At 48.3% G+C, this 99,444-nt stretch carries 83 protein-coding genes, 2 tRNA genes, 1 rRNA gene and 2 other annotated features; of the genes, 76 read left to right on the top strand and 10 right to left on the bottom strand.

The features are described 5' to 3' along the window. From AAIH57_RS27525 to AAIH57_RS27535, 3 genes are all read right to left on the bottom strand, one after another. Positions 1–512 (bottom strand): hypothetical protein (locus AAIH57_RS27525; protein WP_430023746.1); only part of this gene is annotated, 512 nt, incomplete at its 3' end. 415 nt (positions 513–927) lie between these two features. Then, a complete protein-coding gene (locus tag AAIH57_RS27530; RefSeq protein WP_175394445.1) occupies positions 928–1,281 on the bottom strand; it encodes a hypothetical protein in 354 nt (117 codons plus the stop codon). A gap of 123 nt (positions 1,282–1,404) precedes the next feature. Next, positions 1,405–2,133, bottom strand: a complete 729-nt coding sequence (locus tag AAIH57_RS27535) for a glycosyltransferase family 2 protein (RefSeq protein WP_430023747.1) — start codon at positions 2,131–2,133, stop codon at positions 1,405–1,407. A gap of 219 nt (positions 2,134–2,352) precedes the next feature. On the opposite strand from AAIH57_RS27535, the gene AAIH57_RS27540 reads away from it, so the two are divergent. After that, positions 2,353–2,724 carry a hypothetical protein gene (locus AAIH57_RS27540; protein ID WP_175394443.1) on the top strand — a complete coding sequence of 124 codons (372 nt, stop codon included), beginning with the start codon at positions 2,353–2,355 and terminating at the stop codon, positions 2,722–2,724. Positions 2,725–3,315: 591 nt separating this feature from the next. Here the strand turns inward: AAIH57_RS27540 and AAIH57_RS27545 are convergent. Continuing rightward, on the bottom strand, positions 3,316–4,671 hold the full coding sequence (locus AAIH57_RS27545) for a dipeptidase (protein ID WP_175394442.1): 1,356 nt from the start codon (positions 4,669–4,671) through the stop codon (positions 3,316–3,318). A gap of 228 nt (positions 4,672–4,899) precedes the next feature. On the opposite strand from AAIH57_RS27545, the gene AAIH57_RS27550 reads away from it, so the two are divergent. From AAIH57_RS27550 to AAIH57_RS27590, 9 genes are all read left to right on the top strand, one after another. Next, the gene (locus AAIH57_RS27550; protein WP_430023748.1) at positions 4,900–7,305 is read left to right on the top strand and encodes an AraC family transcriptional regulator; all 2,406 of its coding nucleotides are present in this window, start codon (positions 4,900–4,902) and stop codon (positions 7,303–7,305) included. Positions 7,306–7,635: 330 nt separating this feature from the next. Beyond that, positions 7,636–8,565, top strand: a complete 930-nt coding sequence (locus tag AAIH57_RS27555) for an ABC transporter permease (protein WP_430023786.1) — start codon at positions 7,636–7,638, stop codon at positions 8,563–8,565. A 47-nt stretch (positions 8,566–8,612) separates the two neighbouring features. Beyond that, positions 8,613–9,500 (top strand): carbohydrate ABC transporter permease, encoded by an 888-nt coding sequence (locus tag AAIH57_RS27560; RefSeq protein WP_095293262.1) that lies wholly within the window; start codon positions 8,613–8,615, stop codon positions 9,498–9,500. A gap of 18 nt (positions 9,501–9,518) precedes the next feature. Further along, positions 9,519–11,027 carry an extracellular solute-binding protein gene (locus AAIH57_RS27565; RefSeq protein ID WP_430023749.1) on the top strand — a complete coding sequence of 503 codons (1,509 nt, stop codon included), beginning with the start codon at positions 9,519–9,521 and terminating at the stop codon, positions 11,025–11,027. A 210-nt stretch (positions 11,028–11,237) separates the two neighbouring features. After that, positions 11,238–14,579 carry a glycosyl hydrolase gene (locus AAIH57_RS27570; protein ID WP_430023750.1) on the top strand — a complete coding sequence of 1,114 codons (3,342 nt, stop codon included), beginning with the start codon at positions 11,238–11,240 and terminating at the stop codon, positions 14,577–14,579. 17 nt (positions 14,580–14,596) lie between these two features. Next, a complete protein-coding gene (locus tag AAIH57_RS27575; RefSeq protein WP_430023751.1) occupies positions 14,597–16,219 on the top strand; it encodes a glycoside hydrolase family 43 protein in 1,623 nt (540 codons plus the stop codon). 28 nt (positions 16,220–16,247) lie between these two features. After that, entirely contained in the window at positions 16,248–17,534 is a 1,287-nt protein-coding gene (locus AAIH57_RS27580; RefSeq protein WP_430023752.1) for a Gfo/Idh/MocA family protein, read from the top strand. An 86-nt stretch (positions 17,535–17,620) separates the two neighbouring features. Next, the gene (locus AAIH57_RS27585) at positions 17,621–18,442 is read left to right on the top strand and encodes a polysaccharide deacetylase family protein (RefSeq protein WP_430023753.1); all 822 of its coding nucleotides are present in this window, start codon (positions 17,621–17,623) and stop codon (positions 18,440–18,442) included. Between the two features lie 56 nt (positions 18,443–18,498). After that, the gene (locus AAIH57_RS27590) at positions 18,499–20,679 is read left to right on the top strand and encodes a glycoside hydrolase family 88/105 protein (protein ID WP_430023754.1); all 2,181 of its coding nucleotides are present in this window, start codon (positions 18,499–18,501) and stop codon (positions 20,677–20,679) included. 173 nt (positions 20,680–20,852) lie between these two features. On the opposite strand, the gene AAIH57_RS27595 is transcribed toward AAIH57_RS27590, so the two are convergent. Next, positions 20,853–21,728 (bottom strand): DUF72 domain-containing protein, encoded by an 876-nt coding sequence (locus tag AAIH57_RS27595; RefSeq protein WP_430023755.1) that lies wholly within the window; start codon positions 21,726–21,728, stop codon positions 20,853–20,855. A gap of 325 nt (positions 21,729–22,053) precedes the next feature. On the opposite strand from AAIH57_RS27595, the gene AAIH57_RS27600 reads away from it, so the two are divergent. From AAIH57_RS27600 to AAIH57_RS27620, 5 genes are all read left to right on the top strand, one after another. Further along, positions 22,054–22,797, top strand: a complete 744-nt coding sequence (locus AAIH57_RS27600; RefSeq protein ID WP_430023756.1) for a class I SAM-dependent methyltransferase — start codon at positions 22,054–22,056, stop codon at positions 22,795–22,797. A 22-nt stretch (positions 22,798–22,819) separates the two neighbouring features. Beyond that, positions 22,820–23,809, top strand: coding sequence for an MBL fold metallo-hydrolase (locus tag AAIH57_RS27605; protein WP_430023757.1), 990 nt, complete (start codon positions 22,820–22,822; stop codon positions 23,807–23,809). Between the two features lie 199 nt (positions 23,810–24,008). Next, the gene (locus AAIH57_RS27610; protein WP_430023758.1) at positions 24,009–24,344 is read left to right on the top strand and encodes a hypothetical protein; all 336 of its coding nucleotides are present in this window, start codon (positions 24,009–24,011) and stop codon (positions 24,342–24,344) included. Continuing rightward, complete coding sequence (locus AAIH57_RS27615) at positions 24,341–25,381, top strand: FAD:protein FMN transferase (protein ID WP_430023759.1); 1,041 nt, start codon at positions 24,341–24,343, stop codon at positions 25,379–25,381. Before AAIH57_RS27610 ends, AAIH57_RS27615 begins: the two co-directional genes overlap by 4 nt. A gap of 50 nt (positions 25,382–25,431) precedes the next feature. After that, the gene (locus AAIH57_RS27620; protein ID WP_430023760.1) at positions 25,432–26,085 is read left to right on the top strand and encodes a ferric reductase-like transmembrane domain-containing protein; all 654 of its coding nucleotides are present in this window, start codon (positions 25,432–25,434) and stop codon (positions 26,083–26,085) included. A 107-nt stretch (positions 26,086–26,192) separates the two neighbouring features. Here the strand turns inward: AAIH57_RS27620 and AAIH57_RS27625 are convergent, their stop codons facing one another. Then, positions 26,193–26,759 (bottom strand): phosphatidylglycerophosphatase A family protein, encoded by a 567-nt coding sequence (locus AAIH57_RS27625; RefSeq protein ID WP_175394425.1) that lies wholly within the window; start codon positions 26,757–26,759, stop codon positions 26,193–26,195. A gap of 236 nt (positions 26,760–26,995) precedes the next feature. Between AAIH57_RS27625 and AAIH57_RS27630 the strand changes: the two genes are divergently transcribed. The 8 genes from AAIH57_RS27630 (at position 26,996) to AAIH57_RS27665 (ending at position 35,197) form a co-directional block, all read left to right on the top strand. Beyond that, positions 26,996–28,051 (top strand): GerMN domain-containing protein, encoded by a 1,056-nt coding sequence (locus AAIH57_RS27630; RefSeq protein WP_175394424.1) that lies wholly within the window; start codon positions 26,996–26,998, stop codon positions 28,049–28,051. Between the two features lie 171 nt (positions 28,052–28,222). Further along, positions 28,223–28,981, top strand: a complete 759-nt coding sequence (gene rph, locus AAIH57_RS27635) for a ribonuclease PH (RefSeq protein ID WP_095293274.1) — start codon at positions 28,223–28,225, stop codon at positions 28,979–28,981. Position 28,982: 1 nt separating this feature from the next. Next, positions 28,983–29,606: an XTP/dITP diphosphatase gene (locus AAIH57_RS27640; RefSeq protein ID WP_175394423.1), complete on the top strand. Its 624-nt coding sequence runs from the start codon at positions 28,983–28,985 to the stop codon at positions 29,604–29,606. A 359-nt stretch (positions 29,607–29,965) separates the two neighbouring features. Next, complete coding sequence (locus AAIH57_RS27645) at positions 29,966–30,808, top strand: STM4015 family protein (protein ID WP_430023761.1); 843 nt, start codon at positions 29,966–29,968, stop codon at positions 30,806–30,808. 3 nt (positions 30,809–30,811) lie between these two features. Further along, positions 30,812–32,101, top strand: a complete 1,290-nt coding sequence (locus AAIH57_RS27650; protein WP_430023762.1) for an STM4014 family protein — start codon at positions 30,812–30,814, stop codon at positions 32,099–32,101. After that, positions 32,094–32,879 carry an STM4013/SEN3800 family hydrolase gene (locus tag AAIH57_RS27655; protein WP_430023763.1) on the top strand — a complete coding sequence of 262 codons (786 nt, stop codon included), beginning with the start codon at positions 32,094–32,096 and terminating at the stop codon, positions 32,877–32,879. Before AAIH57_RS27650 ends, AAIH57_RS27655 begins: the two co-directional genes overlap by 8 nt. Before the next feature lie 57 nt (positions 32,880–32,936). Then, on the top strand, positions 32,937–34,331 hold the full coding sequence (locus tag AAIH57_RS27660) for an STM4012 family radical SAM protein (RefSeq protein ID WP_175394420.1): 1,395 nt from the start codon (positions 32,937–32,939) through the stop codon (positions 34,329–34,331). Further along, complete coding sequence (locus AAIH57_RS27665) at positions 34,328–35,197, top strand: STM4011 family radical SAM protein (protein ID WP_175394419.1); 870 nt, start codon at positions 34,328–34,330, stop codon at positions 35,195–35,197. Before AAIH57_RS27660 ends, AAIH57_RS27665 begins: the two co-directional genes overlap by 4 nt. Positions 35,198–35,363: 166 nt before the next feature. On the opposite strand, the gene asnB is transcribed toward AAIH57_RS27665, so the two are convergent. Beyond that, a complete protein-coding gene (gene asnB / locus AAIH57_RS27670; protein ID WP_175394418.1) occupies positions 35,364–37,208 on the bottom strand; it encodes an asparagine synthase (glutamine-hydrolyzing) in 1,845 nt (614 codons plus the stop codon). Between the two features lie 192 nt (positions 37,209–37,400). Here asnB and AAIH57_RS27675 point away from each other — a divergent pair, with 192 nt between their 5' ends. The 3 genes from AAIH57_RS27675 to AAIH57_RS27685 all read left to right on the top strand — a co-directional run bounded on the left by AAIH57_RS27675 (position 37,401) and on the right by AAIH57_RS27685 (position 38,276). Further along, positions 37,401–37,700: a hypothetical protein gene (locus AAIH57_RS27675; RefSeq protein WP_175394417.1), complete on the top strand. Its 300-nt coding sequence runs from the start codon at positions 37,401–37,403 to the stop codon at positions 37,698–37,700. A gap of 20 nt (positions 37,701–37,720) precedes the next feature. Then, positions 37,721–38,074, top strand: a complete 354-nt coding sequence (locus AAIH57_RS27680; RefSeq protein ID WP_175394416.1) for a hypothetical protein — start codon at positions 37,721–37,723, stop codon at positions 38,072–38,074. A gap of 73 nt (positions 38,075–38,147) precedes the next feature. Further along, positions 38,148–38,276, top strand: coding sequence for a hypothetical protein (locus tag AAIH57_RS27685; RefSeq protein WP_281366003.1), 129 nt, complete (start codon positions 38,148–38,150; stop codon positions 38,274–38,276). 72 nt (positions 38,277–38,348) lie between these two features. Here AAIH57_RS27685 and AAIH57_RS27690 read toward each other — a convergent pair whose 3' ends face one another. Next, positions 38,349–38,642 (bottom strand): DUF4870 domain-containing protein, encoded by a 294-nt coding sequence (locus AAIH57_RS27690; protein WP_175394415.1) that lies wholly within the window; start codon positions 38,640–38,642, stop codon positions 38,349–38,351. A 271-nt stretch (positions 38,643–38,913) separates the two neighbouring features. Here AAIH57_RS27690 and AAIH57_RS27695 point away from each other — a divergent pair. From AAIH57_RS27695 to AAIH57_RS27705, 3 genes are all read left to right on the top strand, one after another. Continuing rightward, positions 38,914–38,987: transfer RNA gene (locus AAIH57_RS27695), tRNA-Arg, on the top strand. A gap of 589 nt (positions 38,988–39,576) precedes the next feature. After that, positions 39,577–40,350, top strand: coding sequence for a class I SAM-dependent methyltransferase (locus AAIH57_RS27700; protein ID WP_430023764.1), 774 nt, complete (start codon positions 39,577–39,579; stop codon positions 40,348–40,350). 380 nt (positions 40,351–40,730) lie between these two features. After that, positions 40,731–45,263 carry a S8 family serine peptidase gene (locus AAIH57_RS27705; protein ID WP_430023765.1) on the top strand — a complete coding sequence of 1,511 codons (4,533 nt, stop codon included), beginning with the start codon at positions 40,731–40,733 and terminating at the stop codon, positions 45,261–45,263. Between the two features lie 95 nt (positions 45,264–45,358). Here AAIH57_RS27705 and AAIH57_RS27710 read toward each other — a convergent pair whose 3' ends face one another. Both AAIH57_RS27710 and AAIH57_RS27715 read right to left on the bottom strand, forming a co-directional pair. After that, positions 45,359–46,594 carry a CynX/NimT family MFS transporter gene (locus AAIH57_RS27710; RefSeq protein ID WP_430023766.1) on the bottom strand — a complete coding sequence of 412 codons (1,236 nt, stop codon included), beginning with the start codon at positions 46,592–46,594 and terminating at the stop codon, positions 45,359–45,361. A gap of 291 nt (positions 46,595–46,885) precedes the next feature. Continuing rightward, a tRNA-Arg gene (locus AAIH57_RS27715) sits at positions 46,886–46,959 on the bottom strand. Between the two features lie 326 nt (positions 46,960–47,285). On the opposite strand from AAIH57_RS27715, the gene AAIH57_RS27720 reads away from it, so the two are divergent. The 47 genes from AAIH57_RS27720 to AAIH57_RS27950 form a co-directional block, all read left to right on the top strand. Beyond that, positions 47,286–48,128, top strand: coding sequence for a hypothetical protein (locus AAIH57_RS27720; protein WP_246310759.1), 843 nt, complete (start codon positions 47,286–47,288; stop codon positions 48,126–48,128). A 135-nt stretch (positions 48,129–48,263) separates the two neighbouring features. Then, positions 48,264–49,604 (top strand): trigger factor, encoded by a 1,341-nt coding sequence (gene tig, locus AAIH57_RS27725; protein WP_175394410.1) that lies wholly within the window; start codon positions 48,264–48,266, stop codon positions 49,602–49,604. 375 nt (positions 49,605–49,979) lie between these two features. Then, complete coding sequence (gene clpP, locus AAIH57_RS27730; protein WP_091001992.1) at positions 49,980–50,570, top strand: ATP-dependent Clp endopeptidase proteolytic subunit ClpP; 591 nt, start codon at positions 49,980–49,982, stop codon at positions 50,568–50,570. Between the two features lie 12 nt (positions 50,571–50,582). Next, positions 50,583–51,836, top strand: a complete 1,254-nt coding sequence (gene clpX / locus AAIH57_RS27735) for an ATP-dependent protease ATP-binding subunit ClpX (RefSeq protein ID WP_063566713.1) — start codon at positions 50,583–50,585, stop codon at positions 51,834–51,836. Between the two features lie 120 nt (positions 51,837–51,956). Continuing rightward, the gene (gene ispG, locus AAIH57_RS27740) at positions 51,957–53,054 is read left to right on the top strand and encodes a flavodoxin-dependent (E)-4-hydroxy-3-methylbut-2-enyl-diphosphate synthase (protein WP_175394409.1); all 1,098 of its coding nucleotides are present in this window, start codon (positions 51,957–51,959) and stop codon (positions 53,052–53,054) included. Positions 53,055–53,227: 173 nt separating this feature from the next. Further along, the gene (gene lonB / locus AAIH57_RS27745; protein ID WP_175394408.1) at positions 53,228–54,985 is read left to right on the top strand and encodes an ATP-dependent protease LonB; all 1,758 of its coding nucleotides are present in this window, start codon (positions 53,228–53,230) and stop codon (positions 54,983–54,985) included. An 87-nt stretch (positions 54,986–55,072) separates the two neighbouring features. Further along, positions 55,073–57,412 (top strand): endopeptidase La, encoded by a 2,340-nt coding sequence (gene lon, locus AAIH57_RS27750; protein WP_175394407.1) that lies wholly within the window; start codon positions 55,073–55,075, stop codon positions 57,410–57,412. 160 nt (positions 57,413–57,572) lie between these two features. Continuing rightward, positions 57,573–58,232 carry a ribosome biogenesis GTP-binding protein YihA/YsxC gene (yihA, locus tag AAIH57_RS27755; RefSeq protein WP_175394406.1) on the top strand — a complete coding sequence of 220 codons (660 nt, stop codon included), beginning with the start codon at positions 57,573–57,575 and terminating at the stop codon, positions 58,230–58,232. Positions 58,233–58,501: 269 nt separating this feature from the next. Next, on the top strand, positions 58,502–59,089 hold the full coding sequence (locus AAIH57_RS27760; protein WP_175394405.1) for a non-ribosomal peptide synthetase module: 588 nt from the start codon (positions 58,502–58,504) through the stop codon (positions 59,087–59,089). 338 nt (positions 59,090–59,427) lie between these two features. Continuing rightward, entirely contained in the window at positions 59,428–59,826 is a 399-nt protein-coding gene (gene speD / locus AAIH57_RS27765) for an adenosylmethionine decarboxylase (RefSeq protein WP_175394404.1), read from the top strand. A 327-nt stretch (positions 59,827–60,153) separates the two neighbouring features. After that, positions 60,154–61,542 carry a glutamyl-tRNA reductase gene (gene hemA / locus AAIH57_RS27770; RefSeq protein ID WP_430023767.1) on the top strand — a complete coding sequence of 463 codons (1,389 nt, stop codon included), beginning with the start codon at positions 60,154–60,156 and terminating at the stop codon, positions 61,540–61,542. A gap of 15 nt (positions 61,543–61,557) precedes the next feature. Then, a complete protein-coding gene (ccsA, locus tag AAIH57_RS27775; protein ID WP_430023768.1) occupies positions 61,558–62,385 on the top strand; it encodes a cytochrome c biogenesis protein CcsA in 828 nt (275 codons plus the stop codon). Between the two features lie 5 nt (positions 62,386–62,390). Beyond that, positions 62,391–63,041 carry a precorrin-2 dehydrogenase/sirohydrochlorin ferrochelatase family protein gene (locus AAIH57_RS27780; RefSeq protein WP_430023769.1) on the top strand — a complete coding sequence of 217 codons (651 nt, stop codon included), beginning with the start codon at positions 62,391–62,393 and terminating at the stop codon, positions 63,039–63,041. Between the two features lie 2 nt (positions 63,042–63,043). Continuing rightward, positions 63,044–64,000, top strand: a complete 957-nt coding sequence (hemC, locus tag AAIH57_RS27785; RefSeq protein ID WP_430023770.1) for a hydroxymethylbilane synthase — start codon at positions 63,044–63,046, stop codon at positions 63,998–64,000. A 4-nt stretch (positions 64,001–64,004) separates the two neighbouring features. Beyond that, positions 64,005–65,567, top strand: coding sequence for a uroporphyrinogen-III C-methyltransferase (gene cobA / locus AAIH57_RS27790; protein ID WP_430023771.1), 1,563 nt, complete (start codon positions 64,005–64,007; stop codon positions 65,565–65,567). Between the two features lie 131 nt (positions 65,568–65,698). Beyond that, positions 65,699–66,703 carry a porphobilinogen synthase gene (gene hemB, locus AAIH57_RS27795; protein WP_175394399.1) on the top strand — a complete coding sequence of 335 codons (1,005 nt, stop codon included), beginning with the start codon at positions 65,699–65,701 and terminating at the stop codon, positions 66,701–66,703. Positions 66,704–66,846: 143 nt separating this feature from the next. Further along, the gene (gene hemL / locus AAIH57_RS27800; RefSeq protein ID WP_430023772.1) at positions 66,847–68,151 is read left to right on the top strand and encodes a glutamate-1-semialdehyde 2,1-aminomutase; all 1,305 of its coding nucleotides are present in this window, start codon (positions 66,847–66,849) and stop codon (positions 68,149–68,151) included. Then, on the top strand, positions 68,148–69,056 hold the full coding sequence (locus tag AAIH57_RS27805; protein WP_430023773.1) for an RluA family pseudouridine synthase: 909 nt from the start codon (positions 68,148–68,150) through the stop codon (positions 69,054–69,056). The genes hemL and AAIH57_RS27805 overlap by 4 nt, the downstream gene beginning before the upstream one ends. Before the next feature lie 135 nt (positions 69,057–69,191). After that, positions 69,192–70,730: a LysM peptidoglycan-binding domain-containing protein gene (locus tag AAIH57_RS27810; protein WP_430023774.1), complete on the top strand. Its 1,539-nt coding sequence runs from the start codon at positions 69,192–69,194 to the stop codon at positions 70,728–70,730. A 161-nt stretch (positions 70,731–70,891) separates the two neighbouring features. Then, positions 70,892–71,177, top strand: a binding site (T-box leader). A gap of 58 nt (positions 71,178–71,235) precedes the next feature. Beyond that, complete coding sequence (locus tag AAIH57_RS27815; RefSeq protein ID WP_430023775.1) at positions 71,236–73,902, top strand: valine--tRNA ligase; 2,667 nt, start codon at positions 71,236–71,238, stop codon at positions 73,900–73,902. A 77-nt stretch (positions 73,903–73,979) separates the two neighbouring features. Then, positions 73,980–75,356 carry a bifunctional folylpolyglutamate synthase/dihydrofolate synthase gene (locus AAIH57_RS27820; RefSeq protein ID WP_175394395.1) on the top strand — a complete coding sequence of 459 codons (1,377 nt, stop codon included), beginning with the start codon at positions 73,980–73,982 and terminating at the stop codon, positions 75,354–75,356. A 56-nt stretch (positions 75,357–75,412) separates the two neighbouring features. Continuing rightward, positions 75,413–76,732 (top strand): UDP-N-acetylmuramate--L-alanine ligase, encoded by a 1,320-nt coding sequence (murC, locus tag AAIH57_RS27825; protein WP_246310758.1) that lies wholly within the window; start codon positions 75,413–75,415, stop codon positions 76,730–76,732. A gap of 118 nt (positions 76,733–76,850) precedes the next feature. Then, positions 76,851–78,044: an SPOR domain-containing protein gene (locus AAIH57_RS27830; protein WP_430023776.1), complete on the top strand. Its 1,194-nt coding sequence runs from the start codon at positions 76,851–76,853 to the stop codon at positions 78,042–78,044. 144 nt (positions 78,045–78,188) lie between these two features. Then, positions 78,189–78,431, top strand: coding sequence for a DUF4321 domain-containing protein (locus AAIH57_RS27835; RefSeq protein WP_175394392.1), 243 nt, complete (start codon positions 78,189–78,191; stop codon positions 78,429–78,431). Between the two features lie 93 nt (positions 78,432–78,524). Then, entirely contained in the window at positions 78,525–79,136 is a 612-nt protein-coding gene (locus AAIH57_RS27840; RefSeq protein ID WP_430023777.1) for a Maf family protein, read from the top strand. A 34-nt stretch (positions 79,137–79,170) separates the two neighbouring features. Next, a complete protein-coding gene (gene radC, locus AAIH57_RS27845) occupies positions 79,171–79,860 on the top strand; it encodes a RadC family protein (protein ID WP_175394390.1) in 690 nt (229 codons plus the stop codon). 185 nt (positions 79,861–80,045) lie between these two features. Beyond that, positions 80,046–81,080, top strand: a complete 1,035-nt coding sequence (locus tag AAIH57_RS27850) for a rod shape-determining protein (RefSeq protein WP_095293312.1) — start codon at positions 80,046–80,048, stop codon at positions 81,078–81,080. 183 nt (positions 81,081–81,263) lie between these two features. Then, entirely contained in the window at positions 81,264–82,139 is an 876-nt protein-coding gene (mreC, locus tag AAIH57_RS27855; RefSeq protein WP_430023778.1) for a rod shape-determining protein MreC, read from the top strand. Further along, positions 82,139–82,672 (top strand): rod shape-determining protein MreD, encoded by a 534-nt coding sequence (gene mreD, locus AAIH57_RS27860; RefSeq protein WP_175394388.1) that lies wholly within the window; start codon positions 82,139–82,141, stop codon positions 82,670–82,672. Before mreC ends, mreD begins: the two co-directional genes overlap by 1 nt. A 74-nt stretch (positions 82,673–82,746) precedes the next feature. Continuing rightward, a complete protein-coding gene (gene minC, locus AAIH57_RS27865; RefSeq protein WP_175394387.1) occupies positions 82,747–83,409 on the top strand; it encodes a septum site-determining protein MinC in 663 nt (220 codons plus the stop codon). A gap of 3 nt (positions 83,410–83,412) precedes the next feature. Next, positions 83,413–84,207: a septum site-determining protein MinD gene (gene minD / locus AAIH57_RS27870; protein ID WP_175394386.1), complete on the top strand. Its 795-nt coding sequence runs from the start codon at positions 83,413–83,415 to the stop codon at positions 84,205–84,207. A 233-nt stretch (positions 84,208–84,440) separates the two neighbouring features. After that, on the top strand, positions 84,441–85,319 hold the full coding sequence (locus tag AAIH57_RS27875) for a peptidoglycan DD-metalloendopeptidase family protein (protein ID WP_430023779.1): 879 nt from the start codon (positions 84,441–84,443) through the stop codon (positions 85,317–85,319). Continuing rightward, positions 85,312–86,172 (top strand): M50 family metallopeptidase, encoded by an 861-nt coding sequence (locus AAIH57_RS27880; RefSeq protein ID WP_430023780.1) that lies wholly within the window; start codon positions 85,312–85,314, stop codon positions 86,170–86,172. The genes AAIH57_RS27875 and AAIH57_RS27880 overlap by 8 nt, the downstream gene beginning before the upstream one ends. 113 nt (positions 86,173–86,285) lie before the next feature. Then, on the top strand, positions 86,286–87,536 hold the full coding sequence (locus tag AAIH57_RS27885; protein WP_430023781.1) for an Rne/Rng family ribonuclease: 1,251 nt from the start codon (positions 86,286–86,288) through the stop codon (positions 87,534–87,536). 56 nt (positions 87,537–87,592) lie between these two features. Then, positions 87,593–87,677 (top strand) — a sequence feature (ribosomal protein L21 leader region). 14 nt (positions 87,678–87,691) lie between these two features. Further along, positions 87,692–88,003: a 50S ribosomal protein L21 gene (gene rplU / locus AAIH57_RS27890; protein WP_095293319.1), complete on the top strand. Its 312-nt coding sequence runs from the start codon at positions 87,692–87,694 to the stop codon at positions 88,001–88,003. Between the two features lie 13 nt (positions 88,004–88,016). Beyond that, on the top strand, positions 88,017–88,346 hold the full coding sequence (locus tag AAIH57_RS27895) for a ribosomal-processing cysteine protease Prp (protein WP_175394382.1): 330 nt from the start codon (positions 88,017–88,019) through the stop codon (positions 88,344–88,346). Positions 88,347–88,369: 23 nt separating this feature from the next. Continuing rightward, complete coding sequence (gene rpmA / locus AAIH57_RS27900) at positions 88,370–88,681, top strand: 50S ribosomal protein L27 (protein WP_095293321.1); 312 nt, start codon at positions 88,370–88,372, stop codon at positions 88,679–88,681. 161 nt (positions 88,682–88,842) lie between these two features. Continuing rightward, entirely contained in the window at positions 88,843–89,580 is a 738-nt protein-coding gene (locus tag AAIH57_RS27905) for a Spo0B domain-containing protein (protein WP_430023782.1), read from the top strand. Positions 89,581–89,595: 15 nt separating this feature from the next. Then, a complete protein-coding gene (obgE, locus tag AAIH57_RS27910) occupies positions 89,596–90,906 on the top strand; it encodes a GTPase ObgE (protein WP_175394380.1) in 1,311 nt (436 codons plus the stop codon). A gap of 231 nt (positions 90,907–91,137) precedes the next feature. Beyond that, a complete protein-coding gene (locus AAIH57_RS27915; protein WP_024633956.1) occupies positions 91,138–91,575 on the top strand; it encodes an ACT domain-containing protein in 438 nt (145 codons plus the stop codon). Positions 91,576–91,685: 110 nt separating this feature from the next. After that, positions 91,686–92,972 (top strand): homoserine dehydrogenase, encoded by a 1,287-nt coding sequence (locus AAIH57_RS27920; RefSeq protein WP_175394379.1) that lies wholly within the window; start codon positions 91,686–91,688, stop codon positions 92,970–92,972. 108 nt (positions 92,973–93,080) lie between these two features. Further along, a complete protein-coding gene (gene thrC, locus AAIH57_RS27925) occupies positions 93,081–94,151 on the top strand; it encodes a threonine synthase (protein ID WP_175394378.1) in 1,071 nt (356 codons plus the stop codon). After that, complete coding sequence (gene thrB / locus AAIH57_RS27930) at positions 94,148–95,116, top strand: homoserine kinase (RefSeq protein WP_430023783.1); 969 nt, start codon at positions 94,148–94,150, stop codon at positions 95,114–95,116. Before thrC ends, thrB begins: the two co-directional genes overlap by 4 nt. After that, positions 95,113–95,994: a prephenate dehydratase gene (gene pheA, locus AAIH57_RS27935; protein ID WP_430023784.1), complete on the top strand. Its 882-nt coding sequence runs from the start codon at positions 95,113–95,115 to the stop codon at positions 95,992–95,994. Before thrB ends, pheA begins: the two co-directional genes overlap by 4 nt. A 145-nt stretch (positions 95,995–96,139) precedes the next feature. Further along, positions 96,140–97,024, top strand: coding sequence for a branched-chain-amino-acid transaminase (gene ilvE, locus AAIH57_RS27940; protein ID WP_175394375.1), 885 nt, complete (start codon positions 96,140–96,142; stop codon positions 97,022–97,024). A gap of 193 nt (positions 97,025–97,217) precedes the next feature. Next, positions 97,218–98,837, top strand: coding sequence for a LysM peptidoglycan-binding domain-containing protein (locus AAIH57_RS27945; RefSeq protein WP_430023785.1), 1,620 nt, complete (start codon positions 97,218–97,220; stop codon positions 98,835–98,837). A 547-nt stretch (positions 98,838–99,384) separates the two neighbouring features. Beyond that, a 16S ribosomal RNA gene (locus tag AAIH57_RS27950) occupies positions 99,385–99,444 on the top strand; the annotation flags it as partial.

The following is a 99,444-nucleotide window of genomic DNA, read 5'->3' on the forward strand; positions in this document are numbered from 1 at the left end:
GTCACCTTGAGGTCCTTGGTCGCCCTGAGGCCCTTGATCGCCTTGAGGTCCTTGGTCGCCCTGAGGCCCTTGGTCGCCCTGAGGTCCTTGGTCGCCCTGAGGCCCTTGATCGCCTTGAGGTCCTTGGTCACCTTGAGGTCCTTGGTCGCCCTGAGGCCCTTGATCGCCTTGAGGTCCTTGGTCGCCCTGAGGCCCTTGGTCGCCTTGAGGTCCTTGGGTACCTTGAGGTCCTTGGTCGCCCTGAGGTCCTTGGTCGCCCTGAGGCCCTTGGTCACCTTGAGGTCCTTGATCCCCTTGAACGCCCTGAGGTCCCTGAGTACCCTGAGGCCCTTGAGTACCCTGAGGTCCCTGAGTACCTTGAGGCCCTTGAGTACCCTGAGGTCCTTGGGTACCCTGAGGTCCCTGAGTACCTTGAGGTCCTTGAGTACCCTGAGTACCCTGAGGTCCAACACTGGAACCCAGGAGCTCGTCGGACACGAGACGGTGGGCTGGCACCAATTGTCCGCTTGCATTTTTGCCCCAAACGGAGATCTGGATGTCATTCTCTGCCGGACCGGTTACCGTAAACACATACTCGAATGCATCGAGATTGGCGAAGTAAGAGAGGTTCACATCTGTATTGGGAGCGAGTGATCTGTTTTCCAGTACATACAGTATTCTGGTGCCTGACAGAAAGTAGCCTTGGATCAATACATTGGCGGAGCTTACCTGGTTAGGGTTATCGATAAGAACGGTGACAGTCTGCGTGGGTCTCACTCCGTTAACTGGAGCATTGGCAATGGGACCGGTTGAAAGAACAGCCATACCTAAACACCTCCTTAAAAAAGTTTGTGAACATCGTTCTGAAAAGAACAAGTTCTCTATAAGATATGATTCAATGATATGTTGCGTTTGTAAGTTTGCCTCAGTTCATTTGCTGATTTTTCCTTAATTATCCAACTGTTCATCCGCGACAATGCGCTGTGCATTGACAAGATTACCCGTACCGTCCTGACCCCACATCGAAATTTCAACAAGACCTTCGGCAGGCCCGCTTGTCGTAAATACAAATTCGTATTCATTCGTATTTGCAGCATAATTTTTGGTTATAAACACTTCGGGTGCCAGCGAAATTTCCTCAAGCACATACAGCATTCGTACACCGAGCAAAGAATAGCCCTGAATCAGAACTGTTGCGGAGTTAGCTGCATCTCTGTTGGTTAAAATGATAGTAATTTGCTGAACCGGCCTTGTGCCTGCAACAAGATTATTTTCAATGGGTCCTGACGATAGAATAGCCATTGAGCATCACCTCCTTTCTATTTGATTTAACAGGGTTAACTTGGAAGATTAAGAGAGTAATACTGGAATCTTTTGTATCCTATTCCGTACCTTAAGGCGATGACAGTTTTTCTACCCATTGAGTTACAGTACAATTACGGATTGGTTCTTCAGAACTTCGAATTGACGGCGTTTTTCCGCTTCATCCCATAGGTAATGAAAACCCCAGCGATTAGCAGTGTCATCTTCACGAAGTCCCTGCTTCAGAGTGGAGTAGCGCGAACTCAGGTATTCTATGCCCAGATACTTGTAGTGCAGAAGCAGTACTTCACTCGAGTGAGGCCGGACGAGTTCTCCGAAAGGCGCAGCTTGATGTCGCCCGGGTCCGAAGTTCATCTCTTGGATAGCACTTGGATTAAGGATTTGGGGTTTGTCAAACAGAGTACTCCTTACTCCCGTTCGTACAGATCGGCATAACGTTTCACCGTCTTCAGGAAAGGAATCAGATACCATTTGATATCCTTGGGGAACAACTAGAGTAATGCCTTGCGAGGTACATTGCTGGAGGTATTGTCGGAGGTTTGGATGATAGAGATGTTCATCGATGTCGCAGACAATAATCCAGTCAGCCTTATCTCTGCTTGCTTTCCAGAAGTGGTTGAATAGATGCTGCGCGGACCGTATGAGCGAGTTGTCCTGGATATCAAAGTGTTCAAGAGTCACCTTGGGGTGGGATTTCAACATTGCGAGGGATTGATCGGTTGAACCGTTGTCGAAGACGAAATATTGATCTGCGATGTCATCATAGTGGCGAAAAAAGAACGGTAGCATCTTTTCTTCATTCCAGCATATGCAGTAGATGTGTACAATCATCGGTATTCTCCCTTCCATTCGAAAAAGATAGGATGTGCTGGAACACTATATGTCGATTAGAAGTGCATCGTTCAACATAAGGGAGTGGTTTCGAACAGAACAATGGAAGCCTATATTTTTGTCCGAATCATAGCCATTACGCAAAATGCCAGTGACTATGTTAAAATAGATCTCAAAAAAGACGAGATCTGCGGATCACGCATGACGGAGGCGTGAAACATGGAACGTAACGCTATGCTCGAATTCGACCCGTTCATCACAGAGCTGGCGGAGAAGCTGCACGTACACGGGTATTACGCTTTTTATGGCGAGCACTACAATGAGACCGATATGGAGCAGTACCGCAGACATCTGTTCACCTCATTCAGCAATATCGTATGGGTGGAGCTGGATGCACGCAAAAAGTATATGATTGTGGATCACCGTGGTCGCAACACGGTTATGAAATTAATCGACGGTATGCTAAACACCCGTAGAACGCTTCGGGCCAATCTGGCGATGGCAGGTACGGACACCTCCGAAGTCCAGCAGGAAATTACGCACATGATGCAGCTTGTGCATATGCTGAATTTCACGACGTTTAGAACATAAGTGACATACAACAAGAGAGACTTCCCCGAAGGGAAGCCTCTTTGTTTTTTCACCTAACGAATCCATACCACCTTATGGCGAGAACTTATGCAGAATGCAAAAGTTAACGAACTTCAGTCACATTATCTTAGTGTTTACTTATTCGAAATACTTCCACAGCTAGGAATAACGCGCCTCTGATTCATTAAACCACCGATCCCATGGTAATCAGCTTAATAACGCTCGATCTGTTCGTCAAACGGTCAAGTGTCAGATTTAACATTAACCTCTATCTTAGATCTATTATTTCTTACGACAAAAAGAGTGTCCCGTCATAAATCAAACGGGACACTCTTTTTATTTCACTTACCCACTATCCACTTGTATAGATAGCCTCAATCTTAAAATCAGTTCGGGAAATGCTGAAAAGTAGTGAAGGAAACGAAATCGATTCTGGAGAAGCGGAGCGGTCGCCTTTATCACCGGGATTTCTCCCTTTGGAAAAGGGAATCAAAGAAATCCGGGGATAACAGCGATCGAAAGAACGATTCGGAACCGAAACGGCCACTTCAGCACACTGCCCAGCACTTATTTTTCACATGAGCTTCCAACTTACAAGCTCTTCATAAACTGAACAATCGTCAACAACCCTTTATCAAAGTTCTCCAGGTTGAAGTGCTCATTCGGTGCGTGCAGGTTCTCATCCGGCAAACCAAAGCCCATCATGACGGCTGGTACGCCAAGCACACGGGACAGTTTCTCCACAATCGGAATGGAACCGCCGTCTTTGGTAAACAGGGCACGAACACCATACACTTGCTCATATGCATCAGCCGCTTTTTGCAGGATCGGATCGGTAGGATCGGTATTAAACGCAAAAGCTTTCTCGATTTGTTTCACATGCAGTGTTGCACCTGGCTGAACATGGGCACGCAGGTGTGCTTCAATGCGGTCCAGCACCTGTTGTGGGTCTTGGTCGGCAACAAGGCGGCATGTGATTTTGGCATGAGCCTCTTTTGGAATGACCGTTTTGGTACCTTCGCCCTGGAAGCCGCCCCATACACCGTTAAGTTCCAGCGTTGGACGTGCGCCAACACGTTCCACGAACGAGTAGCCTTCTTCGCCGTACAACTGCTCCAGTCCGAGATCCTGTCGAAGCTGCTCTTCATTGAAGCCCTGCTTCACGAACTCTTCTCTCATTTCAGCAGACAGCGGCAGAACGCCATCATAGAAACCATCCACGCTCACGCGGCCTTGCTCATCATGCAGCGAAGCAAGCAGGGAAACGAGTGCATGCAGTGCGTTTGGTACACCACCACCAAAAGAACCGGAGTGCAGGTCCGTATTGGCTGTGTTCAGATCCACTTCGAGCGAGCAAAGGCCGCGCAGACCTGTGGAGATGGCCGGTTTTCCCTTTTCGAGCAGGGAAGTGTCAGAGATCAATACCATATCTGCACGCAGCTTGTCCGTATTGTCGTTCAGATAGATCGGCAGGTTCGGACTGGAGATTTCTTCTTCGCCTTCGATACAGAACTTCACGTTAATCGGAAGTTCCTTGTTTTCGGCGAGCAGTGCTTCAACCGCCTTGATATGTAAAAAGATCTGTCCTTTGTCATCCGTCGCACCGCGTGCAAACAGTTTTCCGTCACGAACCGTAGGTTCGAATGGAGGCGTATCCCACAGGTTAAGCGGATCGACAGGCTGTACGTCATAGTGCCCATAGATCAGGGCCGTTGGTTTTCCTGGGGCATGCAGGTGATCTGCATAGACGATCGGATGTCCAGCCGTTTGAATAACCTCTACATTTTCCATGCCGGCACGAGTCAGTGCATCCGCCGCCCACTGAGCTGCACGGTTGATGTCCTCTTTATGAGCCGAAATGGCCGAGATACTTGGAATGGACAACCATTCGTTCAGTTCTGCCAGATGTTTTTCTCTATGTTCCTGAAAATAAGTCTGTTCTTTCATTAAAAAGGCCTCCTTCATGTTTTGCTTTATCCTATTGTAATCCATTTTGCCATCTTAATAAAACATTGGTTAAAAAAATGATCGGCTGCGTACCGTTTCATTCCACCGGAAATTGAGCGTATAATACAGGAAACGGATTTCATCCATATTTTCTCATGAAAACCAATCAGCAGGGGAGTTGAGGGAGTCCCATGACAGTCAGATCACATGCAAGCAGGCAGGTGAGCGATGATGGAAACGGCTAAAAGAGAAAAACCTACGGGCCGGCTTATGCGTTTGCCCGGGTTCACGCATGGACGCCAAAAGGGGCGTTTTTACCGGAACAGTCTGATCATTATTTTGCTCATTGCCAGCATTCCCGGACTGATTACAGGTATCGTGATGTATCAACTGGTCGTTGGCAGAATGGAAAATGAATTCAATCGCATGCATCAGAACCAGATCGAGAACCGGGCACGCAATGTGGACGACCAACTGGCCTATCTGGAGATGACCTTGTCGCATTGGGCTTTTGAACCGAGGTTTGGCAATGCACTGCGAACGCTGGACTTTGTATATTATTTTAATGAAACACAGGAGATCGTAACCACACTTTATGTGTTGGAAGGGTCACATCCCCTGATCAAGTCTGCGCAGCTGTATTTGCAGGAACCGAAACCGATCCTGTTTAACCGGGAATATAATGAGTTAAAAGATGATGCCAAAATACAAGCATATGACCGTTATCTATCGATGGGTAATCACGTGTATTGGACAGACTGGGTATCCAGCATAAGCAGTGAACCTACAGGTTCCACAGAGAACAGCCTGCTGCATACCGATGCAAGCAATGCGCTGGTTCTTGTACATAAGATCCCTGGCGAAAACAATAATCCTTTCGGTGCACTGATCATTACCTTGGACAATGAGAAAGTCGCCAGCTTGTTGAAAACGCTTACTCCATATGATGAAGGATTAACTTTTCTAATGGATCAGGAAAAAAATACACTGGTCACCGGTAATCCGGGCGGGAGTCAGCAGAATGCTGCTTTTGAACAGCAGCTCAAGAAAGAGGTTGCACTTCATGAGGACAGCACATCCTTTTTGTTCAAATATGAGGATCAGACCTACTCCGTATCGTACGGTTCATTGAGCCGGATTGATTCGGAGTGGACCTATGTCTCTGCTGCACCATTAACATCTGTCACATCACCAGTGAAACTGGTATCCAAAATCATCGTCATTGCAAGCGCAGGCAGCCTTTTGCTTGGACTCATGTTATCCTGGCTTGCTTCACGCCGCATCTACTCTCCGGTTGCCAGAATGCTGCATCTTCTGACACCAGGCAAACATGAAGCGCAGACCCATCCGAAGCTGGACGAATTCCAGCTGCTGGAGCAGCAGTGGAATGAGCTCACTTCCCAGAGTATCACTGCACACCGCCAATTGCAGGAGCAGCTCCCGCATTTGCGTGACAGCTTTGTACTGCAGCTGGTTCAAGGTCATTTATATGCCTACAACGAGCAAGATCTCCAGAAGCGAATGAAAAATCTGGGATTCGAAGTGGAGGGGCAGCAGTTTCTTCTGCTGCAGATGTACTTTACGGGCTACGCCCGGCTGCAGGGCCGATTTGGAAGCCAGGATACCGGTCTGGTGACATTTGCAGCGGTAAACATTATCGAGGAAGTCGCTGAAAGTTACTTCGGGCAGATTAGTGTCATGAACTTTCATGACCTCTCTTCAGCCATGCTCGTTATTGCACCGAAGGATGAACAGCTGAAGCCACAGGCATTGCTCTGGGGAGAGGAGCTGGTAGAGGTTATTGGGCGAACACTCAAAATGAATGTCACGATCATGATCAGTCGGCCGGCTGATTCCTTGCATGAATTGCCTGGCATCTTTGTAGAAATGGAACAGGCGGTTGCTTATCGCAGCATAGAGGAGGGAAGTCAGATTCTCGATCTGGAAGATGAGCAATGTTTCCGCAGAGCGGAAGAAGCTGCTTATCCACTGGGACTGGAACGCGAGTTGATTCAGGCGATCAGGCTGGGCAAGCCAGAGGAAGCTGAACGGGTGATGGACCTATTTATGAGCGAGGTTACCCGGACGGGCAGTACCGAGTTCCAGGTGCAGCAGATGGTGCTTCAATTGCTGGGAAGTGTGCAGCATATGATGCTGCAGACGGGAGTAACGCCCTACAAGCTGTTTGGGGGCTGCAATATGTACGAGCGGTTGTCTGCGATCCGGGAACCTGCACAGATGAAGCAATGGATGATGGCTGAGGTGCTGCAACCTTACGTGCAGGAGATCGAAATGCGATCCCAGGAACCGCTCAAGCAGATCGTGGAACGCACAATGCTGTATATGGATGAACACTATAGAAGCGAAATTTCCCTGGAGGGCTGCGCAGATGCGGAACAGATGACACCCTATGCACTCAGCAAAGCTTTTAAACAGGTATCTGGCATGAACTTTATTGATTATTTGACCAAAGTAAGGATGGAGGCAGCCAAGCAGCTGCTGCGTGAGACAACGATGAAAATCAATGACATCGCAGCTGCCGTTGGCTATCAGCACAGCTATTTTAATCGCATCTTCAAAAAACAGGAGGGTGTAACGCCAAGCCAGTATCGGGATCAGTGGTTTGGAAAATAACGTGTTCACACCCTTTCTATTTCACCGGGATCCGCTCCATTGGATTCCGGTTTTCTGTGTGAATGACGAGAAACAAAGAAGGATAAAGCTGCAAAAATGTGCAATACCGTCTTCTGTACATATGTGCAAATCCAAGCGGAAATGGCGTCATAGCGGGATTTCTAGCCTCATACTGCACATCAGCAAAAAATGAAGGTTGCCGGAAACAGGGTGGCTGTATAGTCTGAATATCAAGTTAATTGATAACGCTTACATAAATGGGGGAGGGGAGAGATTATGAACGGGAAGACCAAATGGAATGGGAATACCGCTGCGGCAGCTCAGGCAGAAATGGCTGCCATGCCGATGAAGCGGGAGTCCAACTGGAAGAGGCAGATTAAACGAAACAAATGGCTGTATGTGCTTGTGCTTCCCGGTTTTCTGTACTTTGTTATCTTTAAATATTTGCCCATGTGGGGAATCGTCATCGCCTTTCAGGATTATCAGCCTTTTCTCGGCATTCGGAACAGTGAATGGGTGGGCATGGAGAACTTTACAACCTTCTTCTCCAATCCGGATTTCTTTCGATTGCTTCGTAATACGCTGGTCCTGGCTGTGTATGATCTGATTTTCTTTTTCCCGGCTCCGATTATTATCGCCTTATTATTGAATGAAATCAGGGTCGCATTCTTCAAAAGAACGATTCAGACGCTGGTCTATGTGCCCCACTTTGTATCGATGGTTATTATCGCCAGTATCACTTACGTGTTCCTGACCCCTCAGGGCGGGGTACTGTACGACCTGATCGCCTGGATTACAGGCAAGCCCATTGATGTATTATCCAGTCCGGGTTCGTTCCGGCCGCTCATTATCATTCAGATGATGTGGAAAGAGATGGGCTGGGGAACGATCATTTTCCTGGCGGCCCTCGCAGGCGTGGACACGGAGCAGTATGAAGCTTCCATTGTGGATGGTGCGGGACGATTGCGCCGAATGTGGCACATTACGCTGCCGGCGATTCGCACAACCATTGTTATCCTGCTCATTCTCAGACTGGGGAACTTTTTGGATACGGGCTTTGAACAGATCTATCTGATGACCAACTCGCTCAACCGGGATGTGGCAGATGTATTCGATACGTATGTCTATACGGTGGGGATTACGCAAGGAGCATTCAGCTACAGCACCGCGGTAGGATTATTCAAATCGGTCGTAGGTATCATTCTGGTGCTCGGCAGCAATAAACTTGCCAAAAAATTTGGTCACCCCGGGATTTATTAAAAGCGACTTTCCAGAAATTTTACATCCATTCATAAGGAGGAGCGCCCATGAACAGCCGTCTATACAACAGCCCTGCCGGCAAAGTATTTGATATTTTCAACTACGTTATGCTGGGTATTCTGGGCATACTGACTGTCCTTCCTTTCCTGTACATTATAGGGAATTCCTTCGCGACCGAAGCCGAGATTACGGAACGCAGTTTCTTTCTCATTCCGAAAGTGTTCTCCTTCAGCGCGTATGAGTATATTTTTTCCTCGTCTACGATCTTTCGCAGCATCGGCGTTTCCGTTTTTGTGACGGTAGCGGGGACGCTGGTCAATCTGTTCTTCACGCTGACGATGGCTTATCCGCTATCCAGAAGCGATTTCTGGGGCCGCAACGTCATGATGAACATGGTGATCTTCTCCATGCTGTTCGGTGGCGGAATGATCCCGACATATCTCGTCATTCGCGGACTTGGACTGCTCGATTCGTACTGGGCCCTTATGCTTCCTGGCGCAATCAGCGCTTTTAATTTAATAGTTGTCAAAAACTTTTTTCAGCAAATGCCGCCCGGGCTGGAGGAAGCGGCCCGCATCGACGGCTGTTCGGATCTGGGGGTACTATGGCGAATTGTCCTGCCATTATCCAAACCGGTGATTGCCACGTTTGCGTTATTTTATGCCGTAGGGCACTGGAATAACTTTTTCTCGGCCCTCCTGTATATTTCCGACAGTGACAAATGGCCACTGCAGGTGATGCTGAGGCAGATCGTTCTGCTCTCGCAGGCAAGTGTTGGGGATATGGCCAATATGGACCCCAATTTTGTACAGCCACCGGAACAGTCCATTAAAATGGCAGTGATCGTTGTAGGTACCATTCCGATTTTGCTGGTGTATCCGTTTTTGCAAAAGCATTTTGCCAAAGGTGTCATGCTAGGTTCAATCAAAGGCTAAAGCCAAGGGGGAGAACGTATGGGACAAAAAGCGGGAATCCAAAAAGCTGCACTAGTACTTTCTGCAACTTTGTTACTGAGCACGATTCTGGGGGCTTGCTCCACGGACAAAACCGATTCGGGAGAAGCGGCTGCAGGTGGAACTGATCAGATTACAATTATGCTTCCGAATTTTGAAGCCGAGAATCCGCCTGAAAACAGCCCGGTGATTCAGAAGCTTGAGGAGTTGACCAAAGTGGATGTGAATCTGCAATGGGTGCCGAGCAGCTCGTATGAGGATAAATTCAATATCACCCTGGCTTCAGGCAAACTGCCGGACGTGATGGTCGTGCTTGGCAAGTCGCCAAGCTTCATTAACGCTTCACGTACAGGGGCCTTCTGGGAACTGGGACCTTATCTGAAAGACTATCCAAATTTAAGCCAGATGAATGAAATTATTACGAACAATGCTTCCATTGATGGCAAAACGTACGGTATCTATCGAGGAAGGCCGCTGGGACGTAACGGGGTCACGATCCGGAAGGATTGGCTGGAAAATCTGGGTCTGGAAGCACCCAAAAATTTGGAAGAATTTTATAATGTGCTGAAAGCGTTCACTACAGATGATCCGGACGGCAACGGCAAGGACGATACGTACGGCTTGGTTGCGAGCAAATTTAACGGACCTTGGGACAATATGCAAATCTGGTTTGGTGCACCCAACAAATGGGGGGATGATGGCAGCGGCAATTTGATTCCGGCTCACGAAACTCCCGAGTATATGGAAGCACTGAAATTTTTCCGACAGATCTACAGCGAAGGATTGGTGAATAAGGACTTTGCCGTGATGGATGCGACCAAATTGCCTGATCCGTTTGTCAACGGGCAAGCGGGTGTCATGATCGATGTAGCGGATAACGCACAGCGGATGGACCAGAAAATATTGGAGAAAGACCCGTCGGCAACCGGGCGAGTTGATGTACTTCAAGCGATGGAAGGACCAAAGGGACTGCGTGACATGCCAACCTCAGGCTACTCCGGTATGATTGCCGTCTCCAAAAGCGGTGTGAAAACGGAAGATGACCTGAAAAAGGTACTCAGCTTCCTGGATCAATTGAACGAACCGGAACTGCAAGCACTGCTGTCCAACGGTCTCGAAGGTAAGCAATATGAGAAAAAAGGGGACTATGTCGTTCCGACCACCGACAAGCTTGCTCTGCGCGATCTGCAGGGATTAAATCAAATGCTGATGTTCCTTCCTGAAGACCGCGCCTTCCGCATTCAGCCGACACCGGTTCGGGAGAAGGTAGCCGAAATTCAGAAGGCCAACGAGGAAATCGTTGTTCCCAATCCGGGTGAGCCGCTGATTTCCGACGTTTATGCACAGAAAGGACCGCAGCTGGACAACATCATTAACGATGCCCGTATCAAATTCATCGTGGGTCAGATTGATGAGAAAGGATTTCAGGATGCGGTAGCACTGTGGAAGAGCAGCGGTGGTGATGACTATGTCAAAGAAGTAAATGAACTGTACGCTGCACTGAAGTAAAACCAATTCCAGAGCCTGGCAGCCGTGCTTACAGTACAACAGTTGCTGCCGGGTATTTCCATGTATATCAATTTTATAAAACAATTTGTAATTCAAGGCTCCCTAACACCCCTTTTTGAGGTATAATCATAGCCAAACAAACCCAATTAAACACAAATGAACCATTTTGGTAGTCAATGAGGACTCTATTTTATAGGGGAGGAAAGCGACATGTGGAACGGGGAGGCATTTGTTAATCCCGCGGCGCAGTACCGGATCCATCCCTTCTGGTTTTGGAATGGGGATATGGAAGAAGGTCAGATCAAACGGCAAGTAAATGAGATGGCAGCACAGGGCGTAGGTGGTTTTTTCATCTGTCCGCGTCAGGGGCTGCAGATTCCCTATCTGTCTGACGCATGGTTTGACAAGGTCCGGATTGCGGTGGAAGCAGCCGAGGCCTGTGGCATGCAAGTATGGCTTTATGACGAATACCCATATCCTAGCGGAATGGCAGGAGGGGAGGTCACGCTTGATTTCCCTGAAGCCAAGCAGCGCCAGCTTGTACATCAGCAGATTCATGTTCAAGACGGAGAAGTTGTGGAACATGAGCTGCCTTGGGGACGAATTTTGTTGGCCAAAGCCATTCCGAGAGACGCAGAGGGTAACCGATTATGGAATGAGTCTATCGATTTGCGCCATAAAATCGGCAATATCCAGACGGATCAGGTATATCAGGAGACAGGTCTGACCTCGTATAACCGCAAGCGCTTTTTTACATATCGGACAGCTTTTCGCCTGGTATGGGATGCCCCTGCAGGGGAATGGGATATTATCCTGTTCCAGGAAGAGGAAATGAGTGATTTCAAATATTACGGCAATTTTGTTGACCCATGCCACAGGGAAGCGATGAGCCGTTTTATTGAACTGACACATGACCGATATGCAGCAGCTGTTGGAACCCATTTTGACAGCGTTATCAAAGGGATGTTTTCTGATGAAATTGCGCCGCTCGGACGTATTCCCTGGTCTCCGCAGCTGCCGGCATATTTCCAAGAACGCTGCGGATATAGTCTCATTGATTCGCTGCCGGCCCTTTTATATGGCGATGTGCCGGACTCGGCCCGAATTCGGTATGACTACTACCAATCGCTGCATCTGCTTCTGAGGGAGTCGTATCATAAACAGGTTCATGACTGGTGCGAGGGAGCAGGAATTCAGTATGCCGCAGAGGTCCCTGGTGTACGGATGACTACCCAGTTGTTCAGCCATATGCCTGGCGGAGACTCTGCACACGAGAAGATCGGGCGCCCCCTGTCCTGGATTCTGGAACGGTACGGCAAACGAATGCGTGACAATCCCAAAATGGTCAGCTCACTAGCCAGACAGCTGGGACGCAGCCGTAACCTGATTGAGTGTTTTCATAGTGTCGGTTGGTCGATGACGCTGCAGGATGCCAAATGGATGATTGACCGCATGGCAGCCATGGGCACAAACTTTTATAATTTTCACGCTTTTTTCTATACGATTGGCGGGTTAACGAAGCATGATGCCCCACCGTCCCAGTTTCTCCAGAATCCGTATTGGAAGCATTTCCGCCAGCTTGGCGATTATACGGGGCGAATAAGTTATCTGATGAGCACAGGGACAGCCGATATCCGGATTGCTGTACTTGACCCGACGACCACATTCTGGAGCCTGATGGGCAATCCGCTGCATGGGTTTGAATACAGCGGTGAGGATGCAGCGGAGCGGGCAAGACTGGAGAGGCTTACGAACGACTGGATGAGAATCGGTGTGCACCTGCTCGAAAACAGACGTGACTACGACCATCTTGATCCTGAGCTGCTGGCTGAGTCCGTACTCGCCGATGGAACGATTCAAATTGGCGTTGCCAGGTACGAGGTGCTCATCCTCCCGCCGATGCTGAACCTGGAGGCTGCTGCCTGGAAGCAGGTTAAACGGTTTGTTGAACAAGGAGGAACGGTCATTTCAGTTGGCATGCCTCCGCACATCTCCATTCAGGAGGGAAGTCCGGAAGGAGATGAAGCAGCACAGTTCTTCGGTGCGGGTGAGAAACCAGAGGAAGAGTACTGGGGCCATGCCGGCGAGACTAGACAAGCCAGCAGTCAGCTGATGTGGCAGCAAGGAGAGGGAGAGGCCTACTTTCTTCCGGTGGGTAGCGGTCGCGGGGATGATTCATCACTTGAACTGATTTCACTGCTGCTGGATCAGGTGCTGCCGGAGCCGATTTGCTGGATCATGGAAGAAGAGAGTGCATCCTTGCTGATGCAAACCCGTCAATTGTCGGATGGAGAATATATGGTCTTCCTATCCAACCAGGAGGACCGGCAACTGGAGGGTCAATTAAAAGTCATTGCCAAGCGGTTATGGACGGGTTCGGATCTCTCAACGGGACAACGCCTGCTGGCAGAGCGGCTTAACCTGGAGACAGGAGAGCGAGTAGTCTTGCCGCTAACCAGCAGCGGTGGAGAATGGTGCATCTCCCTCCGGTTTGCCGGGTATGAATCCCATGCTGTGCGGCTGACTTTACAGGCGGTAGAGACCGCTGGAGACCTTTCGGGTACCGTGGGCAAGGCCGGAGTAGCTGAACGATCGACATCAGCGGCTGCGGAGAAACCATCAGGTCCCATGATAATACCTACGGAAGGGCCATGGCGGCTGGAAACCGTTCAGCCTAACACACTTCGGATAGGACAGTTCCATCTCACGGCAATGAATGACAATGGAGTCATTTTGGAAAGCAAGCATGCAGTAGCCAAACCCTTTATCGATCAGGCAGCTGAATTGTCGAAGCAGCATCACCTGCCTATTCAGTTCAACCAGGTATTTGGTACGCCGAAAAAAGCGGTTATTGCCTATCCTATCCAATGCCGGTATACGACTGTTTTTGAGCTGAGAACAGCATTGCCCGTTTGCATGATATTTATGGACCGGGCAGCGATTGCCGGGACCTGGACCATGGAGATCAACGGCGAGCCTATTGGGCCAGATCGATTCAAGTCCATGGAGATTACGGATTACACCAACATTGGGTGTGATATAACGGAGTTTCTTCGCACGGGCTTGAATGAACTAACGATAACGGTGCAGGTCACGAAGGATGAGGAAGGGATCATTGATCCGCTGTATTTGCAGGGACGGTTTGGCGTGGAGTTTCATCATGAAGGCATGGTCTCGTTAGTACATGAACCAGGTACAGCTGTACGGATCGCACCAGAGCCTCAGCCGCTGTATCCGCATTTTGCAGGAGAAACGAGCTATAAACGCAGCTTTTGTCTGGATCAGCCTGATGCTGATACCGATGACTTTGAGCTCGAATTCAGTGAATGGCGGGTTCAGGATGTGACGGAGGTATTGGTCAACGGGCATAGCCTTGGCGTGCGATGCTGGTCTCCGTATCGCTGGAGCGGAGAAACTTCCTGGCTTCGTCCAGGGGACAATGAAATTGAAGTGCGGATCACCAATACGTTAATTGGTCTGCTGGAAGGTACCTATTTTGATTCAGATAGCCACAGTTTGCATGAGACTGGTCTTGGACCCGCTAAAGAATGAATTTGAAGGAGGAGCATATGAGTACAACCCAATCAGGACAGGAAAGAAAGACTCCCATCTGGGTCGCGGATCAGGGAGATGGAACGTATCGCAACCCCATTCTGCATGCGGATTATTCAGATCCTGACGTCATTCGTGTCGGTGATGATTTTTATATGACGGCTTCGAGCTTCTCTCATATACCGGGGCTGCCAATCCTGCATTCCAAAGATTTGGTGAACTGGAAACTTGTACGATATGCGATTGAACGTCTGGATCTCCCTGGATATGATGTGCCGCTTCATGGCAAGGGTGTATGGGCACCCAGTATCCGATACCATGACGGGAAGTACTGGATATTCTTCAGCACACCGGATGAAGGCATCTTCATGACAACGGCTGATCACCCAGAGGATGAATGGTCCCCTCTCCATCTGGTTCATGAGGTAAAGGGTTGGATCGATCCCTGTCCGTTCTGGGATGATGACGGTCAAGCCTATTTGGTTCATGCCTTTGCCCACAGCCGTTCCGGCATAAAAAGCAAAATAAAGGTATGCCGCATGGCTCCCGATGGAAGCAGGCTGCTCGATGAAGGCCAGATTGTTTTTGACGGTACAGCGCATCACCCCACGATTGAGGGTCCGAAGTTTTATAAGCGGGAGGGGTACTATTACATCTTTGCCCCAGCGGGGGGCGTAAAGCCAGGATGGCAGACTGTGTTGCGTTCGAAGCAGGTGTTTGGACCTTATGAGGACCGGATTGTGATGCATCAGGGTGCTTCTACCGTTAATGGGCCTCACCAGGGAGGATACGTGGAACTGGAATCTGGAGAGTCATGGTTTATTCATTTTCAGGATCGGGACGCTTATGGCCGAATTGTTCATTTGCAGCCGATGAGCTGGAACGAAGACGGATGGCCTGTCATTGGCATTGACCGTGAAGGAACTGGGACCGGTGAGCCTGTTAACGTGTACACGAAACCGGATGTAGGTGCGATCTACCCTGTTATGGTGCCAGATGTCTCAGATGATTTCCAAAGGGAGCGCCTGGGGATTCAATGGCAATGGCAGGCGAACTCTCGTCCCGAATGGGCTGAAGTCGCTCCGGACAAGGGGCTTGTATTACATATGCATCCTTACCCGGAAGGCATACAATCCCTGTTCGGTGTTCCGCAGCTGCTTATGCAGAAATTTCCCGCTTCTGCCTTTGAAGCAACAACCAAGCTGACGTTCTTGCCGAAGGAGGAGGGTGATCAAGCGGGGCTTCTCGTGTTTGGTGATCAATATGCGTGTTTATGTCTGACTCAGACTGAATCTGGAGCTGCCAGGTTGTCCCTGAGCCGCGGAGCCAAGCAGCCAGACAACCATGTGCATGCGGATGAATGGGAAGAAACCGGGTTGGAATGGAGTGACCATGGTTCACAGGAAACCGGTTGGACCATTCATCTCCGTCTTACGCTGGAGGAACCTGCACGCTGCCAGTTTAGCTGGAGTGAAGACGGGACAGACTTCCAGCCGATTGGGTCACCATTTACTGCGACAACTGCACTTTGGGTGGGAGCGAAGATGGGCGTTTTTGCTGTGAACACACGATCTACGAATAGTGAAGGTCAGGGTGTTTTTCGATATTTCGATGTGAAGGAAATCAATCATCTTCTATAAATACCATTTTTCAAAGGAGAGACGGGATATGAGCAAAAAAACGTATGCAATTGTAGGGACAGGCGGACGGGCAGGATTTTTTTATACAGCACTGGCAAAGGAATACAAGGATCGTTCCGAACTGCTGGCCCTCTGTGACACCAATCAAACCCGTATGGATTATGCCAACAAGATATTAACGCAGAATTGCGGCTATCATGAACTTCCAACGTACACGGCTGATCGTTTCGAAGAAATGATTGCAGAACACAAACCGGATACTGTCATTGTCACCTCCGTCGACCGCACGCATCATCATTATATTATCAAGGCAATGGAGCTTGGCTGTAATGTCATCACAGAGAAACCCATGACGGTAGACGAGGAGAAATGCCAGGAGATTTTGGACACGGTTAAACGTACTGGGCGAGATGTGCGCGTGACCTTCAACTATCGGTATGCTCCGCATCACACGAAAGCACGTGAATTGATCATGAACGGCGTGATCGGCGATATTCACTCCGTACATTTTGAATGGCTGCTCAATACGCGCCACGGTGCGGACTATTTCCGCAGATGGCATCGGGACAAACGTAACAGTGGCGGTCTGCTCGTGCACAAATCGACCCACCACTTCGATCTGGTCAACTTCTGGATTGGTTCACAGCCGGAAAGTGTATTTGCTTACGGTGACTTACTGTTCTATGGCAGAGAGAATGCAGAGCGCCGCGGGGAGAAACACAACTATGCACGCGCTACGGGAAACCCGCAGGCGGAGAACGATCATTTTGCACTGCATCTGGATCAGAACGAGCAATTGAAGGCCATGTATCTGGATGCAGAGCACGAGGATGGTTACCAGCGGGATCAGAACGTGTTTGGTGACGGAATCAGCATCGAAGATACACTCGGTGTATTGGTACGTTACAAAAATAAGGCTGTCCTCACCTATTCGCTCAACGCGTACATGCCGTGGGAAGGGTACCGCATCGCCTTTAACGGCAGCAAGGGCCGGATTGAGATGAATATTGTGGAGCAATCCTACGTGAACGCAGGAGGAGACCGGGCCAAAGAAGGGGCACTCAAAGGCCGCAGCATTACCGTGTACCCCATGTTCGACGCACCTTACGAGGTCCGGGTGGAAGAAGGAGAAGGCGGTCATGGCGGAGGTGATCCGGTGCTGCTGAATGACATCTTCGGTGATCCGGTGCCTGACCAGTTCAACCGTGCTGCGAACCATGTGGATGGAGCCCGCTCCATTCTGACAGGCATTGCCGCCAACCGGGCGATCAAAACCGGACTGCCTGTCCGAATCGAAGATTTGGTGAAGTTTTAGTTCATATACAATTGAAATCATGAATTTACACATAACGAAGAGGGCAGGAAGACCTGTAGTAGAAGCGAAACGGGAGGAGGATCAAGATGGGACATCGGATTCAGTTTGATCGATATCCTGGCGGAGTGATGAAGGCATTGACGCTCAGTTATGACGACGGTGTGGTCCACGACCGCAGGCTGGTTGAAATTTTTAATCGTTATGGACTGCGAGGTACATTTAATCTAAACTCTGGCACGCTCGGCAAGCCGGGAAGAATCGAGCCAGGAGAAGCTGCGGAACTGTACGCCGGGCATGAGGTGGCTGTGCATACGGCTACTCATCCTACATTACCTTATGTACCAGATGAACTATTGAACGAAGAAATTATGGAAGATCGCCGAGCACTGGAGCAGCTTGTTGGTTATCCGGTGAGGGGAATGGCTTATCCAAATGGAGGGTACGATCGTTCACTTAGCACCAAACTGGAGTGGCTGGGCCTGGATTATGCCCGAACAGTTGAATCCCACGGCAGATATACGCTGCCTGAGCGTCCGCTCGAATGGCATCCGACCTGTCATCATAAAAACGATCTGGCGGCGCATGCCGAGCGTTTTATCCAGCATTCCAAAACAGGTACACCGCTCCTGCTCTATGTTTGGGGACACAGTTATGAGTTCAATGATAACGACAACTGGGACATCATGGAACGATTTGGTGAACAGATTGGCGGCAGGGACGACATATGGTATGCGACAAATATCGAAGTCATTGCTTACTGGAAAGCGGTCAAACGACTGGAATGTTCTGCAGACCGGTCCATCATCCATAATCCGTCAGCCAGATCCGTCTGGTTCACAGCAGATCAGCAGGTGGTTGAAGTGAGAGCCGGAGAGACATTGCGATTAACCGAACCAATCAAGGTATAGGAAGGGAGCTGACGATCATTCGTTATTTTCATGAAAACGAGGCGATTGCAGGCAAGGTGTATCAATCAATTCCGGATATTTTGACGACGGTTGCCCAGCGATATATTGGCGATCATCCCAAACATTCATTTTTATTCAGAGCATACCACCGGGGCGGGTTCCGCCGACTTGGGGATTATCGTTACGATCTGAATCTGGACGACAAGTGGCCTGAGGCACGTGCGGGACAGTACGTATACGTGTGGGGCAAGTTGTGGAGCCAGCAGGAGGCTGCGTTGAATACAGGTCTGAACTGCTACAGTCCGGTGACGATCTATGTGAACGGGGAAGAGATTTTTAAATCCGAGCTGCTGCAGGAGTTATTTCCCGAGCGAAGAACCCAGATCCCCATTTCCGTAAAGTACGGCTGGAATGATGTTTTGCTTTGCTTTGTAAAAACAGAGGTTGGGTTCGGCGGCATTTATGGTACCGCTTCCTTCAAAAACTTCCCTCTCCATTTCCTCACTCCTGGTGTGGATCGGCAAGGTCAGGAGGGCTGGCTCTATTCGGAGCCTCTTGATGAACCTGTAACTTCACTTCCCCGTGACGGGATGACCGAAGAAGAAACAAAACTTTCCTGGTATCCTCGCAGAGAATGGACAGAAGAAGAGCAGGACGCGGGTTCTTTCGCAAGGATCTATGGTACAGATCAGGCAGCTGTATCCTACGCGTGGACCAAGCTGGATGTAACATTGCCGGGATCGTCTCCTGTGGTTTTGGAAGGGCAGCATGCAGGGGCTCTGTCTTTGTATGTAGACGGCAAGGAAGTGTACTCTGCTGGCAAAAGTGGAGATTTCCGCGTGGAGCTGCCGCGCCGTTATGGTTCTTCCGATCTGGTGGCGCGAGGTGAAATCAAGGGTGGAGAGAGTCGCTGGGGATTCACGCTGAATTCTGCGATGACGTTCGGATCAGAAGGCTGGAGGTTAAGACCTCCACATCCCGTTGCCGGCAGTCCGGACGTATGGCTGTATACCGGAAGATTTGCACCAGGCTCTGAGCCGGTACCTACGGATATTGTTGTGACGGATACTGTTTTTGATGATGGCTCGAAAGGCGTTTACTGGAATGTCGATCAGCCAGAGACCAGCGTTCGTCCCTATCTGGAAAATACACATTACGGAAAATGGAACTACCCGTTAGGGGTTACCCTGCTTGGACTTCTACGCATTGGACAGGAGCTGGATCGTGACGATGTTGTCCAGTATGTCCGGGATCATATCGGCCTGAGTACTTCGTTCGACCGTTATGGTCTATGGGATCGGGAAACATACGGCGCAGCGGGGATTAATAACCAATTGTCGGCAATTGACAGTTTGGACGATTGCGGTTCGTTCGGATCAACATTGCTGGCTGCGATGGAACTGGGTGACATTCGCGGGGGCAGGGAAACGGCGGATCGCATTGCCGGTTATATCACGGATGAGCAGGAACGTCTGGAGGATGGAGCATTTTATCGTGTCCGTGGCAGCGGCGAGATGCGTCACGAAACGATGTGGTGTGATGATCTGTACATGAGCACACCATTCCTGATGCGTTACGGTCAATTGACGGGTAACACGGAGTATTGGGATGATGCGGTCAACCAGTTTCTGCTGTTCCGTAAATATCTCTACATTCCTGAGCAGCAGATCATGTCCCATGTATATGATTTTGTCCGTGGCCGGGCGACAGGCATTCCATGGGGGCGCGGAAACGGCTGGGTCCTTTTTTCACTTACCGAATTGTTAAGCATTTTGCCGGAGGATCATGCCCGGCGGTCGGAACTGCTGAGTTTCTACCGGGAGCTATGTCAGGGGTATTTGATGCTGCAAGGTGAAAATGGGCTGTGGCATCAGGTGTTGAATCGCCCGGATTCGTATGAGGAAACGTCGTGCACGTCGATGTTCATCTACGCCTATGCCCGTGGAATTCGGGAGGGCTGGCTTGAGACGCCTGCACCCTATCTGGAAGCTGTACGCAAAGGATGGGAAGGCATGACCCGACTGTCCATTGACTATAAAGGCAATGTGTACGGCGTATGCCGTGGATCAGGTTACTCTTTTACTGCACTCTATTATCGGGACGATCTGGGATGGGTTCTGAACGATACCCATGGCATTGGAATAGTGCTGTTGGCAGGTATTGAAGCGCATAAGATGAACCAGCAGCTGAGCCAAATGGGCGTTACTGAAGAAGAAGATACGATGCAGAAAGCCTGAAGGAATTATCCAATCATCATACAAAGTGATAGCGGACTATTTTAGGGGATACGGCCTGAAATAGTCTTTTCTTTTTCATTAAAAATTGTAAAATGCTGTTCTTCGTAACATCTATGAATCTATGCTTAAAGACCTCACCTCCAATCCTGCTCGTTTATCTCATGCCAATAAATTCAAAACAGCTCCAATTGCTCAGGCCCATCCTCTTCCTCATCCGATGTACGATCAGGGAATGGCTGGACAGGGATATCCAGCAGCTCCATCATCATCTGCGCATTGGCTGCCGCATCGCCACCCGAGTTGTTGTTAAAAATCACATGGACTTCCTTGCTCTGTTCGTGCAGCTGTTCCAGGTAATTTTTCCACTCCATCAGTTCTTCCTTGTTGTACCGATACAAATAACGGGTTTCCCGCCAATTAGGCGCACCGTTCTGGTGCCACCCAGACACATTGCGTCCGTGCATCCGCACGAGCGTCATTTCTGAATCTGTGGCCTGCGGCACGATCGGAATGGAACCGGAGCCCGCCTGCGGCTCGTCACAGACACTGTGAATCCAGCCCTGTTCCCGCAGAAAAGCGAGTGTACGCTCACGCATGCCATCCTCATACCAGCTGCGATGACGAAACTCGAGAGCGCAAGGGATGCCTTCCATTCGCAATCTCACTTCACGCAGTTCATTGACGTTATCGCGATTGCAATCAAACCACGGTGGATATTGAAACAGTGCAGCTTGCATTTTACCGGCTTCCATCACGGGTTCCAGCGACTCTCGAAAAGCCTTGTACATGTCCGAGGTACTGGTGAAATAGGGCTTGCCCCGAAGGTGTCCAGTCATTCCCTGATAGGCTTTGACAATAAACGAAAAGTCATCCGGCGTTTCAGCTGCCCAGCGTGCCATCCGGTCCCGGGGCTGAACGGCATAGAAGGAACTGTCGACTTCCACGGTTGAAAAATATTGCCCATACAGACGAAGCTTGTCTTTCGCTTTGGTGCGATGGGGATACAGATCTTCATGATCTCCCCATCCCGTGAGTCCAATCCGGATCATGAATAACACCTCCTGCTGTTGTTGTGTCTCTGGTTATTATGAATGCGACAAGATGTGAGTATATTATGATTCATTGATATGCAATCGCAGTGGTACTGTGTAAATCATCAGTTTGGCTTACATATAGTTAACCGGTTTGCGACCGTGTGACTATGTTTAACATTATATAGGGCGATTTCAGGTCGTTCAATGAACAGAAACCATGGAAATCTTTGAGTTTGCACCACAAAGGCGATACAATGACTAAAAGCTTAGGGGTATGATCAGGCCTTTACGAATATGGGATGCAGAGCGTTGGGCCATTGACATGTGGAGGGCGATACGTATGACGGAATGGTATGAAAAAAGTTTTGGAGAGGATTACCTTCTCGTATACAAGCACCGGGATGTGCAAGGTGCATATGAGGAAGTACATAAAATGATTAATTGGTTAAAACTCGAGCCAAAGGCACGAGTCCTGGATCTATGCTGCGGCATGGGTCGCCATTCCTTGGCACTGGCTGACGCAGGCTTCCGGGTGACCGGAATTGATCTGTCCGATGTGCTTCTGCATGAAGCGCGCCAAATGGATACCGAGGATCGTGTGGAGTGGGTTCACGCCGACATGCGTGATCTGCCGCTCAAAGGCGGATTTGATGCTGTAGTCAACCTGTTCACATCATTTGGTTATTTTCGTGAGGATGGGGAACAGCTCAAGGTGCTGCGTGTCATTCGTCACATGCTGAAGCCGGGCGGCAGCTACATTATAGATTTTATGAACACGGCTTATGTGACCCGCCATCTGGTACCCCACTCCAAGCGTGACGCAGAAGGACAGCATATTGAGGAGTTTCGCAAGATCGAGAACGGGTTTGTGCAAAAAGAAATTCACATTACCGATGCTGATTCCAGTGATAAACCTCGAATTTATCAGGAGCGTGTCAAGCTGTATACCCGTGAACAACTGAGTGATCTGCTGCAGGAGGCAGGGCTTGTGGTTGATCAGGTTCATGGAGGCTATGATGAAGAGAAATACGACGAGCAGGATTCCCCGCGCATGATTTTTGTTGGGCATCGGCCTGCAGAGTGAGAAGAGCATGGAGGAGAAGAAAATGAAACGAACGGAAGCAATCCCCATGCCGGAGGGCATGCATCGGCTCCAGATCACGATGTCTTTCCCGCTGCGCTGGGTAAACAGTTATGTGCTCTATGAACCGGATGGAATGATAACGGTGGTTGACCCTGGACCGCGTAACTCAGGAACGGAACAGGAATGGCACGAAGCTCTGACAAGTCTCGGCTTGTCGTTTCAGGATATCCGTCAAATTGTATTGACTCATCATCATCCCGATCATCTCGGTTTGTCGGGCTGGATGCAGCAGGAGTCGGGTGCACCTGTGCGCATGTCTGCGAGGTCGCGCCAGGAGGCAGACTACATGTGGGGCCCGGACGCGACCATTAATACCATGCTGCCTGAATTCTATCGTCATCATGGGATGCCCGAAGATAAAACCGTACAGATCCGCAAACATCTGGAGGGATTTGTCTCGCAGATTACCCCGCTGCCGGACGTGACGTTTATTGAGGACGGGGATTGGCTGGATATGGGCGGCAAGAGATGGGTAACCATCGAGACAGGTGGACATGCCCCGGGGCATCTATCCTTTTATGCGCCAGAATCCAGAGAAATGATATGCGGTGATGCGGTTCTGCCGCAGATTTCGCCCAATATCAGTTTGCAGCCTGAAAGTGATGCTCAGCCATTGTTTTCTTATCTAGAGGGGTTGCACCGTCTCGGGACCCTGGATATCAAGACGGCCTATCCGGGGCATCGGAATCCGTTTGGCCATTTCAGTGAACGAACGTCTCATTTGCTGGCTCACCATGAAGAGCGGCTACAAAAGATGGCCGAGCATATTTACGAGCATCCAGCGAACGGATATGACGTTTGCGTTTCCTTGTTTGGCGATCGATTGGGCATACATCAGCTGCGGTTTGCCATGAGTGAAACATTGGCGCATTTACAGGAGTTAATCAGGCGAGAACGTATTGTGCAGGAACAGAAAGCAGATGGATCATTTTTTTTCAAAAAGCATAACTGAGATAGTATGTGGACTTAATAAAATTAAACGGTTAATAAGGCTCTGGAATGGGAGAACATCTCCTTTTCAGGGCCTTTTGCTGTATATGGGTCTGAATAATGGAAAGCTTTAGCCTTTCTTAACGGTTCCTTCATCTGCTTTTAATCCAAGGCCCATAAGATAAGTTCATGAACTTCGCCAGAGAAAGCAGGGAAGCGCGATGAACAGAACAAAACGAAATCAATGGAGAAAATGGCAAGCCTCAGCGTTTGCAACATTAACTGTGGCTGCACTCTTTCAATATGTAAGAACCTCTGATGCCTTTGATGTCGCTTATGCAGCATCGAGTGGAACAGATATCGATGGTCTGTCTGCAAGTCAGATGGATAGCCGGGATGATGTAATTGATGAATGGACAGGCAGCTTGGCTCCGAATCACGAAGAGGAGCAGAACAACCAAAGCAGACTTTATGGAAAAGACATTGGGCAGCCTGAAGAGGAAGCCGATTCGGGAACCGGCAGAGGAAGTTACCAGTCACGCACAGGTGTATCATGAGCCGCGCTGAAGAGACCACGCGTCCGATCAGGTTCAGGTTTCGTGCAATGAACACGGACGTGGAGGTTCAGCTGGTAACAGCCGGACGTGAGGAAGCGGAGCATGCAGCTGCACTCGTGAAGAATTGGTTTGAAACACAGGAGCAGCGTTTCAGTCGTTTTATACCCGGTAGCGAGTTGAATCGTCTGAATCGAAAGGCGGGTTGGATGTCTGTCTCCGCTGCCATGGATGAGGTATTAAGTTTGGCATACGGATATATAGGTCAGACGGAAGGGATTTTTCAACCCGGGATTTCAAGGGCACTTCGGGAACAGGGATACGATGTCAGCTTCGAACAGATCGGGCAGGGTAAGCCAGGCACAACACAATCCCTGCTCCATACCTCAACCTCACTTGCCTCGCCGATCCTCGGAGAAGACCGCGATTATACTTGTCCGGGATGGATTCATCGAGAGGGCAGCCGGATGGTTCATACGGATCCGGGGCTGGAACTGGATCTGGGCGGCATTGTGAAAGGCTGGGCAACCGAGCGTATTGCCGATTGGTTGCAGCGCACACTTCATATTCCTGCAGGCATGATTAATGCAGGAGGCGATATTCAGGTGTGGGGTACGCCTCCTTCTTCTACATGGACGATCTATGTAAAGGATCCTTTGCTGGATAAACGGAATTTAACAGGGAGCATTCAGTTAGGATCTGGTGCTGCGGCGACTTCAGGCATAGCCCGAAGACAATGGCAGCAGGCTGATGGACGTCTCTGCCACCACTTGATTGACCCGAGGACCATGGAACCGGCTGACACAGATGTCGTGCAGTGTACCGCTGTGGGCCAGCATGTCTCACAATGTGAGATTATTGCGAAGACCGTCTGTATCCTGGGAAGTGCTGAAGCGATTGGCTGGTTGAATCGGCATTATGATCGGCATGATGTGTTATGGATGACCCGGGAAGGAAAGCTCTGGTTCCGTGGGGACAAGGATACACTCAAGCAGCGGTGGCCTGGGTTTGAACCGGATCATTGCTTTAGCTTTATTTAAAATGCAAAAATACTGAAACGACAAGTCTATCAGATAGGGGGGAGCCGGTTATGGCACAATGGATTGTAGATTATTTGCCGACATGGAATATCATTCGTATCAGTGGAATAGCCGCTTATCTGCTGCTCTTTGCGGGGGTGTTTCTGGGAATTGCACAGGGGTTGCCTGCCGCCAAGGGCAAGTCCAAAGCAGCCATGTACCAGTGGCATACCCGAACAACCTGGCTCGCCTTTGGACTTGGTATCTTACATGCGTTAACCCTGTACATCGATCATTACAGTCCATTTACCTGGAGTGAAATGCTTAATCCATTTACTGCTTCAGTGCATCCGGTTGGCAGCGGCCTGGGGACATTATCCTTTTACGGTTTGCTAATCGTGCTGCTGTCCAGTGATCTGCGTAACAAATTGGGGCGCAAATGGTGGTTTGTGTTCCACATGCTCTCATATCCAGCGTTCATCGGTTTGCTGGTGCACGGCATGATTACTGGTTCCGATTCGGGGAACGTGCTGATGCGTTTAATATATGCATTCACGGGATTGTCCATCCTGGGCATAACGGTGCTGCGAGGGCTGATGCGTGAGCGCAAAGGACCACAAATCACGATTGGGCACAATCGTTCGCAGTCTAAGCCAACCGTGGAACGGATGTGGGGCGAAGCATATGGACTCGCTGGAGCGGGGAGACAGGAGCGTTTAAAATAGTCGTAACGTATACTTGATATATACGAAAAAAGAAGCGGCCTATTGGCCGCTTTTTTCTATGAGCTGTCTTTTACAGACATGTCTCATTTCTGAGTGCCAGACGTGGCTTAAACGACGTCATCACTGACCGGTTTCTCGCCCAATGCTTCTTCAAGCTCGGACTGTTTGCGGTGCGCGATCCGGCTGCTTGCTGCTGATGCGATGGCCCCGACGATATCGTCCAGAAACGTATGTACAGGTCCCAGGCTTTTATCATTCAGCCGCTCAAGTACACCGGGTTTAAGCTTGTCTACATAACCGTAATTCGTGAATCCGATGCTGCCGTATACATTGACGATGGAGAATGCGAGAATCTCATCCACGCCATATAACCCTTCATCATTCTCAATCATTTCCTGCAAAGGCGAAATGAGCTGACCCTGCTCTGCCAGCAGATCAAGCTGAATGCCCGTCAGAACAGCGTTCTGCACCTCGCGTTTGCGGAGAACCTTCTCCACATTATCGATACATTCTTCCATCGTAAGATCCGGATAGTATTTTTTCTGCAATAACATGACCAATTCTGCGATCTCAGGGATCGTGACGCCCCGCTTATGCAGCCATTCCCTTGTTGCGTCCGCTACTTTGCGGCTGTTCAGGCTGTAAGGGATTTTTTCTTGCTCAGGATGTTCCATGGGCGATTCCTCCTCTGATGTTAGCAATGTCCCTACTCTTGCTTCCTAATACGTAATTAACCGTTTTGCGTTTCTTTCAATATCGTTTTGAGTTAGTTCAGTAACCTTCAAGGCGGAAACAAGAGCAGTTTTCGGCTTGGTACACCAGGAGCTTGTTTAAAAAGTAGTTATTTTTTGGACAGAGGCTCGTATACATGGTAGTACAAACTGTAAAAATGATGAGGGGGAACGTAATCATGAGTAAGATCCGATATATGCGTACGGCATCGGCAGCTGCGCTGCTGAGCATTCCTATGGTACTGTCCGGCTGCGGCATGTTTAATGCACAGTCATCCGAGGCGATTGATCCGCCGCCGCCCATCCAGGAAGCAGCCATGATTCAGGCAGCCGAAGGCAATGGGACACTCGCAACGCTTCCACTCACGACGGTTTATTTGCAGGATCAGCAAGGGTTGCTTGCTCCGGTATCATTGACACTTCCATCCGGGTCGGATGTTAGCAGTCCGAAGACCGCACTGGATACCCTCGTAACGGGTGGCGAGTACGCAGGTATGCTGCCTGAAGGATTCCAAGGCGTTCTCCCGCAAGGGACCGTGGTGCAGAATGTAACCGTACATCCGGATGACAAACTGGCTGTTGTAGAGTTCTCCGGTAATTTTGCCAAATACGATGCCAAGGATGAGCGCAAAATGCTGGAAGCTGTAACATGGACATTGACAGGCACACCGGATGTGGAGAACGTGCAGATCTGGGTAGATGGCAAAAAGCTGACACAAATGCCGGTCAACAGTACACCGCTGCCTGAACCGCTTAACCGGGCGGTAGGCATCAATCTGGATCTGGGGGATACATTCACGACCAACAGCAGTCCGGTAACCGTGTATTTCTCGGCAGCTTCGCCAGCAGGCATTCAATATTACGTTCCGGTTACGCGTCTGGTCACACCGGGTACGGACCGGGTGCAGGCGGCGCTGAATGAGCTGATTAAGGGGCCAGCCAAGGGCGGCGAGCTGGAAGAGGTCATGACAGGTGGAACGGAGCTGCAATCCGTTAAAACGGCTGAGGATGGAACGGTTACGGTCGCACTCAAAGACGATATGTTCGTTGAAGGAGATGTCGTGCCAAGTGAGCTGCTGCAATCGGTCGTCTTGACTACCACAGAGAACACGGCAAGCAAGGATGCCAAAGTCCAAATCGAGTGGAACGGTCAAAAAACGGTGATGGGTGATGATAACCGGGATTATAGTGCGCCGGTCTCCAAACCTGAATATATCAACGAAATTCCAATTTAAGATCCAGACAACGCCGGGGAATGTTAACAGAAGTCCTTGGTGGATAGATGCTTGCAGCAGCACTCTTTGGCGGATAGATGCTTTTAAGGTGACTCTTTGGTAAAATAGAAGGGATTAGTAAGTGTGAATCAGTTCAACAATTACAGGATGCTTAAGTCGTAGGAGGCAGAAATGATGAGATCTAACGGACGAACCAGCGAACAGCTGCGGCCGATGAATTTAACAATTAACACAAATAAATACGCCGAAGGTTCTGTACTGATTGAAGTCGGAGATACGAAGGTTATTTGTACAGCAACGGTAGAGGAACGTGTTCCTCCCTTCATGAAAGGTCAGGGAAAAGGCTGGGTTACCGCTGAATACTCCATGCTGCCCCGTGCAACCCATACCCGTAATCAGCGCGAAGCCAATCGCGGGAAATTGACTGGGCGCACCATGGAAATTCAGCGTCTGATCGGCCGTGCGTTGCGCTCTGTTGTTAACTTGCAGGCCCTTGGCGAGCGGACCATTACCCTGGATTGTGATGTCATTCAGGCGGACGGAGGCACACGTACAACGTCCATTACCGGTTCGTTTGTGGCGCTGGCGCTGGCTGTGAACAAAATTGCCCAGCAGCATCGCCTGCAAACATTCCCCATCACGGATTTCATTGCAGCTGTAAGTGTTGGTGTAGTTGGAGAACAGCCTGTTCTGGATCTCAACTATGATGAGGATTCCAAAGCGAAGGTGGATATGAACCTGGTGATGACAGGTGGCGGGAAATATGTGGAGCTGCAGGGAACAGGGGAAGAGGCCCCGTTTGACCGCCGTGAGCTGAATGCCATGCTGGAGCTGGGTGAACAGGGAATCCTGGAGATGATCGAGCGGCAAAAAGAAGTGCTTGGTCCGATTGCGCTCAAGATCGGCGCTAGTGGATTAGGAGAAGCCTAAGATGCGTCTGGATAGCCCAATCATTATTGTTGCAACCCGGAATCAGGGGAAAGTAAGGGAGTTTGCCCATGCATTTGCCCCACTTGGCAAAGAGGTCAAAAGCATGTTTGACTATCCCGAACTGCCGGATGTCGTGGAGGATGGGGTAACCTTTGCCGAGAATGCATGGAAGAAAGCCAAGGCCGTAGGGGATGCGCTTGGCCTTCCAGTACTCGCCGATGATTCCGGACTTTGTGTGGACTTGCTGGATGGAGAGCCGGGCGTGTACTCGGCAAGATATGCTGGCGAAGGAGCAACGGATGCCCTGAATAATGCCAAGCTGCTTCGAACGCTTGAATCCATAAAATCCGGTGAGGATACTGAACAGCCATTGCTCAGTCCGGCACGCTTTGTATGTGCATTGGTCCTGTATGACCCGGTATCGGGGGAAAAGTTTGAAGCGGAAGGTACAGCGGAAGGTTGGATTACAAGCGAGGCTGCCGGGGGTGGCGGTTTTGGATATGATCCTCTTTTCTATGTGCCTGAATACGAGATGACGATGGCCGAGCTTACGCTGGAGCAAAAGCAGGCGATAAGTCATCGTGGCCATGCACTGCGGGCGCTTGTATCCAAACTTGAAGGATGAATCGTAGTTAACAGGAGCGTCTTGAATCGGATATAGCAGCTTCAAATAGTAAAGTGTTAATGGAAGGAAAGCGCCATTCTTGCGGAATGCTCTCCTTCTATTAACGCTTTTTTTATTTTCGAAAAGAATGATAGCGACAGAGTGAGATGCAAATCCATCGATAGACCTACCATCCATCCCGTGTTTTTACTAACTCTATTCGGAACATATGTTCCTATTCCTAGATGGCCACATATTACGATTGCGCGTTTGAGAATCAGCTTGGGACCGGAGTTGGAAGAAGTTGCAAGCCTTGTACCGTATGGGTTAACATTCATGGTAACGACTCAAGAATGAACTCAAGCGGAGGGGATTAACGCATGCAGGAAGTGAAACTTACAGTGTCTTACGATGACTATGAGAACGATGTCCGTATGGAGAATTTAATCAAGGAATTAGCAGCCAAACCAGAGGCAGGTTCACTGGAGAGTCTGATCATTGGAGACTGGGGACAAGCTTACGAAAATTCGCCGGACGATTTTATGGGAACTCTCATTGAGCTGGCACCAAGCTTCCCTTCGTTGAAAAAGCTGTTTATTGGAGATATGGGTTTTGAAGAGTGCGAGGTATCCTGGATTATTCAGACCGATCTGACGCCACTATTGAACGCTTTTCCTGAATTGAAGTCATTTTCGGTTAAAGGAAGCAGCGGATTGGTTCTCGAACCTCTGCAGCATGCCAAACTTGAAGAGCTGGTTATTATCTGCGGAGGGCTGCCGCAAGAAGTATTAGCTTCGATTAGCCATGCTCAATTGCCTGAACTGCGCAAGCTTGAACTATATCTGGGTGTGGATGATTATGGCTTTGACGGTTCACTCGAAGATGTGCTTCCCTTGCTGGAACAGGGCCGCTTCCCTAAACTTGTGTATCTTGGCCTGAAAGACAGTGAAATTCAAGATGAAATTGCCAAAGCTGTGGCGCAGGCTCCCATCGTGGATCAGCTGGAAGTACTGGATCTTTCCCAAGGGACCTTGTCGGATGAAGGGGCCGAGGCATTGCTCGCCAGCGACAAGATCAAAACATTGAAGCATCTTGATCTCAGTTACCACTACATGACGGACGAAATGCTTATTCGCTGGAAACGCTCAGGCATTTCTGTGGATGTCAGTGATCAGCAAGAGAGTGACGAAGATGACTGGCGTTATCCGTCACTAACGGAATAAGGAATGCCAGGCATTACTAAAGACAAGATGGTTCACGGACAGCAAACTCAAGTCAATGGCATGGACGGGGAGCGACCGTTTTGGTTGATTGGAAACCCGGATAACCGCAGAACCAAGGGACTGCAGCAGGCAAGGCAGCAATGTGGCTTGAAGCCAGCTGTGATGCTTCCCTATGCCGACTTGCTCAAGACCTGGAGACAGGGTGCAACCCTGGCAGAAGTAATCCAGAAAAAGGTTACAGCCGGGGATGCACCACCATCGCAAGATGCACCCCTGGTTCGAATTGATGCCCCAGGAGAGCAGTGGGACGTGGAGCGTGGATTGCTATCGCTCGGTGCGGAAGAATACGAGCCTTCCTTTTATTTAGGCAGAAAAGAGCGGATTCCTGCCGAGCAGGCGCTTGATCTGCAGCAGGATTGGGGACGCATCTATGCACCGGCCCAGTGGTTTAATGGCTGGAGAACATGTCTGGAGCGAATCGGACGGGAAGTGAATGAATTCTGGCCTTCTGCCAAGTTCCTGAACGATCCCGAAGATATTGCCATCATGTTTGACAAAAGAAAGTGTCAGCAGCATCTATCTGCCCACGGTGTGGATGTCCCTCCTGTCCTGCAATCATCAGGACAGATATTGAGTTATTCGGAATTGCGCGCTGCCATGCAGGCCGCAGGCTTGCACAGAGTGTTTGTTAAGCTTGCTTGTGGCTCAGCGGCATCCGGTGTTGTTGCTTATCAGTTCAACCCGCGAACAGGCGCGGAGATTGCTCTGACCACAGTAGGAATGGAACATATTGAGGGCAAGCCTGTTTTTTACAATGAAGGCCGCATGCAGAGATATACCCGCAGGGAGGAAATTAAGCCACTGCTCGACTGGTTATGTGCTGAAGGTGCTCAGATTGAACGCTGGATGGCCAAGGCTTCCCATGGTTCGCGCGTATTTGATATACGTCAACTTGTAGTTGGTGGACATGCAGGTCATTCAATCATGCGGTTAAGTCATACACCCATAACCAATCTGCATTTACGCAATGAGCGAATGCTGCCTGTAGAAGCAGGGCTGGATGAGCAAAAGCTGGGCCTGGTTCAAACCGCTGCTCTAAGAGCTATGGCTGCTTTTCCAAACTCATGGTCTGCCGGTATTGATGTAATGCTTAGTGGAGGGGACAAACCGCATGCTTATGTTCTCGATGTGAATCCGTTCGGCGATCTGTTGTACCACGTACAGCACAACGGGCTTGGAACATATGAATGGGAGATGGACATTCTGCGAAAGGAGCCTTACGAACATGCCTGATATGAACACCATTGTGGGCTCCCATGATCTGTTAATGATTACCCTGGATACGTTAAGGTATGACGCAGCGAAGCTGGAGGAACCGAATTGTCCCAATCTGTGTGGTTCGGGCTCCTGGGAGAAACGCCATACGCCAGGAAGTTTTACATATGTGGCACATCATGCCTTTTTTGGCGGGTTCATGCCTACGCCTGCGAATACGGACAAAGCCTCTCATGTCCGACTGTTTCATTCACGAAATACCGGATTGAAGACTCATCCGCATACCTGGCTGTTTGATACACCGGATATCGTATCCGGTCTGGCGGAGGAAGGATATCGTACGATCTGTATTGGTGGGGTCATCTTTTTCACGAAAAAAAATCCGCTTGCCAAAGTGCTGCCTGGTTACTTTCAGCAGAGTTATTGGCGAATGAACTTCGGGGTAACGAACCCTCGCTCGACAGAGCATCAGGTTCAGCATGCATTGAAGCTGCTTGATCAGATACCGCAGGATGAGAAAGTATTTCTTTTTTTGAATGTGTCCGCTATCCATGGTCCCAATCGTTACTTCGTGGAAGGGGCAAGAGAGGACTCCGTTCAGACTCAACGGGCCGCACTTCGGTACGTGGATCAAGCCCTTGGTCCATTGTTTGATGCCATGCGGCAGCGCTCGCGGCCAACGTTCTGTCTTGCGTTTTCCGATCATGGGACGGCTTATGGTGAAGATGGGTACCATGGGCACAGGCTGGCACATGAAGTCGTCTGGAATGTGCCCTATCGTGAATTTATTTTATAGACAGAAGTGGTTTTATTTTATCGTTAACGACAACAACCGGAGACAGGGAGGAAACCGATGGATAATCAATCTCAAAACACAACAACAGGTCATTCCGCAGCGTCCGGATCCAATACGATTACAGGTCTGAGAGAAGTACTGTCTTCACCCTATCGCTCTTATCTATACTCTTATCCTCATAAGACGGCGTATCGGGAGTTGGAGCCTCCGCTGCCCCTGGGGCCATTGTGGGAACGGGAGAACACGGATACGTATTTTTTATATATGCATATTCCGTTTTGCGCTGCCCGCTGCGGATTTTGCAACTTGTTCACTTTGCCTGATCGGCGTGACGATACGCATGAACGTTATGTGGATGCACTGGAACGGCAGGCGAAGCAGTGGGCGCCTATTACGTCGCGCAGACCATATTCCAGGTTTGCCATAGGTGGCGGGACGCCAACATTGCTGAATGAAATTCAGTTGAATCGGTTGTTTGACATTGCGGAAAATGTCATGGGACTTGATCCCACACACGCTTCCATTTCGGTGGAGACATCACCCGACACGGTGACCGAAGCCAAGCTCACGTTGTTGAAGGAACGTAGCGTGGACCGTGTCAGCATGGGGATTCAGAGCTTTATCGAAGCGGAAGCTGCAGCGATTTACCGCCCCCAGAAACCACAGGAAGTGGAGCGCGCACTTGAGAAGCTGACCCGATACAACTTTCCTTTGTTGAATCTGGATTTGATCTACGGTTTGCCGGGACAAACGGTGAAATCGTGGCTGTACTCGCTCGAGCGTGCTCTATCTTATGAACCCGGGGAAATTTTCATTTATCCGCTCTATACCCGCGAGAATACCATCGTGAAGCCGGAAGACATTCAGCGACAGGGGCCGGATATCCGCATGCAGCTCTACACTGCCGCCCGTGATATGCTAAAAAGTCGTGGCTATGTTCAGTATTCCATGCGCAGATTTGCGAAGGAGTCATCTTCTCCGGCAAGCAAAGACCTTCTCCCCTACAGCTGTCAGGAAGAAGGCATGGTTGGCCTGGGATGCGGCGCCCGTTCGTACACCAGCGAAGTGCACTATGCTTCAAAATACGGAGTAAGCTATAAAGCTACTCAGAGCATTATCGCGGATTATGTGGCAACCGAGCGGTATGATGTGGCTGACTACGGCATTGTACTGAGCAGAGAAGAACAAAAACGCAGATTTATTTTAAAGGCACTGCTGCATCGGGAAGGCCTGACTTTAGCAGATTATCTTCAGCGATTCGGAAGTGAAGTTATGTCAGATTATGTTTGGCTGGCCGAACTGCTGACAGAGGGAATGGCACGGATCAAGCAGGAGGATGGACGCCAGATTCTGCGTTTGACTGAAGAGGGGCTGGGATACTCTGATGCGATAGGTGATTGGTTGATATCCGCCGAGATTCGTGAACAAATGGAAGGGTTTGTGTTCTCATGAGAGCAACCTTGTATTATCGGGGAAAGCTGTCGTCCTGCAATTACGACTGTCCCTATTGTCCATTTAGCAAAACCGTGGATTCCAAGGAGACACTGGAAACCGACGAACAGCAGTTGCGTCAATTTGTGAATTGGGTGAAGGCCCAGGAAGTTGCTGGACATCAGTTGTCCATTTTCTTCAATCCGTATGGAGAGGCTCTGGTCCGGCGTTGGTACAGGGAAGCCATGGTTGAACTGTCACATATGCCTCATGTAAATAAGGTCGCTGTGCAGACCAACCTGTCCGTGAAGCTGGATTGGGCTCGTGAACTGAATTCCGGAACAGCTGCCTTCTGGGCAACATATCACCCGCGTGAGACCAAAGAATCCTCTTTTGTGAAGCAGTGCCTTACTTTACGTGAAATGGGCCTTAATTTCAGTGTGGGCACAGTTGGGCTTCGCAGTGCCTTCCCTGCAATCCAATCCATGAGAAAAGCTTTGCCAGACGATGTGTACATGTGGATCAATGCATTCAAGGATAAACCCAAATATTACACGGCAGAAGAGGTTGAGTATTTGCGATCCATCGACCCGCTGTTTGAAGGCAATCTGCAGGATTACGAGAGTTATGGCAAAGGCTGTGCGGCCGGATCGGAAGTATTTTATGTGCAAGGATCGGGGCATGTAAAAAGGTGTTACAAGGATCGCCGGATCATTGGCCATTTGTACCGTGATGGTCTGGAGAAGTTATCCGCTGATCGGCCCTGCAGGATGAAAAAGTGCGGCTGCTACATCGGATATGTGCATATGCTGGACTCTCCGTTTAGAGAAATTTATGGCAATGGCTTGCTTGAACGGAATCCTCAATCGGTTGTGCTGAATCGATAATTCTCCTGGTTTTTTGGGGGGGGATTAAATGACGATTGATTAATATGAACATGATGTTGGAAGTAGATGGGAACTCTATATTTATATTTAAAGGGGTGCCCGGTGAATGCATTAAATGCTGTTCACCGGGCACCCCTTTATTCGAATCGAAATGGAAAACGTTGTTTTAACGAATGGCAACCTTGTACGTGCGTAACCATGAGTTAATTTGTGTCAAATAAGCGAATAACTGTGGCCCAGACATGAGCTGCCCAAACCAGGGAAGATTGGAGGAAGCATCAGGTGAAGAAGCGAGTTTGCGAATCTGATCCTTGTCAATCAGGGGTAGAATCGGTGAAGTCGCATCATCAAGAATATCCAGTACCTGCTGCTTAACAGCAGCCAAATACTGCGGATTATGTGTTTTGGGATACGGACTTTTTTTACGATATAAGACATCGTCAGGCAGCACACCCTCCAACGCTTTTCGCAAGATGCCCTTCTCACGGCCGCCCGTTATTTTCATTTCCCAGGGAATGTTAAACACATATTGGATCAGGCGGTGATCACAGTAAGGTACTCGAACCTCGAGCCCTGCACCCATACTCATCCTATCCTTACGATCCAGCAAAGTAGGCATAAACCGGGTGATGTTCAGGTAAGACATGACACGCATTTGTGCTGCTTTTCCGGTTTCACCATCCAGTAAAGGAGTCTCTGCTACAGCATCTGAATACCGGTCGGCAAGATAGTCCAGCGGTCTGATCCATTCCCGAACATCCGGCGACAACAGCCCTGCGCGCATGTCGGGCGCTACCGACCAGGGGAACGTTCCGGAATTCAGCATTTCATCCCGATGGAACCAGGGATATCCTCCAAACACTTCATCTGCTGCCTCTCCCGAGATGGCGACGGTCGCCCCTTTTTTGATTTCTTTACAGAACAGGTAGAGAGAGGAATCGACATCAGCCATCCCCGGCAAATCCCGTACGATCATCGCCTGATTCAAGGCATGAACCAGTTCACCATTCTCGATCTCAATCCAGTGATGGTCAGTCTTGAGCTCATCTACCATACGCTGGATCCAGGGGCCATCAGCACCGGGCTGGAACGAGTGAGCCTGGAAATGCTTCGCATTATCGACATAATCGACGGAATACGTACTGACTTGGCCCTGACCCGTGCGGTTGTAATAGTCTACCGCCAGTGCGGACAGAGCACTGGAGTCGAGCCCACCTGATAGGAGGGAACAGACCGGAACATCGGACGCCAGCTGGCGTTCAAGTGTATCCTGCAACAAACGCCGGACTTCGGCAGCTGTCTCATCCAGGTCATGCTCATGCGGGCGACTTTCCAACTTCCAATACGCATAGGTTCGGATCCCGTTCCGGTTAAAGATGAGCGCATGTGCCGGTTTGAGTTCATTCAATGAAGAATAGACTCCGTGTCCAGGCGTTCTGGCCGGACCTACGATAAATACTTCTGCCAGGCCCTCAGGACCAACAGCAGCCTCTACATCCGGGTGCAGCAAAAGGGATTTGGGTTCCGAGCCAAATACGAGAGCGTCTTTGGCGTTGCTATAGAATAACGGTTTGACGCCAAGGCGGTCACGTGCAATAAAGACCTGTTCACGCCCCCCGTCCCAGATGGCAAAAGCAAAAATGCCATTAAAACGGTCTACACACGCCGGTCCCCATTCGATATAAGAGGCCAGCAAAACTTCCGTATCACATTGTGTACGGAAATGGTGCCCCCGCTGAAGCAGTTCTTTTTTTAATTCGGGTGCATTGTATAGTTCTCCGTTATACACGACGGTATAGGAGGTGTCTCCCTGTAACGCATGCATGGGTTGAGCGCCATTCTCCGGGTCCATTACGCTGAGCCGGCGATGTCCAAATGCACAAGGATTGGAGATCCATGTACCTGAAGCGTCGGGCCCCCGGTTCGACAAACTGTCCGTCATTCGGACCAGCAGCTCCGATTCCTGGGTCAAATCCCGATTCCATTGTATGAAGCCGGTTATACCGCACATGGTTGTTCATCCTTTCTTAGTCGAGTCGTTGATCCCGTGTGGTGTTGCATGGCATGGAGCCAGCAAATGTTGTCATTTTCGTCAGAAGTCGTAACAAATATATGCCGAAAGCAGGCATAAAATGTCTGTCCTCTTCGGAAACTATATCTAGGGACAACGGCCTCAGCATGCCTGTGAAGGAGAGAATGGATAGTGGACAAAACAACCTATTATGTCTCTGTGGGTGGGCGTTCCGTTTTGCAGGATCAGCACGCAGCTGCCTATGAATGGGTCATTCAGGCGACACCTCAGGAAGCGGAACATTTACTGGGGCTCCTTAATCTGATGCAGGAAAAAGAGGAAGAGGCTTTTCCAGGAATGGTATTCCCGTGGCCGGATACACCGGAAGAATCTGTGAACCGAGCTTATGAAGCTGTCTTACAGCAGGTGTATCACGAAATTTATCGTTTGGGAACGCCTGAGACAAGACAAGAGATTGAACAAAGTACATGACATGATAAGGAGCGATAACAATGTATGCAATTCAGGATGCCAAGATCCGCAGATTAACCGAGGTGGATGGATTGTCTTGTGCTGAAGTGGAGGTACAGCCCGCTAATGCAGGAGATCCTTCTTTATTAGTATATGTAGCGGCAACTCAGCCTGGAAGTATGGAAGTGGTTCGCATTGTACGTAACCATTCGGATGCCGTTCTGGACTGGTATAACAACAACATGCATACGGCCTTTGAAGATGCAACGGAAACCGCATTTGAGAACAGTGAAGGTGTAACAGCGGGAGAAGACAAAGCACGGTTCCAAAGTGAGTTGTTTGCGTTTGGTCTGCTCGGTCCGACCCTTCAACGCTATTTAATTGGTCAGGCTTAATAATCAATTCCCAGCATGGATAACGGAGTTAACCCGGAGCATACTACATATAAGTTCCGGGGAGGTGATAGCAATGGCTTCCAAGTTCAAGAAAAACAAAGGAAACCTTTACGCGCATCATACCGAGTTTGCCGGGGAAATGCTTGCCATCAACGGCAAGCGTCCTACGCAGAGAAATCCATGGCGTCGGGGAAACAAGTAACCCGGAATGAAAAACCCGCCGTTTTTAGGAACGGCGGGTTTTTGCATGTAAACTTTTAAAGTGTGTAAGAAGTTACGCATATTCACGAAGCACTTGAATCCCTTTGACCACATTGTATATAAAGCTTAATCCATAAATAACAAAGAACAGGATGACAAACCCGATGGCGCTGCCCAAGCTCTGGGCGGTTATAAAGAAATAAAACATTGGAATGGCGGCAAGAAACGGGAAAACGTGGGAGAACAAAGCTCGTTTGGCATGTCCCTCAATATAGGCGTCTCGTGCGACGATCCAGACAATGATCGGAAACAGAAAAGGAGCGAAGAAAATACTGAAATAGGATAAGGCCGATAAAAGCTGTCTCATAACAATTCTCTCCTTTGTTGAATTCATTCATAGTTATGTATGCAAAAGATTACCCAGTCAGGCTGACATTGAACACTCTTAGACTTTAGGACCCGGCAGTATCAATATTGCCTGCTAATCATGATCATATTCCCTAGGTGACTAACGTATGAAAATAATACGTAAAAGATTGAAACAGGATGCAGTTTATTATTTTTTTTATAAAAGTATTGAAAAATATAGAAAACAGAGTATAATAGAAATCGCGCCAAATTTTTATTTATACATATTTGTCTCAGTAGCTCAGCAGGATAGAGCAACGGCCTTCTAAGCCGTCGGTCGGGGGTTCGAATCCCTCCTGGGACGTTCAAAAGAAGCTTCCTCCGGGAAGCTTCTTTTACGTTCAGGGGATGAGAACCCCAACGGTTCGTCGGAGCATTGTCTTCGATAGCACTACTTCGCAGTCTCGACTGCAAGGAGAGTATCCCTCCTGGGACGTTCAAAAGAAGCTTCCTTCGGGAAGCTTCTTTTACGTTCAGGGGATGAGAACCCCAACGGTTCGTCGAAGCATTGTCTTCGATAGCACTACTTCGCAGTCTCGACTGCAAGGAGAGTTTCCCTCCTGGGAGTACGAACCAGCTTGTAACCGATGAGGAAAGGCAAATTGGTCAGGCGTTTCTGCACATGAAACGGATTGCAGAATCTGAAGGCACAACGCTTCAAGGTGCGACACTTCTCATCGTGTATGTGACGGATATGTACCGCTCAATCAGATTCAGGAGAACTGGGGGTTCAGGTCCATTTTCCGCTTCTTACAATCATCGAGGCAGTTGACTGATGAAAGAATTTGAAAATGATATAGGTTTTACCTATAAAATGAATAGTATTTATATATTTTATTAATAAACGGATTTATGCCACAATAATCCTATCAGACGAAAGGACGGTGGTATAATTGAAATCGATTAACCAATGGCGGGCGGATGAGTACGATCACCAATTGGCTTTTGTATCAGGATACGGCAAAAGTTTAATCTCTTGGCTTCAACCTCAAAAAGGTGAATACATTCTGGATTTGGGCTGCGGCACGGGTGACTTGACGCATGAAATTGCTATGTCACAAGCAGAGGTGGTTGGCATGGATGCATCTCCGGATATGATTCATCGTGCGAGGGAGAAGTTTCGGGATATCGAATTCCTGGAGGGAGACGGACATCGGTTCCAGACAAGCAGGCCTTATGATGCCATCTTCTCCAATGCTGCATTGCACTGGATGAAAAGTCCTGGCCTTGTCATCGAAAGTATATGGAATGCGCTGAAGCCTGGCGGGCGCCTGGTAGCAGAGTTCGGTGGGAAGGGAAATGTACAGACCATTGTGAATGCTTTGGAGGCTGTGCTTGAACGAAAAACAGGAATCGATGCAGCGGATCGCAATCCATGGTACTTTCCAACAATTGGAGAGTATAGCTCCATTTTGGAGGAAAAGGGGTTCCTGGTTCGACAGGCCTACCACTATGACCGTCCTACCCAACTTCAAGATGGGGAACAGGGTATTGAGAGGTGGTTAACTCATTTTGGAGGAGACTATTTTGCGGGTTTAAGTAAGGAACAGATCCAGGAAGTCTGTCTGGAAACGAGTAAAGTAGTTGTACCAAAGCTCTGGAAAGACGATGCGATCTATGCCGATTATAAGCGTTTGCGTGTGGAGGCTGTAAAGCCGGAAAGTTGAAAGAATAATGAAATCTGTTTGTTAAATGAATATCTGATAAACTCCACCTGTAAAATATGATGTCTTTCAAAGACCATGATTCTCTTTTGGGGAAAGAGGAATATGGTCTTTTTTCCTATGGACTATTTTAAATTTCAAATTCTCCATCGACAGATAAATACAAACCTATCTCCCTCTCTTACTCAAGAACCATATAAGTAATTTTTATATCATAATTGTAATTATTTAGAAGGGATATATGGTATTTTAGTAGAATAATTTACCAAGGGTCAATCCTCTTGCGGATAGGATGGTGACGTTATTACAAGTATTGCAGTACTTGATCGGGCAAGGCCCCAGTGATTGGTGAGGTATTCATATTGAGAAGGAGGGGCATAGCCTTGAATAAACGATTGATATCCATGTTATTGAGTGTCCTCATGATTTTCTCCATCGTCATGCCAGCGGCTGGAGCCGCTCCCACAGATGTACTACTTGATAGGAATTTGCTGACCAAGGCTGAAGCCAAGCAGTGGAAAGAAATTCTCGCCCAGCGGGAAGAAAAACTTGCTGCAGAACCACTTTTGGACCAGAGACTGGAAGGTCTAGGTGGAGAGAGTACAAGAGTTATCGTTGAGCTCTCGAACAAACCTGTAGCTGTAGCGCAAGGTGAATCAACCCTCTCAGGAAAGTCTTTTACCTCCTCTATGGAAACAAATGCTGTGACTAAGGTTGAACAACAACAACAGTCATTTGTACATAGCCTCACTCAGAACAAAATCAACCATGAAGTGTTGGAAAATTACGCATATGCCCTAAACGGTGTGGCCATTGAAGTGGATGGAAATCAAATGGGGCAATTGCTTCGCATACCAGGCGTAGTCAGTGTATATCCTGACCTCGAAATTACGTTAGCTCCGGAGAACGATGAAGTTAATCCCTATATGAAAGATACAGCGCCGTTTATTGGTGCCCCGGAAGTATGGGATTTGGGATACAAAGGGGAAGGCATCAAAGTCGGTGTTATTGATACAGGAATCGATTACGAGCACCCGAATCTGAAAGATGCTTACAAGGGTGGTTGGGATTTTGTTGAAAACGATGATGATCCTTATGAAACAACACGTGAGGAGTGGAAAGTGTCTGAACAGCCGGAGTTTAATGCAAACGGAAGTTCCTACTACACATCCCACGGTACTCACGTAGCGGGCACCATCGCTGCTCGCGAGGCTGGAGATTACGGTGTTGTTGGTATTGCTCCCGAAGCCGATATCTATGCTTATCGTGTACTTGGAGCATATGGTAGCGGGCAAACATCGTGGGTGCTTGGCGGAATTGATCGCTCGGTTAAAGATGGTATGGATGTCATCAACCTCTCGCTGGGTAATGATGCAAATGATCCAAGTTACATTACTTCGGTTGCGCTCAACAATGCCATGCTGTCGGGTGTTACTGCAGTTGTAGCAAGTGGTAATGAAGGTCCAAATCGTTATACATTGGGTTCTCCAGGGGCATCGGCCATGGCTATCACTGTAGGTAACTCCACAGGACCTAGTCAGATCATTACGGCCAACACGCATTTTTGGATTGGTGAAGATGGTAAAAATGGTGAAAATGGTGAAGGCACACTACCTGAAGAGCTGCCTGTACCTGAGGTTGAACAATTGCCTGAACTGGGGATTGCGCCAGAGACTGAAGCTCCTGCAATTCCAGAGCAAGGCGTACCGGTGACTACTCCAGATGATGATTCATCTGTAAATGCTCCTGAAGCAGACGTGATAAGTGAAGAGTCTGTATCACGAGGTGAAGGTGCACTACCTTTAGAAGAGCAAGATGAAGCTGAAACCGTGACGTCTCAGGATGCAACTGATCCTAGTACAGAAGAAGTTACACCTGTAGAAGAAGAGGAAACAGCAGCTCCAACCGTAACACAGCCAAACCCACTGACTGTCACAGAATCAGTCTATCGTCTGGACGTGATAGGCTGGAACCTTTCAGCAGATCCTGAAGATGTTCTGATAGGGCAATATGAACTTGAATTTGCCGGGCTCGGGAAACCAACCGACTTCGAAGGCAAGAATTTTGTAGGGAAAGTTGCATTTGTGCAGCGGGGTGAGCTGGCATTTGTGGAGAAGGTAGCCAATGCGAAAGCGGCTGGCGCAGTGGCCGTCATTGTGTATAACAATCTTCCAGGTCTGATTGGTCTAAGCTTGGGTGATAACTTTGAACTTATTCCGACACTCAGTATGTCCAAAGAAGATGGTGAAGGGATCAAGGCTCGGCTGGATGCGGGAGAACTGGTTGAAGTAAGCTTCAGTGATTTTGTCCATGATCAAACGCCTGGAGATGACATGTATGACTCCAGCTCCCGCGGACCTGCCAAAGTAACATTGGATATCAAGCCAGATGTGGTTGCCCCAGGTACAAGCATCTTGTCTACGATTCCTGCCTACGGGAAGGATGAGCCTGGAGCAGATTATGCACAGGCTTATGATCGCAAAACAGGCACGAGTATGGCTACTCCTCATGTAGCAGGACTGATTGCATTACTCATTGAGAAGCATCCGGACTGGACTCCTTTTGATATTAAGGTTGCTCTCATGAACAATACCAAAGTGCTGGATACAGCTCTATATGACGTATTCGATCAAGGCGCTGGCCGCATTCAAGCACTGGAAACGATTGACCCTGAAACTTTTGTTAAAGTCATGGACGTGACGAAATATACCGAGAGCGGCCAGGCAGTCGAAAAGGAAAACATTACAGGTAGCGTCATTTTCGGCAACTTCCTGAGCACAGACGAGAAAACGGTCAGTAAAACGCTCAAGGTGCAGTCGCTTAAAGGAGTAGGCGGGGAATATTCCGTAACGGTCAACCCTACACGTTCTGTAAATGGCGTATCGGTTTCCGTGGATAAAACGTCCTTTGCGTTGAATGGAGAAGAAGAGGTACAGGTGACGATTACGGTGCCAAAAGGCGTGACTACTGTAGGAGAAGCCCAAGGATATCTCCAATTCAGTCATGAAGCAAAAACGTATAGTGTGCCGTACGTGGCTCACTTCAATCTGACAGAATCCGGCATCAAATACATCGAAACGAAGTATGGCAATGAAACGAACCCGTTCCATTATCCATTGAAGGCCGATGGCACGCTGGATACACTCGATGTATTTATGGAATTCCATAACCCAATGAATTTCGCACTTATTGAAATTTTTGACGGTCTTAACCCGGATGGTGGTTTTTATCAGGATGGGTATATTGGATCTATATATGGTGCCAATTATACCTTCAATGCAAATGCGAGATATAAACTTGCCTGGGACGGACAATATGTAGATTATACAACGGAGGAAGAGACAGCTATTCCGGATGGCTTGTATACCGTTGATATCACATCTAGAGGTACTGATGGAAAGACATATCGGGAAGATACCCCTCCATTCTTGGTGAAAACAGAAGCCCCGGTTGTAAAAGTGCCTGAAGAGCTGGAGATACAGCAAACGGGTAAGGATTCTCTTATGGGAACTGTTGAGGATTTGTATATAACGGTTGCTCCTGCTCTTAAAAGTGGATGGGATTATGATCTTGACGTAACCAAATCCCTGAAATCTGGCTATACAGTCATAGATTCAACTGATAAGAAAATTAAAGAAGAAAGTTTTGAGGTAGAATCAGATGGTTCATTTACTATTAGTCTAGGGGAATTGCCAGCAGGAAAATATAGTGTGGAATTCGCTATTGAAGATCTTCAAGGGTTGATTGGAACATCTTCAACCTCTCTGACTGTAAAAAAAGATCCTGATCCGCAAGTGCCTAATCCGGGCACGCCCTCACCAGGAACTGGTTCAGGATCTTCTGGGGGATCAAGCTCTTCATCGTCCTCAACACCAGCACCGGCTTCAACAGTTATTGGTGATGCATCTTTATCTGAAAAGAATGCTGACGGAACTATACAAGCCACAGCGGCACTCTCCGAAACCGTCATCAATACGAAATTGCTGGGTGATGGACAAGAAGTGAAGTTGGATGTTTCCGGTATAGAGTTCGAGAAATACAGTCAAGTGGAACTGACATTAAGTAAGTCTATTGCTGATAAGCTTCAAGCGGCTGGCAAAAACTTAATTATTGAAGGTCAAACGTTTAATGTGTCCATTCCCGCTACTTCTCTAACGGATTTTATAACGTCCAGCGGATTTAGCCTGAAGCTGCATGTATTAGATGAACAAGCGGAAAAGCAGAACGTAAACATTGTTTCACAAATTGTGTCCATCGATCATAATGCAGAAACATTTAAGCACAACATTACCCTTACTTTGAAATATGATGCGAAGTCTGTGAAAGATCCACGAAAAGTCATTGCTTACCACCAAACAACAGAAGATGCATGGCAGCCTGCATCATTGTCCAATGTGTCTCAAAAAGGGCAGTTGGAGTTCAGTGTTACAGAGCAAGGGGCATACGCTGCAGTGGAAAATGACGTAACTTTTGGAGATATTACGGGCCACTGGGCCAAAGATGAAATTGAAGTTATTGCATCTCAGCAAATTGCCAAAGGTATGAGTGCAAGTGTATTTTCACCTAATAGCACCATTACTCATGCAGAATTTGCAACGCTACTCGACCGTATATTTGGAACGGGTATCGATTGGGAAACACGAAGCAAAGAAGCGGGTGCACAGGATCAGTTGACCCGTGAGAAAATGGTCATGATGATCGCAGACGCATTGGAGTTGGAACAAGGGCCGGCATCCATTAGTTTCAAAGATGGAGATCAAATTTCGGATGAAGCGAAATCTGCAGTAGCTTTTGCGGTGGAGAATGGGTTGGTAAAAGGGATGTCAGGCAATCAATTTGCTCCAAAGGCCACATCAACCCGCGCACAGGTATCTGTTATTCTATATCGTCTGCTTGAACATCTAGACAAAATTTAATATCACAATGTGACGTACAACATTAATTGAAGTATATAAAGAGACCTTCCATCAAGGAAGGTCTCTTTATATACTATGGAACGTTATATTTTATCTCACGGAGAGCCAATCAAACGATTCGCGCTGGCCTTCAGACCCATGAGTAGCAATAGGACGGCGAGTGTAACCTGCAGAAGCAATGGAATAGTCCAGCCCTCAGTCCAATCATGGATTAAACCGAATAACAAGGGCCCTCCGGCTGCCAACATATATCCGAACGATTGAGCCATTCCTGATAAACCTGCGGCTTGTCTGGCGTCAGCTGTGCGAAGTACAAAAAACATGGTAACCAGACCAAATGAAGCACCGCCCCCAATGCCAGCGAGAGCAACCCCGATCGTAACCATTGATGAGATACCGCTTAGCAGGAACGCATATCCCAAAATAAGACACATACAGGTAATGGCCGTCAGCATACGCTGATCCTTCATTCGTCCCGCCAGAATAGGAATAATAAACGTTACTGGAACGCTGACCATTTGCATCATGGATAGCATCAAGCCTGCTGAAGAAGGGTTAAAGCCCTGATTAGACAAAATTTCAGGCAGCCATGTAATGGTCGAGTAAAATATCAACGATTGCAATCCCATGAAAAGCGTGATGTACCAAGCGAGAGAAGAGGAGCGAAGCCGAACCGGTTTCTCGGTCTTTCGGGAGGCTACATAAACTTCTCCGCGGCGTCCATTACGAACGTGGGGCAGCCACAAAATGAGAGCCAGGATCGAGAGCACAGCCCACATTCCGAGTGAGGCATGCCAACCCATTGAGGTTAAGCCTGCTGCCGGAACGCTAATTCCAGAAGCTATAGCACCCCATATATTCATGGACACGGAATACAGACCAGTAACGAGTCCTACTCGTAATGGGAAGTCCCGCTTAATTAGACTTGGAAGTAACACATTACTTAGAGCAATCCCGCATCCGAGGATGGCTGTACCTGCAAAAAGTGCAGGGACTGACGGTAAAAAACGGAGGGCTATGCCCAGGGTTACAATAATGATAGCAGTAAGCAGTGCTGCTTCCAGACCAAATCTTTTTGCCAGATGTGGGGCAAACGGAGAAATTGCAGCAAACGCAAGCAAAGGCAGTGATGTAAGCAACCCGGCCATGGTATGGCTTATGCCTGTATCGGAGCGAATCAGTTCAACGATAGGGCCTGTCGCTGTAATCGGTGACCGCATCGTAGCTGCGATGAAGATAATACCCGTAAGAAGAAGCCCGAGTTTCATGGACGATGAGGAGCTGTCCACAACTGCGTGATCAGATGAATGTTGATGTAAAGAAGATGGCATAGGTAAATCTCCTGTTATTTATTTTTTCTAATATGTATACTTTGATACATGCGTATACACAACAAGCATAACATTCGGTGTCAACATCGGACAACGGAGTTGGCTGAAATACACCCCAGAACGCAAAAAAAGCTTCCCGAAGGAAGCTTTTCCTAATACGTCCCAGAAGGGATACTCTCCTGCCAGTCGAGACTGCGTAGTGATGCTAACGAAGACGACGCTCCGACGAACCATAGGGGTTCTCATCCCCAGAACGCAAAAAAAACTTCCCGAAGGAAGCTTTTCTTAATACGTCCCAGAAGGGATTCGAACCCCCGACCGACGGCTTAGAAGGCCGTTGCTCTATCCAGCTGAGCTACTGAGACATGAAATTTTTCAAGCAAAAATGATTTTATCATAAATAAATATGAATATCAAGTGTTTTGTTTTAATATGTTTTTCGTATATGATGTTTGGCGGTAGATGACGTTTTTTTCATTATATTTACGGTTATGTTAGAATATCAGGAGAACTCAGAAAATAGATCGATTTTCGTTTAATATACATCTATTTATGATTGATTCCGATTGGAGATTCAGGATATAGAGGAGGTGCTCCTATCAAGGAATCCACGACCCCGGAAAACGAGCACAGTAACAATATCGTGCTGTTTCCTAAGACGCTGGACTATTACCAGATTCAATTGACTGTCATGCTTGAAAATGAGCGGTATGGTGAAGCAATGAATCTGCTCCGCTTTTTGCTGCAATGCCAGGGGCAGGAAGAGCGCCATTATGATGAATGGCGGGCTTTGCTTGAATGGCTTGAGGCTGCCTTCCCTCATTATGCAGAGGATCCCTCTGTGGTTCAAGATGAACATGAAGAAGAGGAAATCAGTGAGGAAGACATGGCGCGTCAGCATGCCAGGTCCAAGCTGGAGCAGGATAAGGGATACGCGGATAAGCTGCTTCGCACCGTAATGGAGGAACCACTGTCCGAACAAACCATGCTTGCTTTGGAGCAGCTGGCCTATCTGGATATGCCAGAGATAGATGATTCGCTGATTCGCTGGTTGACAGATAAGTCCCTTCACCCGCTGCTGCAGTTCCGAGTGCTGCAAACGCTGCGTCGTCGAGGTACACAGGGCATGATCACCTTCGCAAGAGGAGAAGAACAGGTTGAAGTGGAGATCGATACGGTACCGCTCAGGCCAGAGGATTTCCCGCTTCAGATTGTTCGCATTCTGGAAAGAGTGGCTGATCAGACGGAAGTTCACGAACCGACACTTTTTTATTTTGCACAGGAACTGTGGATTCAGTTTGTGATGGCCGTATATGGAACCCGAGATTATGCTTCCATGCTTGAAGAGAATGATTCCATGACAGACATATGGGCAGCTGCTCTACATATGACCGTTGCAGACAGCCTGGGCGGTTCGCACGACGAAGAAGATACGCGCTCAATGTATGCTGTGACCGGAGCAATGCGCTTCCGTTTGGAGCAGGCATATCGTTCTATGAAGCAGTTTGTTTCAGCTGGTTTGGGAGGCCAATAGAGACCGGAAACGTTTACCTCAAACCGCATCAAGGGATTCCCCTTGAAAAAGAATGTAATCTTGTTTATACTAAAATGGTTATTTTGTACGTGATCGCCTACGTGAACATGTGAATTTTGGAGGGGAAAGTATACAATGAAAGCAACTTGGGAAAAGATAGAGAAGAACCTTGGGGTTCTTGAAGTTGAAGTTGGTGCAGATCGTGTAACTGCAGCACTCGACAAAGCTTTTAATAAAGTAGTAAAACAAGCGAACGTACCTGGATTCCGTAAAGGTAAAGTTCCACGTCCAATCTTCGAAGCTCGTTTCGGTGTAGAAAGCCTGTATCAAGAAGCAATCGACATTTTGCTTCCTGAAGCTTACACAGAAGCTATCGACCAAACGGATATTTTCCCGGTAGATCGTCCGGATGTAGATATCGAACAATTCGCTAAAGGACAAGCGTTCAAGTTCAAAGCGAAAGTAACAGTTAAACCTGAAGTTACCCTGGGTGACTACAAAGGTATTGAAGTTGCTGTAGCTAAAGGCGAAGTAACTGAAGCAGAAGTGACTGAAGAGCTTGAGCGTCTTCAACAACGTCACGCTGAACTCGTTGTAATCGACGAAGCTTCTGCACAAAACGGCGACGTTGCAGTTATCGACTTCGATGGTTCCGTTGATGGCGTACCATTCGAAGGTGGACAAGCTGAGCGTTATTCCTTGGAACTCGGTTCCAATACATTCATTCCAGGCTTTGAAGAGCAAGTTGTGGGTCTGTCCACAGGCGACTTCAAAGACGTGGAAGTGACTTTCCCTGAGAGCTACCATGCAGCAGAACTTGCTGGCAAACAAGCGGTATTCAAAGTGAAAGTACACGAAATCAAACGCAAACAATTGCCAGAATTGGATGATGAGTTTGCAAAAGATGTCAGCGAATTTGATACTCTGGAAGAGTACAAAGCTGACCTGAAAACACAATTGGAATCCCGCAAAGCAGATGAGTTCAAAGCAGCTCAAGAAAATGCGGTTGTAGAAAAAGTGGCTGAAAATGCTGAAGTGGACATCCCTTCTGCAATGGTTGATAGCGAAGTACAAAACATGATGCGTGATTTTGACAACCGTCTGCGCAACCAAGGCATGAACTTGGAAATGTTCCTGAGCTTCTCCGGTCAAACACAAGCTGACCTGAGAGGTCAGATGCAAGATGATGCTTCCAAACGTGTTCGCAACAACCTGGTTCTTGAAGCCGTAGGTAAAGCGGAAAACATCGAAGTTTCTGATGAAGAAGTGAACCAAGAACTCGAAAAAATGGCTGAATCCTACAAGCGTCCTGCTGAAGAGATTCGTGGCATTCTGGAGAGCAATGGTTCCCTGGACAGCCTTCGCGATGAAGTTAAACTGCGCAAAACGATCGATGTTCTCGTTGAGAACAGCAAAGTTGTAGAGCCAGTTGAAGCTCCTGCTGAAGAAGCTGCTGCAGAATCTGACGAAAAATAAGACAAGCTGTGAAGTAACATACAGCTGAATAAACGATAAGGCACGTGAATCATTGCGTGCCTTATTTTTAAATTATGGCATCCATTTTATAGATGATTCAGTAATAATATGGATGGTTATTATGATGGATAGGGATATACATTTTGCCCTCCTATGTACACCATGCAAATAAAATAAGGTTAAACGGCATAGGAATCCTTCGATTTGCACATACATAGAAAACATGGTTAAATATGATCAGGCTAAAAAGTAAACTAACTTATGCTTGACACCACTTGTGAAAAATGACATTGTCACAGGAACGTGTTAGAATGAATTTGGGTTTGCTTTACAGGTAGCCTATGTCTAAATACATGTAGAAAAGAGGTTGGTCTCATGAGTCTGGTGCCAATGGTTGTGGAACAAACCAATCGAGGCGAACGGTCTTACGATATATATTCGCGTTTGCTGAAGGATCGCATTATTTTTCTAACCAGTGCGATTGATGACGATGTAGCCAATCTTGTCATAGCACAGCTTTTGTTTTTGGCAGCCGACGATCCTGAGAAGGATATCAGCTTGTACATTAATTCACCTGGTGGTTCTGTCACCGCAGGGATGGGTATATACGATACGATGCAATACATCAAGCCGGATGTATCTACCATTTGCGTAGGAATGGCAGCTAGCATGGGCTCGTTGTTGTTAACAGCCGGTGCACCTGGCAAACGATACGCGCTCACCAACAGCGAAGTGATGATTCATCAACCGCTTGGCGGCGTTCAGGGACAGGCTGCAGACATTAAAATTCACGCAGAATGGATTATTAAAACACGTCAGAAACTGAATCAAATATACGTCGATCGTACAGGTCAACCCCTTGAGAAAATTGAGCGGGATACAGACCGTGACTTTTTCATGAGTGCGGAAGAAGCCAAAGCGTACGGCATTATTGACCAGGTGCTCAGCAGACCGATCAATTCCTAAAGGGGTGGTTTCATGTTTAAATTTAACGATGAGAAAGGGCAGCTGAAATGCTCTTTTTGCGGTAAATCTCAAGAACAGGTGCGCAAGCTGGTCGCTGGACCAGGCGTTTACATTTGTGATGAATGTATCGAACTTTGTACCGAAATCGTTGAGGAAGAGCTCGGTCATGACGAAGAACTGGACCTCAAAGATATACCGAAACCAAAAGAAATCCGCGACATTCTGGATCAATACGTCATTGGACAGGATCAGGCGAAAAAGTCTTTGTCTGTAGCGGTTTACAATCACTATAAACGGATCAATACTCAGAGCAAGATTGAGGACGTTGAATTGCAAAAGAGTAACATTTTGCTTCTCGGACCTACTGGTTCCGGTAAAACGTTGCTTGCGCAAACCATGGCTAAAATTCTCAATGTTCCATTTGCTATTGCGGACGCGACTTCATTAACGGAAGCTGGTTATGTCGGCGAAGATGTAGAGAACATTCTGCTCAAGCTGATTCAAGCTGCTGATTATGACGTTGAAAAAGCAGAGCGCGGTATCATTTATATCGATGAAATTGACAAAGTAGCCCGTAAATCCGAAAATCCGTCCATTACACGCGACGTATCGGGTGAAGGGGTACAACAAGCGTTGCTGAAAATTCTGGAAGGAACTGTGGCATCTGTACCACCACAAGGTGGCCGCAAGCATCCACATCAAGAATTCATCCAGATTGATACAACGAATATCCTGTTCATTTGTGGCGGTGCCTTTGATGGTCTGGAGCAAATGATCAAACGCCGGATCGGTAAAAAAGTCATCGGCTTTAACACCGTTGCGGAACAAAAAGATCTCAAACCAGGTGAATACCTCGGTATGGTTCTGCCGGAAGACTTGTTGAAATTTGGTCTCATTCCGGAATTCGTAGGCCGTCTTCCAGTTATCTCTACTTTGGAGCCTTTGGATGAAGATACATTGGTACGGATTCTTTCCGAACCAAAAAACGCGCTTACAAAACAGTACCAAAAGCTGCTTGAGCTGGACAATGTGAACCTGGTATTTGAACCAGGAGCATTGCTCGCGATTGCGAAGGAAGCGATCAAGCGTAACACGGGTGCCCGTGGATTGCGTGCGATCATTGAAGGCATCATGCTTGAAATCATGTATGAAGTGCCTTCGCGTGATGATGTTACGAACTGTGTGATTACCGAAGAAGTCGTTGAGAAAAGAGTTGTGCCTGAACTGAGCCAATCGAAGGACGATAAGCAGGAAGAGAGTGCCTAACCAAGGCATGAATCCTGTTCAGCTCTGAAATATAGACTTGTCAGTTCTCCACTTTGGCAGAAGGCGAATTCATGTCTCTGTCAGGGTGGAGCTTTGACGTTGTGGGGAGAGAAATCACTCATGTATTTAAGACAAGATACACGTCCCGTAAAAGTGGGGAACTTAACGATTGGTGGCAGCAACGAAGTCATTATCCAGAGTATGTGTACTACAAAAACGGCAGACGTTGAGGCGACCGTTGCAGAGATTTTGCGGCTGGAAGAAGCAGGATGCCAAATAGTACGTGTAACCGTGAATAATGAGGAAGCTGCCGCAGCCATTAAGGAAATCAAAAAACGTATCCACATCCCGCTTGTAGCGGATATTCACTTTAACTATAAGCTTGCTCTTCTTGCGATTGAGAACGGCATCGATAAAGTCCGGATCAATCCCGGAAATATCGGTAAACGTGCCAAAGTGGAAGAAGTCGTCAAAGCATGTAAAGAACGCGGTATTCCGATTCGGATCGGGGTAAATGCAGGTTCTCTTGAAAACCATTTGCTTGAGAAGTACGGATATCCTACGGCTGATGCTATGGTAGAAAGTGCATTGTATCACATTGGTATTCTGGAAGAACTGGATTTCCATGATATTATCGTTTCTCTCAAAGCATCGGATGTACCGATGGCGATTGAAGCGTACACCAAAGCAGCTCAAATCATTAAATATCCGCTGCATCTGGGGATTACGGAAGCTGGTACATTGTTCTCGGGAACCATTAAAAGCTCTGCCGGTATGGGGGCTTTGCTGTCCATGGGTATTGGTTCAACGATGCGAATCTCGCTTAGCGCAGATCCGGTGGAGGAGATCAAGGTTGCCCGCGATTTGCTCAAAACTTTTGGCTTGATCTCCAATGCAGCTACACTGATTTCCTGCCCAACATGTGGACGTCTGGACATCGATCTGTTCTCCATTGCCAACGAAGTGGAAGAGTACATCTCCAAACTCAAGGTGCCGATTAAAGTGTCTGTACTCGGTTGTGCGGTGAATGGTCCAGGTGAGGCCAAAGAAGCGGATATCGGGATTGCTGGTGCTCGCGGAGAAGGTCTCTTGTTCCGGCACGGTAAGATGATCCGTAAGGTGCCTGAAGAAATCATGGTTGAGGAATTGAAAAAGGAAATCGATAAAATCGTCGAAACCTATGAAACGACAGGTGTAATTCCTGGTCGCTCGCACTGATTGATTCATATATGCTTCGAAGAGAGCCCGTCAGCAATGACGGGCTCTTGGTGTCTTCACATCCACAACAAATTCCGACTGGACCGTTTACCTGTTCGTGAAACGGCTATACTACCATGTATTAGCATGATTCCGTAAGGGAACAGGACAGAAGAACAGGAGGATGTTGAGATATGGGTGATTTAGGCATGGTCTTCATGTTGATACAGTTATTTTTTGGTGTGGTGATCGGTTTGTATTTCTGGAATCTGCTTCGAGGACAGAAAACAAACCGCAGCGCAGTCGAGCGTGAATCCCGCAAAGAACTGGAGAAGCTGCGCAAATTGCGTTCTATCTCACTCACCAAACCGCTCGCAGAGAAGACGCGGCCGGCTACCATCAATGATATCGTAGGGCAAAAGGACGGCCTGCGTGCCCTCAAGGCTGCTTTGTGCAGTGCCAATCCACAGCACGTCATTATTTACGGGCCTCCAGGGGTAGGTAAGACAGCGGCCGCTAGGGTGGTTTTGGAAGAAGCCAAAAAAAATCCATCCTCGCCTTTCAAGCCGGATGCGAAGTTTACGGAGCTGGATGCGACGACAGCTCGTTTTGATGAGCGGGGTATTGCCGATCCTTTAATCGGTTCTGTACATGATCCGATATATCAGGGAGCGGGTGCCATGGGGGTTGCGGGTATTCCTCAACCGAAACCGGGAGCCGTGACCAAAGCGCATGGTGGCATGTTATTTATCGATGAGATCGGTGAATTGCATTCCATTCAGATGAATAAATTGTTGAAAGTGCTGGAGGATCGCAAGGTCTTTTTGGAAAGTGCGTACTATAACTCGGAAGACACGCATACTCCTGCTTATATCCACGATATTTTTCAAAATGGCCTGCCGGCTGATTTCCGTCTTGTCGGAGCGACGACTCGTTCGCCTCATGAACTGCCTCCAGCGCTCCGTTCACGGTGCATGGAAGTATACTTCAGACCATTGCTGCCGGAAGAAATCGGGAAGATTGCTGAAGACGCTGTGCAGAAAATTGGCTTCAGTCCTTGTCCGGATGCTGTTGAAGTGGTTAAGCGATATGCCACGAATGGGCGCGAGGCGGTAAATATTATTCAGCTGGCTGCCGGACTGGCACTCACCGAAAAAAGGGAGACCCTTCAGGCCTCGGATGTCGAATGGGTGGCTGGCAGCAGCCAAATTCAACCACGGCCGGATCGCAAGGTGCCTTTGCACCCGCAGGTCGGTTTTGTTAATGGCTTGGCCGTATACGGTCCGAATATGGGCACCATTCTTGAGATCGAAGTTTCTGCAGTGCCTGCACTCAAAGATCAGGGCCGAATTAATATTACAGGCGTTGTGGATGAGGAAGAGATTGGAGGCGGTTCGCGTACACTCCGGAGAAAAAGCATGGCCAAAGGCTCGGTTGAAAATGTAATGACTGTATTAAAAGCCATGGGTATCCGTCCGAATGATTATGATTTGCATATCAATTTTCCGGGAGGAACGCCGATTGATGGCCCATCGGCTGGTATTGCCATGGCCACGGCGATTACCTCTGCCATTCAGGGGCGCCCTGTAGATCACGAGACTGCGATGACTGGTGAGGTCAGCATTCATGGCCGAGTGAAGCCGATCGGTGGCGTGCTTGCCAAAGTAGAGGCTGCATTTCAGGCGGGAGCGAAGACCGTTATTATTCCAGCAGAGAACTGGCAATCCATTTTTGAGAATCTGGATGGCTTGCGTGTCATTCCGGTAGATACGGTACAGGATGTTTTCCGCGAGGTATTTGCCTGGGTTCCTGATTCGGGGCAGATGGAACAAACAAAGCAGGCGGAGGAGTCAGCAACACCCGCTGCAGAAATTTTCCCTCCCGCATCTGCTTCATATTTGCGTGCTGATTTACCCCGTCCGGGACAGGTTACGGATTCGGGAAGCTGCTAAGAGCTTCCCTTCAATTGGTTTTTTATGTGAACATTTGATAGAATAATGAATGACTACAACCTGAGAGCCATTGGAGGTGCGAAAGCGATGGGACCGAGCAAAGTGAAAGGTCGTCGTTTTCCTTTACTGCCTTTAAGAGGACTTCTCGTCTACCCGAGTATGGTACTGCATCTCGATGTGGGCCGGGAGAAATCGGTCAAGGCTTTAGAAAAAGCGATGGTAGAAGAACATCTGATTCTCCTATGTTCCCAAGCCGAAGTGAATATTGAAGAACCAACACAAGAAGACATTTTCAGAATCGGAACCGTAGCCAAGGTCAGACAGATGCTGAAGCTTCCAAACGGAACGATTCGTGTTCTCGTGGAAGGCTTGGAACGGGCTGAAATCATTGAATATACGGACAACGAGGAATATTACGAAGTACTGGCAAAAGAACTGCCTGAAGAGGAGAACAGTCATCCAGAGACGGATGCCCTGATGCGTACGGTTCTGAACCAGTTCGAAAATTATATTAATCTGTCCAAAAAGGTAACACCCGAGACACTTGCTGCTGTGTCGGATATTGAGGAACCTGGGCGACTGGCTGATGTGATCACGAGCCACCTTTCCCTGAAAATCAAGGATAAACAGGAGATCCTGGAAACCATTGATGTTCGTGAACGTCTGGAGAAACTTCTCGACATTCTCAACAACGAGCGGGAAGTGCTGGAGCTTGAACGCAAAATCAGCCAACGCGTGAAGAAACAGATGGAGAAGACCCAGAAGGAATACTATCTGCGCGAGCAGATGAAGGCCATTCAAAAAGAACTGGGTGAAAAAGAAGGCCGTGCAGGTGAGGTCGAAGAACTCCGTAATCAAATGGAGACCCTCGGCTTGCCGGACAAGGTCAAGGAAAAGGTCGAGAAAGAAATTGATCGACTGGAAAAAATGCCAGCAAGCTCTGCGGAAGGCGGAGTCATTCGCAACTATGTGGATTGGCTGCTGGCTCTGCCTTGGAGTCAGATGACAGAGGACGACCTGGATATTCAGAAAGCGGAAGATGTGCTGAATGCCGATCATTACGGATTGGAAAAGCCGAAAGAGCGTGTACTTGAATACCTGGCTGTCCAGAAGCTCGTCAAAAAGCTCAAAGGGCCCATTCTCTGTCTGGTCGGGCCTCCGGGTGTCGGTAAGACATCGCTTGCCCGCTCCATTGCCAGATCATTGGGCCGGGAATTTGTGCGAATTTCTCTGGGTGGTGTTCGGGATGAAGCGGAGATCCGTGGACATCGGCGTACCTATGTGGGAGCAATGCCTGGGCGGATTATCCAGGGAATGAAAACGGCAGGTTCGCTTAACCCCGTTTTCCTGCTGGACGAGATCGACAAGATGGCTTCCGACTTCCGTGGAGATCCTTCTGCAGCGCTGCTTGAGGTGCTCGATCCTGAACAGAACAGCACGTTCAGCGATCACTTTGTGGAAGTACCTTTTGACTTATCCAATGTCATGTTCGTTACAACCGCCAATACGGTGCACAACATTCCTCGTCCGCTTCTGGACCGGATGGAAATGCTCAACATTCCAGGGTATACCGAGATCGAGAAACTGCAGATTGCCAAAAACTATCTGCTGCCGAAGCAAAAGCGCGATCATGGTCTGGAAGATGAGCAGCTGGAGATTGGGGACGACAGCTTGCTTCGTGTCATTCGTGAATATACCCGCGAGTCCGGTGTGCGGAATCTGGAGCAGCAAATGGCTTCGTTGTGCCGGAAGGCGGCCAAAAATATCGTTTCTGGTGTGGAAGGCCAAATTAATATTGCGCCGGATGAAATCAAGGATTATCTTGGACCAGGCAAGTTCCGTTACGGTATGGCTGAACTGGAAGATCAGATTGGTACAGTAACCGGGCTCGCTTGGACTGAAGTTGGCGGGGATACTCTCGTCATCGAGGTCACGGTTGTCCCTGGAACAGGAAAACTGACATTAACGGGTAAACTGGGCGATGTCATGAAAGAATCCGCTCAGGCCGCATTCAGCTACACCCGATCCAAAGCGGCACAACTAGGAATTCCAGCTGACTTCCATGAGAAGAATGATATTCATATCCACGTACCCGAAGGTGCTATTCCTAAGGATGGTCCATCTGCTGGGATTACGATGGCTACCGCTTTGATTTCTGCATTGACGAACAAACATGTCTCCAAAGACATTGCGATGACTGGCGAGATCACTCTGCGTGGTCGCGTGCTTCCCATCGGCGGTCTGAAGGAAAAATCACTGGCCGCTCACCGCGCCGGTTATAAAAAAATATTATTGCCCAAGGATAACGAACGGGACCTGCGGGACATTCCGGATAGCATCAAGGAAGATGTGGAATTTGTCCCTGTAGCCCATATGGATCAGGTGCTGCAGCATGCACTCGTGGAACAGACAGGTATTCATCTGTAGATCCGGTTAGCCAAGGGAGCGTATGAAGAAAAAACCGTTCTGCGGAGCTTCGGCGTCCGCCCGAACGGTTTTTTTGGTATGATAGAACAATGATCCAAGGCATAATACCTTCATCAGCTTCAAATGCAAGAACATGAGATCCAGAGAGGACAGATATATTATGAAAGTAAACCAATCCGAATTTATTATCAGTGCCGTTCGGCCTGAACAATATCCTGATGACGGTCTGCCGGAGATCGCTTTGGCGGGGCGCTCCAATGTCGGCAAATCATCCCTGATTAATCGCTTGATTAACCGCAAGAATCTGGCACGCACAAGTTCGACACCAGGTAAAACTCAGCAACTGAACTACTATAAAATTAACCAGGATCTATACTTCGTGGATTTCCCGGGTTATGGTTACGCCAAAGTCTCCAAAGAGCAGCGTTTTGCCTGGGGTAAAATGATGGAAAAATACTTATTGGGACGTAAAGAATTGAAACTTGTTATGCAGATGGTGGATATGAGGCATGAACCATCCAAGGATGACAAGATGATGAATGAATGGCTTCGCCATCACGGATTGCCTTTGGTTGTGGTAGCAACCAAAATGGACAAGATTCCAAAGACACGCAGAGCGAAGCATATTAAAGTCATCAAGCAAGCGCTGGATCTTCGTTCAGGGGATCTGTTTGTACCATTTTCATCAGAAGAAGGATTGGGTAAAGAAGAGTTATGGGACATCATTACCCGCCATGCCCGCATAGATAAGTATGCACCCGAAGTGTTGGATGCAGAGGGTTATCCAGAAGAGGAAGAAAACACCGAAATTAACGGATGATATAGAGATTGCTCCATTTTAATGCGGGAAAGTGAGTAACCTGGGTGAATCCTGGATGAGATCATGAATTAATCCGTATTTTTATGGATTTTCGTGAGAATTTATCGTTTCGTTCTGGAGCAAAATGGTTTTGTGGTGGTGTATAATGAGCTTAGGTGCATTCGTGCTACAGGAACCAAAAATACCGGCCTTGCCGGCCTGAAGAGTTTTGAGATCACTGCCATGAGCAGGAAGGCAAAACAATCCGGGAAAGAATTGAGGAGATTTGTATGGCTCAGCGGTTAGCCACAGAGTATGTTAAAGCCACTTTGAAATTGTCGGAACCCCAGATGCATCAGTTTTTGCGCATGTCAGAGGATGGCCGGATTCATCACCGAGTGAAGGTGCTGGATAACGGTTGCCAGGAGATTGTGCTTGAGGATGTAAGTGGAGAGGAAGTTCATTTCCCGTTTGACCGTCAGGAAGGGTTTTACATCTGTGAATTGTCTTGCCGGCTGGTAAACCATCATCTGACCAACGTTGTGCGGAAATTGTTCATGACCTTTAAGGGAGACGGTGTCGTCCATCGGATTTATGAAGATTTCATTATGACGTATGTTTATGCTCAAGGCTCTGTCCGTAAAATCGTAGAGAAGAACGGGGAGAATACGCGCCTCATCTACGAATACAAAAATACGTTGCTCGAATTGCAGCGAGTGTTCCAGGCTCGGGATGTTGAACGTGAAATTAACCGGGTATACGCAGAGGTCGACACACTTCTGGACACAAGGAATCATACTTCAGTTCCTGAAGAACTTCATCAGATTGATGAAAGGCTTGCTCAACATCAAAAACGACTCTTCGAACTTGAAGCTTAAATAACCTGGAGATGCAGGTTATACAGGTATAAATGTGAATCAATCCCCTTATCGATTCTGATTGCAGGCACTTGCCGGTTCAGCGTCCGAAGGGGATTTTTTTGTGATGAAGATGTCCAACTTGGATGGCAATTATTTATTTTTTTAACTGTAAAAAAAGGGTTGCATTCCTTTTAAATAGATGTTATTTTTAATCTCGTTGAAAAGAATATAGGAACCAGGATTCACTCAGGACATTATATGTTGCGAGAGATTATTCCCTCGGGAAGTGAATGACGTAGGTCCTAGCGGATGAAATTTTTTCAAACATTTTATTCCTAGGAAGGGGGAACCGAAGGATGGAATATTCAACTTTCGGAAGACACGTTGCTGTTGACGCTTGGGGTGTCGACTTTGATCTACTGAACAGTGCTGAGTATTTGCAAGCCCAAATGGTTGAAGCAGCGGAGGCATGTGGCGCGACAGTAATGTCCGTACAATCCAAGCAGTTTGAACCACAAGGAGCGACAGTGCTTGTACTGCTGTCAGAGAGCCATCTCTCCATTCATACGTATCCTGAGAGAGGGTTTGCGGCGATCGACTGCTACACTTGTGGAGAAACGGTTGACCCACAACTGGCCATTGACTACCTGGTATCCGTTTTGAAACCGGAAAAAACATACGCCAAGAAATTGGTACGTGGATTGGGCGAATTGCAGGTTGAAACACCAGAAATGCAACCTATCGAACTGGTATAACTGTTTTAGACACACATCATGAACAATGTTCACATATTGGGATGAACGAAGATTAGTCCCCAACTCATAATGGTCATGGAATTATTCCATGGCTATTTGTTTTAATATCCGAAGAAATGGATTTGCACGCATAACGGTGAAGATTGGTGAGACACTACAATAAATGACAATGCATAAGATGATCTACATGGGGATTTCATAAACATTTCATAAAAATGGCCCGGACCCGGTCGTGATGTGTGATATAATTAACCATGTCAAGCATAAATGGATGGAGATATGTAGAAAACACTTTGATTGGAAATTTATTAGGCAGGTGAACTTGCAATGCACATCGTTGTAGTTGGTTTGAATTATCGCACGGCGCCTGTAGAGGTTAGGGAACGATTCACATTTGCAGAAAAGGACTTGTCTGAAGCGCTGCAGCAGCTCAAGCTGACCAAGAGTGTATTGGAAGGTGTAATCGTAGCCACATGTAACCGTACCGAGTTGTATGTTGTGGTGGACCGTCTTCACATGTGTGGTTATTTTATTCGTACGTTTATGGAACAATGGTTTAATGTTCCGCGGGAAGAATTTACGCAACACTTATATATATATGAAGATGATCAAGCCATTCGCCATTTGTTCCGTGTGATTTGCGGACTGGATTCAATGGTGATTGGGGAAACACAGATTCTTGGACAGGTGAAACAAGCCTTTTTCACTGCCCAGGAAGAGAAATCGACAGGCACCTGGTTTAACATGCTGTTTAAACAGGCGGTAACCCTGGGCAAGAGGGCACATTCGGAGACTTCAATTGGAGAGAGTGCGGTATCGGTCAGTTACGCAGCTGTTGAATTGGGGAAACGCATTTTTGGCATGTTCACGGATAAGAAAGTTCTGATTCTTGGAGCGGGCAAAATGAGCGAACTGACCGTCAAGCATCTTTACGCCAATGGCGCCTCAGAGGTCATTGTAGCGAACCGGACACTTGCAAGAGCTCAGGAGCTGGCAGCCAAGTTTAAGGGAACCCCTTGTACGATGGAGCAAGCCTTGGACAGACTGAATGAGGTTGATATCGTCATCAGCTCTACTGGGGCAGAACGGTATGTTCTGGATGCTTCTGTTGTTAGGGAGAGCATGAAGCGGCGTCAATCGCGTCCGTTATTCCTGATCGATATTGCAGTTCCGCGTGACATTGATCCGGCCATTGGAGAGTTATCCAACGTATTTCTCTATGATATTGATGATCTGGAAGGAATCGTGGAGAGCAATCTGGAGATGCGCAAGGTAGAAGCGGCTAAGATTGAAAAAATGATTGAACTGGAGATGGAAGACTACTATCACTGGCTCAAAACCTTGGGCGTTCGCCCGGTCATTCGGGCATTGCAGGAGAAGGGGGCTTCCATTCATGAAGAAACGATGGAAAGTCTCTTTAATAAACTGCCAGAATTGGACGAACATCAACGCAAGGTCATTCGTCGATTAACCAAAAGCATCGTGAATCAAATGACCACAGATCCGATTAACCGGATTAAGGAAATGGCAGGCGCGAAGCATGGTGATGAAGCTTTGCGCATGTTCACTCAAATTTTTGCCCTGGAGGATGCAGTGGAGACAGCCGCAGAAAAAGTAAACCAAAGCGATGCCTCGGCCTTGGGAAAACCGGCTGCTGTTCATCTTAAAGACAACCGGCAAGAGGCTATGCCGGCTTACGCTCCGGCTAGTGTATAAGGGCGGGTGAGCAGCTTGACCCTTGCTGAACAAATCTATGAAGCTCTGATCTATATGTATGCCCTGAGCCTTCTGTTCTATTTCTCGGACTGCATTCGACGGAATGCGGGGGCGAAGCGGACGGGCACAGGGTTTCTTGTCGTTGTCTGGATGCTTCAGGTTGTTCATGTGATTTTACGCATGTGGACCGAGGGCCATTTTCCGATCTATACGACCTTTGATTTTTTATTCATCTTTTCGTTTAGTATCGTACTGATGTCGCTGGCGATAATTCGTGTCCAACGTTCGGAATTTGTCATCCTGCTGTTAAATATCGTCGGGTTTTCCGTTACGGTGCTGAACCGATTGTGGTTCACGGCTGGGGAGATTTCACTGCACAACTGGCAGACTGTACACGGATTGCTTATCATGCACATTACGCTGGCGAATTTGGGATTCGCAGCATTAACGGTGGCTGCTGTTTTTGCGTTGTTGTATCTATTCTTGCATCGCAAACTGAAAAACAAAAAGTGGAATGACACGATGCGGCGGATGCCCAGTCTCGAAGTTATTGGCAAGTACATGGACGGTGCTACATTAATAGGAACACCATTGCTAGGTGTCTCTGTTGTACTGGCTGTATTATCCATTGTCGCAGAGACACGCTGGTTTTTGCTTCTGGATCTCAAAGTCATTGCCACAGGTCTCGCAATCGCGATCTATATTGGTTATTTTGTGTCCAAGCAAAGAAAGCAGTTTTCCAACATTATTATGGCAAGATGGACATTGATTGGATATGGTTTTGTCATTATAAGCTTTTTATCCAATGCGTATTCAGCGTTTCATCGCTGGACAGGAGAGTGAAGGCTATGGATCGCTACACCCCGCTATTTGTAAATACTGCAGGTAAAACGTGCTGCGTCATTGGTGGCGGACGTGTCGCCGAACGTAAAATTAAAGGTTTGCTTCACGCCGAAGCACATATTAAAGTGTTTAGTCCGGAGATCACAGCGGAGCTGAAACAACTGCATGATGATTCCCGAATTGAGTGGATAGCCCGGTCCTACCGCAATGGTGATTTGCGGGGGGCCTTTCTCGTATATGCGGCAACGGATCACGTTGAAGTCAACGCATCGGTTGTACAAGAAGCGAACGAAGCGGGCATACTGGTGAATGATGCCATGTCTTCCGAGCGCAGTGCTTTTATCACCCCCAGTGTAGTCAGGCGTGGGAGATTAAGTATTGCCATCTCTACGGCTGGAGCAGGACCGGCAGCAGCTGCTGAGATTCGGTCCACATTGGAGCAGCAGTTTGGCGAAGAATACGAGACTTATATTGAGTTTTTGCATCAGATGAGGACTGAAGTGAAGGCACGTGTATCGTCTCCGGGTCACAGAAGGGTGTTACTGCGGCAATTGACGGAAATGAATGTATTGGAGGACATCCGTACAGGGCAATTCCGGTGGTGGACAGAAGAAGAAATCGGGAATTGGATATCCCGTAATCAGGAGGAACTGTAGACATGCGTACAATTAAAGTGGGAAGCAGACAAAGCGCACTAGCTTTGACACAGACAGGCCATGTAATTCAGGATTTACGCAGCATTTGTGAGCGGGAAGGTTTAGCATTTGACTTTGAAGTACATAAGATCGTTACGAAGGGAGACTTGATTCTTGATGTAACGCTGTCCAAAGTCGGAGGCAAAGGGCTGTTTGTCAAAGAAATTGAACAGGCGATGTTGGATCATGCCATCGATATGGCCGTGCACAGCATGAAGGATATGCCATCCGAATTGCCGGAAGGATTGACCAACGGCGCTGTGCCGCGCCGTGCCGACCCGCGTGATGCATTGATTTCCAATGGAGGCCTCTCTCTGGACAAACTGCCAGAAGGTGCGAGAGTGGGGACAAGCAGCCTCCGTCGTTCCAGTCAATTGAAAGCATACCGTCCGGATCTGCAGCTTGAATCCCTTCGTGGCAACATCGACTCACGTCTTCGCAAACTGGAGACAGAGGGCCTCGACGCTATTATTCTAGCTGCTGCTGGATTATATCGAATGGGTTGGCAGGATCGGATTACCGAGTATCTGTCCGAAGAGGCTTGTCTTCCTGCGGTAGGTCAAGGTGCACTGGGGATTGAATGCCGGGAGGATGATGCTGAACTGCTCCATCTGCTGAAGCTGTATAATGATTCGGAGACAGCAACTCCCGTATTGGCAGAACGTCGTTTCCTCAGCGTATTGAATGGGGGATGCCAGGTTCCGATTGGTGCTCATGCCGTCTGGATTCCTCAACAAGATACCGATTCCCCGAATGGGCAAAACACGTTACAATTAACGGGTATGGTCGGTACGCCGGATGGCGGACTGATTCTTAAGGAAACGCTGACTGGCAAAGATCCGGTTCGTTTAGGAGAAGAAGTGGCTTGGAGATTGATTGAACGGGGAGCAGAGCAGATACTGGCAGAAGTTAGGGGATGAAGACATGGTGGGAAAGGTCTTTTTGGTAGGGGCAGGTCCGGGGGATGCGAAGCTGATTACGGTAAAAGGATGGGAGTCCATCGGCAAAGCAGACGCCGTAGTATATGATCGTTTGGCCAGTCCGAGATTATTGAAGCAGATGAAGCCTGGCGCGGTGAAGATCTACGTGGGCAAGCGGCCTGACCGACACACGATGAAACAGGAAGAGATCAATCAGCTACTGGTGGATCTGGCCTTGGAAGGGAAAGTGGTCGTCCGGCTGAAGGGCGGAGATCCGACGATATTTGGACGCGTAGGCGAAGAGGCGGATCTGCTGCGCAAAAACGGTGTTCCTTTTGAAATTGTGCCTGGAGTTACCGCAGCCATAAGTGTACCTGCTTATGCCGGAATACCGGTGACCCATCGCGATTATGCATCTTCCATTTCCATTATTACGGGACATGAGAGCCCGGACAAGCTGGATCGCAGCATTCATTGGGATAAAGTAACGAACGCAACGGGTACACTTGTATTTATGATGGGTGTAGCCAAAATCGGCTATATCAGTGAACAGCTCATCCGTCATGGCCGTCCGGCACAGACCCCTGTCGCATTGGTTCGTTGGGGAACCAGAGCGGAGCAGGATACCCTCATAGGTACGCTTGAAAATATAGAGGCCAAGGTCATTGCTGCCAATTTCCAACCACCTGCAGTTATTGTGGTGGGGGATGTGGTGAACCAGCGTGAGCAGTTAAAGTGGGCTGAGGCACTGCCGTTGTTTGGCAAACGAATACTGGTGACGCGAGCTCGCAGTCAGGCGAGCGAACTGGTGAACCGAATCGAGGAACTTGGCGGTGAGCCGTACGAGTTTCCGGTGATTGAAACGGTTATGCCCTCCAGTGAGACTGCAAGGCAAAGTGTCAAAGGTGCTTTTGATGTGTTAAATACATTTGACTGGGTATTTTTCACCAGTGTAAATGGCGTGGAATTTTTCTTCCGTCATCTGGAACTACAGGGTAGGGATATCCGCCAGATCCATCAAGCGAGAATCGCTGCGGTAGGACCTTCGACCGCTGAAGCCCTTCGTAAACACGGTATTATTGCGGAAGTGATCAAGGGACCTTTTCAGCAGGAAGGCATGCTGGAAGCTTTCGAAAGTGAGCTGAAAGAAGGTCAAAAAGTGCTGCTTCCCCACGGGGATCTGGCACGATCATGGTTGCCTGATCAGTTAAGGGAGCGTGGACTTGAGGTCACAGAAGCTATTATCTATGACACCGTTTTGGCGGGTGAAGATGATGACGAACTCCTGAAACTGCTGGAAGAAGGCGGTATTCACGCTGTAACATTTACAAGCTCTTCAACAGTCACCAACTTCATGGAGATGCTTAAACGCATGGGATTGCAAGATCCATTACCTTTGTTAAAAAATGTCGAGGTTGCATGCATCGGACCGGTGACTGCCAAGACGGCCGAAGCCGCGGGGTTGAAGGTGACACTGATGGCTGCAGACGCAACGATCGAAAGCCTGATTGCTGCTCTGTGCGACTGGAAACGGACACCTTCTGTAGATGGGGCTTTGTCTCGTTGATTGCAAGAATCAGACCGCTATTGCAATAGATCGTATTTATATACAAAATGCTGGATGAAGCGTGCTGAATTCGTTAGGATACCGGCGCGCTTCCCTTTTTGTGCTACTTACTTCAGAGAGGATGTTTCTATATGAGTTTTCCAATTGTACGACACCGTCGTTTAAGACAATCCGCAGGCATTCGCAATATGGTCAGAGAGACGCATCTGACAGTGGATGATTTTATCCAACCCATTTATGTAACCTACGGAGAAAATGTAAAATCCGAAATCAAGTCCATGCCGGGCGTATTCCGTTTCTCGCTTGATCGTTTGCAGGAAGAAGTGAAAGAGATTGCTGAGCTGGGTATTCCGGCTGTATTGCTGTTCGGTATTCCTGAGACCAAGGATAGTGTGGGTACTTCCGGATTTGCTGAAGATGGCATTGTGCAGGAAGCAACGAGATTGATCAAATCCTGGTATCCGGAGCTGCTGGTTGTGGCAGATACCTGCTTGTGCGAATTTACGGATCACGGACATTGCGGCATGGTGCATACCGTTGAAGTGGACGGGCACATTTGCGGGGATGTTCTGAATGATGAATCGCTGGATTTGCTCGTGAAAACAGCCGTATCCCAGGCCAAAGCAGGCGCTGATATTATTGCCCCATCCAACATGATGGATGGATTCGTTCAGGCCATTCGGGCAGGGCTTGATGAGAATGGCTTCAGCCATATTCCAATCATGTCATACTCCGTCAAGTATGCATCCGCATTTTACGGACCTTTCCGTGAAGCAGCGGATTCCACACCGCAGTTTGGGGATCGCAAATCGTATCAGATGGACCCTGCGAATGCCCGGGAAGCGCTGCGCGAAGCCGAAACGGATGTGCTGGAAGGAGCGGACATGCTAATGGTGAAACCGTCACTTTCCTATCTGGACGTCATGCGCACGATTAAGGATCAATTTGATCTTCCGCTTGTCGCTTATAATGTAAGTGGGGAGTATGCCATGGTCAAGGCAGCAGCTATGCAGGGATGGATTGATGAGAAAAAGGTCGCCATGGAAATTCTGCTCAGCATGAAACGCGCGGGTGCGGACATGATCATTACGTATTATGGAAAAGACGCTTCCCGCTGGCTGGCTGAAAAACAATAGCACGTTGTAACCATATTCCTGTTCATTGAATGAGACTTTCTGGTTCAAATATATTAATGGCCCTGCCTGACTCGAAAATGTCGCTGTATGGATTAAGACTGTCCATGCACGAGCAGGGCCTTCACTATTAAGGAGGATGTTCCATGACTGCACAACAAGGAAAACGACGCAATGATGAGCGCTCACGCAGCGCATTCGAAGAAGCCAAGCAGTACATACCTGGAGGCGTAAACAGTCCCGTTCGGGCATTCAAATCGGTAGGACTTACCCCAATCTATGCGGAACACGGAGAAGGCTCCAAAATCTACGATATTGATGGCAACGTATTTATTGATTATGTAGGCTCATGGGGACCGCTTATTATGGGGCATGCCCACCCTGAAGTTGTGGAGGCACTGCGCGAGACCGCCCTTAAAGGAACGAGTTTTGGCGCCCCAACGCTGCTGGAGACAGAAATGGCTAAACTCGTCTGCGAACGTGTGCCTTCCATTGATATTGTGCGGATGGTCAACTCCGGTACGGAAGCAACTATGAGTGCCATCAGGCTGGCACGCGGAGTAACGGGTCGCAGCAAAATTTTGAAGTTTGAAGGTTCATATCACGGACATGCAGACAGTTTGTTGATCAAAGCGGGATCAGGCGTTGCAACCCTTGGATTACCTGACAGCCCAGGGGTTCCTGAAGGAGTGGCTACCAATACAATTACAGTACCTTACAATGATTTGGAATCGGTCAGCCTTGCGTTTGAACGTTTCGGTGAGGAACTGGCTGCTGTCATTGTTGAACCTGTGGCCGGCAACATGGGAGTTGTACCTCCGGCAGCCGGCTTTCTTGAGGGCTTGCGCAATCTGACCAACCAGTACGGCAGTTTGCTCATCTTTGATGAGGTCATGACCGGTTTCCGTGTAGGCTTGAACTGTGCACAGGGCCGTTATGGTGTTACACCTGATCTGACTTGTCTGGGTAAAGTGATCGGCGGCGGGCTCCCGGTTGGAGCATATGGCGGTCGCCGGGATCTGATGGAGCAGATTGCTCCAACCGGACCAATCTATCAGGCAGGAACATTGAGTGGTAACCCACTGGCTATGGCAGCAGGCTACACGACACTCAAACTGCTGACACCAGAAGTCTATGACCGGTTGGAGACGTTGTCTGCACGTTTACAAGCCGGTTTTGAGAAAAACGCAGCAGAGACGGGGATCGCGGTAACGATTAACCGTGTTGGTTCCATGGTATGTCCATTTTTCAGTGATGTCCCGGTAACCAATTACGATGCAGCTAAAGAAAGCAATCTGGATCAATTCCGTCGCTACTTTGCAGCCATGATTGATCATGGCGTAAGTGTAGCACCTTCCCAGTTTGAAGGCATGTTCGTCTCTGGTGTGCACACGGAGCAGGATATTGACGATACCATTGAAGCGAACCGCAAGGCACTTCAATCTCTATGATGATCAAAAGTTGGAAACGTCGTGGAGAATGGCTTGAGCTGATGCCAGGCAAAGTGGTAACAGGCAGTTCAGACAGGCAGCTTGCGGCTGAGCAATGGCTGCTCTCTGAACTTCAGTTTCCGGAAAAACTGTTCCGCCAGCTCAAGGCAAATCACGGAATTCAACTGGCAGGGGACCGGCTTCGGCTGGCCCTTTTTGCGTCTCAGCCCATTGATGTTGAGCCTCGCTGGGCGGATATGAGTGTATTGTTTGAGGATGATTTTTGTCTGGTGGTGCACAAACCCGCGGGTATGAAGCTCCATCCCGATGGAAGCCGTGCCGATCATGCAATCACGCTGGACCATGCAGTGGCTTCCTATTATGAAATGAATGGCATCGACGCGAATGTGCGCCATGTGCATCGATTGGATGAGGATACAACGGGTCCTGTTTTATATGCCAAAAATGCTTTTGCTCTTGCCAAGCTGGATGAGGCGATGCGGCGCAAAGAGATTGGACGCCAATATGCAGCCATTGTCGAAGGTCAGGTATCTCCGGAACTCGTCCAAATTGATGCTCCAATTGGCAAGGACAGACATCATAAGCAGCGCAGACGTGTTTCCGAGGGTGGTCAGGAGGCAGTAACACATGTAGAGATAAGGGAAGTATGGGAACGTGCCACACTTGTGCGATTGATATTGGATACAGGGCGTACGCATCAGATCAGGGTACATCTGAGTTATTCCGGACACCCGCTTGTTGGTGATTTGCTATATGGTGGCCGACCTGATGCGATTGGACGTCAGGCTCTTCATGGAGAAGTGTTAATGTTTAATCATCCACTTACCGGGGCATTGATTGAAGTTCGTGATCCATGGCCTTCTGATTTTTGGCAGCTCGCACAGCGGGAAGGCAATTCCCGATAAAAAGTTAAGGATTGAACAAAGGTGGCATGCTCATCTCATCCATGGCATATAGATGGGGTAACGAAGGATTTGGACCATGGATCAGTCCCATGAGAAGGATCATGGTGAACATATGCCGAAAGGAGGACGCCACCTTTGTTGAATCAACCTTATGGTTTACGGTTCGATATTTATGAGCGCGTTCATTTGTCCGAGGGAGTCCCAGCCATTGAGGAACTGGAGGAAATTGAGTTATACCCGCGCATTCAAGTCATCGGTCAGGATGATCATGCAACGCTGCGAGGCCATCTTTTGCTTACAGGTGCATACAGGGGAGAGAACGAGATCTCGGAGGAGCTGAAGCATTTTATTCCGGTTGAAATCACGGTTCCCCTGAATCGGGTAAGATCACTTGAGGATATTTCAATTGAGATTGAAAATTTTGATGTGGATTTGTTATCCAGCCGCAGTCTGAATATTACGGGTGTATTGTCACTGCGTGGCATAGAGGGTTTTCCTGTGGAAGAGACTCAGGCCTGGTCAGCAGACGAGTTTACTGTCGTACATTCAACTGATCCGCAGCAGGGTAACCGAACCCCTGAAGAAGGGTTAACGGATGTTGGTTTGAACACCTTTGCACAGGAGTATTTGCTTCAACGTAGTGAAGAGGAAGGTCTTTCCATAGCTGCTGAATCTCTGTATGCGGCGGAAGAATCTAACCATTTGCTGCAACCTGCTGACGAAAATATTCGTTATGAAGCAGACACCCAGTCGGAATCCCAGATAAACCCTGCACCTGAACAGCTCTATGCTGAGACGAGTGAAGATCCCTATGAAGAGGAAAGTCAGAACAGACCCCCTGCTGACGAAGAATATCCATCCTTAATTACTCAAGACGATGAAATTGCTGAGAATGAGGTGTCCAGCTCGCCTTCGCCTGTCTCTTCTTTTATGGCGGAGACTGCTGACAGGCTTGCTTCTTATCCGGAGTCAGAGCCTTTGCTTCCCCTCGCCGAAGATTCGTCGTCTGTCTGGTCCGAGCCTTCCGTGGAGACCTTACATACAAACACGGGGCTGAACCAACAAACTTCGGAAGATTCAGCCGCCTCGAATGTTTGGAATTTTGAGTCCCGATCGATCTCCCAGCAGGAAGATCAACCTGCGGCTGAAGTTCCGGCAGAAAATTGGCAGGATGTATTCGCCGCGTCTGAACCTGAAACTGCTGAGGTTGAGAGACCTTCTTCGCTGGAAGCAGGGAGTGCAGATGAGGCCGTGGAGTCTGCCTCGTTTATTCCAGAACCTGTGGCTGAGACGGAAGACAAGCCGGAGCTCAAAGTGGCTTTTGGCAGCAAGAAGGCATCTTCATCAAGACAGGAAGAAGGGGTAGGCATCTCCTCCCTGTTGTCTTCGGGCAGATCCGTGCGCGATGCTGAATCGGATCGGGAGGACGAGTCGGTCGCGGGTACCAGTCAGGAAGAACCCTATCAGGCTGATGATGTTCAATGGAAGAACCTGTTTCTGGGTACGATCGTCGATCAGACGCCATTCCGCAAAGTGAAATTGTGCATTGTTCAGCGTGAAGAGACACTGGATACCATTGCTGACCGTTATCAATTGAGTACCCGGGAACTCCAGTTATACAATCGTTTGTCCGAACAGGTTGTTGAAGAAGGGCAGATTTTATACATCCCCTGACCTCTGACCTGTGAAATAACGATCCGCACTGACCCGCAATCCGATCAGGATTGCGGGTTTTTGCAGCTTTTTGGTTCTGCACCCAAGCCTGCCGCCTGTTTCCGCTGTTGTCAGGTTGACTATCGGGCACGGTCAGGGTATGATGTGTTTAGGTTTTTTGAAGAACAACGTGGAACGGGAGTAGTAGACAGCATGGCCTTTCAGAGAGCGGGATTGCAGCGCTGAGAAATTCCGCAGGAACCAACTGATCGAAGTCGCCCGGGAGTTGCCTGTTTGAATATGAGGAATAATGAATCAAGTACTTGTGATTTGTTCCTGAAGTAGGATGGGCCGGTAGCAGCCGTTATCTGCTTGAAGTGTCACGTGAGGCCCCAGAAAGGCATGTATCTTCTTTCTGTCTGCGTGAAACAAAGGTGGTACCGCGAAAGCTAACCTTTCGTCCTTTGATGGATGAAAGGTTTTTTTGTTTTTTGGCGATGATGATTAAGTAACGGAGGAATGACACATGTCTGAAGAAAAAAAATCAGCTGCAACTGAAATGCCGACGACGTATGACCCGAAAGCTGCGGAGCAAAAATGGTACTCCACCTGGACAGAGCGTGGGTATTTCAAGGCTGGGCAGCGCAAGGATGCTGAGCCGTATACCATTGTAATTCCACCCCCGAACGTAACCGGAATGCTTCATATCGGTCATGCACTTGATTTCACATTACAGGATATCCTGATTCGGACCAAGCGGATGCAGGGCTATGATGCGCTGTGGCTCCCAGGTTCCGACCATGCAGGGATTGCTACCCAAACCAAAGTGGAGCAGAAACTGCGTGAAGAAGGCTTAACCCGCTATGATCTGGGGCGCGAGAAGTTCCTGGATAAAGTATGGGACTGGAAAGAACAATACGCGACAACGATCCGTCAGCAGTGGGGGAAGATGGGCTTGTCGCTTGATTATTCACGTGAACGCTTTACGCTCGACGAAGGGCTTTCCCAAGCGGTGCGCAAGGTGTTTGTTCAACTGTATGAAAAAGGCCTCATTTATAGAGGTAAACGAATTATCAACTGGGACCCGGTAAACCGTACTGCATTGTCTGATATTGAGGTTGAATACAAAGAGGTTCAGGGACACCTGTATCATCTGAAATATCCACTCAAAGACGGAAGCGGATACGTAACAGTGGCGACCACTCGTCCGGAGACGATGCTGGGCGATACTGCGGTTGCAGTTCATCCGAAGGATGAGCGCTATGCAGACATGATTGGCAAAACGCTGATCCTGCCGATCATTGGCCGTGAGATTCCGGTTATCGCAGATGACTACGTGGATAAAGAATTCGGAAGCGGTGCTGTAAAAATTACACCTGCACATGATCCGAATGACTTCGAAGTGGGTCTTCGTCATAATCTGCCTCAGATCACAGTGATGGATGAGACAGGTACCATGAATGCCGAGGCTGGCAAATACCAGGGTCTGGACCGCAGCGACTGCCGTAAGCAGATTGTAGCAGATCTGCAGGAACAGGGCGTATTGATCAGCATTGAGGATCACACGCACCAAGTTGGACACAGCGAGCGGACAGGAGCTGTCGTTGAGCCATATTTGTCCACACAATGGTTTGTTGAGATGAAGCCTCTGGCAGAAAGAGCCATCCAAAAACAGCAAAACGGTGATGGTGTAAACTTTGTTCCGGATCGTTTTGAGAAAACATATTTGAACTGGATCGAAAATGTCCGTGACTGGTGTATCTCCCGCCAGTTGTGGTGGGGACATCGAATTCCTGCCTGGTACGACGACGAGACGGGTGAAATTATTGTATCCGCTGAAGATCCAACCACGCTGCCGGAATACGCTGGTCGCAAGCTGAGACAGGATGAAGATGTACTGGATACGTGGTTCAGTTCGGCATTGTGGCCTTTCTCCACACTCGGCTGGCCGGAAGATGCAGAGGATCTGAAACGGTATTATCCGACAAGCGTGCTTGTAACCGGATATGACATCATATACTTCTGGGTTGCACGGATGATCTTCACTGCTCTGGAGTTCACGGACGAAATTCCATTTAAAGATGTCCTGATGCATGGTCTTGTTCGCGATGCAGACGGACGCAAAATGTCCAAATCACTCGGTAATGGTGTGGATCCGCTGGATGTTATTGAGAAATATGGTGCAGATGCGATGCGCTACATGATTTCCACCAGCAGCACGCCAGGCCAAGATCTTCGTTTCCGCTGGGAGCGGGTAGAACAGGCACGCAACTTTGCGAATAAAATCTGGAACGCATCACGCTTTGCACTGATGAATCTGGAAGGTTTCACTTACGAAGATCGCGACATTAGTGGAGAGCTTGGAACTGCGGATTATTGGATTTTGCACCGACTGAACGAAACTTCCCGCGATATTACGCGTCTAATCGAAGCATACGAATTTGGAGAAACAGGACGCTTGCTGTACAACTTTATCTGGGATGACCTCTGTGACTGGTATATTGAATTTGCCAAGTTGTCCTTCTACGGTGAAGATCCGGTTGCCAAGAAAAAAACACAATCGGTACTGGCTTACGTTCTGGATCACACCATGCGCCTGATTCACCCGTTCATGCCATACATTTCGGAAGAAATCTGGCAGCACCTGCCTCATGAAGGCGAGACGATTACACTTGCTTCCTGGCCAGTGTATGACCCTGCGCTGGAGAATACGGAAGCCGTTGCTGAGATGAACCTGCTCATGGATACCATTCGTGCCGTACGGAACATCCGTGCAGAAGTGAATGTGCCAATGAGTAAAAAGATTGAATTGATGGTAAAAGCGAACAGCGCCGAGACATTCAGCATCATCGAACGCAACAGCCATTACATCCAACGATTCTGCAATACATCCGAGTTCGACAGCGGACTTGATCTGAGTTCACCGGACAAGGCAATGAGTGCTGTGATTACGGGAGCTGAACTGTACTTGCCGCTGGCAGGACTGATTGATATTGAGCAGGAAGTGGCTCGCCTGGAGAAAGAGTTGCAGAACCTTGAAGGCGAAGTACTCCGTGTAGAGAAAAAACTGGCAAACGAAGGCTTCGTGGCCAAGGCACCAGCCAAGGTTATTGAGGAAGAACGCGCCAAACAAGCGGATTATTCGGATAAACGGGATAAAGTCATTGCCCGGATCAAGGAACTGAAAGGTTAATATTTCTGGGTCGGATGGAGAGGAACATGCCATCCGGCCGATTTTTTCAATCAAACTCGGGACCGAAGGTGAAACCTATGACGGAACTTAATGGCACGGGTACTATTGCCCCTCTGCATACGTATGACGAGGCTGTGGACTGGATCAATGGCCTTATTCCTTTTGGCATCAGACCCGGATTGGAACGAATCATGGAGTTGATGTCACTGCTGGGAAATCCTCATCAACGTCTCAAATTTATTCATGTCGCGGGAACGAACGGTAAAGGTTCGACTTGCGCTTTTTTGACGTCAGTGCTGCTTCAGGCGGGATACGATGTCGGCACGTTTACATCTCCGTATATCACGAAATTCACGAATCGTTTTCAGTACAACGGTGAGGATATTCCGGAAGAGACGCTGCTGAAGCTGGCGAATCGACTTCATCCTTTGGTCACAGATATGGCTTCCACTTCCCAAGGGTCACCTACCATGTTCGAAGTGTCTACGGCACTTGCACTACTCTACTATGCGGAAGAGTGTTATCCGGATGTCGTAGTATGGGAGACTGGACTGGGGGGAAGGATGGACGTAACGAATATCGTTACACCTGTGGTTTCGGTGATTACCAATATCGGTATGGATCATACGGATGTTTTGGGAGACACCATTGAAGCGATCGCGGGAGAAAAAGCGGGCATTATCAAACCAGGCGTACCTGTTGTCACCTGTGTCACGCAGCCGGAGGCGGTGAAGGTGATTCAGGAAAAGGCACACCAGCTCCGATCAACCGTGTATTTGTCAGGAGAACAATTTTCTTACCATAGACTGAATAGCGATGAGAATGGTCAATCTTTTCATTTTACAGGGCCGTTCCGTGAGCTGGATGTTCGGATTCGCATGCAGGGCATACATCAAATTGATAATGCTGCGTGTGCTCTTATGGTGCTTGAATTGCTCAGGCAATACATGGCGTTTATGCTGGATGACAGAGATATTGCACTTGGATTGGAGCATGCCTTTTGGGCTGGCCGGTTCGAGAAGGTTGTGGATGAGCCCCGAATTGTACTGGATGGAGCGCATAATCCGGAAGGGGCAGAATCACTGGCCAAGAGCATTATCGACGTATATCCTCACAACAAGTTAAATTTGATGATGGGCATGCTGGCGAATAAGCATCACGAAGCGTATTTGCAGCATATACTGCCACTAGTGGATACGCTGATCCTGACCGAGCCAGATTTTCGACGCAAGATGGATGCAGCCGAGTTGCTGCAGATCGTCGAGCGGGTACGTCCCGCCATTGCGAAGCAGGATCTGGAAATCATCGTCGAGCCCGATTGGGCGAAGGCACTTGATCTATTGAAGTCACGGACGGAAGCGGAAGATCTGGGGGTGGTGTCCGGCACATTGTATCTCATCGCGGATGTGCGGGCAGCCCTTTTGCATCAAACCGATTCTGAAAAAGGTTGGTGAAAGTTTTGTTAAATACATCAGAACACGTTCATTTTATAGGGATTGGCGGATATGGCATGAGTGCCATCGCAAGAGTTATGCTGGAAATGGGATACACCGTTACCGGATCGGATGTCGCTTCACAGGAGTTGACCGAGAAGCTGGCAGCCAAGGGAGCGAAAATATATATCGGGCACACGGCAGAACATGTAAATGGAGCAGATCTCGTGGTCTACTCTACGGCGGCTCCGGCGGATAATGTGGAGCGTGTGGCAGCTGAGCAGCTTAATATCCCGATTCTTCACCGTGCGCAAATGCTGGCGCGCTTGTTGAACGAACGCAAGGGTGTGGCGGTTGCTGGTGCCCATGGTAAAACGACAACATCTTCCATGATTGCACTTGTCATGGACAAATGCGATACAGACCCGACCTATATCATTGGTGGGGAGATCATGAATCTGGGCACCAATGCCAAGGCAGGTCAAGGTGACTGGGTTGTTGCCGAGGCGGATGAGAGCGATGGATCGTTTTTGCAATACCATCCATGGCTTGGTATTGTAACCAACATTGAAGCGGATCATTTGGAGAATTACAACAGTGACTTTGAGGAACTCAAAAAGGCGTATGTTCAATTTTTGAGCCAAATTCGTCCGGAGGGAACAGCGATTGTCTGTGCGGATGATGAGAACATTCAGAGCATTTTGCCTGAACTGAAATCTCGAATCACGACGTACGGTATTGATCAGAAGGCTGACTATATGGCATCGGATATCGTGTTAGGTGATCGCCGGATCTCCTTCACGATGAGCCATCAGGGTACCGCTCTGGGAACGGTAGAGCTTTCTGTTCCGGGCAAACATAATGTTTATAACGCTATGGCTACGGTAATTACCTGTCTGGAAGCGGGCATTCCGTTCGAGAAGATCACGGCAGCCATTATCCAGTTCCATGGGGCCAAACGCAGATTCCAGGTACTTGGTGAAGCACAGGATATTCTGGTTATCGATGATTATGCACATCACCCGACTGAAATCGAGGCGACCATCAGTGCAGCGAAAGCGACAGGGAAACGTATTATTGCAGTGTTCCAGCCGCAGCGATACACCCGTACCTTTTTCCTGCTGGATGCGTTTAGTCGTGCTTTCGCGGAGGCAGATGAGGTGCTGATTACCGACATTTACTCCCCGGCCGGCGAAAAACAGATTGAAGGTGTGCACTCCGCCAAACTGGTTGAACTGATTGTTCAGAACAGTAATGCGGCTGCTCGCTATCTCCCTACCAAGGAAGAAGTTGTAGCTGATTTGCAGAATCGTCTACAGCCGGGAGACCTTGTACTCACCATGGGTGCAGGGGATATTTGGAAAGTTGGCGATACGCTCGCCAAAGGCTTGAAATAAATCATGGTCCTGACCCGCTTGTCCTCGTATGGAGGCAGGCGGGTTTTTGAATTCCCGGAATCTTTCATTGTCTCCAGTCATATAGTTGATATAAATGGAACAAAGGAGAGGGTACGGGGTGAGCAATGCTAGAATGACATTTCGTTTTGGGGAGAACGAGTCGGACAAGCCGAATTACAAGGAGGAGAAGGTGGTCGGAGCCTTTCCTTCCTTGACGGATGAGATTTCACAGAGTTCGGCGCGGATGGATAGCACACCTTCCTGGACACCGGAAGATATCCCTGGAGATTGGGGAGAGATAACATTGCCAGGGACAAGCTTGCTAGAATCGGAGTCTGATCAGAAAAAGGTTAAAAACTCGGAGCTGATGCAGCCGCAGTATGTCTATTCGGACCGTGTTATAGATCCCGAGGAAAATGAGAGGGAGCTACCTGATGACAGCAACTATGAGGGCCACGATTGGATGGCGGATCGTGATCACTACTCGTATAAGCGAAATCGTCCTCCAAGAGGCTGGAAGATGATTGGTTCAGTCACGGGAGCTTTGGTAACCGGCGCTCTTTTCGGTATGGTCATTCTCTCCTTTTTTAATCGGGAAGGAACAGATCCGGGGGTCCTTCCTCAAACCAATCAACCGGTATCGAGTGTAACGGGAGTACAAGGCGCAGCAGGGACGGAGCAGCAGGTTCAGTCGGTGTTGAATGGGGGCAGCTACTATGCGCTACAGTATGGCGTGTTTAGTTCACCTGAACGTGCTGAACAGGCCAAGCTTGAGCTCTCGCAGGCAGGGATTGCCGCGGGAACGGATCCGGATGATGGGAATCGGGTGTATGCAGGCATATCCGCTGACCGAGAGGAAGCTAAACTGCTTAGCTCTCGTCTTAAGTCTGAGGGAGTTGAGCTGTATGTCAAAGAAATTGCATATCCCGCAGTAAACTCCGCTGCTCTGGGCATGAACCAGGAAGATGTTCAGCTGTTTTTCAGCAGCAGTTCGACACTGGTGGAACAACTGTCGACACTGTCGATCGGGCAGCTCGGACAGGTGACTCCTGAGCCTGTGCCTGCTGAAACAATGACGGCTTTACAGAATCAGCACCAATCCTGGCTAACAGGTGTAGGGAAACTTTCAGCAGCAGTGGGACAGGAGGCGGAGCCCATCGTTTCGGCTATGAAAAAATCGATGAACAGCGCAATTACAGCAGTTGCTGAATATAACAAAAATCCCTCCGATGTGCACATGTGGTCCGTACAATCCGATCTGATGGATTATGTCTTACAGCAGAAAAAATGGCTTGAGGGGATAAAGCAATAAGTTTTCCTTCCCCTAACACTGCCCCGAAATCCCTGTCCGGCAAGGAACTGGAAATAGTTCCCCTTGCCGGATTTGTGTTTGTATTGACGTACAAAACCCCGTATAATAATGTGGGTGTCAAAAAATGGCGAGGGAAGATAACCGATGAAAAAAAACTTCGGCATGTTATTGCTGTTTCTGCTGCTCGGCTGGATGGCCGGAGCGTGGATCGCCAAGGCACTGCAGCCGGTAAAGGCTGTTGCCATTCTAACCAAAGCCACGACCATACGTTGGTCACCGCAGGCTGATCTGGACATTATCAGTTATGACATTTCATTTCAATTTCAAATGAGCCTTCTCAGTCTGATCGGCATTATTGCCGCTGTATGGCTGTATCGCAGACTGTAGGAGTATGACGATTTTTGACGAAGAAACTAAACGTATGACATCTATTTATCGTGATTAGGACGGATGTCGCCGTAGCATAAGGAGCCGTTCATTTTGAATAGATCACAATCGCGCCCGATTATTCTGGCTTCCACTTCGCCACGGCGCAAAGACCTGATTGCTTCACTCCAATTAGCTTTCAAAGTAATACCAAGCCACGCGGATGAAGATACACCGCCGGAATGGACTCCAGAGCAAACTGTTCAGGAACTCGCCATGCGCAAAGCAATGGCAGTCTATCGTGGCCTTGAGGGTCTTGAACAGGACGCTGTCATTGTGGGCAGTGACACGATTGTTGTACTGGATGGAGACATTCTGGGCAAACCCGTGGATCAACAGGACGCTGAGCGTATGTTAGCAAGGCTTCAGGGACGTACACATCGTGTGTTCACTGGAGTGGCTTGCATTGATGCCGGAAATGGAAAATCCGTTGTGCATTATCGGCAGACGGATGTAACGATGAAGGAGCTGTCCGAGGCTACGATTCGTGCGTATGTTCAGACAGGAGAGCCTATGGACAAAGCCGGATCGTACGCAATTCAAGGAATTGGCGCTTCACTGGTAGACCGCATTGAAGGGTGCTACTTTAATGTGGTGGGCTTGCCTCTTTCCCTGCTGAGTGACATGCTGGATGGATTCGGAGTCCATGTGCTGCCGCGAGCTTGATTTTGGGAAATGACGATGTGAAAAGAGGGAGTATATGGAGTCGCCTCAGTACATGATGCGCGACATCCCCCATGAAGAACGCCCGAGAGAACGCATGATGGAATATGGGGCGGGCGCCTTAAGCCATGCAGAACTGCTGGCTATTTTACTTCGGACGGGTACAAGGCAGGAATCAGCAGTGCATATGGCACAGCGTATTCTGAGCGAAGCGGGTGACATTCGTTCGCTGATGGATATGAGTCTGAACGAGTTGACAGCAATGAAAGGGATCGGTATGGCCAAGGCGGTCCAGCTCAAGGCTGGCATTGAACTTGGTCACCGGATTGCGAAGAGCAGACGGGTACAGTCCTCTTCAATCCGTACACCTCGTGATGCAGCAGACATTCTGCTCGAACAGCTTCGTTACTTGCAGAAGGAGCACTTTGTGTGCCTTTTCCTGAATAGCAAAAACCATATTATTGCCCAGGAAACACTCTCCATGGGCAGCCTTAACGCTTCGATTGTACATCCACGTGAAGTGTTTCGTGCTGCCATCAAATGCAGCAGTGCCTCGATCGTATGTGCACACAACCACCCGAGTGGTGATCCTACACCTAGTCCTGAGGATATCCAAATAACCAAGAGACTGATCGAAGCTGGTTCAATCGTTGGCATAGATGTGCTGGATCATATCATTATCGGCGACGGAACATACGTAAGTTTGAAGGAGAAGGGCTTAGTATAATATAATGGTTGGCGTTGATGTTTTCCTATGAATATTGACGGCGTTGTCCGTAGAAGATAGGTTCACTTTACAGATGCAGCAAATATAAATGAATGATGAACCCTGCAGGATTGCAGCGGAAATGAAAATGAAACGCTCTGAACGTTGATGGAGCGGCTATATGAGGCAGAAAAGGAGATTACGTTATGTTTGGTGGTTTTACGAAAGATTTGGGTATTGACTTGGGGACAGCGAATACACTGGTTTATGTACGTGGAAAAGGAATTGTGGTGCGGGAGCCTTCGGTTGTTGCCCTGCGAACAGATACGAAAAGCATTGAGGCTGTTGGGGAATCTGCAAAAAAAATGATCGGACGTACACCTGGTAACATTCGTGCCATTCGTCCAATGAAGGACGGCGTTATTGCTGATTTTGATACAACGGCAACGATGATCAAATACTTTATTCGCCAGGCGCAAAAACAGCGCTCGATGTTCCAACGTCATCCGAACGTTATGGTATGCGTACCATCCGGAATTACAGCGGTAGAACAGCGTGCGGTTGAAGATGCAACGAAACAGGCCGGCGCACGTGAGGCATATACGATTGAAGAGCCATTTGCAGCAGCCATTGGTGCAGATCTTCCAGTATGGGAACCAACAGGCAGCATGGTTGTGGACATTGGCGGCGGTACGACAGAAGTGGCTGTCATTTCCCTCGGCGGGATCGTAACAAGTCGTTCGGTTCGTGTAGCTGGTGATGAAATGGACGAATCAATCATTCAGTACATTAAACGTCAGTACAACCTAATGATCGGTGAGCGTACATCTGAACAATTGAAAATGGAAATCGGATCAGCTATGCCACTGGAACAAGTGGAGACGATGGAAATTCGCGGCCGCGATCTCGTAACAGGTCTGCCTAAGACCATCACAATCACATCGGATGAAATCAGCGAAGCTCTGGCAGATACGGTAAATGCTATTGTTGAAGCTGTTAAGGTTACTTTGGAAAAATGTCCTCCTGAGCTTGCAGCAGATATTATGGACCGCGGTATCGTGTTGACTGGAGGCGGTGCATTGCTCCGCAATTTGGACAAGCTGCTGGCTGGTGAGACAGGCATGCCGGTCATCGTAGCGGAAAATCCACTCGATTGTGTAGCAATCGGAACAGGTAAAGCTCTTGAGAACATCCATTTGTTCAAAAGCAGAAGCAGTTCGGCAGTTCGTTCCAAACGTTAATCCGGCACTGATCGCTTAATCACGTTTGACTTGAGCGGCAGTAACCAACGAAGAGGACCCGACCTCAGTCGGGAGAGCTATTACCCGCATACCCGGGGAGATCAGCGAATATTCTCGAAGGGACTATCAGTCTGCACGTCTCCCCGCCGGGCATAGCTCGGAAGAGAATATGGATGTTAGAGGGTGTTCGAACTGTTTAAGCTGCTGGGCAACAAAAGACTTTTTGTTTTGCTGGTGGGCCTTGTTACATTTATCGCGTTGATGGGCTTTACGCTCGGTCCGCGAACCGCTCTATCCTGGCCGGAAAAATTCCTGAAGGATTCAGTCGGATTTGTACAATACGTATTTTACAAGCCCGCTTCTGCTGTAGCGGGCTTTTTCAAAGATGTGGCGAACATGCGTGCGGTTTATGAAGAGAATGAAGAGTTGCGAATTGCGATGGGGCATTATACCCGTGATCGATTGAAGTATAACGAGATGGAAAAAACAAATGATCGTTATAAGGATTTGCTTAAATTTACGGCTGAGCAGAGAAATCGGTACAACTATGAGTATCGTATTGCTCAGGTCATCAGTGCGAATTCGGATCCCAATAGCAGAACGATCAATATTGATATTGGGGAGAACGCGGATATTAAGCCAGGCATGGCTGTCACTTCCCAGGAAGGTCTGGTTGGTGTGATCAGTCACGTTAGTGCTTATACATCAACGGTAAACCTGCTAACCTCGATGGATGCCAACGATCCGAATTCCAATGCCATCGCAGCTACAGCGGTGGGCAAGGAAGACACCGTTTTCGGTATGATCGAGAGCTTTGATCCCAAGACAGGCATGTTCAAAATGACCAAGATTTCGGAAGAATCTGATATCCAAAAAGGTGACGAAATTATCTCATCCGGCATTATCAATAATTTTCCGAAGTATATGAGAATCGGGGAAGTGAAGAAAATTGAAGTCGGCGAATATGGGCTCACTCGCACAGCAACGATTGAACCATATGCAAGCTTCTTGGATTGGAAAGAGCTGATGGTGGTTATTCCTCCCGAGGTGAAGGAGTAATGGTGACGCGCAAGCAAGTCTTGTTTCTGTTGCTGTTCATTTTGTTTATCGCCGAAGGAACTATTCTTCCATTGCTTATTCCATCTGCCTGGCAACTGCGAATTTCAGCAAACCTCGTTTACATTGTAATTTTGTTTATCGCTGTGTATCATCATCGCCATACTGCGCTGGTGCTCGGCATATTTTTTGGACTGCTCCATGACGTTGTATTCTATGGGGAGATGATCGGACCTTACGGCTTTGCGATGGGGTTATCTGCTTATATGATGGGACTCATATTCCAGGCACCGCGGGCACCGCTTCCGGTTATGGTATCGGTTGTCATTCTGGGGAGTCTGCTCAATGACACCATGTTGTTCTTTTTGTATAAGCTTTTCCGTCTGAATCATGTGACATTTGACTGGGCGCTGCTGGAATATATGATACCCAATTTGTTCATTCATTTCGTGTTTGCCCTGATCATTTATACTCCACTTCGGAAGCAGTTGGAGCGTATTGGCAAGAGAAAGAGCAAAGTGCAGGAGGCATCCTGATACATTTGTTGGAGCGGAAAGCAGGAACTTGGGGGCCCGGGCACGAAATGTAATGAGATGGGAGGGACAGGCTTATGACGGTAAAATCGAATCACGTAACGATTAAAGGCATCCGAGACGGCTTGGTTTTCCTGTTGGACGATCAATGTGAATTCGAGGAATTGCTCTATGAGCTCCGCTATAAGCTGGAACACAGCCATCAAAATATTTTGACCGGACCGATTGTTCATGTGGATATCAAGCTGGGCAGCCGTGAAGTAACAGAGGACCAAAAAGAAGCGATACTGGACATATTGAAGCAAAAAGGGAATCTGCTCATTCGCTCCATCGATTCACCAGCCCTTAAACCCGAGGTTAAAGGGCCACCGCCGATTGTTACAATGTGCGGCATGGTGCGTTCAGGTCAGGTGCTTCATCACGAAGGAAATCTCCTGTTTCTTGGGGATATCAATCCGGGGGGCACGGTGACGTGTACCGGAGATATATATGTTTTGGGTTCACTCAGAGGCATGGCTCACGCTGGGATCGGCGGGGACGAAGAGTCAATTATTGCTGCATCGGTGTTTGCACCGACACAGCTCCGAATCGCTGATATCATCAGCCGTCCTCCTGATGAATGGGAGAGCCGGGATACCGGGATGGAATTTGCTTATTTACAGGACAATCAGATGCAGATCGACAAGATGAGCAATATCGTCCGGTTGCGCCGAGATTTTAATGTGTTTAAAGGAGTGTAGCTCATGGGAGAGGCGATCGTGATCACTTCGGGTAAAGGCGGCGTTGGTAAAACAACCACCTCAGCAAACATCGGAACAGCGCTGGCGCTGCTCGGAAAAAAAGTTTGTCTGGTAGATACCGATATCGGCCTTCGCAATCTGGATGTCGTGATGGGACTCGAGAACAGGATCATTTACGATCTGTGTGATGTAGCAGACGGCCGCTGCCGTCTGAATCAGGCGTTGGTAAAAGACAAACGCTTCGAAGAATTATATATGCTGCCTGCGGCTCAAACAAGAGACAAAAACTCTGTATCACCGGAGCAGGTCAAGGATATCATCCTTGAATTAAAAAAGGATTTTGAATATGTTATTATCGATTGTCCTGCCGGAATCGAACAGGGATTCAAAAATGCGGTAGCCGGAGCGGATCAGGCAATCGTAGTGACTACACCGGAGAATGCCGCTGTGCGTGATGCGGATCGGGTCATCGGTTTACTTGAAAGCTCACATATCCAATCGCCGAAGCTTGTTGTAAACCGTATTCGGAACAACATGGTCAAATCGGGTGACATGCTTGATATTGATGGTATTTTGCAAGTCCTTAACATTGATCTGGTTGGAATTGTTCCAGATGACGAACTCGTCATCAAGGCGGCCAACTCTGGAGAGCCTACGGTAATGAATCCGGACTCCCTTGCAGCCATTGCATATCGGAACATTGCCCGTCGTATTCTGGGAGACACGGTTCCACTAATGCAGTTGGAGCAGAAAAAAGGCGCCTTTTCACGCTTTAAGAAGTTTTTTGGCATGGGTTAATCCGGTCGCCTTCATAACGTTATTCCTTTCAGCCGCGGCCTTTAGCCCGGCTTTTTTATATTTTGGCACAAAACTGAAATATCCTTATACTTTTTCTTTGCAGCGGACTCCTTCGACAGGTTAAGGTTAACCTCATTCGGTGGGGTTATTTTGCTTCGACCCTGGTGCTTGTTCATATTATGAAGGGGGCCTTCATAGGATGTATTAAACAAGCCTCGGCGGGAGGATATTCCATGAATACGAAACTTCGAATCAAGCAGAGAAGAGAAGAACGCATTCGGCGATTGCTGGATGGTGCTGCGATGGAGATCATGCAGGAGGCGGGCTCTGGGCCAGGCAAGAAGGGTTCTGAGAGCCAAGTTCCCCATTCTTCTTTTGATATACAGGGTCCAGTACGAAGTGTAGGGTCTCTAGTGGGGGAGCAAGAGAGGGATCCGGAATGGCTGTGGAAAAAAGAGAACGGGCGTTACGTTCCAGGTGGGCATGTACGATTTAACTTGACGAAATCTTTTGTGCGAAGAACAGTAGTTAGTGCGTTGATTTTCGGTGCAGTGTGGGGCCTGTTTCAACTAAATTCGTCATGGACAGCTTCCCCGAAAACGGCAATTGCAGATGCACTACATCGGGATATGGATTTTGCCTCGGCAGCTCTCTGGTATGAACGGCATTTTGGCGGCACACCGTCCTTTCTGCCCGTATTGGGTAATACAACAGATGCTGCTAATGGTTCGGGAGTACGCTCCTTGCTGGATAAACCCATCTCGGGAACGGTCGTTCAGCCTTTTGCGCTGAGCATGAAGGGCATAGAGATTGTTCCGGAAGCAGAGGGGACGGGATTGGTCCAGGTAGTCAGTTCGGATGCGGGGCGAGTTATGCAAGTTCTTGGTGATTCAGAGAGTGGTATAACCGTAGTCATCCAGCATACAGGAAATCTGACTGCGATATACGGCCGTCTGAACGAGAGTGAAGTGGACGTGAATGATTGGGTAGAAGCGGGAAGTGCCGTAGGGAGCCTCAAGGCGACCGGTGGGGAACAGCCAGCCACGTTATATTTTGCTGTAAAAGAGGGCGAGGAGTACGTAGACCCTGCGGAAGTGGTTGCCCTTGATTAGGCTATGGGGTGTACGCATTTCGCTGCATCCGTTTTTTGTCATTATCATGCTGGCTTCCCTGGCTACGGGTCACTTTATCGAGCTTATCACCCTGTTTGCGATCGTATTTATTCATGAATGTGGACATGCTGCGGCGGCAGCCCTTCTGGGCTGCCGTGTCCTGTCGATTCAGATGCTTCCTTTTGGAGGTGTGGCTGTCATTGAAGATGGAGGCACTCTCACCGCTGGCCGGGAGATTTTGATTGCGCTGGCTGGCCCCCTGCAAAATATATTGATGGTTGGAATCACCTTGCTGCTGCAATATGCCAATCTGGGAGATCCGGTGTTCTTGGCTTACATCATTCAAGGGAATCTGATGATCGCTCTGTTTAACCTGCTGCCGGTGCTGCCACTGGATGGCGGGAAAATCGTACAGGCCCTTGTCAGTCTGATTGCTCCCTACTATACCACTTTAATGTGGACCTACCGGATTAGTATCCTGTGCAGTGCAGGTGTTATTTTGTTTGCCATCAGCAAATGGATCACCGGAGACTACGGGCTACCGCTAAATGTGTTGTTGATTGGTCTTTTTCTGTTCTATTCCAACGTAACTGATTACCGCAACGTGCCCTACCGTTTTATCCGCTTTTTGATGAACCGGGAAGGTGCATTTGCCCATCACGCGGCTACAGGCAGTTTGGCACAGCCGATAATCTCATTTCCGGCGAAACCTTTGGACACTATTTTGCGTCTATTAAAGAGAGAGAGATATCATATGGTATATGTGATGAACAGACAGGGACGGATTATGGCCGTATTGCCAGAACAACGCATTATCGGTTCTTACTTCAAACAGAACACGGATAAACTGTAACAAGGTTGGTGGACTCGTCCTAAATTGGGGTAATACATATACAATGAGTATTGCGTAATGCAAAGATATAGAATGGATGTGGATGAATTGAATTGTCTTCTAGAGGTGAAGCCATGAAACAAATGATCGTACATAATGAACACAACCTCATGCAAATGGCGCTTCTGGAAGAAGGCAAAGCTGTGGAGTTCACGGCAGAACGTACGCGCGAACGCGGGCTGCTTGGTTCGTTTTTCAAAGGGCGGGTCGTCAATGTGTTACCGGGTATGCAGGCTGCTTTTGTGGATATTGGTCAGAAAAAAAATGCCTTTCTATATGTCGATGATGTCCTGCATCCGCATTTGGAAAAACAGCCCAAAGTGAAGCCTTCGATCTCCGAATTGCTTCGTCCGGGTCAGGATGTCATCGTTCAGGTTCTGAAAGAACCTGTAGGAAGCAAAGGAGCCCGGGTGACGACACACTACTCACTGCCGGGCCGATGGCTTGTCTACATGCCAATAGCGGATTACGTAGCTGTTTCCAAGAAGATTGCCCGTGAAGGGGATCGTTCTCGCCTCAAGGCATTGGGTGATCAGCTCAGGCGGGATGAGGAAGGGCTCATTATACGAACCGTATCGGCAGAAGAGCAGCGGGAAGCGATTGAGACTGACTTGGAAACGTTGCGTGAACAATGGCGCTTGATTCGCGAAAAAGCAGATAGTTTGCCTTCACCAAGCCTGTTGCATCGGGATCATAGCATGGTACAGCGAATTATTAGGGATGTGTACACACCGGGCAGTGATGAAGTCATTACTGACAGTGAAGGACAAGCCCGCGAAGTGACGGCTTTGCTTGAGGAAATCTGTCCTGGCCATCAGCCGAAAGTACAGGTTTATAGGGGCTCGGAGTCAATCTTTGCTGCATATGGGGTTCAGGAGCAGCTCAACAAGGATTTCGCGCGTAAAGTGTGGCTTCCGGGTGGAGGCTATATTGTCATCGACCATACAGAGGCGCTTACCGTGATCGACGTCAATACTGGCAAGTTCACCGGAGGCGGTGGGAATAGCCTCGAAGAAACCGTAACGGAAACCAACATGCAGGCAGCGGTTGAGATTGCGCGTTTGATGCGTCTGCGGGATATTGGCGGCATGATTATTGTGGACTTTATTGATATGGAGGAAGCGACCAATCGGCAGGAAGTGGCTGCAACGCTGGAAGCTGAACTGAAAAAAGACCGAACCAAGGCGTTTGTAATGGGCTGGACCAAACTGGGCCTGCTGGAGCTGACCCGCAAAAAAGTCCGGGAAGAAAGTACACTTCCTTATGTGGAGCCGTGTTCTTCCTGTCATGGTACAGGTAAAAGATATATTTCACCATTGCATTGATTTTTATTATGGTTGGTGGTATAATCATCAGGTATGTGTTTAGCCTATTGGTCTTGCACATGCTGTAACCGCACTGGCCGGGTACAAGAACAGCTCCGCAAGGAGGCTGTCACCTGAGACCGGGCGAGTCTGAGACATGAGGAGGTGCAAGGCAAATGTACGCAATTATTGAAACAGGCGGCAAACAGTACAAAGTCCAAGAGGGCGATGTTCTGTTCATCGAGAAATTGACTGCGAACGATGGCGAAAGCGTAACGTTCGACCGTGTCCTGGCTGTATCTAACGATCAAGGTTTGACAGCAGGTACACCATTGGTTTCCGGAGCTACTGTAACGGCTAAAGTGGAGAAACATGGCAAAGGGCAAAAGGTTGTTGTATACAAATACAAACCGAAAAAGAACTACCATGTGAAGCAAGGTCACCGTCAACCGTACACTAAAGTAACTATTGAGAAAATCCAAGCGTAAGAGGGTGCGATAAGTGATTATCGTTCAAATCTTTCGTAACGATGACGAGAGCATCGATCGCTTTTCCATCGAAGGGCATGCCAATTATGCCAAGCGGGGAGAAGACATCGTATGTGCCGGGGTATCTGCTGTTACAGTGGGTACGGTAAACTCGATCGAAACATTGACTGGTGTCGAAATGGACGCCAAGATGAAGAATGGCTTTCTAAGCGCTTCTTTACCAATGCTGGAGAGAGATGAGACTTGGTCCCAGGTACAATTGCTGCTCGAATCCATGGTTCTTATGCTCACTGATATTGCAGAGTCATACGGGAAGTATATTAAGATAGAGCAACTCAAATAAGTAAAGAAGGAGGACAACCAATCATGTTGAAATTAAATCTTCAGTTATTCGCATCGAAAAAAGGTGTAGGTTCCACGAAGAACGGTCGTGACAGTAGAGCGCAACGCCTTGGCGTTAAGCGTGCTGACGGTCAAACAGTAACTGGTGGTAGCATTCTCGTTCGCCAACGCGGAACGAAAATCCACCCAGGTACTAACGTGGGTATCGGTAAAGATGACACTTTGTTTGCGAAAGTGGACGGCGTTGTGAAATTCGAACGTTGGGGACGCGATCGTAAAAAAGTAAGCATCTACCCTGTGGACGTTGCTCCAGTAGCAGCTGCAGTAAAAGCATAATATCGGCATTCCGCCTAAGGAGCCTTCGGCAATTTTGCCGGAGGCTTTTTGTATTTGCGGTGGTATAAATGTTTTCGATAATGAAGTGGTAGAAAAGACATGTTATACTTGGTTACGGTGGGGTTTAAAACCAACCGAGTTTTGTAGAACGGGGAGAAGCCATGAAATCTTGGAAAAGAGTGCCGTGGATCGCGGCATGTTCACTTCTGATTCCTTTGGTTTTCGTTATGCTGTATCCGGCAGCCATTTCGGGTGCTGTATGCGCATTGTGGTCCGTGGCTGTACTCTTTATTTCGATGAATGTGATGAAGAGACAAGCAGAAGCGGAACGCAGAACCATCATACAATCTATGGAAAAGACAGCAATTGCATCATTAAATCATCATCGGCATGATTGGATGAACGATCTTCAGGTGTTATATGGATATCTTCGGCTGGGCAAACTTGATAAATCCGTGCAATGTGTGGAAAGAATAAAAGAGCGGGTCAACGAGGAGAGCCGCATTTCCAAATTAGGCATTCCCTCACTCGTTTTTTATCTGCAGTCTTTCCGTGCCAGTGGAGTTGCTCTGGAATTGCATGTGGAAGTCGAGGAAGAGTTGCAGCTTAATGCTCTGGTCTCTCCCGAGGATGGCGAGTCGCTTACGGGGGCAATTGCAGATGCAATCAGAGCCTATCAATACGGTGGCGGCCGGTCGTCTTGGGGAGAGGTTCGCAAACTGACCTTGAACTTCGGACAGGACCATGGGGATGTGGTTGTTCGACTGGATGGGGATCAAACACCTGATCCGGAAACATTGCGGCAGCTTAATGCCGTACTCAAAGGAAAAAATGTCAGAACGGAGCAGCTTCCGTCTGAAGACACGTTTATACAATTCAGAATGCCGTGTGGAATATAGGAAGAAGGGGTAGCCATGTTTGTTGATAAAGCGAAGATTTATGTAAAAGCAGGAGATGGAGGAGACGGGATTGTTTCCTTCCGCCGGGAGAAGTATGTGCCTGAAGGTGGACCAGCAGGAGGCGATGGAGGCAAGGGTGCCGATATCATTTTCCGTGTAGATGAAGGTCTGCGTACGTTGATGGATTTCCGTTACCAGCGCCATTTCAAAGCGAAGCGCGGAGAAAAAGGCCGTAATAAAAGTCAGCACGGTGCCAATGCAGAGAATATGATCGTTCGTATTCCACCGGGAACGGTCATTATGGATGATGACAGTGGAGAAGTACTGGCAGACCTGACTCGTCATGGCCAACAGGTTGTTGTTGCACGCGGCGGCCGAGGCGGACGGGGGAATATCCGGTTTGCTACACCTAACAATCCTGCCCCGGAGCTTGCGGAAAATGGTGAAGAGGGCGAAGAACGTTATATTGTGCTCGAGCTTAAAGTCATGGCAGATGTTGGCCTGGTAGGGTTCCCGAGTGTCGGGAAATCCACACTTCTGTCTGTCGTATCGGCGGCGAAGCCGAAGATCGGAGCTTACCATTTCACTACGATTACTCCTAACTTGGGTGTAGTCGGTGTAGGTGAAGGACGCAGCTTCGTTATGGCTGACTTGCCAGGGTTGATTGAAGGCGCTCATGAAGGAATTGGACTTGGACATGAGTTTTTGCGACATGTGGAACGTACCCGCATCATTGTTCATGTTGTGGATATGTCCGGTTCGGAAGGACGGGATCCGTTTGAGGATTGGGTGAAAATCAATGATGAACTGAAGCTGTACAACCCGGTGCTCGCGGAAAGACCTCAGATTGTGGCTGCCAACAAAATGGATATGCCGGAATCGGAAGAAAATCTGGAGCAGTTCATGCAAAAGGTCCGCGAAATTCAACCGGATATTGAAATCATGCCGATCTCGTCCCTGACACGTAAAGGGATTCAAGAGCTCTTGTATCGTGCGGCGGATTTGCTCGATCAAATCCCGGACGAGGTTGTAGTGGAAGAGGTAGCGGACATATCCGAACGCAAGGTGTACAGTCTGGACAAGAAAGAGGACGAAGGCTTCCGCATTGTGCGTGAGAATGAAATCTTTGTTGTCGAGAGTGCCAAGATTGATCGCATGATGAAACGGATGCAGTTGAACTCGCATGAGGCCATACTGAAACTGGCACGAACGCTCCGTCATATGGGCGTGGATGAAGAGTTGCGTAAACGCGGGGCCGAAGAAGGCACGATTGTGCGCATTGGTGACTTTGAATTCGAATTTGTAGAAGGCAGCAGCTACTATTAAGTTCTGGTATGCGAAGTGATTTTTAGCTGTGCACATATAAACGCAGAGACGTGGGGAATCGACCCGCGGCTCTGCGTTTTTTTTGTTCTTCCTAACATGAAGCAGGGATAAACTTGTATACTGTGAGGAACGTATTTCAAAAAATAGACATGTAACGTATTGCCCTTTTAGTGTAGATCCTTTATAATGTCCACTATATGAAAACATGAGTCTTTGAGGAGAGGACGTTCTGTGAATGAACGCTATTACTTAGTACGGGAAGACATTTTGCCAGAAGCTGTCGTGAAGACGATGCAGGTAAAAGAGCTGCTGGCTTCGGGAGATGTCAAAACAGTGCATGAAGCCGTAGAGCAGGTCGGATTAAGCCGGAGTGCTTTTTACAAGTATAAGGATGGAATCCATCTAATCAACCAGCTTGAACGGGAAAGAATCGTTACCATCTCGATTGACCTGGAGCATCAGTCCGGTATACTGTCTCGTGTGTTAGGACATGTGGCTGGATATGGAGCGAACGTACTCACCATTAACCAAAGTATCCCGCTTCAGGGGAGAGCCAATGTTGTTATATCGGTCGAGACGTCACATCTCCATGGAGAGATCGGTGAAATGCTGGATCGGATGCAGGATATGCCCGGAGTTCGGCGCACACGGATTGTAGGTCAGGGCTAACTGAAATTTATCTCATAAACGTTCGAATATATGCTTAACTAAACTGCTTTATTGTACATAGAAGTGTACAGGAATGGCAGACGTAAAAGATATTAGGGGGTAGATCGTTAGTGAAGCCAGTGAAAGTGGGATTGTTGGGACTGGGAACGGTAGGTACCGGTGTCGTTCGCATTGTGGAAGGAAATCAGGAGGATCTGAGTAGTCAGGTCGGTTCACCAATTGTCATTGAAAAGATTTCCGTTAAAAACACGGACAAGGATCGTGTCATTGCTGTGGATCGTGCCAAACTGACAGAAGATCCGTGGGAAGTGATTCGTCACCCGGACATTGATGTGATCGTCGAGGTTATGGGCGGTATTGACCAGACGAAAGAGTACATTCTTGAAGCGCTGGAGCGGGGTAAACATATTGTCACAGCAAACAAGGATCTGATGGCTCTCCACGGTTCGGAGATTTTGGCAAAGGCACAGGAGAAGAAATGTGATGTCTTCTATGAAGCCAGTGTAGCCGGGGGGATTCCAATTATCCGCACACTGATTGAAGGTTTCTCCTCTGATCGGATTACCCGCATTATGGGCATTGTGAACGGAACTACGAACTTTATTTTGAGCAAAATGAGTCAGGAAGGTGCCTCCTATGGAGAGGTTCTCGCAGAGGCACAGGCTTTGGGTTATGCAGAAGCAGATCCGACTTCGGATGTGGAGGGACTGGATGCTGCCCGCAAAATGGCAATACTGGGAACGCTGGGCTTTCGCACCAATGTGGAGCTGCAGGATGTGACCGTCAGCGGTATTTCTTCCGTAACCCGTGAAGACATTACGTATGCCAGAAGACTCGGCTATGAGATGAAACTGCTGGGGATCGCAGATTGCCGTGATGATGAGATCAACATCAGTGTTCAACCAACCATGGTTAGACAGAATCACCCGATTGCCTCTGTTAATGGTGTATTCAATGCAGTTTATGTCCATGGGGAAGCAGTAGGGGAGACGATGTTTTACGGTGCGGGTGCGGGCGAACTTCCAACGGCAACTTCCGTAGTTGCAGATTTGGTCGCTGTCATCAAAAATCTGAAGCTCGGCGTAAATGGACTCAAAGCTATCGCTCCATACAAACAAAAACGTCTGCAAAGCGATGAGCAGATTATGTCGAAAAACTTCATTTTGCTGCACGTGGACGACAAAGCGGGCGTTTTGGCACAAATCACGCAAATTTTTGCCGAATATGAAGTCAGTCTCGCTTCGGTAGTTCAACAGCCCAATGAGCATAACCCGGATGCCGAGATCATTATTGTTACACATAATGCAAGCAAGGCAAGTATGGATAAAGTGTTGAAGCACTTTGAATCGCTTAGTGTCATTCGTCGCATCAAGAGTGTATATCGGGTTGAAGGTTAGGTTGCATTTTCGTTTCTCGTTAGGATTCCAATTTTAAATGCACACGTTTAATTATATAGATGCAGGTTTTCATATTCGTATTATTTAATCATAAAGGAGCTTACTACAATGAGATATCAAGGATTGCTGCAAACTTATAAAGAGTACCTTCCGGTCAATGAAAATACACCTATGCTCACGCTTCAGGAAGGGAATACACCTCTGATTCATGCTGAAAACCTGTCCAAGGAGCTTGGACTGAATTTATATTTCAAATATGAAGGTTTAAACCCAAGCGGTTCTTTTAAAGACCGCGGAATGGTAATGGCTGTTGCCAAAGCCATGGAAGAGGGCAGCCGTACCATCATGTGTGCCTCGACAGGGAACACTTCAGCAGCTGCTGCTGCATATGCGGCACGTGGTGGCCTGAACTGTATCGTATTGATTCCAAATAACAACATCGCACTGGGCAAATTGGCTCAGGCCATGATCTACGGAGCCAAAGTGATTGCGATTAACGGTAACTTTGACCGTGCGCTCGAAATTGTACGTGAGATTACAGCGAAGCACCCCATTACGCTGGTGAACTCCGTGAACCCTTTCCGGATTGAAGGTCAAAAAACCGCTGCATTTGAAGTTGTTGACCAATTGGGCCAAGCACCTGACGTACTCGCAATCCCAGTCGGCAATGCGGGGAACATCTCAGCCTACTGGAAAGGCTTCAAAGAATATAAAGAAGCAGGAAAATCGGATTCCCTGCCACGTATGGTTGGTTTTGAAGCGGAAGGTGCGATGGCGATCGTTAAAGGAGAGCCGATTCTTGAGCCTGAGACTGTAGCCACGGCGATTCGCATTGGTAACCCGGCTAGTTGGAAGACGGCTGTAGCCGCGGCTGAGGAATCTGGCGGACAGATCAATTATGTAACAGACGAAGAAATTTTGACAGCGTACCGTACCATTGCTGCACGGGAAGGCATCTTCGCTGAACCGGCATCGGCAGCCTCAGTTGCAGGAGTATATAAACTGAAGCAGGAAGGATACTTTAAAGGCGGAGAGACGGTTGTTTGCGTTTTGACGGGACATGGCTTGAAAGATCCGAATATCGCAATCAAAACGGTTGCAACAGAGCCGCTGGTTGTAGAGGATTCGGAAGAAGCGGTTATGGCGGCCATTGCACAGCTGGAGCAGCAATCTGTATGAGCTTGCAGCAAAGAGTCACAGTAAAAGTACCCGCAAGTACAGCCAATCTGGGCCCGGGGTTTGATACCCTGGGCATGGCATTGTCTTTATATGCCTGGATTGAGATGAAACCGGCTGATCAGACTGTGTTCCATTTACATGGAGAACATCTGACTGGTTTACCAACGGATCGTTCCAATCTGATCTACGAAGTTGCACAAATGGTATTCAAAGAAGCAGGAGTTTCTGTACCTGAATTGGAGATTTCCATGTATTCGGATATTCCTCTTACCCGCGGACTGGGCAGCAGTGCATCTGCTATTGTTGGTGCACTTGCTGCTGCGAACGCGTTGATTGGAGCTCCGTTATCGGATGACAAGCTTATGGATATGGCGACTTCGCTGGAGAAACACCCGGATAATGTTGGTGCTTCGCTATATGGCGGGATCATCACGGCAGCGTGGGATGGTAGTCGTGTAGATTATATTCGCATAGAGCCTCACCAGGATCTGCAGACATTGGTCATCGTGCCGGACTTCGAGTTGTCGACTTCAAAAGCAAGAAATGTGATTCCGCAGCAGTTTGATAAGTCGGATGTCGTGCATAATATAAGCAGGTCTTCCTTGTTAGTTGCGGCCCTGGCAAGCGGGCGGCTGGATATGATCCAGAAAGCAATGTCTGATCGTATCCATCAACCTTATCGGGCATCCTTGGTGCCGGGAATGAGCGAAATTTTGGAACATGCTGTGCAACATGGCGCTTTGGGAGCTGCACTCAGTGGAGCTGGCCCCACTGTTCTGACACTGGTAGATCGGCATGATATTCACAAAGCAGACCTGGAGCAGTATTTGATGAAGACCATGAGCAGTGAGGGTATTACTGCGACGGCCTTGTGGCTGGATCCGGATTTGGACGGGGTAACCGTACTGTCTGATCAAGATGAACGTCCTTTTTTGGACAGAATTAAAGGGGAAGTTAATGCATGAAACGAATTGCCGTATTACCTGAAGGCTCCGTTTCCCATGAAGCCGTAGAATTTCTGTTTAATGGGGAACCGCTCGAGTTGCTTCATTCCAAGCTGATTTCTGATGTTTTTCGTGCTGCGGACAGCGGGAAATCGCAATATAGTGTAATTCCTATTGAAAATACAATTGAAGGTTCCGTTAGTTTGCATATGGACTGGCTGGTTAACGAAGTGGATATTCCGATGCAAGCCGAGTGGGTCTATCCCTCCATACAAAATGTTATCGGGCATGGTTCCGAGTTCATTGACGAGAGTGGTGCATATGACTTTGGGAAAATCACCAAGATCATGTCTCATCCGGTAGCCATTCCGCAATGCCAGAACTTTATCCGTCTTCATTCCCCGGAAGCTGAGCTTGAGGGCGTTAACAGCACAGCAGAAGCTGTGGAACTGGTGAAAAAGAATCCGAGCAAAGGCTGGGCGGCTATTGGCACCCGGCTTGCCGCACAAAAGCATGGATTGGACATTATGGCTGAACGGGTAACCGATCATGACAACAATTACACCCGTTTTGTGCTTATAGGTCATGAGCCCGTGCAGATACAACGTGAGCCGGATCATGTGAAAACGAGCTTGCTGGTCACGCTGCCTGAAGATGCACCGGGTGCCCTGCATCAGGTGTTGTCTGCATTTGCCTGGAGGAAGCTGAACTTGACAAGGCTGGAGTCTCGTCCTACCAAGAAACGGCTGGGCAGTTACTATTTTTATATCGATGTTGAGGAAACGGTAGAATCCGTGTTGCTTACAGCAGCCATGGCTGAGATCGAGGCTTTGAATTGTCAGGTCCGGGTTCTGGGCAGCTATCCATGTTATACATATCCTTCATTGAAGACCACCTGATAATAAGGATAAAATTTAGCCCAGGGTTGTCATCGAGGCGGGTAAAAAAGTGCACGTAAAGGCTTGTCATTTGTTGTACAATAAAATGGAATAATTTAAGAATCGGCATTCAATGGTTGGAAATTTAACGGAGGTGCAGTCATCCATGTCAGAACAGTGGATTTATTTGGATGGTCAATATGTGACCAAGGAGAACGCAACCGTTTCTGTGTATGATCACGGCTTTTTGTATGGGGACGGAATTTTCGAAGGCATCCGGATTTATAACGGTAACATTTTCAGATGCAAGGCACATTTGGACCGTCTGTATGATTCGGCAAAATCAATCAGTCTGAACATTCCTTTATCGTATGATGAAATGCTCGAAGTTATGGCGGAAACGGTCCGCCGCAATGATATGCGTAACGGCTATATTCGACTGATCGTATCGCGTGGACCTGGTAATCTGGGTCTGGATCCGCTGCGCTGTCCGAAGGCATCCGTTATTATTATTGTAGAGCAACTGGCGATTTACCCAGAGGAAGCGTATCTCACGGGTTTAAAGGCCGTATCTGTATCCCAGCGACGGAATATCCCGGATGCGCTCAATCCGAAAATTAAATCATTAAACTATTTGAATAACATACTTGTTAAAATTCAGTCCAACTATGCAGGTGTTGGTGAAGCGATTATGCTGAATTCTCAAGGTTACGTTACTGAGGGCTCAAGTGATAATATCTTTATTGTTAAAAATGGTGTTGTCTATACGCCGCCTTGCTACCTGGGAGCTTTGGAAGGAATCACACGTCAGGCGATCATTGATCTGTGTGGCGAACTGGATCTGGAACTAAAAGAAGTTCCTTTTACCCTGCATGATGTGTACATCGCTGATGAAGTCTTTTTCACGGGAACAGCCGCAGAAGTCATCGCCGCATATGAGGTTGATGGAAGAACAATTGGATCGGGTGTAGCAGGCCCAGTCACGTTGAGATTGCTTGAAGCGTTCCGTCAAATTGTTGATAAAGACGGTTATAAGGTTTGGGAAGCTTAATTATCAAAAATATATTTTAATATAATGTCCTTCTTGTCCAATAAAATCTGTATCCCAATCAGGGGGCGGGTTTTAGAGGCGGGGAGGATTTTTTTTGTATAGTTGATGTCATTGGCCCAGTTCCTGCATAGGATGTAGTAACGGTATGGGCGAATGCACTGCCCAAGTATCACGTCTAGGAGGTTAGTTCCCCGTGAAAATACACATGGTGAAAAAAGGCGACACGTTATATTTACTGTCCCAAAAATATAACGTGGGCCTGGACAAAATTATTGCGGCTAATCCGCAAATTGCCGATCCCGAAAAGCTGGAGATCGGTATGAAAGTCAAAATTCCTGCAGAGCCTGTAACACCGAAACCAGAAGGAATATTGCACAGCCACAAAGTCCAACAGGGAGATTCCTTATGGAAGCTGTCCCAGGCTTGGGGAGTTCCACTGAAGGATATGATCAACGCCAATCCTCAATTGAAAAACCCGAATGCACTGCTTGTAGGAGAGACGGTTTATATTCCATCCCAGCATGTTCAGGGGAATACGGTAGCAGGTAGTGAGGCGGGCAACATTGTCGCTCATGAAAAGCTGTCACCCGAAGGGAAAGACTACACAGGAGTCAAAGAAGAGCCAGCACCACCAGCACCGATAACGCCTAAGCCTGTGGAAGAAGCGCCAGTTCCTGCTCCGACACCAGCGCCTACACCTGTTCCTCCAAATCCTGTCATGCCTAATGTCATGCCTGAACTGGAAGTACTACCACAGCTGCCGGAGATTCCCGAAGTGAAGCCGGAGAAGGAGCCTGAGAAAAAGGAACAGGTTGCTCCAGCGGCCGAAGTAGCGCCACTGCCGGAAGTACCCACGTACACAATGCCCAATCTTTCTCCTGAAATTATGCCGCTACCAGTCATCCCCAATACCAAATCACCTTCTGTCGTATCCCCAGCCACCAAGTCGCCTTGCGGTTGCGGTAACAAATTGCATCATGCACCGGCAGAGCATCCATATGCTGAAATTCCGGTACCGGTCCAAGAGGTGTATGCTGTTCCTGACTCGACCTATATTTCTGGGGTCAACCATAATTCAGGATTTCCTGGCTTACCTGAAGCTACCCCGTACTCAGTAAGCCATTCATACCAAGGTCAATGGCCGGAGCACAACCATAACAATGTGATGCCGAACCTGGCTCCAGATCTGCAGGGGAATGTTTACCCGACAGCGCCTGCAGCTCAAGTTAACAGCCCATTCCCTCCATTTGTCGCTGATGCACATATGAATCAGTCGCCATTTATTTCACCATATTCAACGCTTCCATATCCGCCTTGTGGGTGTGGTGGACACATGCATCCCCCGCACTATGGTCACTATCCTGCACATACTTATCAGGATCCGGCGTGGGGGATGTATGGCCCATACGACCCGTATGGTATGCAGTCCAACATGGGGCCAAACTTTGTACCAAGCCAACCCGTGGAATACGCCTATCAAAATCCATACCCTACACAAAACATGGTACCCCCATCTCCGCTTGGAGCGTTTGGAGAATTGTATCCTTCACAAGGTCATGGAGGAAGTAAAAAAGGTGAGCGGGAAGAGGCGGATTTAAGCCAGTCCAATATATCGGGGGAAGAAGTAACAGATGCAGGCGGGAAAACGAAGCAAGCTTCTGCAAAAACCGGAACAGCGAAGCGCAGAACAAGTAAACCAACTGGGAGAAGAACTTCTAAAGTATCCGTTTCATCTGCAAATGACAGACGTAAAACAGAAGCTGACAAACGCAATTCAACCAAAAAACGTCGTAATCCCTGGATACAGTCATAGTCAAACTAAATGGGATGGTCAATAACTGATTGCTAAAATAGTAACAAGCCAGCCTATGTATGAAGGGCTGGCTTGTTACTATTAGCAGGATTGATCAGACTCAGTAAAGGGAGAAATATAACTAGAATTAAACGAAAAGTTGTAAATTAATTGTTAATTCGTTGTATTTGTGCTAATATATCAATACGTTTTATTTTATTGGATTTGAAAGAGTTAACGTGTGTCTGAAATCTATGAAATAAAAAATAATAAAAAAACTGTTGCAATGGTTTCGGCGATATGTTATATTATTTAAGTCGACGCTGAAACACAGCGCTGACGCGATAACGAAATGAAATGATAAGTTTGATCTTTGAAAACTGAACAACGAGTGAGTAACGATCTTGCTTGCAAGATCAACGCTGAGAAATCGGTACACGTCATTTGACTGTATGATTTCGAAGCACAATTGAGATTTTAATCTCGTCAGATTCAAAATGAGCTAATCGCTCTTTTCAATACCCCAGATGATTTTCATAGCGTCTAACCGTGCTGCTGAAATTCATCTTTATTGGAGAGTTTGATCCTGGCTCAGGACGAACGCTGGCGGCATGCCTAATACATGCAA

Source organism: Paenibacillus sp. MABNR03 (assembly GCF_050455445.1).
Classification (GTDB): domain Bacteria; phylum Bacillota; class Bacilli; order Paenibacillales; family Paenibacillaceae; genus Paenibacillus; species Paenibacillus xylanilyticus.

Coding starts and splice junctions, on each gene's coding strand:
- AAIH57_RS27690 (WP_175394415.1), bottom strand. CDS start 38,642: ATGAGACAGCTTTTATCGGCCTTATCCTATTTCAGTATTTTCTTCGCT.
- AAIH57_RS27580 (WP_430023752.1), top strand. CDS start 16,248: ATGAGCAAAAAAACGTATGCAATTGTAGGGACAGGCGGACGGGCAGGA.
- AAIH57_RS27540 (WP_175394443.1), top strand. CDS start 2,353: ATGGAACGTAACGCTATGCTCGAATTCGACCCGTTCATCACAGAGCTG.
- hemB (WP_175394399.1), top strand. CDS start 65,699: ATGAGTTTTCCAATTGTACGACACCGTCGTTTAAGACAATCCGCAGGC.
- rpmA (WP_095293321.1), top strand. CDS start 88,370: ATGTTGAAATTAAATCTTCAGTTATTCGCATCGAAAAAAGGTGTAGGT.
- AAIH57_RS27780 (WP_430023769.1), top strand. CDS start 62,391: ATGGATCGCTACACCCCGCTATTTGTAAATACTGCAGGTAAAACGTGC.
- radC (WP_175394390.1), top strand. CDS start 79,171: ATGGAGTCGCCTCAGTACATGATGCGCGACATCCCCCATGAAGAACGC.
- AAIH57_RS27595 (WP_430023755.1), bottom strand. CDS start 21,728: ATGATCCGGATTGGACTCACGGGATGGGGAGATCATGAAGATCTGTAT.
- yihA (WP_175394406.1), top strand. CDS start 57,573: ATGAAAGTAAACCAATCCGAATTTATTATCAGTGCCGTTCGGCCTGAA.
- AAIH57_RS27645 (WP_430023761.1), top strand. CDS start 29,966: ATGCAGGAAGTGAAACTTACAGTGTCTTACGATGACTATGAGAACGAT.
- asnB (WP_175394418.1), bottom strand. CDS start 37,208: ATGTGCGGTATAACCGGCTTCATACAATGGAATCGGGATTTGACCCAG.
- AAIH57_RS27600 (WP_430023756.1), top strand. CDS start 22,054: ATGACGGAATGGTATGAAAAAAGTTTTGGAGAGGATTACCTTCTCGTA.
- lonB (WP_175394408.1), top strand. CDS start 53,228: ATGGGTGATTTAGGCATGGTCTTCATGTTGATACAGTTATTTTTTGGT.
- AAIH57_RS27545 (WP_175394442.1), bottom strand. CDS start 4,671: ATGAAAGAACAGACTTATTTTCAGGAACATAGAGAAAAACATCTGGCA.
- AAIH57_RS27680 (WP_175394416.1), top strand. CDS start 37,721: ATGTATGCAATTCAGGATGCCAAGATCCGCAGATTAACCGAGGTGGAT.
- AAIH57_RS27650 (WP_430023762.1), top strand. CDS start 30,812: ATGCCAGGCATTACTAAAGACAAGATGGTTCACGGACAGCAAACTCAA.
- AAIH57_RS27685 (WP_281366003.1), top strand. CDS start 38,148: ATGGCTTCCAAGTTCAAGAAAAACAAAGGAAACCTTTACGCGCATCAT.
- cobA (WP_430023771.1), top strand. CDS start 64,005: ATGGTGGGAAAGGTCTTTTTGGTAGGGGCAGGTCCGGGGGATGCGAAG.
- AAIH57_RS27630 (WP_175394424.1), top strand. CDS start 26,996: ATGAGTAAGATCCGATATATGCGTACGGCATCGGCAGCTGCGCTGCTG.
- clpP (WP_091001992.1), top strand. CDS start 49,980: ATGAGTCTGGTGCCAATGGTTGTGGAACAAACCAATCGAGGCGAACGG.
- ispG (WP_175394409.1), top strand. CDS start 51,957: ATGTATTTAAGACAAGATACACGTCCCGTAAAAGTGGGGAACTTAACG.
- clpX (WP_063566713.1), top strand. CDS start 50,583: ATGTTTAAATTTAACGATGAGAAAGGGCAGCTGAAATGCTCTTTTTGC.
- AAIH57_RS27535 (WP_430023747.1), bottom strand. CDS start 2,133: ATGATTGTACACATCTACTGCATATGCTGGAATGAAGAAAAGATGCTA.
- AAIH57_RS27605 (WP_430023757.1), top strand. CDS start 22,820: ATGAAACGAACGGAAGCAATCCCCATGCCGGAGGGCATGCATCGGCTC.
- AAIH57_RS27805 (WP_430023773.1), top strand. CDS start 68,148: ATGATGATCAAAAGTTGGAAACGTCGTGGAGAATGGCTTGAGCTGATG.
- AAIH57_RS27565 (WP_430023749.1), top strand. CDS start 9,519: ATGGGACAAAAAGCGGGAATCCAAAAAGCTGCACTAGTACTTTCTGCA.
- AAIH57_RS27625 (WP_175394425.1), bottom strand. CDS start 26,759: ATGGAACATCCTGAGCAAGAAAAAATCCCTTACAGCCTGAACAGCCGC.
- minD (WP_175394386.1), top strand. CDS start 83,413: ATGGGAGAGGCGATCGTGATCACTTCGGGTAAAGGCGGCGTTGGTAAA.
- AAIH57_RS27760 (WP_175394405.1), top strand. CDS start 58,502: ATGGCTCAGCGGTTAGCCACAGAGTATGTTAAAGCCACTTTGAAATTG.
- AAIH57_RS27610 (WP_430023758.1), top strand. CDS start 24,009: ATGAACAGAACAAAACGAAATCAATGGAGAAAATGGCAAGCCTCAGCG.
- tig (WP_175394410.1), top strand. CDS start 48,264: ATGAAAGCAACTTGGGAAAAGATAGAGAAGAACCTTGGGGTTCTTGAA.
- hemC (WP_430023770.1), top strand. CDS start 63,044: ATGCGTACAATTAAAGTGGGAAGCAGACAAAGCGCACTAGCTTTGACA.
- rph (WP_095293274.1), top strand. CDS start 28,223: ATGATGAGATCTAACGGACGAACCAGCGAACAGCTGCGGCCGATGAAT.
- AAIH57_RS27885 (WP_430023781.1), top strand. CDS start 86,286: ATGAAACAAATGATCGTACATAATGAACACAACCTCATGCAAATGGCG.
- AAIH57_RS27710 (WP_430023766.1), bottom strand. CDS start 46,594: ATGCCATCTTCTTTACATCAACATTCATCTGATCACGCAGTTGTGGAC.
- AAIH57_RS27620 (WP_430023760.1), top strand. CDS start 25,432: ATGGCACAATGGATTGTAGATTATTTGCCGACATGGAATATCATTCGT.
- AAIH57_RS27820 (WP_175394395.1), top strand. CDS start 73,980: ATGACGGAACTTAATGGCACGGGTACTATTGCCCCTCTGCATACGTAT.
- AAIH57_RS27550 (WP_430023748.1), top strand. CDS start 4,900: ATGATGGAAACGGCTAAAAGAGAAAAACCTACGGGCCGGCTTATGCGT.
- AAIH57_RS27585 (WP_430023753.1), top strand. CDS start 17,621: ATGGGACATCGGATTCAGTTTGATCGATATCCTGGCGGAGTGATGAAG.
- AAIH57_RS27615 (WP_430023759.1), top strand. CDS start 24,341: ATGAGCCGCGCTGAAGAGACCACGCGTCCGATCAGGTTCAGGTTTCGT.
- AAIH57_RS27560 (WP_095293262.1), top strand. CDS start 8,613: ATGAACAGCCGTCTATACAACAGCCCTGCCGGCAAAGTATTTGATATT.
- AAIH57_RS27815 (WP_430023775.1), top strand. CDS start 71,236: ATGTCTGAAGAAAAAAAATCAGCTGCAACTGAAATGCCGACGACGTAT.
- thrC (WP_175394378.1), top strand. CDS start 93,081: ATGAGATATCAAGGATTGCTGCAAACTTATAAAGAGTACCTTCCGGTC.
- rplU (WP_095293319.1), top strand. CDS start 87,692: ATGTACGCAATTATTGAAACAGGCGGCAAACAGTACAAAGTCCAAGAG.
- AAIH57_RS27665 (WP_175394419.1), top strand. CDS start 34,328: ATGAGAGCAACCTTGTATTATCGGGGAAAGCTGTCGTCCTGCAATTAC.
- AAIH57_RS27905 (WP_430023782.1), top strand. CDS start 88,843: ATGAAATCTTGGAAAAGAGTGCCGTGGATCGCGGCATGTTCACTTCTG.
- obgE (WP_175394380.1), top strand. CDS start 89,596: ATGTTTGTTGATAAAGCGAAGATTTATGTAAAAGCAGGAGATGGAGGA.
- hemL (WP_430023772.1), top strand. CDS start 66,847: ATGACTGCACAACAAGGAAAACGACGCAATGATGAGCGCTCACGCAGC.
- AAIH57_RS27530 (WP_175394445.1), bottom strand. CDS start 1,281: ATGGCTATTCTATCGTCAGGACCCATTGAAAATAATCTTGTTGCAGGC.
- mreD (WP_175394388.1), top strand. CDS start 82,139: ATGGTGACGCGCAAGCAAGTCTTGTTTCTGTTGCTGTTCATTTTGTTT.
- AAIH57_RS27875 (WP_430023779.1), top strand. CDS start 84,441: ATGAATACGAAACTTCGAATCAAGCAGAGAAGAGAAGAACGCATTCGG.
- AAIH57_RS27575 (WP_430023751.1), top strand. CDS start 14,597: ATGAGTACAACCCAATCAGGACAGGAAAGAAAGACTCCCATCTGGGTC.
- AAIH57_RS27850 (WP_095293312.1), top strand. CDS start 80,046: ATGTTTGGTGGTTTTACGAAAGATTTGGGTATTGACTTGGGGACAGCG.
- minC (WP_175394387.1), top strand. CDS start 82,747: ATGACGGTAAAATCGAATCACGTAACGATTAAAGGCATCCGAGACGGC.
- AAIH57_RS27720 (WP_246310759.1), top strand. CDS start 47,286: ATGCTTGAAAATGAGCGGTATGGTGAAGCAATGAATCTGCTCCGCTTT.
- ilvE (WP_175394375.1), top strand. CDS start 96,140: ATGTCAGAACAGTGGATTTATTTGGATGGTCAATATGTGACCAAGGAG.
- AAIH57_RS27655 (WP_430023763.1), top strand. CDS start 32,094: ATGCCTGATATGAACACCATTGTGGGCTCCCATGATCTGTTAATGATT.
- AAIH57_RS27660 (WP_175394420.1), top strand. CDS start 32,937: ATGGATAATCAATCTCAAAACACAACAACAGGTCATTCCGCAGCGTCC.
- AAIH57_RS27835 (WP_175394392.1), top strand. CDS start 78,189: ATGAAAAAAAACTTCGGCATGTTATTGCTGTTTCTGCTGCTCGGCTGG.
- AAIH57_RS27555 (WP_430023786.1), top strand. CDS start 7,636: ATGGCTGCCATGCCGATGAAGCGGGAGTCCAACTGGAAGAGGCAGATT.
- lon (WP_175394407.1), top strand. CDS start 55,073: ATGGGACCGAGCAAAGTGAAAGGTCGTCGTTTTCCTTTACTGCCTTTA.
- thrB (WP_430023783.1), top strand. CDS start 94,148: ATGAGCTTGCAGCAAAGAGTCACAGTAAAAGTACCCGCAAGTACAGCC.
- speD (WP_175394404.1), top strand. CDS start 59,428: ATGGAATATTCAACTTTCGGAAGACACGTTGCTGTTGACGCTTGGGGT.
- AAIH57_RS27640 (WP_175394423.1), top strand. CDS start 28,983: ATGCGTCTGGATAGCCCAATCATTATTGTTGCAACCCGGAATCAGGGG.
- AAIH57_RS27570 (WP_430023750.1), top strand. CDS start 11,238: ATGTGGAACGGGGAGGCATTTGTTAATCCCGCGGCGCAGTACCGGATC.
- hemA (WP_430023767.1), top strand. CDS start 60,154: ATGCACATCGTTGTAGTTGGTTTGAATTATCGCACGGCGCCTGTAGAG.
- murC (WP_246310758.1), top strand. CDS start 75,413: ATGAGTGCCATCGCAAGAGTTATGCTGGAAATGGGATACACCGTTACC.
- pheA (WP_430023784.1), top strand. CDS start 95,113: ATGAAACGAATTGCCGTATTACCTGAAGGCTCCGTTTCCCATGAAGCC.